Origin of the sequence: uncultured Algoriphagus sp. (assembly GCF_963974365.1) — a bacterium.
Taxonomy (GTDB): Bacteria; Bacteroidota; Bacteroidia; order Cytophagales; family Cyclobacteriaceae; genus Algoriphagus.
The window spans coordinates 57,672-173,014 of sequence record NZ_CAXBBX010000008.1 but is presented as its reverse complement, the minus strand read 5'-3'; the positions used below and the strand labels follow the sequence as shown (position 1 = coordinate 173,014).

The window sequence follows — 115,343 nt, the reverse complement described above, 5'->3', positions numbered from 1 at the left end:
TGCGTTGAATTTTTCTCGCACAGTCTTGTAAACTTTATCTTCGCGGTCAGCTCGGACAATAGGTTTATTAGTCGGTATTACTACCACATCCAATTTGTAGATTTCCCAGAATTCTCCTGCCTCTGTTTCTGCCGTACCCGTCATACCGGCCAGCTTATGGTACATTCTGAAGTAGTTCTGCAGGGTGATTGTAGCGTAAGTCTGCGTAGCGTCTTCCACTTTCACATTCTCCTTAGCTTCGATAGCTTGGTGGAGTCCATCAGAATAACGACGCCCTTCCATCACACGACCTGTCTGCTCATCAACGATTTTCACTTTGCCATCTACCAAGATGTACTCAGTATCCTTCTCAAACATGCAATATGCTTTGAGCAATTGATTTACAGTGTGAATACGTTGAGCTTTTACGCTGTAATCTTTGATCGCTTCTTCTTTGCGGACAAGCTTTTCAGTATCGGAAACGCCCTCTTCTTTTTCCAGTTCTGCAATTACAATCCCGATATCAGGAAGGATGAAGAACTCCGTATTTTCATTTTTGGTAGTCATCGTCTCGATACCACGATCGGTCAAATCGACTACGTTAGTTTTTTCATCTATAGTAAACAAAAGCGGCTCATCTGCCTCTGGCATTTGGCGCTTATTATCCTGCAGGTAATAATTCTCAGTCTTCTGAAGAATCACTCTAATCCCTGGCTCAGAAAGGTATTTGATTAATGGCTTATACTTAGGCATTCCACGGAATGCACGGAATAAGGCCAATCCTCCTTCTTTATCATTGCCATCAGCAAGCAGTCTCTTGGCTGAGCTCAAAAATCCTTGAACCAACTTACGTTGCTCGTCTACCAACGTAGAAACTCTAGGCTTCATGTCGTCAAACTCATGCACATCGCCTTTTGGAACTGGTCCAGAGATGATCAATGGCGTTCTTGCATCATCAATCAACACTGAATCGACCTCATCAATCATCGCAAAGTGATGTTTGCCTTGTACCAAATCACCCGCTTCACGAGCCATATTATCTCTCAGGTAGTCAAATCCAAATTCGTTATTGGTACCATAAACGATATCTGATTTATATGCCTTTTTACGACCAGCTGAATTCGGAGTGAATTTATCTATACAATCCACCGTCAATCCGTGGAATTCAAAAAGTGGCGCATTCCATTCGGAATCACGCTTTGCCAGGTAATCATTTACCGTCACGATGTGAACACCACGTCCGGCAAGTGCATTGAGATAAGCAGGTAGGGTAGAAACCAACGTTTTACCTTCACCAGTCGCCATCTCAGCAATCTTCCCTTTGTGAAGCACCATACCACCGATAAGCTGTACATCGTAGTGAACCATGTCCCATACGACTTCCGTTCCTGCGGCCATCCATTTGTTATGCCAAATCGCCTCATCGCCTTGGATTTCTACATTCTGCTTGGATGCAGAAAGCTCACGATCGCGGTCAGAAGCTTTTACAACTAACTTTCCATTCTCTTTAAAACGTCTTGCTGTCTCTTTCACTACTGCGAAAGCCTGCGGCAAGACCTTTTCCAAAACAACTTCCAGAGCCTCATTTCGATCTTTTTCTATTTGATCTATCTGATTGAAAAGCTGATCCTTTTCATGGATAGCCTTAGCTGGCAACTCTTCTACCTTCGCTCTGATGGCAATAATTTTATCATCGAATTCCTTAAGATGTTCGTCGATTTCAGCCTTAATCTCCTGAGTTTTCCCCCTCAATTGATCGTCGCTCAGATTCTTCAATCCAGAATATACCTCTTTGATCTTTTCTACGATCGGAAGAAGCTCCTTTATATCTCTGTCGGACTTGGTTCCAAATACTTTTGCAAGTCCTTTTGCTATAATATCTAACATGCTAGCTTATTGTTATTCTCTTTTAGGGCCTCAAAATTAAGCCCTTTTTGTTATAATTGATAATAAAACCAGTCCATCGGAGAAGATCTCCATTAGCTGGCTAAACATTTATTTTTCCAGCAAAAACCTGCTCTGCAGGACCAATTAGCCAGACTTCTTTAAACCCCCCGTTTTCGGAAGCTTTAAATTTTACAGCTAATTGACCACCAAGGGTTTTGATCTTGATTTCAGCAGTAGGCTTGTCTCTGCCCAAGGCAATAGCTGCTGCTGTCACTCCAGTTCCACAGGAAAGTGTCTCATCTTCAACGCCTCTTTCATAGGTGCGAACGAAGATTTCGTCTTCATTTAATTTCTCCACAAAATTAACATTAGTCCCCGCCGGAGCATACATCTCATCGTAGCGCACTTTTTTTCCTTCTGCGAAAATGGGATAATTCTGAACATCCTCCACAAATCGAACATGATGTGGAGAGCCAGTATTGACAAAGGAATCAGCCCCCTTTTCATCTATCCCAGCTACACCTCCCATCAGGAGCTGCACCAATCCATCTTTCAGAATAGCTTCATGAGAACCGTCTATAGCTAGAAAGCTCGTCTCCTCATCCAAAATGCCGAGGAACGCAGAAAAAGCAACCGCGCATCTCGCACCATTGCCACACATGCTTTGGCTCCCATCGGCATTGAAATAGATCATCTCAAAATCATAATCTGGATGATTTCGAATCAAAATCAACCCATCAGCACCTATACCAAACTTTCTATCGCAAAGGCTTGAGACTAGTTTTAAATCCGAATCGTCAAACTTCTGGTCACGATCATCGATCATGACGAAGTCATTGCCGGTACCTTGATATTTGTAAAATGAGATTTCCATGGAGAATTATTGTGTACTACGGGACAAAAACCCATCCAAGCCATTGTCTGACCACAAACTTAAACATCTTGTCACAAAAACAGACTTATTGTCTGATTCTCAATTTAAAATTGATAAGAAATTGGTCAATGTTGCTTCTCTATACACCGAACTTCTTTAGAATTCCTTAAGCAAAAGACCTGAAATCCGGGCCTTTTTTAGTTATTTCAACCTTTCAATAATACATAAAATGCAAGATCCTAAATCACTTACCTCAGTCGCTTTATTTCACGAAACCTTCAAGCATCCTGTTTTACATTCTCCAATTATCCCTGAGAAAGTACGATGTGATTTGCGTGTAGCTCTTTTGGCTGAGGAGCTTAAAGAATTGGAAGAAGCTATCGCAAATAATGACTTAGTAGAAGTGGCCGATGCACTATGTGATTTACAATACGTGCTTTCTGGGGCGATTTTGGAGTTTGGATTGGGTGAAAAATTCAAAACGCTCTTCGATGAAGTGCAGCGCTCTAACATGAGTAAAGCCTGTAAAACAGAAGACGAAGCCAAAGCAACTGTGGCGCACTATAACGCAAAAGGCACAGAATGCTTCTATGAAAAAGAAGGCGACTTGTTTTTGGTATTCAGAGAAGGTGATAGAAAAACGCTGAAATCAGTGGCTTATTCTCCTGCAGACCTAGGTGGAATCATTAACTCATAAAGTATCTGAGGCGTAAGTTTTCAATTCCTTGCCTTGATAATTCTTCAACTCAACTATTCGGGCCGGCATATTAAAGCCGGCCTTTTCTAATGCAGTCAGCACCATCAAAATTGCGCTACTTTTAACTATTGCGTCAGATATCGCTCGATCAAATGTGTTAACCCAAAAAGTTACCTGAATATTCAGTGTACTTTCTGCCATCTCGGTTACCCACACTGATGGTAATTTGGAACTATCCAACACCCCAGGCACCTCTACGATTGCAGACTTGATCACTTCAATAGCGGCATAATAATCCGACCCATAATCTAATCCAACTATAAAATCATAGCGCAAAAATCCATCAATAGTAAAGTTGATCAGTGGATTTTTGAGGATAATTCCATTTGGAATAAAGACATCTTTTCCATCACCAGTTTTGATCTGCGTATCACGAAGGTTTAATGTGAGAACTTGGCCACGCATCCCACTAATATCAACGATATCACCTACCCGAAATGGTCTTTTGAAAGCCAGAATAATTCCTGCCAAGAAATTTTCTCCAATATCTTTTAATGCAAAACCTATGATAAAGGCAGAAATCCCAGCACCTGCTAACATTCCTGAGATGACACCTGTCAACCCTATAATCCTAAAGACGACCAGCAAGCCAATCAGAATCACAATAGAGCCAAAAATCCCAGCGAGGAAATTTGCCAACAGATCATCATCCATACGCTTTACCAATCTTCTACTTAAAAGTGTCCGTGACTTTCTAGCGAGAAAAAGAAACAATAAAAAAGTGGCTAATGCTATACCTCCAATGATCAGCCAGTGCTTTACTATAGGCCAGTCTGTTGACAAAAATTCTAATTCATTCATAGCTCTCAAAATACAAAAAATGGCCGTAGTAGGTTAAATTATTACAATTCAATTATATCAATCTTAAAATGTATAAGTGTTCTGAAGTAGATAATTGCGTAATCCCAAACAAGCTCGGAGGCCAATTAGACTGTTCTGAAGCCCCAGCTTTTAATGAAACAAATCCTATAAACACAAAAAGCCCCACATTTCTGTGAGGCTTATGTACCAGGAGCGGGAATCGAACCCGCACGGCCTTACGGCCACAAGATTTTAAGTCTTGCGTGTCTACCTATTCCACCATCCCGGCTTAATCTATAGTTAAATATAGATTTTGTCCTTCCGACATTTACTTAGTTGGGACCAAGTACCTTCGTCGTGAAACAAGAAAGCCCTTGAATCAAGGGCTTTTTGAGCGGGAGACGAGATTCGAACTCGCGACCCCGACCTTGGCAAGGTCGTGCTCTACCAGCTGAGCTACTCTCGCGTTGTGTTAACTGGAACGTGATCCAGTTGAATTGTGGATGCAAAGGTAAGAGTGAAAGAGAATATCACAAGCATTCCGAAGTAATTTTTTTTAGTATTCCTTCATTTAACACCTCTTGTCATTGATTTTCAGTTCAATATCAAAACGGATACATGGATAAAATTTTAACTATTTCTCCCACATTCCTAGCTTTTAGCTTTTTCAGGATGTTCTTTCGGTGCGTAGCAACTGTGTTCACAGAAATATTGAAATGCTCAGCGATATCTTTAGATTCTTTCCCTTCCAAAATGACTTTTACGATTTCTCTTTCTTTTTTAGTCAGAGATACTTCTCTACTATTTGGAGAGTTTTTACTTACAAATATTCGTGTTCCATCTTCTTTTTGATAGGAGTAATTCCAATCATAGCCTGCAGTTTTAGGCGGAGTATGCAGCTGCATGATAATATGCAGATCCATCGCAAAATTACCCCCAGAATCAATCAAATAAGGCTTGACCTTCCCTAGAACCCAACTAATCTTATTCGTCTTCCGATTAACCCAACGTGTGGTATATGAAAATTCAAACGTATGCTTCTCCTTTAAGGTAAGTTGATGGAAACTGTCGAATACAATTTTTTGAAACCTAACAATCTCAGCCCTTTCCTCAGGATAAGTCATATTGAAAGTGGTTTCCATTCCTTTTTCCCGAAACATTGACGCTGGATAACCTGTCAATTCTTCTACATTACCTGTATAAAATGCCAAGCCAAGCTTTCTATAGTCAAAACAGGCAATAGTCAGTCCCTCCCGCATTCCTATGTTCTGGCTCAGCTGTTCAAGTTCATCCATTTTCTTTTGTTCTTCGGGATGATCTTGAAATTCCTGCTCCTTCCACTCTTGAAAAAATTGGGTGTATTTATTTTGCTTCCGCAAATCTTTGAGCAATACTTTATCCATAAAAAATAACTTTCACCATAAAACTAAGTTAACACACGAATCTGAGTTTCCTATGTTTCAATTTTCTTTTTGATCTCATGCAATTTTAAAAGTGCTTCAATTGGCGAAATCGCATTGATATCTATTCCCTCAATCAGCTCTTTTGCTTCCTTCATCTTTGGGTCCATCTCGAACATGCTTAGCTGATAATTATTTTTAGGAATGGATTTAATATTTTCCTTTTGCTCTGCCACAGCCTTGTCCTTCTCCAAGTGCGACATAATCTCAGCCGCCCTCAACACTATGGGATTAGGCATACCTGCCATTTGAGCCACATGGATACCAAAGCTGTGCTCGCTACCTCCTTGTTTCAGTTTACGCATGAAAATCACCTTGTTTCCAACTTCCTTCACCGAGACATTGAAATTCTTGATTTTGGGGAAGTCAGAGGCCAATTGATTCAACTCATGGTAATGCGTTGCAAAAAGTGTTTTTGCCCGGAATGTTGGATGATTGTGCAAGTACTCCACGATAGACCAAGCAATGGAAATCCCATCGTAAGTTGATGTTCCCCTTCCGATTTCATCCATCAGAACCAGACTTCGATCTGATAGATTATTCAGAATACTGGCCGTCTCAGTCATCTCCACCATGAAGGTAGATTCGCCTTTAGAGAGATTATCCGAAGCGCCAACACGGGTGAAAACTTTGTCTATAATGCCGATCCTCGCAAAGGATGCTGGCACAAAGCTGCCCATCTGAGCCATCAGTACTGTCAAAGCAGTTTGACGCAGCAACGCGGACTTACCAGCCATATTGGGTCCGGTAATAATCATGATCTGCTGGGAATCATGATCCAGGTAAATGTCGTTCGGAACGTAATTTTCGCCTGGAGGCAGCTGTTTTTCAATTACTGGATGACGACCATCTTTGATTTCCAGCGTTTCCGTATCCGATATTTTCGGTCTCGCATAGCCGTTGGAAAGAGCAACTTGGGCAAAAGAAAGTAATACATCCAATGTGCCGAGAACTCTGGCATTCTGTTGAATTTGCGTTACATATTGAGCGGTCTCTTGTACCAATGCCAAGAAAAATCGCTGCTCAATCGCAATCATCTTATCTTCTGCATTCAGGATCTTGTCCTCGTATTCTTTCAATTCTGGAGTGATGTATCGCTCCGCATTCACCAGCGTTTGCTTACGAATCCACTCCGCAGGAACTTTGTCTTTATGTGAATTACTCACTTCCAGATAATATCCAAATACCTTGTTGAAAGCGATTTTCAGTGAGGTAATTCCGGTTTTCTGAACTTCCCGCTGCTGAATTTGCACCAAAAAATCCTTCCCTGTATTCGCTAATCCGCGATATTCATCCAGTTCCGGATCTACACCGTCATTGATTATTCCACCTTGATGAGTGAGCATAGGCGCGTCTTCCTTGAGCTCTGTATCAATCTTTTCCAATAAAAACTCGCAAGGATGTAGCTGATCAGAAAGCCTTTTTAAGGTTGGGTTCTTTTGGTTCTTTAGTAGCTCTTTGATCGGCAGAATGTTGGTCAGCGCACGTTTGATCTGATTGATCTCACGGGGATTTGCACGACCTACAACTACCTTAGAGATCAATCGCTCCAAATCGCCGATATGCTTCAGCGGATCGACCATTTCTTCAATCAGAACAGAATTTTGGTAGAAAAAATCGACTACATTCTGACGCTCTTCTATGGCTGATTTCTCCTTTAGAGGAAGGACCATCCATTTTTTCATCATTCTAGAGCCCATAGGCGTCACCGTCTGATCCAGGATATTGATCAAAGGAACTCCGCCTTCGTGCTGAGGAAAAACCAGTTCAAGGTTTCGAATGGTGAATTTGTCCAGCCAGACATATTTTTCCTCTGCTATTCTTGAAATCGAAGAAATATGCTGAATCTCCTTGTGCTCAGTTTCTTCCAAATAATACAAAATCGCACCCGCTGCCACAATCCCCATTTCCAGCTCTTCAACCCCAAACCCTTTAAGATTTGCAGTTCCAAAATGCGTCTTTAGTTTTTCATAAGTGAAGTCATATTGATACACCCAATCCTCACAGTGAAATGTGATGAAATCATTCTTCAATAGCTCTATAGCAACTTTTTTAGCAGCTTTGGAAAATATAATTTCTGCTGGCGCAAAGCTTTGGATCAGTTTTTCGAGATAAGAAGCTGAGCCTTCCGCACACATAAATTCCCCAGTAGAAAGGTCTAGAAATGCGATTCCATGCTTGTCTTTTCCAAAAGAAATTGAAGCGAGGTAATTGTTTTTCTTAGTGTCTAAAACCTGGTCATTGAAGGAAAGCCCGGGGGTTACTAGCTCAGTTACACCGCGTTTTACTATGCCTTTTACCGACTTTGGATCTTCGAGCTGATCACAGATAGCGACACGATTTCCAGCACGGACTAATTTCGGCAGATAAGTATCCAAAGAATGATGCGGAAAACCAGCAAGCTCAATATGAGATGCGGAACCGTTAGCTCTTTTGGTCAACACGATATCCAGAATTTTGCTGGCACGAACGGCATCTTCACCGAAAGTCTCATAAAAATCCCCAACCCGAAACAGCAATAACGCGCCAGGATGCTTGGCTTTGATTGCATTGTACTGCTTCATTAAAGGCGTTTCTTTGCCGTCTTTAGACTTACTCATGGGGTATGCTTACTTTTGTACGTAATTTCGAAAATTCACTCTGGGAATAAAGTCGAAAATAAGCCATTCATAAAGCAGAACAAAAAAGCATGAAAAAATTAAGCATGGAAGAACTCGAAAGAGTATCTGTCGAGGAGTTTAAAGAAATGGATAAATCGCCTATTGTGCTCGTTTTGGACAATGTTCGCAGCTTAAATAACGTGGGTTCTGCTTTCCGTACAGGAGATGCTTTTGGTGTAGAAAAAATTTACCTCTGCGGAATAACGGGCACTCCACCTCATCGTGATATTCAGAAGACTGCCCTTGGTGCAACTGAATCTGTGGAATGGGAATATTGCCTGAATACCATGTTGGCTATGGAAAAACTGAAAGCTGAAGGCTATCAAATATGTGCTCTAGAACAAGTAGATCGCTCAGTGAAACTGAATGATTTTGCTCCTGAAAAAGGCAAAAAATATGCATTGGTATTCGGAAATGAGGTTTTTGGGGTAGAAGAAGAAGTGCTCAATGCCTGTGATGCAGTCTTGGAAATCCCACAATTGGGCACCAAGCACTCCTTGAATATTTCTGTTTCTCTAGGAATAGCAGTTTGGGATTTGATGGTGAAAATGGAGCAGTTTTAGTTTTTGATAAAACGATATCGAATACCAAAAGAACCTCGGAATATTGAGTTTCCCTCGAAAACTAAAACTGGGGCTCCTTCTATATGAAACCCAAAGTCTTTTTGCTCAAATGGATAAATATTCAATCCTACAGGAACCACAATTCCGTCAAAATATCCCACTCTTAATCCTGCTCCGCCATAAAATTCAAATCGATCTGTCTTTTTGAAAATATAATTGGCTGCCAATTCTGCAGAAATATCTTCTAAGGATGTATCGGTACCAAGTCGGAATTCTGGAATAAAACGCTCTCCAAATTGGTAATTAACCCCTAGGAAAGGCAGGTTACTTTGATGAAAAGTGATAGTAGTTTGTGAAAAAGCAGAGAGAGAAAAAAGGCCAAAGAAAGTTACCAGTAAGATTTTTTTCATTTGTGTGAAATTAAGTTGTGTAAAAGATTAAAACCCGAGTTCACTTAGCTTCACATGAGTTTTAATCATATTTGAGCTGGCTTTAGCCACAAGCTTACCTGAGTCTTTAGTGATTACGGCTTCCCAATGATTTAGGTTAGCTCCTGAACGAACTAATTTTGCGGTAACTTCCAATTTCTCTCCGATTTGAGCTGCCGACAAAAAATCTACATTTAAATTAATACTGGTCATCAAATACTCTGAACCAGCAGCAAAATTTCCCATTCCTATCACATCGTCTATCATAAGCGAGGCAACTCCACCATGTAAAATTTGAGCGGGATTGCACATTTCTGGAGTGACTGTATAGGAAACTTTGATATGATCCTTATCAACTTCAATCAACGTTCCAGCAAGCCAATTACCTGCCTTTGAAGGCATTTTATCGAGTTTATGCCCAATTAATTTTTTGAACATATCTAAGCTTGGGTTCTGTCTTTTCATAGAATTATTCTCCTTCATTTATCAATCTAAAAAAGTCTTCCAATGTAGTTTTTAAGGCTTTCTTTTCTTTTGGTTTTGACCAGATAGAAATCCAATTCGAGTCTTTCTTAAGTTCAAATTCGGCATCATCAGCTATCCAGGGCTCGAGATCTCTCACATACATTAGAAAATCAGAATTATTACTATTTTGAAACTGAAACACTTTCTCTTTTCCTGCCTTGAAGCTACGGATTTGCAGAGGCCAATCTGTGTTAACAGGTTCTAGATAAAGATACGCCTCATCTTTTTGGCTATTAAGAATTATTACCAAATCCAAGGTGGGTTGAGAATCAGAAATTTCTCTTTTCCCATGACGAAAAAGGACCATTCCAGCATCTAATCGACTCTCTCTGTCATAGTTGAGTGCGCGTACATTAAAGAAATATAAACGACTGGAAGAGGTCATTCGAAATGTGAGATCATCTCCAGAATTATTTGCTCTCTTGGAATTGAAAAAGGAAAGTAACAGCACCAAACCAATAGAGATCAACCCAAAAATCTTTAGAATCTTGACTAATTCTGGGGTAAATATTTCGTTGGGTTTTTGCCGCTGGGGCATTGGATTTTCGCTTTAGGGACTACATAACTAATGTACATAAGAACCAGCATTGATATCGATGCTGGCTCCTGTAGCATGGTCGGCAAGACCAGAACAAAGAAGTGTCACCATGGGTGCAATATCTTCTGGCCTTGTAAGTTCGGGTAAAGCAATGTCATTTAAGGCGAAACCTTCACCATATTCAGCTAAAATTTCACTTGCCATATCCGTTCGAGTGAATCCTGGTGCGATAAGAAACGCTTTGATTCCTTGCTTTCCATAATGTCTGGCGATTGATCTTGTCAAACTTACAATAGCGCCCTTGGAGGCTGCGTAAGCTATATAGTCTGTTGTATCACCACGAAAAGCTGCTCTCGATGAAATATTTACTATTCTACCATTTTGATTTTTCAGAGCGTGATCTACAAATTCTTTACAAAGAATACCTAGCGCAGTTGTATTAACCTGAATAGTTTCTTGCCAAACTTTGACCCAATCCTCAGTAGGCAAATTATCCGGAGCGGAGCGGGAGATTCCCGCATTATTTACCAATCCCGAGATCTCTCCATATTTTTCAATCAATTTTGGGATAAAGCCAATGACTTGCTCAATATCTGAAAGATCGCATAGTTCAATATAACATAGGTTGGATAACTCACCTTTAAGCTTTTCTGCTTCACTAGCATTCCTATTACAATGAATAATCACTTCAGCTCCGGATTCTGAAAGTTGTTTTGCGATAGCTCTACCAATACCTCTGGATGCTCCAGTGACAAGAATTCGTTGATTTTTGAGAGAAATATTCATGTTAGAAATTACTAGGCAAAATGCTTCTTATGGGTGCTTGTAAAATCAGGTTTGTTACCACTTTTCACGAATCATCAAATGCTGAATATGTGCTAAATGGTGCTGTGAATGCCACTGATACATAAGCGTAACTTCGGAAAGAGGAACTGAAGATTGTGATTCTGGATGGAAATACGTTTTCTCAAAATCCTGAACTTGCATAGATTTAAGTACAATTGCCCATTTCAAATGTAATCCTCTGATAAGCGTGAGTGACTCTGACATCGGAAGCGAGTAATCTTCTAATTGGGCCCATGCTGCCTCATCGTAAGGCTTAATAGTTGGATTAACTTCCGTTAGCGCCAATTTAAAGCGAATTAGCGCATTCATATGACTATCGGACAGGTGATGAATCAATTGCATTACAGTCCAGCCACCCGGACGATATGGCGTGCTTAACTGTTCTTCAGAAAAACTCTGTACGGTTTCCTCCAGATACTGAGGAAACATTCCTAAGTATGTAATTGCCTCCTCTAAATTTTGATCTAAAATCAGTTCTGGTTTCTGAAATTTGCCTATAGGGTACTTTAATAATTCGATATCAATCATAGTAATTAACCTCCTGCTGCGATGGTAACCAAATCTACATTTTTTGCTCCATTCGCCAAAAGCACATTGGCACACGCACACAATGTAGCACCAGTCGTCATCACATCATCAACCAAAAGAATGGATTTGTTTGTAATTGTAGAATAGGGTGCGACTTGAAAAACATCGTCCACATTATACATTCGTTCAAGTCGAGATTTTTGCGTTTGCGTCTCCGTAAACTTTCCACGGACTAAGGAACTTTCAAGCTTAACAGCTAAGGCTTCTGAAAGACCAAACCCAAATTTTTCACTTTGATTATATCCTCTACGGCTTTGTTTCAAGGGATGCAATGGAACTGGTACAATCAGGTCCCAAGATCTATCAAATCCATTCTCATTTAGAATCTTGCCATACATTAACCCCAATTCTTGACCCAATTGAGGCTTATTTCGATATTTAAGCTGGTGCAAAAGCTTCTGGCTATTTCCGCCTTTTGTAAATTTCAAGAAGGCCATCACCATCCCGACTGCACTCAACCCTTTTACTTTATCGCATAAATCATTATCAATAGGCCTCAAATGATAACTTGTGATAGGCAGAGAACCCTTACATACGATGCAGAGATTTTTTTCAGAGTCATAAAGAGTCCCCCCACACATTAGACAGTTGCGCGGAAAAACTAAATCCACAAAATCTTTTACAAAAAATAAACGCATTGTGAAAAAGGCTTGTTCCTATCTGCCAAGGGCAAATAGTGGTATATTTGCTACTTAATTCTTTCCTAAACAGTTAAGTTAATGAATCTCGTAAAGGAATTCAATGAGTTCCGCAATCTGGTTAACGTTAAATTTTGGAGGAAATAGAATAAAGGAATGAAACGTATATTTAGTCTTGATTCTAAAAAGGCTAAACAGTTAAATGAAATAATTTACTAAGCCTGTTCAAGATCTGATGAGATGTAGCCAATCATAAATGGGAAAGCAATGCTACATACAACATTTCTATTTGTTAAATAAATAAAGCGAATACCAAAAATTCTCTCTTAAAAAAGAGTAGATAAGTATATAAATAATTGATATTCAGTAGTTTAAAATGTTTAAGCGAGATTTAGAGTTAGAAAAACGTTGGTCAAAACTATTAGAAGGCCTGAAAGAAACAATAGGTAAAAAACCTGCGGACTTAAATGGCGTACTCTTTCTTATTGGTGTTCAAGAACTTGGACAAGGAAATAAAATATTCAGTAAAGAGCAGAAGCAGGACCTGATGCATATTGCAGTATGTAAGGTGCTGAGTTATGACGGCTTTTATGAACTTGATTATGTTGACCAAGATGGATGGCCACATTGGAAATTGATTAAAGACCTTCCTCATTTTGATTTGTTGGATCAGGAAAAGCTTTTAAAAATTCAAGTATTGGAATATTTTGAAAAAGAGTACGAAATAGTAATAGAATAAATGGTGAAAATTGTATCGTATAACGTGAATGGCATTCGTGCCGCAATGAATAAAGGCTTTATAGACTGGCTGAAACTAGTAAACCCGGATATAATTGGTTTACAAGAAGTTAAGGCTAATTTAGACCAAATAGATGCGCATATTTTTCACGATTTAGGCTACGAAATCTATTGGTACCCTGCTTTTAAAAAGGGCTATAGTGGCGTAGCAGTTTTGACTAAAATAAAGCCAAAATCTGTTAAGATGGGAATGGATATATCTAAATATGACGAAGAAGGAAGGTTACTTCAAGTTGATTTTGATGATTTTTCATTTTTGACTGCATATTTTCCATCTGGGACAACAGGTGATATAAGACAAACATTCAAATATGAATTTCTTGACGACATATATGGATACATGCAGGATTTAAGAAAAACCAATCCAAATTTAATTCTAAGTGGCGACTACAATATTTGTCACAAGGCAATAGATATCCACAATCCAAAGTCAAATAAAAACACTTCTGGATTTCTACCTGAAGAAAGAGCATGGATGGACAAATTCACAGAATCTGGTTTTGTAGATAGTTTTAGAAAATTCAATGACCAACCAGACAATTACACATGGTGGAGTTATAGAGCAAATTCTAGAGCAAAGAATCTTGGTTGGAGAATTGATTACCACATGGCAACTGAGCCAATGGAGGATCGACTTAAAAGCTCAATAATATTAGCAGACGCTAAGCATTCCGACCATTGTCCAATACTAATCGAAGTAGAATAATAGATATTAATCATTGAATACAATTATGATGAAAAGCATAAAAATTTCTATTCCTTCTCTAATTGAGAACATAAAAATAATTGAAAGTTTCATCGACAATGCGCGGGAAAATTTCGAGATCAATGATGATATCTATGGGAATATTATGATATCAGTGACTGAGTGTATTAGCAATGCAATTATACATGGAAATCAAGGTGATAAAAATAAACTCGTCCATTTAGAATTAACTCTCGAAGAAGAGCAGCTTTTATTCACTATTCAGGACGAAGGAGAAGGCTTTGATTACAATGAGCTAAAAGACCCAACCGCTCCAGAGAATATTGAAAAAACAGGAGGAAGGGGTATTTTCCTTATAAAGCATCTTACTGATGATGTAAAATTCGAAGAGAATGGCACCAAAACGGTTTTATCATTTTACATGAATTAATCTATGGCAATTAATTTCTTTGCAGAAGAAGTGTCATTTTCCCTTAAAGAAAAGAGAAAAAGAAAAACTTGGCTTAAAAAAATTGCAGAAGCAGAAAACCATAAAATATCAGAGCTCAATTATATTTTCTGCTCAGACGAATATCTACTTAGCATTAATATAGAATATCTAGATCACGACACGTATACGGATATTATCACATTTGATAATTCAGAAGAAGAAAACATATTAGAAGGAGATATCTTTATAAGCATAGAACGAGTCAAAGAAAACTCTCAAGCACTAGAAGTGGATGAAGAAAAAGAGCTAAGCAGAGTGATCAGCCATGGTCTTTTTCACTTACTAGGATATAAAGACAAGTCTAATGAAGAAGCAAATCTGATGAGAAACAAAGAAGATTTTGCTATTAATTTATTCGAAGAGATTTAAACGTTCCACGTGAAACAGGTAATAACGTAAAGTAAAAAACTCTTACGTTCCACGTGAAACAGTAAACAAAAAGGACACAATGTTTCCAATATATGATGTCATAGTAGTAGGAGCAGGGCACGCAGGTTGCGAGGCGGCACATGCCGCCGCACAAATGGGCTCTAAAGTGCTACTATGCACAATGAATATGAATACGATAGCTCAAATGTCTTGCAACCCAGCGATGGGTGGTGTGGCAAAAGGGCAAATAGTACGAGAAATAGATGCATTAGGAGGGATGTCGGGTATTATATCCGACAAATCTATGATTCAGTTTAGGATGCTAAACAGATCTAAAGGACCTGCTATGTGGTCTCCAAGATCTCAGAATGACAGGATGAAGTTCGCTGAAGAGTGGAGAATGGCGTTAGAGCAAACTCCCAATGTGGATTTTTGGCAAGAAATGATCACAGGGCTTCTAATGAAGAACGGAGAGCTAAAAGGTGTAAGAACCAGTATAGGCTTGGAAATTCATGGAAAAAGTGTCGTTTTAACCAACGGAACATTCTTAAACGGGTTGATACATATTGGCGAAAAACAGTTTGGCGGTGGGAGAACTGGTGAAGCCGCTGCTCGAGGTATAACAGAGCAATTGGTGGAATTGGGCTTTGAGTCAGGGAGAATGAAGACGGGTACTCCACCAAGAGTAGATGGAAGAAGCCTTGATTATTCTAAAATGGAAGTTCAGTATGGTGATGAAAATCCAGAAAAGTTCAGCTATTCTGATTCAACAACTACTTTAAAAAACCAAAGAACCTGCTGGATTACCTATACAAACAAAGATGTACACTCAAGTCTTGAAGAAGGATTTGATAGATCTCCTATGTTCAATGGCAGAATCCAAGGCCTAGGGCCAAGGTATTGCCCATCTATTGAGGATAAAATTAATCGTTTTGCTGAAAGAGACAGACATCAAATCTTTGTAGAACCAGAAGGGTGGAACACTGTGGAAATGTACATCAACGGCTTCTCCACCTCACTTCCTGAGGATGTACAATTCAAGGCTCTAAGGAAAATTGCCGGATTTGAGAATGCAAAGATGTTTCGTCCAGGTTATGCAATTGAGTACGATTATTTTCCACCAACTCAATTGAAATTGACCTTAGAAACTCAATTGATAGAAAATTTGTATTTCGCAGGGCAAATAAACGGAACTACAGGATACGAGGAAGCAGCCTCACAAGGCTTGGTTGCCGGCATAAATGCTAGCCTTAAAGTTCAGGAAAAGGATCCTTTCTTATTAAAAAGGTCAGATGCTTATATTGGAGTATTAATTGATGATTTGATAAATAAAGGCACGGATGAGCCGTATCGTATGTTTACTTCACGAGCTGAATTTAGACTACTACTTCGTCAGGATAATGCAGATCTCCGGCTGACTCAAAAAGGCCATGATGTAGGTTTGGCCTCTGATGAGCGCTTGGTTCAAATGAATCTGAAAAAAGAAGAAACTGCCAAACTAATCAATGATCTAAAGCAGAAAAAATTCTCACCAGATACTATTAATGAAGGCCTGGAAGAATCAGGAACAGCAACTATCAAAGAGAAAATATCTGCTGAAAAGCTTTTAAAAAGACCTCACATTGGTTTGCAAACACTAATGTCGTTTAATCCATCCATTAAAGAATATCTATCCAAATATAGTAACGAGGTATTAGAGCAAGCTGAAATACAAATCAAATACGATAGTTATATTGAAAAAGAACAGCAAATGGTGGAAAAGTTAAGCAGTATGGAAAACTTCAAAATTCCATCAAGCTTTGACTATATCTCCATTCCTGCACTTTCTGCAGAAGCTAAACAAAAATTGTCTAAAATAAGACCAGAGACAATGGGTCAAGCTTCAAGAATAAGTGGAGTAACTCCAGCAGATTTATCCATAATCACCGTTTACCTTGGAAGATAAAAAGCTAGAAAGACTTACTAAATGCCCACTCTGCAAAAGTGGGCGTTTTCTTAATACGCAAGAAATTAAGGATTTTGCAGTGAGCCAAGAGACTTTCATAATATGCAATTGTACTAATTGCGGCCTGAAATTTACTAACCCCAGGCCAACAGAAGAATCTATAGGGCCATATTATGATTTCCCTGAGTATTTTTCCCATGAAGACAAAGCAAAAAATCTTACTCAATACGTATATCAAAAAGTAAGAAATTATGCGATAGCTCAAAAAGTAAAACACTTATCAGAATTAAGAGCTCAGAAAGGAAGGTACTTAGATTTTGGTTGCGGAACAGCTGAGCTATTGTACAAAGCAAAAGAGAGTGGGTGGAAAGTAACAGGTATAGAACCAAATCTAAAAGCAAGAAACCTAGCAAACTCAAAACTCGAAGGGAAAGTCTATGAATCTATTAATGACTTACCTAAAGGTACATCTTATCATATAATAACCTTATACCATGTTTTAGAGCATGTTCATACACTTAGAAAGTCTGTAAAAACACTCATAAAACACTTAAAACCAGATGGTTACATATTAATAGCTGTTCCTAATCCCGAGAGTTTGGATTCTAAAAAGTACGGTGAGAACTGGGCAGGATGGGATGTTCCGAGACATTTATATCATTTTAATCATAAAGCCATAAAGCAATTCGAAGAAATCTTTGGTTTACAACTAATCAAGGAATTGCCAATGAAATTTGATAGCTACTATGTATCTCTATTATCGGAAGGCTATAGAAAACCCAACCAATCCATCCTAAAAAAATACTACAAAGCAATTCGTTCAGGCAGGAATTCTAATAAGGAAGCTGCAAAATCTTCAGGTAATTATTCAAGTAATTTATTCGTTTTCAGAAAGAAGTGAAGCATCAAAATCTAATTATACTTTGCCTTATAAGCATTTTAGCTTTCTCATGTGCTAAACAAAGCACTCCAATGGGTGGCCCAAAAGATGAAGATCCACCTGTAGTTTTAGAAATGAGCCCCTTGGATCAAAGTCTAAACACTAAACCAGAAGAGATCATCATCACCTTTGACGAATACATCAGATTAGATAATGCGAACAAAAACATCCTGATCACTCCAAGAATAAACAAGGACGAAGTAATATTCACTGCTATTAAAAATTCGCTGGTGATAGAATTAAACCAGGAACTTGAGGATAGCACTACTTATGTATTCAACTTTCAGAAATCAATTCAAGATTTATCGGAAGGAAACCCAGCCGAAAACCTAAAGCTAGTTTTTTCTACTGGCACGAGTATAGATAGCCTAACTTTCTCAGGAAGAGTCAATAATTATTTCCCTGGCAGAAATGATAAGCTAGAAGATGCTATCGTAGGCCTATATCCAATGGACGATACTACCGATGTTTTTATTGCTCCCCCATATTATCTAACGCAGGTAGATACAGCTGGCAACTTTAACATCTCGAATATTAAAGCAGGAAAATACTACGCTTATGCCTGGCAGGATGACAATAACAGCCTAAAAGCTGAGTACAAAACCGAAGCGTTCGACTTTATCAGAGATTCGATTTCCATACACCAAAACATCAGCGGGGTACAATTCAATCTCTCCAAAGGGGATCAAACACCGATCAGATTGTTGAGATCATCAACTTTAGGTTCTAACTACACCATCGTCCTGAACAAAACACCGATTGAGGTGAATCTGGAAAATGAGAAATTAGGCAAAGAGATTTTTTATACACTCGGAGACAAAAGAATCAATCTTTTTTCGACCGACATACTACCAGATAGTTTAGCATTCAATGTCAACTTAGTGGACTCTGTAGGATATGAGGTAGATTCATTAATATGGGCAAAATTCGAACCTTCAGAAAGAAAACCAGAGAAGCTAACAGCCACCCCAAATTCAGGCAAAGCTTTCTATCAAAACCTTCCCATTGAACTAACTTTCAATAAGCCTATTAACAATATAAATTTCGATTCCCTTTATCTAGCCTACGACACAGCTTCAGTAATTCAAATCACTCCTGCAATGTTAAGCTTTAAGGATTCATTAAGTAGAAATGTGTTGGAAATAAATCTGGACTTGCCCGATTCCATTCCCTTTGAATCTTTCACACTAAAAGCGGCAGACTCTACATTTCTGGATATTGAAGGGCAGTACAATGAGCAAGAAATCTCTGCTAGCTATAAGAAACTCAAAAAGGAAACGCTGGCAGATTTAATCACAGGCACTATAGAGAACGCAGAAGGACCTTACATCGTCCAACTCCTAGATAGTAAAGGAGAGGTGAAAAGAGAGACGTATATCGAAACAGGAAATAAATACTCCTTTAGTTTGATAGAAGCTACCGCTTATCAAATCAGAGTAATTGAAGATACAAATGGAAACCGAAGATGGGATCCTGCTAATTATGAATCAAAACGATATGCTGAGCGAATATTTTATTTTATAGATCCTGAAACAGGAAACAAAAATATTACTGTCAGAGGTGGCTGGTCTTTGGAGGATATTGTCATCAGGGCTACGCCAAAAACAGGTGTAAAAAGCAATGAAAAGTAGACGTGGATAAGTAGTAATTCAACTGTGGATAAAAGTGGATTACTTAACGATAACTCATCACTTATGCACCGAGCTATCACTACCATTTCTACCTAGTACCAGTATTGGGGAAAAGCCAACAGTTATCCACCAATGAAAATCATTCTATCCACAGCCATTTTTCCAACAGTGAATAAGTAAGACTTAATCCACAAAAATTAGAATATTCATTTACTATAATAATTTTCAACCTCTTACATGTGGACAAAAAGAGGATAACCCGTGGGTAACTCAAGTTTAATGACATCCAAAGAGTGGAGAAGAATAAATCGCCTTCTTTTCCACAAATCCACAGTCCTAATAACCTTAATAAAGAATTTTTTAAAAAATCTATTTTACATTTATTATAAAAAGAGAGCGTGGATAACTCTTTGTAATGGCCTCACATTTTGGTAATATTATAAATACCCAAAATGACAGACTATGGAGCCTTCTAGACTTTTTGATTTGATACCTTATCAGATCGCTACTTATAATAAAGAGATCTCGCTTGCTAAAAAGGAAGAAGGACAATGGAAATCCTTTTCGTCCAGAGACGTCAAAGAAATAGTAGATAACCTGAGCTTGGCTTTTCTCAAAACTGGTTTGAAACAAGGAGAGAAAGTGGCGATAATTTCTGAAAACTGTCCAGAATGGAATTTCATTGATTTTTCCCTGCAGCAGATCGGTGCTATTTCGGTACCCATTTATCCTACTATTACCTCCTCAGATTTCGAGTACATTTTTGATCATGCTGAAGTCAAAATGATTTTCGTTGGTGATCAGACTATTTACGATAAGGCGAAAGAAGTATGCGGAGAGCGATTGATTTACGGTTTTAAAGCAATTGATGGTGCTATATTCTGGGAAGACTTTTTGGCAATCGGCGTAAATGAAAGTATTGAAGCGCTTGAACTGTTGAAAGAGACTGTAAAGCCTGATGACATGTTTACCATCATTTATACTTCAGGTACCACAGGTCGGCCAAAGGGCGTAATGCTTTCACATACCAACGTGCTTTCGAATGTCCTTTCGATTGCCGCTATTATGACTCCAGAAAGAGGAACATCACGCGTACTTAGTTTTCTTCCTCTTTGTCATATTTATGAGCGAACGGGCTCCTTCTGTTTTATGTATTTGGGTTTCTCCATTTACTATGCGGAGAGCTTGGAGACTTTGGGGGAAAATATGAAGGAAGTCAAACCTCATGCTTTTAATACAGTTCCTCGTCTTCTAGAGAAAATCTATGATAAGATAGTAGCCAAAGGATATGAGCTATCTGGGATTAAAAAACAGCTTTTCTTCTGGGCATTGAATTTAGGATTGAACTATGAACCTGGTAAGAAAATGGGTTCTTGGTATGATTTTCAACTGAAAATGGCCAATAAACTGATTTTCAGTAAATGGAGAGAAGCATTAGGAGGTGAAGTACTTCAAATTAATTCGGGTGCATCAGCTTTACAGCCAAGGTTAGCTCGGGTTTTTTGGGCTGCTGGTATCAAAGTCTGTGAAGGTTATGGACTGACGGAGACTTCTCCGGTAATTTCAGCATCTGTCTGTACAAATGAAGAAATGAGAATAGGCTGGGTTGGAAAAATTGTACAGGATGTAGCAGTAAAAATCGCTGAGGATGGCGAAATCCTAGTCCAAGGCCCCAATGTTATGCTAGGTTACTACAAGCAACCTGATATGACCGCAGAGGTACTGCAAAACGGCTGGTTTCACACCGGAGACATCGGTGAGCTAGACGGTTCTTTCCTGAAAATCACCGATCGTAAGAAGGAGATGTTCAAAACGTCCGGAGGCAAATACATTGCGCCTCAGCTGATGGAGAATAAATTCAAGGAATCTACCCTTATTGATCAGCTGATGGTAGTGGGTGAAAATAAAAATTATCCAAGTGCTTTGATCGTGCCTGGTTTTGAAGGATTGAAGGATTATTGCAAGCATAAAGGCATTCCCTATACCACTGACGAGGAAATGATTCTCAAACCTGAAATCGTTGAAAAGTACGATCGAGAGATTGAGCAAATCAATAAATACTTTGGCAAATGGGAGCAAATCAAGCGTTTCAAGCTCTTACCGGAACCTTGGGGCATAGAATCAGGAGAATTGACCCCAACAATGAAACTGAAACGAAAGGTCATCTTACAGAAATTTGCTAAAGAGATTGAGCATATTTATCAGGAATGATGTCAATTTTTTAGATTTTACTATTTATTAAAATTAATATATCCTTTTACTTAAAGAGACTTTTCTTACTTAATCTTCTGTTTTTAAGTGAAATATTTGCTTTATCCCAATGATAGCAGTGAAATACCTAGGTATTCAACGAGATAATTTGTGATGCATGCATAACTTTTTCTCAATATAGTATGCATGCATACATTATTTTTTGTAGATTAGTAATCCTCATTAATTGAAGAATTCTGCAGTGATGAAAAGAGAAGAAACAGTTGATTACCATATAAAAAGTGCCTGGCATGCGATCTCAAGAATGTACAATCAGCAAGCAGCTGAGGAGGGATTTACTACCGCTATTGGATTTGTGCTGATCAATATCAATTCTACTGAAGGTACGCCTGCTACCAAAATTGCCCCAAAACTAGGTCTCGAGACTAGAAGTTTGACGAGAATGCTGAAGACGATGGAAGAAAAAGGGATGATTTATAAAATGCCAGACCCGATTGATAAGCGTTCTGTACGGATATTTTTAACAGATGAAGGCAAGAAGAAAAAAGAAAGATCTGTCAATACCATTAAAGAATTCAATGATCAGGTGCGGGAAGTCGTAAGCGAAGAAGAGCTTCAGGATTTCTTCAGAGTATTTGAGAAAATTCAACTTGTGATCGATCAAGTGCAGACTGCCAAAGGAATAGATGTCAGCAAACCAATATTTGAACTATAAACCATATAACGACCACAAGGTAGAAACTACCAAAAGCCCAAAATTATGAAAAGAACCATTAAGAAAGTTGCCATTTTAGGTTCGGGTGTTATGGGATCCAGAATTGCCTGTCACTTTGCCAATATCGGCGTGCAGGTGCTTTTACTGGACATAGTACCCTTCGAACTTACCGAGCAAGAGCAGAAAAAAGGATTGACCAAAGAAGATCCAATAGTCAGAAATAGAATAGTGACCAGTGCCTTGCAAAGCACACTGAAGTCTAACCCTTCTGCGATTTACGATAAGTCATTTGCGGATAGAATCACAACCGGAAATTTCGATGACGATCTCCCAAAAATCAAAGATTACGATTGGGTAATGGAAGTGATCGTTGAGAGACTTGATATCAAACAGTCTCTTTTTGAAAAAGTAGAAAAATACAGAAAGCCAGGAACACTAATTACTTCCAATACTTCTGGTATTCCTATGCACATGATGTGTGAGGGTAGATCAGAAGACTTTCAAGAGAATTTTGCAGGTACACACTTTTTCAATCCACCTAGATATTTACGCTTATTAGAAATCATTCCTGGACCAAAATCTAAGCAGGAAAACATTGATTTTCTAATGGACTACGGTGATAAATACCTAGGTAAAGAAACAGTCCTATGTAAGGATACACCTGCATTTATTGCTAACAGAATTGGCGTTTACGCGATTATTTCTGCCATGCATACCATCGAGAAAATGGGCCTAGGCGTATCTGAAGTAGATAAATTGACAGGAACACTAATCGGCCGGGCAAAATCTGCTACGTTCAGGACAATGGATGTGGTTGGTTTGGATACTACGGTAAACGTGGCCAACAACCTTTACAAAGCATTACCGAATGATGAGTCTCGTGAGAAATTCAAACTTCCGAAAATCATGGAAGTACTGTACGAGAAAAAATGGTTAGGCGACAAAACTGGATCTGGATATTTCAATATGATCCGACACAAAGACGGAACAAAAGAATTGAAGGAAATTGATTTTGAAACCTTTGAGTACAAAGATCTAGAAAAGCCAAAATTCAAAGCGTTGGAAGCTGCTAAGGAGTTTGAAGACTTGAAAAAGAGAATCAAATTCTTAGTGAATTTTGATGACAAAGCCGGAGAATTCTACCGGGCCACTTTCTATGATTTGTTCAAGTATTGCTCCAATAGAATCCCTGAGATAGCAGATGAACTATTCAGAATAGATCAAGCAGTTTGTGCTGGATTTGGATGGGAACTTGGGCCTTTCGAAAACTGGGATTTACTCGGGGTGAAAGAAACAGTTGAAAAAATGGAAGCTGCTGGGGAAAAGCCAGCTGCATGGGTTTATGAAATGCTTGAGGCAGGAAATGAATCCTTTTATAAGGTGGAAAACGGCAAGAAGCATTTCTATGATATTCCAAGCAAATCTTACAAGGAAGTGCCAGGAATGGATGATTTCATCATTTTGGATACACTTAAATCTGCTGGAAAAGTCATTTGGAATAATGCCGGAGCATCAGTCTATGACCTAGGCGATGATGTGATCGGTTTGGAATTCCATACTAAGATGAATTCCATGGGAGCTGAAGTGATCGAAGGGATCAATACAGCCATTGGAATGGCAGAGAAATCATACAAAGGACTAGTGGTAGGAAATGAAGGAGCTAATTTCTCCGCAGGAGCAAATCTGGCGATGCTATTTATGTTCGCTGGAGACCAGGACTTTGATGAGATCAATCTAATGATTGCACAATTCCAGAATACGATGATGAGAGCTAGATACTCATCAATTCCAGTGATTTCTGCTCCGCATAATATGGCTCTGGGTGGTGGTTGTGAGTTTTCGCTTCATTCAGATCACATCCAAGCGCATGCCGAATTGTACATGGGCTTGGTGGAAGTTGGAGTTGGATTAATTCCTGCCGGTGGCGGTACCAAGGAAATGACATTAAGATTTTCCAATGCCGTAAAATCCGGAGACGTAGAATTGAACCGTCTGCAGGATGCATTTATGAATATTGCCATGGCGAAAGTTTCTACCTCTGCTGAGGAAGCCAGAAACTTGGGCTACATGAGAAAAGATGATGGTATTACCCTCAATCGAAAGCGACAATTGGCGGAAGCAAAATCGAAAGTCATTTCTATGAATGAATCCGGCTATACTCAGCCAATTGAGCAAACAGATATTCGTGTACTTGGAAAAGAGTCTTTGGCACTTTTTGAAGCTGGAATTACTGGAATGAGGTATGGTGCATATATTTCTGAGCATGATGCTTTGATCGCCAAAAAACTAGCCTACGTAATGTCTGGAGGGGATTTGTCCTCGCCAACTGAGGTTTCTGAGCGATACTTACTGGACTTGGAGCGCGAAGCATTCTTGAGCTTGACTGGTGAAAAGAAAACGCTGGAGAGAATCCACAGTATTTTATTCAAAGGAAAACCGCTTAGAAATTGATGTCTAAAGTACTAAGTGCAATGTACCAAGTAACTCAATACTCAAAAAACTCGAAATAACATGGAAGCATATATAGTAAATGGATATAGATCAGCGGTTGGAAAGGCCAAAAAAGGCGGATTCAGATTTTACCGCCCAGATGATCTAGCTTCAGATGTGATCAAGCATCTAGTAGCGAATACACCTGGATTGGAAGCCAAAATGGTGGATGACCTGATCGTTGGAAATGCAGTTCCGGAAGCGGAACAAGGAATGCAAATGGGGAGAATGATTTCTCTCCTTGCTTTAGGAATAGAAAATCCAGGCTTTATCGTCAACCGTTATTGCGGTTCTGGAATTGAAGCGATTGCCTTGGCCGTAGGAAAAGTAAAAGCAGGAATGGCAGATTGTATCATCGCTGGTGGTACAGAATCTATGTCTATGGTACCAATGATGGGATATAAGACAGTGCTGAATTACAAAATAGCTACTGAGCATCCTTCTTATTACATCAGTATGGGTTTGACAGCAGAGGAATTAGCAAAGGAATACGAAATCACTCGCGAAGAATCAGATGCTTTTTCCGTCAAATCACATGAAAAAGCCATTGCTGCTATTGCTGCAGGTAAGTTCAAAGATGAGATCGTTCCTGTAGAAGTTGAAGAAACCTATCTCGATGAAAAAGGCAAAAAGAAAACCCGCAAATATGTAGTAGACACGGATGAGGGACCTCGTCCTGGAACGACCATGGATGTACTTTCAAGTTTGAAACCAGCTTTCAAAAATGGTGGGCAGGTGACAGCAGGAAATTCCTCACAAACTTCTGATGGTGCTGCTTTCGTAGTAGTGATGTCAGAGCGAATGGTGAAGGAATTAAACATTGAGCCAGTTGCTAGAATGATGTCTTATAGTGCTGCAGGAGTTGATCCTAGAATTATGGGAATTGGCCCAAAAGAAGCCGTTCCTAAAGCATTGAAGCAGGCAGGACTAACTCTAAATGACATTGATCTGATCGAACTGAATGAAGCATTTGCAGCACAGGGATTATCAGTAATCAAGGCGCTGGACTTCAATCCAGATATCGTAAACGTAAATGGTGGAGCTGTTGCTCTTGGTCATCCGCTGGGATGTACCGGAGCTAAACTTTCCATTCAAATGTTCAATGAACTTCGTCGCCAGAATAAAAAGTACGGACTTGTCACTGCCTGTGTTGGTGGTGGTCAGGGCGTTGCCGGAGTATATGAACTTCTAAAGTAACCTATCCCCAAACTTCATTATTCAACATTTTTCATTCATCATTCGATTTTGAAAATGTAGAATTTCGAATGATGAATTCTGAATAATGAAGAAAATAAGCTGACAAAAAGAATATAACGATGACCACCCAAACAAAATCAACCCAAGGAGGAGAATTCCTCATCAAGGAAACAGATGCGCAGGACATCTTTATTCCTGCAGAATTTACTGAAGAACAACGAATGATGGCTCAGGCCTGTCAGGATTTTATCGATACAGAGATAACTCCTCATGTAAAGGAAATCGACAGTATGAAGGATCCCGATCTTGTGCCTTCCATTTTCAAGAAAGCTGGTGATCTTGGCCTTTTGGGAATAACGGTTCCAGAGGAATATGGAGGAATGGGTATGAGTTTCAATACTTCCATGCTGATCGCGGATATTATTGGTGCAGCCGGTTCTTTTTCTACAACCTACGGAGCACATACTGGGATTGGAACACTGCCTATTTTGTATTACGGTACAGAAGAACAAAAGAAAAAGTACCTTCCAAAGCTTGCTACTGGCGAATGGGCTGCGTGTTATTGCCTCACTGAGCCTGACGCAGGTTCGGATGCAAATAGCGGCAAGACGAAAGCTACACTTTCGGAAGATGGTAAAACCTATCTTTTGAATGGGCAGAAAATGTGGATCTCAAATGCAGGATTCGCAGAATTGTTCATTGTTTTTGCCAAAATTGAAGATGATAAAAACTTGACTTGTTTTATCGTAGAGAAGTCTTTTGGTGGAATCACGATGAATGAGGAGGAGAAAAAACTGGGAATCAAAGGTTCGTCTACCCGCCAGGTTTTCTTCAACGATTGTCCTGTCCCGGTGGAGAATATGCTCTCTGATCGTCAGAATGGATTCAAAATCGCCGTGAATATCCTAAACATCGGTAGAGTAAAACTTGGCGCTGGAGTACTTGGTGGTGTTCGCACCGTGACTACAAATGCAGTCAAATATTCCACAGAACGTAAGCAGTTCGGCGTAAGCATTAATTCTTTTGGAGCAATCAAATCCAAACTTGCTGAAATGGCAACCAAATCTTATGTCTCGGAAGCACTTTGCTATCGAGCTGGACAGGATATTGAGAATAAGATCAATGCGCTTGAAGCAGATGGAATGGACGCTAGTGAAGCAAAACTGAAGGGTGTTGAGGCTTTTGCGATTGAGTGTGCTATCGCTAAAGTGCAATGCTCTGAAGTGCTGGATTATGTGGTCGATCAAGGGGTTCAGATCTATGGAGGTATGGGCTACTCAGCTGATGCTCCAATGGAACGCGCATATCGTGATGCCAGGATTTCCAGAATTTATGAAGGCACCAATGAAATCAATAGAATGTTGATGGTTGGAATGCTTCTGAAGCGAGCGATGAAAGGTGAGATCAATATTTTTGACCCAGCAATGGCTGTTTCCAAAGAACTGACCTCTGTTCCTTCATTTGAGACAATTGACACTTCTGAGCTTTTCGCTGCTGAAAAAGAAGTGCTGAAAAAGTTGAAGAAAGTATTCCTGATGGTAGGTGGTAAAGCTGCTATGGCTCTTCAGGATAAAATTGAAGATGAGCAGGAAATCATGATGAATCTGGCTGATGTGATGATCGAGATTTATGCAAGTGAGTCGGCGATTCTTCGTACAGAAAAGCTAGTTTCTATTAAGGGAGAAGATGCCTGCAAGAATCAAATTGCTATGGCACAGATTTACCTTTCGGAGGCTGTGGACAAAATCAATACTGCTGCGAAAGAAGCGATTGGTAGCTTTACCAAAGGCGATGAGCAAAAAGTAATGCTGATGGGCTTGAAGAGATTCACCAAATCTGAGCTTTATAATACCAAGGAATTAAGAAGACAAATCGCTGATTATATGATTGATCAGGGTAAATATCCGTTTTAAGGTTGTGATAAATTGAGTACCCAAGCCTCCGAAATGAAAGAGTTCGGAGGCTTTTTTGGTATTATCCGCAGAGTCCACAAATAAAATGCGGAGAGCACAAGTCCTTAATTTTTCGAGCGAATGAGGGCTCAATTTTGACCTAATAGTATTTCATAATGATCTAATTCATGAAAAAGCTGCTCTAGTTCTATTTTTCCATGACCGAACTCATAGAAATGTAGAGCAGAGTCCTGGGATCAAAGAATCCTTTTTGGTTTATCTTGCTTCTTTAAATGTCTCAAGCTTTTACCAGTAACCAAAAACACTATGCACACAATAGCCCCTTTTAAAATTATAGGAATTACCACAAAAACCTCAAATACTACTGGAAAAGCTGCCGAGGATCTAGGAGCTCTTTGGGGAAGATTTTTTGAAGAGCAGGTTGGAGGAAAAATAGGCGGAAAACTAAGTGAAGATATTTACGCAATCTATACCGATTACGAATCTGACTTCACTGGAGACTATACTTGCCTGATAGGATACCAAGTATCTAGCTTCGAAAATGTAGCCGAAGGCCTTGTTGCGAGAGAATTCGATGGAGGCAGGCATATCAAGTTTGTAGCTGCTGGAAAAATGCCTGAGGCGGTAGTAGAAACTTGGCAGGAAATCTGGGCCAAGGATTCTGAATTAGACAGAAAATTTACTGCTGATTTTGAAGTTTATGGTGCAAAATCTCAGCAAGGAGATAATTCTGAGGTTGATATTTTTATTGCAGTCAAGTAAGAATTCCTGATAGTTTGCCTGCTTAAAAATAGTTGTTGTCTCAGGTTGGGAGTTGCAGATTTCCCACTACCTTAACAGGAATCAGTTACATCATTTCTCAAATGAAACTATGGCAAAGCAACCAGAAGGTAAACCTAAGAACGATAAATCTGCGGCTACCAAAACGTTAAAGGAAAAGCGTGCTGCAAAGGCCGCTAAAAAGGAAAGTAAGAAAAATAATTAGTCAACAAACAGAGGTCACAAGCCTCTGTTTTTTTATGCTAGCCATTTTAACTAAAATAGCCATAGGTGTGGTGAGAGAATTTTACGGCTAAGAAAAATCACCTATATTTGAATCAATTGCACGGGGTGCCTTCCTTTTGGTGAGGCTGAGAAAATACCCGAATTACCTGATTTGGATCATGCCAACGTAGGGATGCTAAAGCCAAAAAACGCCTTTGTTTTCTCTTGGTTGTCTGACCGCAGGAAATGCAGTTAACATTTTTGCAACCTAAAATTCCATATGGAACTCGAGAAAAAGAACTTCGAATTACTGCCTGAAGCGCAGAAAAACTGGCAAAATCGTCCTGAATGGTTTTTCAACCGTGCCCACACAGACACCTATGAGCTTTGGTATGAAGGGCGATACAAGCGCGCCGAAGTTTGGCAAAAGAAGGTCATGGAGCAGTTGGTGTCCAAAGACAAGCGAGTAAAGACACTCTTGGAATTCGGCTGTGGTACTACTCGCTTTACGCGCTGGTGGAAGGAAATCGGCATCAAGGCAACTGGCGGAGATATTTCTCCACTGATGCTTTCGCAGGCTATCCATTTGTTTGATGGTGATTTGGTGATGGCAGATTCCCATCACATGCCTTTCAAGGATCATACCTTTGATTCGCTGGCATTCATCACTACGTTTGAATACTACAAAGATCCTGTGAAAGTGATCCGGGAATCGGCACGTGTTGCCAAATACGGAATAGCGATGGGAATGATGAATCGGAATTCTCCGAAAGTTCTTAGGAGAAGAGTCCAGCAGGTATTTGGTAAAAATCCATTCTACGTTACCGCTACTTTTTACACTCCAGCGACGCTTATCAAGATCATTGAACAAGCATTGGAAGGAAGAGACTACACGATTGAATGGTCCTGCACAGGTCTTCCAAAATGGTTTCCTGTCCAGCAATGGAGCGTTCCCTATGGTGACTTTTTCGGGTTGTACGTCAAACTGAATGATGTAGAATAATGGCAGATCAACTCGGTAAAATCAACTTTCAAGGGTATCAGGATTTACTGGCGGGAAGATTTGGAGCTGCTCGAAAAGAAGTAAAACAAGGCCCAGCCTTTGGTGTAGACGTCGCTATTGCGTCCCTTCCGGGAGGTTTGGCAATGGCAACTACGAGCGATCCACTTTCTTTGATTCCCTCTTTGGGATTGCAGGAGTCCGCCTGGCTCAGTGTTCACCTAATGGCGAATGATATGGCTACGACAGGCTTTGCACCGCAGTACGGTCAGTTTGTTCTGAATTTGCCGGATACACTTTCGAAGAATGATTTCAATACTTATTGGAGTTTTATAGATCAGTATTGCCAGGAAATCGGTGTCGCAATCACAGGTGGGCATACTGGTTTTGTACAGGGACAAAATTCGACTTTTGCCGGAGGCGGTACGTTGATCACTATTGCAAAAGAATCCGAAATGCTTTGCTCCACAGGAGCTCAGGAAGGGGATGTCATTTTGGTGACGAAATCCTCTGCATTAACAGCTACAGCTATATTAGGGATGAGTTTTCCGCAAACTATTAAGCAAAAGCTTGGGATGGAAATTTACCATTCCGCGTGTGAGCAGTTTTACCAAACTTCCTCGCTTCAAGATGCACTTTGCGCAGCTGGAACGGATGAGAAATTCCCGGAAATCCATGCCATGCATGATGTCACTGAAGGGGGAGTTTTGGGAGCTATTTATGAAATGCTTGTTGCATCTGACAAAGGAGGAATAGTAGTCGATGATTTGCTACCCATTGGAAATACGGCCGGAGCAATTGCCCAATTGTTTGACCTAGATCCTCGCTACTGCGTAGGAGCTGGATCGATGATCATGGCTTGCGATCGCAAAAAATCCGATGATCTGATCAAGAGACTTGCTGAAGAAAATATTCTCTGCACCGAAGTGGGAAGAGTGACTGAAAGTATATCTGGTATTCAAATTCAAAAATCAGGAGTCACCTCTCCCCTAGTCTATTTGGAAACTGACCCGTATTGGGCTGCATATTTTAATGCTCTAACAGCTGGATGGAAATGAAAAAGGGAGCCAAAATTAATTCCGGGATTTATTTGGTCATTGATCCTTCAATGGAAGAAAGCCAGCTGATAGAATCACTAGAAAAAGCTATTTCGGCGAAACCTTGTGCACTTCAAATTTGGGATAATTTTCAATCGCCTGAAAAGGTAGCACCTCTTATTTGTAAAATGAAGGCAATCTGTAGAGGATCAGGTATTCCTATTCTCATCAATAATCATCCGGAATGGACAGAGCTGTTTGAATTGGATGGAGTGCATTTTGATGAATTGCCTCCCGATCATTATAAATCTTTTCCTAAATTAAGACAGCAGGGAAAACTCATTGGAGTGACGATCAATAACGACTTTGACCTGATCCAAGATGCTATTCAGGCCAAAGTTGATTACCTCTCCTTTTGCTCCATGTTCCCATCATCCACAGCAAATAGCTGTGATTTGGTGGAGTTCGAGACAGTTCAAAAAACAAGGAAACTCACATCCATCCCAATTTTCCTAGCAGGAGGAATCTCTACCCAAAGCATTGCGCAACTAAAGCCCTTAGAATTTGATGGTATCGCTGTAGTGTCTGGGGTGATGAAAGCTGCAGATCCAGGGAAAGCCATTTCTCAATACCAAAAATTACTTACCGAATTGAAAAAATGAAACTAGAAACGATAGAAAAACTCTGCTGTCCATTTGATAAGCAAGAGTTAACTTTAAAAATAATCCTCAAAGATGCACAAGAAAACATCTTAGAAGGCTGGCTAAACTGTCCAAGTTGCGAGAGAATCTACCCAATCATCAAAGGAATTCCCATCATGAATCCTGATGAGTATAGGGAAGCACACTTGGAGCAGCCAGTATTGGATAGATGGCAAAATCAATTGGAGGGAAGAAAAATTGAAAATTTCCGATTACGATTGATTGAGAATTAAAATTTCATACAGTAAGATTGGGCGAAGTCAAAGCATTTATATGGCTGTTCTGACTTCGCTCAAACTATCAAATATTAATCTTTTTTAACTGTTGTAGTGTCAGGCTTAGCTGGAGGTGTGCTTTTAGGAAAGAATCCTTTCAGCAATTTTTTTGCTTCATCCACCGCTTTGTCTTTTGCTACGTCTACCTGCTTCTCCAGTTCCTTTTTAGCACTATCTTGAGCTACTTCTGATTTAGCTTTTAGTACCATTTTCATACTGTCTTGAGCTGCATTGAACTGATCAGTTGCCTGTGTTTGGAGGTTTTTTGCCTCTCCACTCACTCTGGCTTTTAGTGCATTTGCCAGTAATGTTTCTATACTGTTCCCACCTGCTAGGGAGATTTTTGGGGAATTATACGTTCCTGAAAGGTTCAGAGCCAATGGAATAGTGGTATTTTCATCTGTGGCCGATCCAGTGATAGTAGAGAGTAGTGCATTCGCCTGAGAACCGAATTTCCCTGCGGGAATCTGCATGTTTACCAAGTAATTTATCGAGCCATCAAAACCAGCTGTTCCCTGAACGTTTGCCTGATAATCCCATAGTTTCACATCAAAAGGCTTCACATCCATCACACCATTTTCAATCGAAATTGGAATGGAAATATTCTTGAGTTGTAGCGTATTTACATCTTTCAGCTTGGTTAGGCTGGTTATTCCTTCTAAGATTTTACTGTCTTTCAGAGCTGTTTCGGCCACTTTCAGCAAGCCTTTTCCATCAAGACTGGACAATAATGGCATCATATCCTGTCCCAGTTTGCCGGAGAAATTAAGATCGGAATTGAATTTACCTGTCAAGTTTTGAGCTATTGGTGCAAAAGCTTTTATGGTATTAAATGACTTAAAAGCTTCTGCAATGCTGAGTTCGGAAATGTTTAAGCTGAAATTAAAAGCTGGGGCAGTGAGATCTCTCGGATCATATTTTCCAGCCAAGGCTATCGTACCTCCCATTGTCTTCATAGAGGCATCAGAGAAGCTCAAAACACCATCTTTCAAAGCCATATTTCCTTTCACATCCTTGAGATTCATATTATCGTAGAGCACTTCATTTGCCACCACAGTCATATTGAAATCTATGTTTTTTGGTAGTTCAATGACTGAAAGTTCTGCATTCGTAGTATCAGTAGAGGCCTCTTCACTCATCCATTCATTGACATTGAATCTGCTGCTGTTCATTGTCAGCTGACCATTCAACGTTCCATTTTCTCCCAAGAAGTAATTCATGTAATTGGAGAGATAACCTGTTGCTTGCAGTGGGCTTTCACCAATCTTCGAGTCGAATTCTGTCAAATTAATTCGCTCTGGAGTGAATACAGCTGTTGCTTTAGCGACCTCAACACCCTGCGGCACATCAGTAGAAGAATACTTGAAATTGCTGATATCCATGGTGCCGCGAGTTTCCAGCTGATTGTATTTTTCGGCTTCTACCGCTGCATAAGAACCCTTAGTATTAATATCTGCCTGAATTCTGCCTTCCATAGACATTTCGTCCATCGGGAAAATGGCCAAAATTTTCTTTAAGTCTACTCCACCCTTGATTTCACCATCCCAAATCAGTTTGTCGAAATCCCGGATTTTCATATTTCCGTTGATGGCTTCACCTTCCAACTCAAATCCAAATCTGCTCAAATCAACAACAAAGTCTGTCATACTCCCGCTAGGATTTTGGATTGATGCATTCACATTTAATTTCTCTATTGGAGCAGGATAATCTGCACTTTTCACATAGCCATTAGCTAAAAGCAACTTTGCATTAATCGCAGGGATAATGCCCGCCGCTGAGTCGTACCTGCCTTTTGCGGTAGCATCCACATCCATATTTCCCTTCATAGCGAGCCCTTCAATCGGAAAAATGGAAGTCAATTCCTCCAAGTCCAATTTACCTTTTAGAGCAGCATCTATGGTATAACTTACCAAATCAGATAAAAACAATTTGCCGGAAATAGGATTGCTGCCGAAATCTAAGTTGAATGTAGGAATCGATACGGAGGTATTATCTATGTTGTCCGTCTCATTCTTGACTTGAAGGTCAAGATTTACGTTTTTCACCGGTCTTGGCAAATCTGGGTATTGGAACATTCCGTCTGCCACTTTCAATGAAATATCGAAAGCTGGAAATTTCTGGTCATTGTAAACTCCTTTGATTTTACCATTGAAGTCCATCGTACCGGAAGTTTTCAAACTGGAAAAGCTCTCCGAATAAATTCCAGGAATCAGGGATAAAATACTTTTGAACTCATTGTCTTTGCCTTCGATAACGAAATCCATTTCCATATCATCACTTGGCATAGCCAGATAGCCGCTTAGTCCAAAAAGAAAATCATTCAATTGAAATTCACCCTCTCCAAGCGTGAATTTCATATTCTCCATATCAATATTTAACAGAGTTTCTCCCTTGAACGTTTTGTTGGAGAGGTAGCTGATATCTTCATATGTAATGTCCGCAATGAGGGCTTCCATAGTAATCGGCAGGTCATATACATCTTTGGTGAAATCACCAGAACCTTTAGCATTGATTCCTCCCAAGGCCATAAAATAATCCAGTTGTCTATCGTCGTAGACCAGGTTGAGATTACTGATCTGCATCTCATCCACTCCTATTTTGAAGTTGCTTTCGCTGGCTACCTCAACTGTATCTTCCGAAGGAAAAGTAATATCATAGTTCGCGGTACCATCTTCCAGGACTTTGATGTAAAGATTTCCTCCGTTCAAATGCACTCCGGTAAGTGTAGGGTAATCGTCGAAAAGCACAGATTTTAGATTGAAATCAATCGCAAGCTCGCGAAGCGAAACTAGTGTATCATTTTCAAAAGGAGCATTACCCACAATATCAAAATCCTTGATCCGGGCAGAAACATTTGGGAATCTTCGGAATAGGCTCAAGCTCACGTTGTCAATGTCATAGATGACTTTAGCATTCACAGATTGGGCAATTTCTTGGTCAATTCGGGCTGCGATTTTGTCCTTGAATAGAAAAGGAACGGCGACTGCCGCTGCGATCAAAAATATAAATACACCTAAAATGATGAACAGTGTCTTTTTCATAAATGGGTTTGATTAAGCGTATTGGTGATTTTGCTACTTCATTAAAGATTTCTAGCGGACCTTATATACGCATTTATTGGCCTTTGGAGCTTTATTATTCACAAGATTTAAGCCGTGTATTTTAATAATTCAGATACTTCGAGGTATGCAATTTGGACTCTCTAAAAAAGACATATACTTTTAGATAAGTCTTCAAAAACAACAAGTTATGGGAAACAACCTTCAAGTTCCGGAAAATTACCAAGCAGTAATGCCGTATTTGATCCTCCAAGATGCCGGCACTTTTATCAAATTCGCTAAGCAAGTCTTTGATGCTAAAGTGGCCTTGAAAGAGATGCGAGATAAGGACACTATCATGCATGCGGAGATCAAAATCGGTGATAGCACAGTGATGGTTGCTGAAGCTACCGCTGATTATAAGTCGCAGACTGCAGGATTGTTCGTTTATGTCAAAGATGCCGACGCAGCTTTTGAGTCGGCGTTAGAGTTAGGAAGTGAAATTATTTTGGAGGTTTCGGACAAACCTTATGGGCGTAGCGGGGGAATCAAGGATCCTTTTGGGAATACTTGGTGGATAACTTCAGTAGTTTAAGATCCGGGGAAAGAAATGCCTTTTACACGTCTATAGAGGTTTAGCGCATACTTATCCGTCATTCCTGAGATGAAATCTACCAATGTTCGAAGTAATGGATATGGGTTCACTTCTGCTCCCCAGCCTTTCAGTGGGAAGTCTTCGGGAAGCAAGCGAAGGATACTTTTATCCTTACCAGAGAAATTCTCTGGGGAGTAAAATTGATTGTAAAGTGCTTTAGAGAATACTTCAAGCAAGCCTTCGATTACTTGGAATCCAGCAGCCTCCTTTTCCAAAACTACCTTAGATCGATAGATTTTCTGGACAGACACCTCGGTTATTTTCTGGAGGGCCTTTGCTGAGGGGATTATGTCAGTCAATGCCTTATCAAAATTGCCTTTGCACATACTTTCCTCATAATTGGCAAAGACTTCTACACATTCGCTGATTAACTCCCCAATTGCCAAGGCGCGTAGAGCTCCCAGATTTTGGGCTTCCGTGCGAGGTTCCTTGAGTTTTTTAGGGTCAAACTTTTCCTTGAGAATCGGTGCCAATAGCTTTACTGTTTCATCAAAGCTTACCAAACCCAGTGTACACCCATCTTCCAAGTCGATGATGCTGTAGCATATATCATCGGCTGCTTCTACCAAGAATGCCAAAGGATGGCGGTACCAGCATTCAGGACTGGATTTTTCCATTCCCAATACAGCTCCCATTTGCTCAAAGTCTGTCAACTGATTGATAAAGAAGCCGAATTTCTTCTGGCTTCTTCGTGCAATATCCCGTTGTGCAATCATGCTTGGCCGTGGATATTTGGAAAAAGCCGCTAACGTAGCATAGGTAAGTTTCAGACCAAATTGCTTTGAAACAAGCATTCTGAATCCTTGGGCATTTCCTTCGAAATTGTGTAAATCTGCCAATTGTTCGGTACGAACGTGGGATTCCCAGCATTTTCCTGCAGGATGAAATTTGAAGAAATCGGAAATTGCTTCCTCTCCTGCATGACCAAAAGGAGGATTTCCAATATCATGTGTCAAGGCCGCTGCGGCCACAATTGCCCCGATTTCAAAAGGAGTTATACCCGTTTTTGATAGCTGAGGATACTTTTGTAGAAGCATTTCACCAGCAGCTTTTCCCAATGATCTACCCACGCTTGATACTTCTAGGCTATGGGTAAGTCTTGTATGAACGAAAGCTTGCTCAGGCAATGGAAAGACCTGAGTTTTATCCTGGAGATTTCTAAAAGGTGAAGAAAAAATGATACGATCATAATCTACTTCAAATTCACTTCGGGTTACTTGTGTAGGTATAAATCCCGGATTATCACCAAATCTGCCTCGGGATAGAAGGCGTTCCCATTTCATCATCCCCAAAAATAAGAAGCTCTTCAGACATTACTTTACTATTTGTCATTTTTGAGTTGGCATGGTCATTGGCATTTCCCTGCCACTAAACCAAACTCAACTAGCATGAAAAATATATTTTCTTATCTCTTAATGGCAGGTTTGACTGTTTTTGCAATGTCTTGTTCCTCCGATGATGATAATCCAAATGGAGGGTCTGCGCGCGTTAATATTCTATTAGTGGATGCACCAGCTTCTTACGATGAAGTCTGGGTAGAAGTACTGGCCGTACGTGTCAAGGTAGATGAGGACGGAATAGATGATGATGACATCGATGACGACGATGATTCTTCTTGGGTAGAGATTGTTTATGACCAAAGTCAACCAATTAATCTTTTGGAATTAACAGGGGGTAATAGCGAGCATTTAGGAACAGAAGATTTTCCTGAAGGAAAAATCGATCAGATTAGATTGATACTCGGTGAGGAAAATTATGTAATCAAAAACGGTGAGCGTTTTGAGATGAAAACACCAAGTGCTCAGCAGAGCGGATTGAAAATTAAAGTTGATGAACACATCGAAGGTGGAATGTCTTATGATTTGGTTATCGATTTTGATGCTGCTAAGTCTATCGTAGAAGCCGGAAATTCTGGACAAATTATTCTTAAACCTGTATTGAGAGCATATTTGGATGAGGTATCTACTGGTCTGATGGGACAGGTTCTTCCTTTGGAAGCTCAGCCTGTTAAAGTAACAGCTCAAGGAGAAGGAGAGGAAATGAACACTTTTGTAGATGCAAATGGCAATTATAAAATCACTGGATTGGACAATGGAACTTACTCATTAACATTTACTCCAAATGAGCTATATGCCCCAATTGTTTTAGCAGGAGTGATAGTCGAGGAAGGCAAAATGACTTCAGTTGAACCAATTACCCTGGTTTTAAATTAAGAAGACTAAAAGTACCAAAGGTCAGCTACGGCTGGCCTTTTTTCGTATCTAGGTGTTCTTGATTCCATGTATTGCAAACTTTTGGACTAAATTTACCCTGTGAAAAAACGATACTTTAATCTTTTACCAATTGCCTGTGTGCTTTTTTTGGCTTCATGCGAAGATCCAGATTCCAGCCCCCGTGCTCTTCTCAATCTAATTTTGGTAGATAGTCCAGCCAAATGGGATTCGGTGTTCGTAGAGATCAAAGGAGTAGATATAGAGGTTTTGGCAGAGGGTAGGGAGACTCAGAGTCAGACATTTTTCTTGGAATATAAGTCAGGGGATAAACGTATAAAGGTTAGTGATTTGGTGGGTGGCAATGCACTCTTGCTAGGTAGAAGCGAACTTCCTATTGGTCAGATTATCAATGCGAAAATCATTCTTGGGGATGATCATTCCATGTTTTTCAAAGAGAAGAAATATATCTTACCTCTTTCAGACCCTTCGCAAAACGAGATTTCTTTGGCTACAACAATTGATATTGAAAGAGGCATATCTTATGATATAATCTTGGACTTAGATCTTGAAAAGTCAATTCAGGAAGTAACAGAATCCCCTCTTGCTTATGAACTTGATCCTTCTTTCACGCTTGTGCCTGGTGCAGGGATTGTCGACATCAGCGGCATTTTAAAGCCAGTGTCTCTATATCCAGCGATTTATTTGAGCAACGAAAAGGACACCCTCTCTACCCATACGGATGCCACAGGGAAATACTATTTCAGAGTTCCTGTAGGATCGTATAAGCTCTATTTTGACCCTAAGGATGAACAGTATCAGGACACTACTTTTTCCATAAATATTTTGGAAAGAGAGGATAGTGTACTTGCTCCAATCACGTTTAAGAAAAAACCCTGATGAAAGCTGATGAACTCTACATGCATCGGGCACTTGAGTTGGCGGAATTAGGTCGAGGGAAAGTAAGCCCAAACCCCATGGTAGGTTGTGTGATTGTTCATGAGGATAAAATTATAGGCGAAGGATACCATCAAGAATACGGTAAAGCTCATGCGGAGGTCAATGCCGTGAATTCTGTAAAAAATCAGGAATTACTTGCTGAAGCTACAGTTTATGTGACTTTGGAGCCCTGTGCGCACTTCGGAAAAACACCTCCCTGCGCCAATTTGCTGGTGGAAAAAAAAGTGAAGAAGGTTATTATTGCAGCTTTCGACAGTAATCCACTAGTGGGCGGAAAAGGGATCCAAATTTTGAAAGATGCAGGGATTGTAGTTCAAACGGGTCTTTTAGAACAAGAAGCAAGAATTCAGAACAAGCGGTTTTTTACCCAAATCGAAAAAAAGCGTCCCTACGTGATTTTGAAGTGGGCACAAACGAAAGACGGGTTTGTTGCTAGGGAGGATTACTCTTCCAAGTGGATCACGAATGCTTCCAGCCGTCAGCTCGTGCATAAATGGCGAGCGGAGGAAGACGCGATCATGGTAGGGAAAAATACCGCGAAATACGACGATCCGGCGCTGAATGTGAGAGATTGGGTGGGTAAAAACCCACTTAGACTAGTAATAGATAGCAAACTTGAGCTTCCCAATACACTTAAATTATTTGATGAAGCGGTGCCAACAATTTGTTATAATACACTGAAAACCGAGGAGAAAGGGACATTGGAATTCGTCAAGCTTAATCAAGAGTTTAAGGTTGAGGATATTTTGGAGGATCTTCATCGTAGAAATATTCAAAGTGTAATCATTGAAGGCGGAAGTTTTTTACTGAATAAGTTTCTGTCATCCGAACTTTGGGACGAAGCCCGCGTGTTTACAAGCAGCAATAAATTTGGTAGCGGAATAGCCGCACCAATTCCACCTGCTCCAGTTTCTGAGACTATAGATGTCTTGGAAGATACCTTAAGAATATATCATCATGTCTGAAAGTCTTTATATTCCTGAATCAGCGACTAAAGCTGAGAAGTACGAAGCGATTTTGCCACAGATCGAAGCATTGATCACTGGTGAGCCAGATCTATATGCAAACCTTGCCAATATCTCTGCGGCATTAAAAGAAGCTTTTGACTTCTTTTGGGTTGGGTTTTATTTGGTTAAAGAGAACCAGTTGGTCTTAGGCCCATTCCAAGGCCCTATTGCCTGCACAAGGATTTCCATAGGAAAAGGTGTTTGCGGAACAGCGTGGCAAGAAGCCAAAACAATTCTTGTTCCTGATGTGGATGCTTTCCCGGGACACATTGCTTGCAGTTCGGCTTCCAAGTCGGAGATCGTAGTTCCAGTCTTTAAAGGTGGATTAGTCGCGATTGTACTTGATGTGGATTCCGATCAATTGGATGATTTTGATGCGGTTGATCAGGAGTATCTGGAAAAGTTGATGGGGGTGCTGGGGAGCCAGTTGTGATTTTTTTATTTCCTATTTAGTTTTTAAAGTACACGATACCAGTAACTAATGGAAGCATTCATGTACATCTTGGTTTGTGGAAATGGTTCTTATTATACTGGAAGCACCAAGATTCTTGATTTAAGATAGTAAGAGCATCAGCTCGGCGAAGGTTCTAATTTTACGCGAAAGTAACTTCCCCTCCGCTCAATATAAATTCCGGTGGCCGAGCGAAGTCGAGGCCGACAGTGCCTTTATTATTGCCCAAACAAAATATAGACAATGCAGTATTTCTTTAGATTTGTACTTGCCAAATAGCTAAATAAAATATCCTATTTTTGTATATGTCTGATAAAGAGGAAATAGTAAAAGGTATTGTGGATATGGCCTCTAGGAAATATCCTAAGTCTGAACTATACCTTTTTGGGTCTCAAGCCAATGGAAACTCAAAGGCATTATCAGATTATGATATTCTTGTACTATTAGACTTGGACAAGGTTCCATTATCAAAGGAAATTGCAATTATGGACGATTTTTATGAATTAGAACTTCGCACTGGAGCAGTTATTTCTCCTATTGTATATTCCAAGAGCTATTGGAATAAGACTAGAAAATCTACTCAGCTTTTTGAAAAAATCTCTAACGATGCTATTCGAATAAAATGACAAACTCTAAAAGAGATCTTGTTAATTATCGATTAGCTCGAGCCCATGAAACCTTTGACGATGCTCAGCTTTTGTCTGATAATAATAAATGGAATTCAGCAATTAATAGATTGTATTATGCCGCTTTCTACGCTGTATCAGCTTTAATCATTTCGAAGAATCTTGATTCTCACACGCATAATGGAGTAAAAACTAAATTTTCTGAATTGTTCATTAAAACTGGTAAAGTCGATAAGGAACTGGGAAAAATTTATTCTCAACTTTTTACTTGGAGGCAAAAGGGTGATTATGATGATTTGTTTGATTTTGATAGAGAAACAGTATTTCCTTATATAGAAAAAGTAAAAGCTCTAATTGCTGAAGTAGCCAAGCTTATTCAATAACCCTCTCACAAAACTCCCTCACAATTTTCAAACTTTCTTCCTTTCGCTCGATCATACCGAGATGACCAGTATTTTCGAGTTCAAAATAATCAGTGATAGCTTCTTTGTGCTTTCGACTAGCATCGATTTTTACAGCGCCATCTTCGGTTCCAGCTATCAATAGTTTACTCCCAGAGAAGTTTTTTAGCACCTCAAAACGATCTTTGCGATCACGCATGGCTTTGGTATAAGCAATCAATCCATCTAATGTAGATTGCTTTGCTTGAGCTATTGCTATGTCAATTTCTGCTTGAAATTCATCTCTTTTGTCCTCAGGGATAAGAGGAGGCACAAAGGAAGTAACAAATTTATCCACACCATGCTTCTTCAAAAAAATGATCGTGCGATTTCTCATTCCCTTTTTTTCTTCATCATCTGCAAAAGCTGTGGAATGGAAAAGCCCAACTGCTTTGAGCTTTTTGCCCATTAGCTCTAATAAGGCTAACATTACATATCCGCCTAGTGAGTGACCGATTAAGATGGGATCTTTTATTAAATTCTCCTCCATCCAATCTTCTAGCTGTATTGCAATTTCCTCCAAGGTATTTTGAGAATGTGATAATGGGGATTTTCCGCAGCCTGGCAGGTCAGGACAAATTACTCTGAAATCAGTCGATAATTTTTCCGCAAAATCTCTCCACATTTCTCCGATTTCGCAGAAACCATGAATCAGGACAATAGGTTGACCTTTGCCTTTTTCAAAAAAATGAATACTAGACATTTGTTTAGATAGTTTTAGCAACTTGCGCCAGCTCTCTCACTGCATTTGCAATTCCTTCCGGGTCAAATCCACATTCTTTGTGTAGTTGTTCTTGCTCACCATGCTCAATGACATCATCGGGAATCCCGAGACGCTTCACTTGTGCTTGGTAGCCATGATCAATCATCCACTCGATCACTGCTGATCCAAATCCACCCATCAGGCACCCATCTTCTACTGTGATTACCTTTTTGAATTTGCCAAAAATCTCATGAAGTAGTTCTCCATCCAGAGGCTTCACGAAACGCATATCGTATTGAGCAGGGTTTAAACCCTCTTTTGCAAGTTTTTCACAAGCTTCCACCGCATAATTACCGATATGGCCAATCGTTAGGATTGCGATTTCTTCGCCTTCTTTTACGATTCTACCTTGGCCTACAGGTATTGCCTCAAAAGGAGTTTTCCATTCAGGCATGACGCCTTTTCCTCTTGGATATCGGATAGAATAAGGTCCATTATGAATAGAGGCCGAATACATCATGTTTCGAAGTTCCTCCTCATTCATTGGCGCCGAAACAACCAAGTTTGGCACACATCGGAAATATGCAATATCATAAGCTCCGTGGTGTGTAGGACCATCAGCTCCTGCAAATCCTGCTCTATCCAAGCAAAGAACAACAGGCAGATTCTGCAAACACACGTCATGAACTACCTGATCGTATGCACGCTGCATGAACGTAGAATAAATATTACAAAAAGGAACCAGTCCTTGAGTAGCCAAGCCAGCTGAGAAAGTCACCGCGTGCTGCTCTGCGATCCCCACATCAAATGCACGATTAGGCATCGCTTTCATCATGATATTCATTGATGAGCCGGAAGGCATCGCAGGAGTTACTCCCATGATTCTATCGTCCATTTCCGCCAATTCCACTAAGGTATGCCCGAAAACATCTTGGTATTTTGGTGCCTGAGGAGTAGTTGGAGTCGTTTTATAAATCTCTCCAGTTACCTTATCGAAGGCTCCTGGCGCATGCCAAGTTGTTTGATTACCCTTTTCCGCAGGCTCATATCCTTTTCCTTTCATCGTTACACAATGAAGGATTTTTGGTCCTGGAATATCTTTGAGATCCTTTAGCACTTCTGCTAAATGATTGACGTCATGTCCATCAACTGGTCCGAAATAGCGGAGATTTAATGATTCAAATAAGTTGCTTTGATTCAGCAGAGCTGATTTGATTCCCCCTTCTACTTTGGAAATTACATCCTGAGCACTTGTTCCGAATTTGCTCAGTTTGCCCAAAATCTTCCAAACTTCATCCTTTGCCTTATTGTAGGTTTTGGAAGTGGTAATATCTGTCAGATAATCTTTTAGCGCACCGACATTTGGATCGATGGCCATGCAATTATCATTCAATACGATAATCAGATTCGTATCAGCGACACCAGCATGGTTCATGGCTTCGAAAGCCATTCCGCCTGTCATAGAGCCATCTCCGATTACGGCGACGTGCTGCTTTTGTGTTAGCCCTTTGTATTGGGAAGCGACTGCCATGCCTAAAGCAGCTGAAATAGATGTACTGGAGTGGCCTACGCCGAATGTATCGTATTCACTTTCTTTCCTTTTTGGAAAACCGGAAAGTCCTCCATAAAGACGGTTAGTATGAAAGCGATCTTTTCTTTCAGTGAGGATTTTATGTCCGTATGCCTGATGTCCGACATCCCAGACCAACTGGTCTTCGGGAGTATTCAATACATAGTGCAGGGCAACTGTAAGCTCCACTACGCCAAGACTAGCACTGAAATGACCACCATAAACCGATACATTATCGATAATAAACTGTCTAAGTTCATCACAGATTTGTACCAGTTTTTCCTTAGGAAATTTCTTAAGGTCAGCGGGACTATTTATTTGAGCTAATAATTCTCCTGGTTTAATGAGCATTTTACAGCGGAAATGTGTTCAAAGAAGATAACAACAACTATGCTTCTTTGTTTTTCTAATCTAATAAATTGAGACAAAAGGGACTACCTCTTTCTCCGGCCGTTTCCAATTAATTTAGCTTAATTGAATATCTTTGGCTAGTAACGTTGGCAAAATTAACCAATAATTTAGATATCCTTTGAGTTTCGAAATCAAATTACCACTCTTCGAAGGTCCTTTTGACCTGATGCTCTTTTTCATTGAGCGTGATGAATTGGATATTTATGACATTCCCATCTCCAAGATTACCAATGACTTTCTTGATTATGTTCATCAAATGGAGCAAATGGAAATGGAGGTTGCCAGTGATTTTATCCTCTTTGCGGCTACACTGATGAAGATAAAATCAAGAATGTTGTTGCCTAGGCCTGAGCTAGATGAAGCAGGTGAAGAAATAGATCCCCGTGAAGAATTGATCCGAAATCTACTGGAATATAAAAAGTATAAATCTGTCATCGAGGAACTTTCTAGCATGGAAGAGGTTGAGATGTCTAAGGAAAAGCGGGGAAATATTGCTGCAGAACTGAAATCGCTGAGCAAGGTGGATGACGTGGATGCTGAAATGCAGGATATGGATTTATACAAATTGCTGAAGGTGTTTCAGCGCACGATGGCCAAAATGGCTGCTCGTGTAGATGAAACCAAACACACCGTAATCCAGTATCCTTATACTATTGCCCAGCAAAAAGACTTTGTGTTGGAGAAAATCAGTTTTAAAAAGCAAGTGCCTTTTGAAGAATTTATTACCTACAAACCAGATAAGATTTTTGTGATATATACCTTTCTGGCAATCTTGGAATTGCTACAACTTTCTATGGTAACCATCGTGATTGGAGAAGGCTTCAACAACTTTTGGGTGGAAAAGACGGAGCCAATTGAGATTGCCTAGTATGAAATCGAGCATGTCGCAAGCGTTAAACACCCATTTATTTCTTCTCGATACAGGATTCCATCTGTCTATAAAAAAGCAACCAAACAGATGAAATTGGACAACAAAAAGATCTTTCAAACTCTCAATCCCAATAAAATCTGGGTGCCGGTAATTATTGGCCTGGCCATTGTTTTTGGCATGTTCTATTTCGATCCTTCGGTAAATAAGGACTCTCTCAGTGGGATTTTTGACGCATCTATTCCTTGGGTTATTTTGGCAGTCTTGGTTATTTTATTTCGTGATGCAGGCTATGTGTATCGAATCCGAGAAATCACCGATCGGCATTTGACATGGAAGAGGTCCATTTATGTGATTATACTGTGGGAGTTTGCTTCAGCTGTTACTCCCTCCGTAGTCGGTGGGACCGCCGTCGCAATTTTCATTTTGAATAAAGAAGGAATAAAACTTGGTAAAGCCATTGCCTACGTGATGGTGACCGCTATTCTGGACAATTTATTCTTCGTAATAGGCGCTCCGATTATACTGTTTTTTGCAAAGGGAAACATCTTTCCTGAGAGCAAATTATTGGAAATGCATCTTGAGAATAGCATGGAGGCCATATTCTGGATTTCCTATTCGCTCTATGCTTCCTATAGCATAGTGATGGCTGCGGCTTTATTCTACAGACCAAGAGTTTTTAAATGGGTTCTAATTAAGATATTTTCTATCAAATGGCTCCGCAAATGGAAGCATGATGCCGATGAATATGGTAATCAGATCATTGAGGCTTCTCGGGAGCTTTCTGGAAAAAAGCTGAATTATTGGCTTCCAATCATCCTAGCTACGATCTTTATCTGGAGCTCTCGATACTTGATGCTCAATGCACTTATTTCGGCATTTGTGCCCTTAGCGGCATTTGAGCATGTGATCGTTTTTGCACGACAAGTGATCATGTGGATCGTGATGATGATCTCTCCTACACCTGGAAGCAGTGGAACTGCAGAGTTTTTCTTCGGCCAATTCTTCACTGAATTTTTGAACAATTATACCTTTGTCACTAGCATTTTGTGGAGGCTACTATCCTACTATCCATATTTGATTTTGGGAGCATTTTTTCTTCCTCGTTGGGTGAAACAAGTGTTTTTCAAGAAAAAGAAAAATAAAATAAACCCGGAGCAAGATGTTTCAGGAAGTTAGTCAAGAACAAATCAAAGCAATCACTGAAGGAACTCTGCTCAATAGAAATGAAGAGCTTTTAATTTCTCAAATCTCTATTGACTCCAGACAAATTCTTCATCCAGAAAAAACGCTCTTTGTAGCGCTCAGGGGGGCAAAGGCTGACGGAGCTGATTTTATTCCGCAATTAGCTGAGTTAGGAGTAAAGACTTTTTTGGTTCATCAAGATTTTGAGGTAAAAACATTGCCTGACATTTGCTTCATTAAGGTGACTGATACCAGAAGAGCCGTACAATTATTAGCTAGATTCCAGAGATCTCTATTTAAAAATCCTGTTGTAAGCATCACTGGGAGCAACGGAAAGACTATTGTAAAAGAATGGCTAGGACAGATTTTGGGACAAAAGTATGCTGTCGCTAAAAGCCCGAAAAGTTACAATTCGCAGGTAGGTGTTCCACTTTCCATCTTCGGAATTGAGTCCTATCATCAAGTGGCGATTCTGGAAGCAGGGATTTCCAAGGCTGGAGAAATGGCAGCTTTGGAAGAAATGATCAAGCCGGATTTGGGGATTTTTACCAATCTCGGAACAGCACATCAGGAAGGGTTTGAAAGCTTGATTTCTAAGCTCCGGGAGAAGCTTTCACTTTTTTCTGATTCCAATTTTCTGATTTACCGTAAGGATCAAACTGAGGTTTCAGCACAAGTCGAATCCATTTTCTCATCGGATAAACTCATCGGCTGGTCAGATAGGGCTGGTGCAGAATTTACCAGATCTGTGAAGATTAAGATAAATGGAGCTCGCCTGATTTTGATGAAATCTGACTTGAGTACGCATACCTTTCAGGTACCGTTTACCGATGTAGCTTCGCTGGAAAATATTACGCATGTGATCGTGGCGGCGATGACCTTGGGACTAAGTGCCGAGTCTATCCAAGAAGGAATTGAGCACTTGAAGTCGGTGGATATGCGGCTCACGCTGAAGCCTGGAGTAAATGATTCGCTTCTGATTGACGATACCTACAATAATGACCTAGCAGGGCTGAAAGTCGCGTTGGACTTTATGCAGCAGCAAAGATCTAAGCGGCGAAAAATATTGATCTTGTCCGATTTGCTTCAGCAAGGTTCACCGGAGAAAATTTATGAAGAAGTAATTGAGTTAATAAAAAAGTATCAATTCGATCAGATATTTGGAGTTGGTAAAGAGATTTTCTATCTGAAAAAAGAATTCCATAAGTCCTTCATTGGCTTCAGTTCTACTGCAGAGCTCTTAGCGAGTTTGGATCCCGAGACTTTTGCGAATGATATGATTTTGATCACTGGAGCACGTGTTTTTGGTTTTGAGGAAGTGGTCAATCGGCTTCAGCAGCGAATTCACGGGACTACTTTGGAGATCAATCTGAATGCGCTGACACATAATTATAATTTCTACAAAAAACTTCTTTCCCCAAAAACCAAAGTGATGGTGATGGTGAAGGCTTTTGCATACGGAGGTGGAGCTGTGGAAATCGCCAATCAAATCCAGACCATGGGTGCAGATTACCTCGGTGTTGCTTTTTCTGATGAAGGAGTTGCTTTGCGAAAACAGGGTATTAAACTCCCGATAATGGTGCTTAATACCATGGAAGAATCGTTTGGACTTTGTAGTGAGTTTGATTTAGAACCGGTAGTATTTAGTCCTGAGTTTTTTGAGAGTTTGGCGTCTTGGTGTACCATTCATCAGAAGACCATGCGAATTCATCTTGATATGGACACGGGGATGCATCGACTGGGCTTTGAGAGAAATCAGTTAAATGTATTGAAAGGCTTAATTCAAGCAAATCCACAATTGGAGGTTGCCTCTATTTATACTCATTTGGTCGGAGCGGATGAGGAGATTCATCAAGAATTCTCCTTATCTCAATTGAAGACTTTCGAAGAAATGAAAAACGAAATTCTTCAGGTGATCGCATATAAACCCATAATCCATGCACTCAATTCTGCTGGAATCGTTGCGTTTCCAGACTTTCAATTCGACATGGTGAGGTTGGGAATTGGCTTATACGGAGTTGAAGTGACAGGAAAACATGTGTTATCCTTACGTCCAATCAGCACCTTAAAAACTACAATTTCTCAAATAAAAATTCTTGAACCAGGAGAAACCATTGGGTATTCGAGAAAGGGCATTCTGGCCTCTGGAGGTAAAATAGCTACCCTAGCGCTTGGGTATGCTGATGGTTACGATCGCCGGTTCAGCAATGGAAAAGGCTATGTGCTAATCAAAGGACAAAAAGCTCCTGTGATCGGGAATGTCTGTATGGACATGTGCATGGTGGATGTGAGCGGAATGGACGTGAAAGCTGGAGATGAAGCTATTGTATATGGCGAGAAAATCTCGTTGAAAGAGCTTGCCGATCAGATCGGTACGATCCCATATGAGCTGCTGACCAATATTAGCACCCGAGTAAAGCGTATTTATTACCTAGATTAGGGTTGGTTTTGGCTTCTAAATTTTTCTAAATTCCCCTATGAAACTCACCAAAAAGCGCCTTGCTCATATCGTATTTGAGTCTGATGATTGGGCTTCGAAGACCTTCGATATTGTACTCTTATTTATGATTTTCGGGAGTATTTTCGTGGCAATTTTAGACTCGGTCGGCAGCCTACGAGCCAGATACGGAGAGGTCTTTTTGATTTTAGAATGGGTATTTACCATTCTGTTTACCATTGAATATTTTCTTAGGGTTTGGCTATCTCGCAAGCCTAGCGGGTATATTTTCAGCTTTTTTGGTGTGGTAGATTTGCTAGCGATTTTGCCTTCTTACCTCAGTTTCTTCGTGCTCAATTCTCAGCTTTTTACTGTGGTGAGAGCATTGCGTCTCTTGCGGGTGATCCGGATTTTGAAACTTGGTCGCTACGTGGCTGAGGCGGAGTATTTAACTAAATCGCTAAGATCCAGTTCCCATAAGATCTTGATTTTCATTGGGTTTGTAGTAACTATTGTGCTGATCATGGGTACATTCATGTTTATCATCGAAGGGCCTCAGCACGGTTTTACTAGTATTCCCATTGGGATGTATTGGGCTATAGTGACTTTGACGACGGTGGGTTTTGGAGACATTTATCCAGTGACCCCTCTTGGACAATTGGTTTCGTCGCTTATTATGCTGTTGGGTTATGCAATAATTGCTGTGCCTACTGGGATTGTTTCTTCAGAAATGGCGGCGCAGAAAAGGAAGGACGAGAAACTGTTAGAAAATAACAGTTGCCCAAAATGCAGATTTAGTCCAATTCATGCCGCCGATAACTACTGCAAAAATTGTGGAGAAAAGCTGTTCTAATCTCCAAGCTTTAGAAAATCTTGTATGTTTTTTATTTTCCCAAAAAGCAGCAATATATCCTCATTCTCGAATTTGTATTCTGGAGTCACTACTCCAATCACGTTTTTGTGTGGCGTATTTATTCCTAAAAGATTTTTTCGCTGCTCAATTTTAATAATCGTAAGGATATTGAGATAAAATTCTTTTCTGATGTCAGCTGCTGCCACAGTCATTCCCACATATCGGCTAGGCACTTTCACTTCTACGATGTTATATTCATCTGAGATCTCCAGTGAATCCAAAACTCCTTTCATTTCCAGACGCTTGGAAAGTCGGTCTGCAGTTTCTTCTTCGGGATGGATGATTTCATCTACGCCGATGGCCTGAATTACTGTTTCGTGTAGTTGGTTGATCGCTCGCGCGATGATACGATTGGACTTTAGTTGCTTAAAAATAGCTGTGCTCATGATAGAAGCCCCGATATCCTCACCTATCGCTATGATGACGACATCTGTGTCCTTTAAGGGGAGGTTTTTTACGGCTGCCTGATCTGTGGCATCCATTACGATGGAGTGTGTGATGCTATCCTTGATCAATTCTATCCGACTTTCACTGGAGTCCACTCCAATGACTTCATGACCGAGATTAGTCAAGCGCTTGGCTAGATAGCCTCCGAAATTTCCAATTCCTACTATTATATATTTCATGTCTTCTCGATTACGTTATATAAACGGTTTCCTCAGGGTATTTGTACCGTTGTTCTCCTATCCTACGGACGATTGCAATTAAAATCGTGAGTGTTCCCACCCTTCCGATGAGCATGATTACCATCAGTACCACTTTACTTCCAAGGCTCAACTGTGGAGTAATTCCTAGCGTCAGGCCCACGGTTGAAAACGCGCTAAACACCTCAAAAGCAACATCAATCATTGGAAGTTGAGGATCAAATATCATTAGGAGAAACACACCAAGGCCTATTACTAGAACAGAAAGGGAGATTACAGCGAAAGCTTTTTTTAGGGTTTCATTAGTAATCTGTCTTCTAAAAACTTCAACTCTGGTTTTCCCTGAAGCAATACTGAATGTATTGAGCATAGCCACAGCAAAGGTACTGGTCTTAAGGCCACCACCTGTTGAGCCTGGTGAAGCTCCGATCCACATCAGGAAGAGGTAAATCAATATTGTAGGAACAGCCAATCCTCTCATATCTACTGTGTTGAACCCGGCAGTCCGAGGAGTAACAGCACCAAAAATTGTTGTAACAAATTTTCCATAAGGACTAAGACCTTTCAGTGTAGCATCGTATTCTGATATGGCATACACGGCCATCCCGAGGATAAGTAAGATGCCCGTGGTATAGATTACCAGACGTGTGTTGACACTGGAAACTCTTGGTGTATGCCGATATTTTTCTATCCCTGAAATGCTCTTGACCTTCCCTACGATCACATGCTTGACATAAGAATAGTAATTTAATACTACTGGAAAGCCTATTCCACCAAGCACAATTGCCAGAGCAATCGCCAAGTGCATATTATAAGCTTCACGGAATCCTTCCTGATAGAGCCCGTTGCTGAGCGTAGAAAACCCTGCATTGCAAAAAGCTGAGATCGCGTGGAAAAGCGAAAAGAATAACTGATCTCCTCGGCCTGAAAACTGTGCAGAGTCGGTAAAATGATAGATCAAAAAGGCGCAAAATCCTTCCACCAAAACAGTAAAAGAAATGATTTTAAATAGGGTTGTGTAAATCTCATTTACATTGTTCTCATTGATGTAATCGCGGATGAAAAGACGGTTTTCTATGGAATAACTACCCTTAAAAAAGAAACCGAAAAAACTCGTGAATACCATGATCCCAAGTCCACCAATTTGGAACAAAATCATAATAACTACCTGACCAAAAAACGTGAAATCTTTGGCAGTATCCAATACAATCAGGCCAGTGACACATACAGCCGAAGTCGCCGTGAATAAGGCATCTATGAAGCTTATATCTCTGGTAGTCGCTTCAGGAAGGCTGAGTAGGCCTGTTCCAACTAAGATGAGCAGAATGAAAGAGAGTATAAAAACTAATGAAGGGCTGAGTTTTAGTTCATTTATGGTGAGACTAAATTTGCTGAGCTCTATAAAAAATAAGACGATGACCAGACCATTAATGAGATGGTAATGTGCTGTGAAATCCAAAACCAATTGGGTCATTTCATTTCCCAGCACATTCCAGCGGACTAGCGCTGTAAGAATCATTAATAGTGAAAGAAGTAACTCAAGAATTACTCGTGCAGGGAAGATGGATTTTTCTACTAATAATACCCTAATAAAATAACCAACTCCTATGAGGATAAGAGAAATATTGAAGAGCTCAGAAGCAGTGACCTCATTTTGCGGATCTGTAGAATACCCAAAATGAAATAGCAAGAGACCAAACGCAAAAATACTGCTGATCTGAACTACTTTCTCCTGCACCTTAATCACCTTATTGAGAAAGATGATATTGCGATCAGGGTTAGAAAAAATTTTCAGCTTGAATTTCATGGATTAGAAATAGACTTTATAGGAATATCAATTTTTCTCTTGGGACTTATTTCTGGAAAAGGTAAAAATCCCTTCAGCAGGATACAAATGAAATTTCTTATCCAAATTTTGTGAGGAATAAATACTTGATTTACCACTGAAAAGGTAGGCGATCAAGCAGGCAATTCCCAAATATATTCCAGATTCATATCCGAATAATTCCATCCCCATCACCGTACAGGCCATGGGCGTATTGGTCGCTCCAGAAAAAACCCCTACAAATCCCATCCCAGCAAGTAAAGCAAGAGGAAGCGGAATCCAAGTGGCGAGTGCATTGCCAAGCGTGGCGCCAGTAAAGAACAATGGAGTGACTTCCCCTCCTTTGAAGCCGGCTCCAAGTGTAAAGCTGGTTAGGCCAGTTTTTGCCAACCAGTCGTACCAAGGAAGTGGAGTCTCGAAGGCTTCTACTATCCTCGGAACGCCCAAACCTATGTAGGTCGTACTGTCCGAAATGTATACAATTCCCGCGATCACCAGTCCGCCTATGACCGGGCGAAGGGGTGGATATTTTATGAAGTGGGAAAATTGATGAGAAAAAAAATGAGTGCTTTGGGCAAATAATCTCCCGGAAAACCCGAAAGCTATTCCAGCAGGAATCACCCAAAGTAAGTTCATCAAGGTATGTGGAGGAACCAATGCTATGGAATAGTGTGTATGTCCAACAGCAAAAAGGTAAGCGCAGACCCAGTGGGCCACAAAAGCAGTCCAGAAAGCTGGAAACAGCGATTTCCAACGAATTTCTCTATGAAGCATCCATTCTAAAGCGAAAATAGCTCCTGCTAGTGGTGTACCAAAAACAGAGGCAAATCCTCCGGCTACTCCGGCTATTAAAATTACCCTTCTGTCTTCTGGATTCAACTTGAAATACTTAGTGAGCTGATCCGCAAGCGAGCCTCCCATCTGCACTGCTGTGCCTTCGCGACCAGCGGATCCACCGAATAAATGTGTCAAAATTGTCCCAAAAAGTACCAAAGGAGTCATTCTAAGCGGAATCGGCTTTTCAGTTTTGTAAAGTTCATCCAGCAAAAGATTGTTTCCTTTCACCGAATTTTCCCCAAAGCGATAATAGGTCCATCCGATCACAAATCCCGCAATAGGTAGCAGGGCGATGATCCAGAGATGAGATTCGCGATATGTAGTCGCCCAATTAAGAACAATCAAAAAAATAGCCGATGCAGCACCTGAAAGCAAGCCTACCAAAAGGCCTAAAACAATCCAAAGTCGTATATACCGAAAAATAGAAATGCTGTTCAAACTAGTTTTTTCAATTAGTTAGGCCAAATTAGGAATAGATATTGAATTTAATGAGGCATTATTAACCCTAAATCATTTTAGAACGACCAACTTATTTGGAGGTTCAAGGGTTATCTAAATACAAATCACCCAATTATGCAAAATATTCTTATTTCCGGAGGTTCAGGGCTCATTGGCCATAAAATCACTCAGCTGCTGGAACTGAAAGGATATTCCGTGGCCTGGCTCAGTAGATCTCAGCAAAAACATAAATCTTTTGTTTGGGACGTGGAAAAGCAAACCATAGATCCTGAGGCCATGGACTGGGCAGATGCTGTCATTCACCTAGCTGGTGCTGGAGTCGCTGAGAAGCGCTGGACTGATGAACGGAAGAAGATTATTCTTGACTCCAGGATTCAAAGTACACGATTGCTATTTGATGCCATCGAAAAAGCTACAGAAAAGCCTAACACATTTATTTCGGCTTCTGCTGTGGGGTATTACGGGTTTGATACCGGAACATCTTTGATGGATGAAACTAATGAGTCAGGATCAGATTTTTTAGCTCAAGTGGTCGTCTCTTGGGAAAATGAAGTGAAGAAAATGGAAGAATTGCACCTTCGCACAGTAATGCTGAGAATAGGCATTGTGCTAGATGCAAATGGTGGTGCACTTGGAGAAATGATGAAGCCACCAATAGCTGCGCCTCTGGGAAAAGGAGATCAGTGGATGAGTTGGATCGCTATTGAAGATCTGGCAAGGATGTTTGTCTTTGCTTTGGAAAAGACTACGCTACAAGGTGTTTTTAATGCAGTCGCTCCTAATCCAGCCACCAATCAAGAACTTACCAAGGCTGCTGCAAAAGAAAAGGGCAAACCTTATGTGGGAATTGGAGTGCCAGGATTCGTTCTCAAGTTAGTTTTAGGCGAAATGGCCGCGATGGTTCTTGGTGGAAATCGGGTTTCTTCTCAAAAAATCCAAAAAGCGGGATTTGAGTATGAATGTCCAGAGCTCACTGGGGCGTTGAAGCATATCTATAATTAGGAGGTTAGATTATTACCCTTTAGTAATTCTACTATTTGCTCTTTGATGACAATGTGCAAACCTAGACTGTCTTTGGAAACTCCATCTACAAGCTTGTAAGTGTAAATGGCTTCGTCGTTAACTACTCTCACATCAAAGCACTTAAAGAAGATGTTTTTTTGCTTTTCCAATTCCTGGGCAATCTCCATGATGTGCGAAGAAATAATGTAGACACTTCCAGGCTGCTGGGCCATAGCAGAAATTATCATGGAAGAAGCAGCGGAGGCATCTTTTACATTGGTGCCACGAAATAGCTCATCGAAAATGACGACTAGATTTTTATCATTTTTGATCTCACTCGCTACTTCCTTTACTCGCTTTACTTCACTATAAAAATGACTGAGTCCATGATTAATATTATCAGCGAGATTGATCGTGGTGAAAATCCCGTCGAAAATACTCGTTTTCATTTTGAAAGCAGGAACAGGGAATCCCAAATGGGCAAGATAAATAGCCAAGCCGAAGGCCTTGAGGAAAGTAGATTTACCTGACATGTTTGCTCCTGTTAGAAAACACATATTTTCTTTCGCTGAAATAGTGAAATCATTACCAACAGCTTTAACCAGCTTTGGGTGTAACAGCCCTTCAATTTCTATTACAGAGCTCTGAGTGTCCTCAAATTCAGGAAAAGCGAATTTTAATTTTTTACTTGTCTGAGCTACTGCGATGTATGCATCAAATTCATAAAAGCGTTCGAGCAACCAGATGAGCTGCTCCTTGCCCTTATTTCTCAACATAAAATCAAACTCTGAAAAATGGAGGTAAAGCGGTTTTTGGCCATAGGAATCCATAAAGTCCCGCAAGTTGCTGCTTTTGATTTGCTCTTGAATCTGATAAGCAAGATTGGATAGATACCAATTAGGGTTCAGGTCTTGGATTTTAGTAGCCAGTTGTAATGCTTCTTTCAAAAATTCAAACACATGTTGCATCCCTGTTTCTTGGATGTAAAAATTGTTTGAAGTGCGATACTTGTTTTTCAGATAGATTGACAGCGAACTGTATTGGGAAGAATTCATTGCTATGCCAGACTCCAAGTAGACAGTAATAAAATCAAGTTGCTTTCTGTCAAGCCTCAGTAGGCCATCATTTTGCTGAAAGAATTTTATAGATTCCTGTCTATTTTGAAGGAGGATTTTGCTTTTCGTTGGATTGCCAAACAACTTTTCCAAGTAAGCTTTTCCACCTTTTGATTCTGGCTTTTCAAATAGAGAAAGTAAACTTTCCTCATCGTAGTTGATAGCTAGACCCAGATCTTTCGACGTCTGCTTGTCAATAAGAAAATGCTCATCATCAGCTTCTGCCTCTTTTTCGGACTTCTCAGGAGGCAGGTAATTGTATTCGATGAGTTGTTTTGTTTCCAATATTGGCTTCAGCGCTCCTCCCGTAAGCAGGAAGGTTTTGTCGCTAACATCCATCAGATTAAGGTAATCGTGATCAGTAATGATGATGCCTTTTTCTTGTTTATGTAAATCAATGAGTGCTTTGATGTCCGTTCTGTAGAGTGGTTCTACCTGGGAAAAAGGTTCGTCAAGCAAGGCAAATGCCGTTGGAAGATTGAGAATCAGCAGTACTTGAAGGTATCGTTTTTCACCGCCAGAAAGTGCAGAGATTTTTTTATTGAGAATAGGCTTTATTCGAGCATTAACAGAAACTGAGTTTCTTCTGTCTTCTTCTACAAGGAATGTTCGAATGACCGAGGAAACAGATAAGCCATTTGGCAAGAAATTGCCTTGAGGTAGATAGGCTATTTTATCTCCATCTGAAAATGCTTTTTCCAGGAATTTACCGTTTATCCTAATGCTTTTACTTTCTGCATCAGTTGACCCAAAAATTATCTGAAGTAAAGTGGATTTGCCTGTTCCATTTCTACCTAAAATTCCAATCACCTCTCCTGTGGTGCATTTAAGATAGATATCAGTAAGTAAATGTTTATGGCCAAAGGACTTGATCAGACTATCTACTTCTAAGATGTGATGAGTCATAGGCAGTTAAAAAATAAGGAAATAGGTAAGGGCAATTGCTGCATTTACCCCGAAAGTAAAGCCAATCAATTTTAACTTTTCATGACCTAAATTGAAATAGAAGAAATACTGATGCGCATACCTTACTTCAAATAGATAAAGAGCGAGTAGGTACCCAATTGTCAATAGTGGTAGGAAAAAGAAAACATCAAAACTGCCACCGTTTATATAGGCTAAGAAAGCGACGAGTAATGAAAAAGGAATATTGAAACTGCTGATTTGCTTATAGTATAGAAAAAGACTTCTCATGCTTTAATGGCTCTTAAAGGCGTACATCGAAAAGTATTTTGATTTCAAATCCTTTTCCCCCTTCCCACCAAAAACCAAAGAATGGCACCTACAAGCGGAAGTAAAACCACGATGACGATCCAAATTAACTTGTCATTTGGGTTTGCGAACTTACTGCTCACCACATCAAAAATGGTAATTGCATAGATTATTAATCCGATAGCTCCAAGTCCAAACATGTCAGGAAGAGTAAGTGGTTTTTGTGCTTTTGCCCATGACTAAATAAACGAGTGGACCAATTCCCTGAGCGAAAAGTAGAATTACTACCCAGATTATCTTCATGTTAGGATCTTTGAAGTCTGAACGCAACACGTCTACCAAACAGTAAATCCATAGAACAGTATAGAGTAGACCAAATAAAAGGAAAATCATCATCGAGCCTCCGCCCATGTTTTGAATAAAAGAAAGTGTCATTTAGTGTTTTGTTGAGATGAAAAGGTTGGAGTGAATTTTCTAAAACCGCGTTTAGTCCTTCTATTCATACTTAGGTACAAAAAGGTCCCAATTACTGGTACGAATAAAATCATCAGTGCCCAGATCAGCTGCATGTGCTGCTCTTTGAAATCTGCACGAATCATGTCGATTAATGCATAGACCCAAAAGGAGAAATAGCCTACCATAACTAAGAAAGTTGCTGTTTGCCAGTAAACAAGCCCGTTTCCTGGTGATATTAAATCCATAAGTTCTCTTCAGTTATTTTTACCATTGAACCAAAATAGCTTTTTTTGAGTAATCAAAATAAGAATTTAGCTAAAAGTTAAACCACCAACCATTATGAAGAGAAGCCTGCTTTCGCTGCTTTTATCCTTTTTTGCGCTCTGTACTTACGCTCAGGTCGACTTAAGCTATTATTTACCGAAAGGATACACTTACGATGAATCAATCCCAACTCCAAAGGAAGTTTTGGGATACGAAGTCGGAGAATGGCATGTGAGTCATGATCAATTGGTCATGTATATGAAAGCCGTGGCTGACGCCTCTGACCGCGTGATTTTTGAAGAAACCGGGAGAACTTACGAGAAGAGACCTCAGGTACTTCTGACAATTACCTCTCCATCCAATCTTGCAAAGATTGATCAGATCAAAGCTGACCGAAAAAAACTTCGGGATGCCGGCTCTTCAGCTGATGTAGCAAATATGCCTATTGTGATGTTCATGGGGTATTCTGTTCACGGAAATGAACCTAGCGGTGCCAATGCTTCTTTATTAGCAGCGTATCATTTTGCTGCTGCGAAGGAAATTGCTTCTGATTTGGACAACATGGTTTTACTTCTTGATCCGGCAATTAATCCGGACGGATTGAACCGGTTTGCCTCTTGGGTAAATACGCACAAGTCGTATAACATGAATGGTGATCCGAATAATGTAGAGTTCAACGAGGCTTGGCCTAGAGGAAGAACGAATCATTACTGGTTTGATTTGAACAGGGATTGGCTTCCAGTACAGCACCCAGAATCCAGAAATAGAGTGCGGGTTTTTCAAGATTGGCTTCCAAATATTCACTTGGATTTCCATGAGATGGGAACGAATAGTTCCTTCTTTTTCCAACCAGGTGTACCAGCTAGAATGCACCCTCTCACGCCTACCAAAAACTTTGAACTGACGAAAAAAATCGGGACTTATCACGCAAAAGCGTTGGATGAGATTGGCTCGATGTATTACAGTGAGGAAAGCTACGATGACTATTACTATGGTAAAGGATCCACCTATCCAGACGTGCAAGGTTCTATTGGGATTCTGTTTGAGCAGGCCAGCTCCAGAGGTCACTTGCAAGAGAGTGTAAATGGGATGCTAAGTTTTCCTTTTACGATTAGAAATCAATTCACGGCTAATCTCTCCTCTTTTCAGGCTGCAAAAGAAATGCGTCAGGAATTGAATGGGTTCATGCAGGATTTTTACAACGACATTAAAAAAGAAGTGGACGGAGATAGCAACAAGGCGTATATTTTTGGAAGCAAAGATGACGATGCGAGGAGCTATCATTTGGCAGATTTGATCCTTCAGCATGACATCAAAGTATTCAGCCTGAATGACGATATCACGGTAAATGGAAAGGAATTTGAAAAAGAGAATTCTTATATCGTCCCGGCAGATCAACCTCAATACAGACTGATCAAAGCGATGTTTGAGACTAGAAATACCTTCAAGGATAGCTTATTTTACGATATTTCTGCTTGGACATATCCTATGGCTTTCAACTTGGATTACATGGCATTGAATAGTCAGATTCTGAATTTGGCAAGTGTGAATGAAATCTCGAAAAGTTCCCTTGTTTTGACTCCGGGAAATGTAATCGGTGAAGCAGGTGCCTATCAATATGCGATGGAGTGGACGGATTATTATGCGCCAAAAGCTGCCTTCAAATTAATGGACGCTGATTTTCAGGTAAGAGTTGCTACTGGGGAATTTACTACTGCAGATGGCAAGACGTTCGGAAGAGGTACTTTACTGATTGGAAAAGGAGAAAGCGGATTGGATGATCAGGCTTTTTTCAATAAGCTCTCCGAAATAGCCAAAGTTTCAACGGTTGATATCTACGCATTGACAAGTGGATATACTGGAGGTCTGAACATTGGTTCTCCTAATATGATGTCGCTGGACAAACCTGAAATAGCTCTTTTGGTAGAAGGAGGAGTGGACAGCTATGAAGCGGGAGAGATCTGGCATCTGCTGGATCAGCGCTACGAAATGCCGATTACGTTACTTTCTATGGATAGAGTCGGTGGCAACACGCTCGATAGATACAATGTCATCCTAATGCCAGACGGTAGGTATTCTAGTCTTGGAAAATCTGGTGCGGCGACATTGAAGTCGTGGATTTCCGGTGGAGGAACACTGCTTGCCAAGGGTGGTGCAATCCAATTCCTTGCTCAGAATGAAGTGGGGGATTTCAAGTTTCGTGATGGGGCTGAAAAAGTGACAGGTCTACAGCGAAGCTATGCTGACTATGAAAATGAAAGCGGGGCAAGAGTGACCGGTGGGGCGATTTTCAATGCGAAGCTGGACCTTACTCATCCTATTGGCTATGGTTATACCGATACAGAAATCCATACATTCAGAAATGATAATTTGTTCATGGAGCCTTCGGAAAACCCTTATGCAAATCCACTGGTTTATACTGATCAGCCATTAGCTTCGGGTTATCTTCACCCTTCCAATCTTCCTGGAATTCAAAATGGTTCAGTAATTCAGGTATCCGGTGTTGGAAGAGGTAGGATTGTTGCTTTTGCAGATAATATGAACTTCAGGGCCTTCTGGTTTGGAACAAACAAACTCTATATGAATGCGATCTTCTTTGGGCAGGTGATCCAAGGTGGAACTGCTAGATAATTTCAAAAATTAATAATCCCGGGCCTTGGCTCGGGATTTTATGTTTTAAAAATACTTAACTCTTTTATAAAATTTTGCGTAAGCAAGCCTAGTAAACACTAAAACATCGTCTATGAATATTTTTACAAAACTATTACTTGTATCTGCACTGGTATTGTTCGGATTTACGGCACATGCCCAGGAAATGAGTTTTGAAGAATATAATCCGCCATCTACTCTCAAAGTCCCTGAGCATCCTGTGCAAAGAGCAAAGTTCCCTTTTGTAGATATTCATAGCCACCAAGGGGGAATTAATGAAGAAAGGATTGATCAGCTAGTTGCTGAAATGGATGAGCTTAACATGGGAGTCTTGGTCAATCTAAGCGGAAGAGGTTTTGGAAGGGGAAATAGCAATTCTCAGCAGGAGTATATCAAGGACATGATCAAGGAGTTCAATACGCATGCTCCAGGACGATTTATGGTCTTTACCAATTTGAATTTTGCAGGTTTTGGAGATAAAGAATGGACTCGAATTGCGGTGAAAGAGCTGGAAGAAGATGTGGCAGCGGGAGCAAGTGGTTTGAAAATCTATAAAAGCCTTGGTCTGAATGTGAACGATGTAGATGGCAATAGAGTACCCGTCAATCATCCTGATCTAGATGCTGTTTGGGCGAAAGCTGGTGAATTAGGAATTCCGGTGATTATTCACTCGGCAGATCCTGCGCAATTTTGGCAACCGATGGATGCGAACAATGAGCGCTGGTTAGAACTAAAAACTCATCCAAATCGTCAGCGGGGTGCGGACAATCCAGCACCTTTTGAGCAGATTATGGCTGAGCAGCACGATGTTTTTGCGAAGCATCCTGAAACGACTTTTATCAATGCACATATGGGCTGGATGGCAAATGACCTAGATGAGGCTAGCGAGCACTTAGAGAAATATCCAAATGTCAATTTCGGAATCGGTGCTGTGATTGCTGAGTTTGGCCGTCAGCCAAGACGTGCTAAGGAGTTTTTCGAAAAGTATCAGGACCGAGTGTTATTTGGCAAAGATGCCTACAACAAAGAGGAGTATTATACTTATTTCCGAGTGCTGGAAACTGAGGACGAATATTTTCCTTACTATAAAAAATATCATGCATTCTGGGCAATGTATGGCTTAGGTCTTTCGGATGAGATTTTGAAGAAGTTGTATTACAAGAATGCCCTTCGAATTGTGCCGGGAATGGATAAGAGCGTTTTTCCGGATTGATACGTTTGTTTTCCAGCAGGTCGGCGCGGATTATATCCGTAGATCTGTTAGGGCGAAAAATCTTTCGCTCCTACATTTTTCAATCCCTATGTAAAGCCACTTTACATATTCCTTCCTATATGTAAAGAAAATCGAAAAATCTATACACACCCCCTTTCATATGTAAAGAAACTATAGCTTTTCTTTACATATCAGACTACCTTTGTAAAGAAAATTAGATAATCTTTACATATGGTGTGGAACCTTATCCCTCTTCCTTACACAGACGAACTGGAAACAAGGACAATTCTCAAGCAACTTCCTACTGCGCATGCGGCGTTGGCGGAGCTGAAAGGATTGGTTTATTCTATTCCCAATCATGAAATTTTACTGAATACACTGGCTATTCAAGAGGCCAAGGATAGCTCGGCCGTGGAGAATATCATCACCACGCACGATGAGCTTTTCAAGTCAGACCTGGAGTTTGAGTCTATGTCTCCTGCGATCAAAGAAGTCCAAAATTACGTGGCGGCGATGAAGCGTGGATTTGAGTTGGTAGATACTCAAGGGCTATTGACAAATCAGATAATCCTTCAGATCCAAGAGATCTTGGAGGGGAATAATGCAGGATTTCGAAAACTGCCAGGCACCGCACTTAAGAATGCACAAACAGGCGAAACGGTCTATCTCCCTCCACAAAACCCTGATGAGATCATTTCGCTGATGTCAAACCTGGAGCAGTTTATCAATGAATCCGAACTGAGCGATTTGGATCCACTGGTGAAGATGGCGATAATCCACTTTCAGTTTGAGAGTATTCATCCATTCTATGATGGAAATGGACGGACAGGAAGGATTTTGAATATTTTGTATCTTATCCTGTCGGGCTTGCAAAAACTTCCGATACTTTACCTCAGTAGTCATATTATCCGTAACAAGACGGATTATTACAGACTACTCCAGGCTGTTCGGGAAAATGGAGATTGGGAAGGTTGGTTATCTTATATGATTTCAGGAGTGGAAAACACCGCACGGGAAACGATCGTTTTGATAGAAAACCTGAAAGTTCAGATGGCTGAAATGAAGATTCAACTTCGGGATAACTATAAGTTTTACTCTCAGGAACTGTTGAATAATTTGTTCAAACATCCATATACAAAGATCGAATTTATTGTACAGGACTTGGGAGTTTCGAGAATCACTGCTGCAAACTATCTTAATAAGCTTGCCGAGGACGGTGTGCTGCGTAAGGAGAAACTTGGTACCGGAAATTACTATGTGAATGAGAAGTTATTTGCGCTGTTGACAGCTAAATCCTAGCCTTATGAAATTGACACAACTCCATCCCATTTCCTTCCTCAAGGGACAGGTTATGGCAATTAAAAAATAAACAAACAGATGAATATTCTCCAGAAGAAACCTAGAATCAAAGCGACGCTAAAATACCTCGTCGTCTTGGTTCTGGTTTTACTGGTTACGATTTTTCAGGATTTTTTGAATTCCAGAACTAACGAGTATCCATTTTTCGCTTCGGAATCCGTTCTTATTAATAGCTTCTGGGTTTTGATTCTGCCGGTATCTTTTCTATTGAATTGGCTATTTCAGAAGGTTTCTATACATGATAAACTTCCAAATCTCTTTTTAAAGCGATTCATTTTTGTGCTTGTAGCGACACTTATCCACATGCTACTTTTTGCAGGCTTGTTACATCTGATTTCTGCGAGTTTCTATGAGCATACGATTAGGTTCATGCAGAATCTCCAGTTTACCATTTCACAAGATCTATATAAATATCTGTTGATATACTCCGTGATTGCATTAGTGTTAATTAAGAAAAAGAAGCATGTTAAATCTACCTGATCGTAATCAAACGAGGTATTTCAACTACAAAAAACGAACGCTTTGGAATGGCTCTCACCTAGTGGGAATTTCGCTGGTTTCAATCGCTTTGATTATATGGATTACTTCGAATTTTATTGAGAACGAGACTGATCCATTTACACTGTATATGATTGTTGGAATTTTTCTTTTCCTTGGAATTTTGAGTCTATCTACCTATTCAGGAATTCTCATTGAGTTTGATCGGAGTAGATTCAAAGAATACCAAAGTGTTTTTTGGTTCAAAATTGGAGAATGGAAGGAGCTACCTAAAATCGAGCATGCAGAATTTATTCTGCATAGTTTTCGCGCCACCAATATCCCAAATGGGATTACTCCCACCCTTTCTGGTGAAGTCACCATTTATAAATGTGTCTTGCTTGCGAATGGCACTAAGTTTTTGGCGCTTGATTATGGGAGAGAAAAAGATGCTGTTGTAGCAATAGAGGAAATAAGGGAGGCTTTAGGGATTTAAAAAATTAGGGAAGAAAGATTTTTCTCCCCTAAATAATTCTTAAAACTTCAGATTCAATCCCAACATAAAGTTGGTTCCCGCCATCGGGTAATAGTAGTTTTCCGTCACCAATTCTTTCTGGCTTTCTCCTGGTACGAAATAGCTAAACGTGTATCCATTCGGCTCATACATTTCATTGAAGATGTTGTTGACCATCAAATTCACTTCTAGGCTTTTGAAGAACCTTGGCTGAACTTGGTAGCTGATTCGAATGTCATTCGTGAAGAAAGAGTCCAAGGATCTACTGTCATTCGCCGAATTGTCCAAAAACTGCTTTCCAACGTACTTGGACATCCAGTTCAACGAAAGATTTTGGATAGGCTTATACTCAATGATTGCAGATGCAATCGCATTTGGAGAAAAGGCAATGTCTGTATCCTCGTAAGTAAACGCCTCTTGCTGGAATTCTTCTGTGCTATAATCGTCCACATATTCGGTAAACTCCTTGATCTTGTTTTGGCTTAGTGTCAGATTTCCACCCACAGTAAGGGCCTTCGAAATTTGGTAACCTCCCGACAGCTCGATTCCAGCCCGGTAAGATTTAGCTACATTCTCTCGGATGTAAGCCCCAACATCATTGATTTGGCCAGTTAATATTAGCTGATCTTTGTAATCCATAAAATAGAAATTGGCATTGTAGTTAAACTTGCCTTTCTGAGCTCTCACACCTGCTTCAATGTCATTCAGTCGTTCTGGTTTTGGGATTTCAGTGATCGGGTTATCTGTGAAATCCGATCTTTTAGGCTCACGGTTGGCCACTGCATAACTCGCATACCAAACTTGTCCATTGCTTCGCTCATAGCTCAATCCAAATTTAGGATTGAAAAAGGTGTATTTTTCCTCTCCATCTACTATCCTTTGATCATCATTGACTCCAGAAAATGAATAGTCGATTCCACGGAGCTGCAAATCACCGAAAAGGAATAAGCCCGGCGTAACTTCATGCGTCGCTTTTAGATAGATATTGCGATCGTCTTTGACGGCATTGTTGTCATAATAGCGATCTCGAATATTCGTTTCTCCTGCGACTCTTGCCCATATGATTTCTCCGAAATGGTCACCATCGTAGCGATTGGCTCCACCACCTAGGATCACATCCCATTTACCATCATCAGAGATGTAATTGATCGAAGCGATTCCTCCAAAGAAGTCGTTGTCCAGCCATCTTCTGCGGATAATATCCGTGCTGGAGATTATTTCTCCTCCAATTTCTACATCAGGTAATGCATAGCTTGCAAAGTCATCATCCTCTCGATATTGCTCATAATATCCACGTCCATAGGTATAATGAAGCGCGGCGTTAGTTTTCCAGTTGCTTCCGATTTTACCAGTATAGATCAGCTGATAATGATCTTGCTGGTAATTATCCGTTTCATTGTCGTAGGTGTAATAGTTGAATGTACGGTCATTCTCCAGTTTTGATTCTGGAAGTCCATACCAAGCTTGATAAGTTTGTTCTTTACCGGAAAAGACATTCAGTTTCACGACATGGTTTTCACCATAGTATCCTCCAGATACAAAGAAGGATTTCAAATCAGAAAATGCTCGGTCTACATAGCCATCAGAGGTGATTTTGGATAATCGTGCATCTACAGCAAATCGGTTATTCAGTAATCCTGTCCCTGCTTTGACGGTATGTCTCCAGGAATTGAATGATCCGGCAGAGTTTAGAATTTCTGCATAGGGTTCATCCTGGCGCGTATCTGTTTGGAAATTCAAACTAGCACCAAATGTTGCGGCGCCATTTGTAGAGGTTCCCACTCCTCGCTGAATCTGTAGGTTATCCACTGACGATGCAAAATCTGGCATGTTGACATAGAAAACACCATGCGACTCCGCATCATTCATCGGAATTCCATTCACAGTTACGTTGATTCGGCTTTGGTCAGATCCCCGAATACTCATACTGGTGTAGCCAATACCTGCTCCTGCATCAGAATTTGTCACTACTGACGGAGTGAAATTCAATAAAATCGGAATATCCTGACCTAGGTTTCTTTTGGCCAATTCCGCTTTGTCAATAGTCTGAAAGGTAGTTGGTGTAGTGGCTGAAGCTCTAGTGGCAGATACAATAAACTCCTCCGAAAGGAGATCTGTTGGATTTAGCCGCAAACTTAATTCGCCGGTTAAAGGGACGCTGAGGCTTTTTTGAAGTGTTTCAAAGCCAACATACGATACCCGGAGTTGAATTTCTCCTTCTTTTAATTTGGTAATTGTAAAATTTCCGTTTTCATCGGTGACAGCGCCCCGGCCTTGTTTTTCGGTCCAGACAGATGCACCTATTAATGGTTCGCCTGTGGAGGAGTCCAAGACTTTTCCGTTGAGGCTGCTTTGTGCCCAGGTGGAAATTGCAAACAGGCATAAAGCCAAGTTTAACAGTACTTTTTTCATGTGTAATTTTCCCTTTCGGGAGATTGAGTGAAACATGAGAAAGCTTTAGGGAAGCTTACCGTATTTGTTTACCCTGTAACACTAACAAAATCAAAAATCCAGAAGGGTACCGCTTCTTAGGTTTGATTTTATTCGTTGCTACGCTTGTTCATTTCCCTTCGCCGGCATTATCCGGATCAGGTCGTATGGGTATGATCTCAGCCCGTTTTGTTAAGGCACCCCCTATGATCTTGAAGCAAAGGTAATCGGGAAAAGTTGCTTCGCAAATCTGTGGATTGGAAAATTATTTCTACCCAAGCATAACTAGTATGAGAATCAAAAAGCCTTACTCTAGACTATTTGTCTTATCTGTCAAATCTTTTTCCTAAATTTCTGGTCAAACCCTATTAACCTATGAAAATCTATAAACTGCCTTCGGGCACCCTTTTACAGTATCAAAATCAAACTTTTTTAGGCCCTGCACAAGATTGGGACAAGCTACTGGCTCAAGAAAACCTAAAAGACCACTTAACAACGGAATCCAAATCGTGGAAAGAAATTTCTGCAGAAGAAGGTGAAGAAATTCTTAAAAAAGGGATTTTGGCACCTATGGGAAATCAGGAAATCTGGGCCGCTGGTGTGACTTATTACCGAAGTCGTACTGCTAGAATGGAGGAATCCCAAGATGCTGGTGGAGCAGATTTTTACGACAAAGTATACCATGCAGACCGTCCAGAGCTGTTTTTCAAAGCAACAGCGAGCCGAGTTTCGGCCCCAGGTGCAGCGGTAAATATCCGAAAAGATTCTACTTGGGACGTGCCGGAGCCAGAGTTGACATTGGTGATTTCTCCATCTGGAAAAATCCAAGGCTATACCTGTGGAAATGACATGAGTAGCAGAAGTATTGAAGGAGAAAACCCACTCTATTTGCCTCAGGCGAAGGTTTATGCAGGTTGTGCTGCGATCGGGCCTTGTATTTTCCTTACTGAAAAAGCCATTGAAGAAACTGCCAATATCCGATTGGAAATCTTTCGAGATGATGTGTTAGCTTTTGTAGGTGAAACCCCTCTGACTCAGCTGAAGCGTAAGCCAAAGGAATTAGCCGGCTGGCTTTTCAAAGGAAATACTTTTCCTATAGGTTGCTTTCTGATGACTGGAACAGGTATCGTACCGGACGATTTTACGTTGGAAGTTGGCGACAAAGTGAGAATTGGAATTGATGAGGTTGGAGTGCTCGAAAACTTAATTGAAAAAATTTAATCTGTAGCGGATTGCGGGGAGTATGCGTACAGGATTTGCATATACTTAATAACTTTTACCTACTATACCTCAGACATAGTTTGAGTCTAGAGGTGAAAACGTAATCAAACTAGTTACCATGAAAAAGTATTTACTTCCCCTTTTCATTTCTTTTGTTCTTTTCTCATGTGAAAAAGCAGACAATCCTGATATTTCAAAAATGCCTCAGGAATGGTCCTTGATTGGATATAAAAGTTCATGGGTGGCTGATCCAGAACTAATCCCAATTACAGATTCTATTTATAATTATAGACTGGAGAAAAACGGGTCATTTGTCAAAAACATAGGAGACTTTCGATTGACTGGAACCTATGAAATTGACGATAGCACGTATGACAGGACCTATATTTCTTTGAATTATGATGCTGCATCCATAAAACTCAATGAAGAGTCAGGACGTAATTTGATTCATTATTGTGGTCAGAATTATGAGCCTTTTGTAGTTGTGGATTCAAAAACTATCTCGGGTAGCTGGAGTGAGTGTGACGGACCAAATTTCATTTTTCAGCGAAAGAATAGGTAAATCTGCTTAACTGAATTTTATCTTTATGATATGACTCAGTTTTTCCAGCACAAACTTCGTTTACCATCCTACCCATCAGGCTATCATTTGATCACTGATAAAATAGAAGAAGCGATTCCTGAAATAGCCCAGATTAAAACTGGGTTTCTTCAGGTTTTTATCCAACATACTTCAGCCGCTTTGACTATCAATGAAAATGCTGATCCTACGGTGAGAAAGGACTTCCAAACCTTCGTAAATGAGTTAATTCCAGAATCTTATCCACGGTTTATCCACACGTACGAAGGGCCTGATGATATGCCTGCGCACATTAAAGCCAGTTTTTTTGACACAGCCTTACAAATCCCCATTTCTGGTGGAAAACTCAACCTAGGTATTTGGCAGGGAATTTATTTGTGTGAATTTCGGAGAAATGGAGGGAGTAGGAGCTTGATTATTACGGCTTTTGGTGAGATAAAGTGAATCGGTTTCTATTAAATTATTTACATCGTTTTGCCTACCTCTCTCCAGGTCACTAATTTCACATTATTCTTGTTTAGCAATTCTCTGGCTTTTTCACTGGTAAAAAAATCGTAATCGGCTTGTCTCCATGGTGCATGATACGTATCATGACCCTTCGTCACAGCATTCATTTCTTCATCATCAAACGCTAAGTGGACTAATATCACATTCAATCCAGAGGTTAGATTATTGAGTGATTTGGTGTAAAAAGCTTCCATTCCGGTATTATAATCATTTGGTTCAGCCATAAAAAGTTGATCGACTATTGGAAACATATTCACATTAATTCCTTCAAATAATGAAGAATTTGGCTTAATGATTCCGTCTACCATTTGCTGGTTAATCATAGCGGGGATGTTCAGCTCCTGCGCAATTTTCAAATAGGATTTTAAATATTCTGGTCGTCCATAGAAAATGCAGCCCATATGGGAATCCAAATGCGAAGGAGTGATTCCCATCTGATTGGCAGCTTTGATCTGCGCTCTGATTTCCTTCTCTACTTCCTCAGGGCTTGCGTTTTCAGTTACTTGCGCACAATCAGGATACATATGTCCTTTCTCATTTGCCAATCCAGGGACAGCCATTCTTCCAGCCTCGGGTCCCCAGTTGAAATTATGCCATTCATTCGTCAGAGTAATATGAATTCCGATATCCGCGTCAGGCATTTCCTTCGCCATTTCCCCTACTTCCGCTGACCAACCTGTAGGAACCATCATGCTTGTGGAAGTTACCAAGCCCTTTTTCATTGCATCGAAAGTCGCTTTGGTCTGGGAATGCGACACACCCACATCATCGGCGTGAATGATTAGGAGTTTAGCATCTTTATCATAGCCAAGTTTTTCAGCTAGATTTTGGGAAAAAGAGACTGTTGGCAAGAAAGCCAAAAATAATAGAAGGAAGCGTAGCGTATTCATCTGGGTTGTTGTTTGCCCTAAGATAAATATTATCAGCTTTTGTACTGCTTCGATTTAGTTCTATAAACCCACAGGTAGGTGAAAAAGCCTGTGAATACCTGTAGGATAGCAAAGTACAGCCAAGTTCCTGGTTCTTTTAGCGGCTCAAAATTGATGGTGTTATTGTAATAGAGCTTCGAAACAACTAAAGCGGCCAGCGTTGCAGGAAGCACTACTACGAGCCAAAAGTTGAGAAAGGAACGGTATATTAATGGGGTTGGCTTTTTTGAAGTTTGTGGCTTGGATTGATTCTTTTTCATGCTGTGAATTGTCTTTGCTTGATCGATCCTGATTAAGCTTCTTCTTTAATTTTAGCTGACTTAGGCTTATACTCTTTGAAATACATCCAAGCTCCAAAAACTATCTGGAATATCAGGATTTTGACATAGGTAGAAGGTAATTTGATGAATTCAAGCCAGTTTGAGTCGCCTTTAACTAATTGGAAAACTATGGTGGTGATAAGGCTAGCAGGTAGTATTACTGCCAACCAAAAGTTGAAAAATGAGCGAAAAAGGAAAGGTGGTTTTTTCATTTAACTTGAATTTTTACTTGAACTCTGATGATACCTCAAGTTAGGTCTATAGAAAATGTAATAGTTCGAGATACTGGTGAGAATAAGATACCAGATGAATGTAGAATAGAAGTTTCTTTCAACGATAAATTCCCATGAAATAGCTCTATTAATTGTGAAATTTGTTGCCAAAGCGAAGAGTACAGCATCTGGGAGCGTGAGTGTATACCAAGACTTGAAGTAAGGAGTGAAATGCCTTTCGAATCGTTCTTTGCCCTTTGATACTTCCATGGTTTTTAAATTTATCAATTTTTCGAAGGGAAGTAAAATGGCTGAAGGCTCACTTACTTGACCAACCCTTGGATGATTTGATTGAGATACATGATATCACCTAGTTCATGAAAGGCTGAAATCACGATTCTGTTCTCAGATGGACTTTCTGCTGTAGGGTATGGAAAAGAAGAAGTGATGATGCCTGCTTTTTCAAATTCTTTCACCCAAGAGGAATCTGAATACGCAAATGCCGGAAATGCCCGACTTCCGCTGATTTGAGCAATCTCGGCTGTCTCTTGGGCGAATATTCCACAGGCATCTTCCAGCCAGCTTTTCGCCTCCAAATAAATATGCTCCATATCCAGAAAAGTGCTCAAGTGCGCTGGTGACCCAGGTGAGGCTCCTCCAAAAAGCGGAGTTGACTTGATGGTTTCCAAGTGTTTTTCATTACCTAAGATTATCCCAGCGGGCAGGCCTAACCCTTTTCCTAGTGAGCCTGTCACAACAAGATTGATGTTCGGATCATCCCAGTTTTCGTAAGTACCGTAGATGCTTTTACCAATGGTGCCGAAGGCATGACTATCGTCTATCAGCAAAGTGACTTCGTGTTTTTTAGCGATGGACTTCACCCAATTATAATCATGAATCTCACATAGAAAAGGGTCTAGCGCATTTCCGATTAGTAGGATTTTGCGTTGAGATAGCTCTTCAGACTGTTCTAAGCAGGATTTTTTCCATTGTGTAAAATTTAATTGAGTAGAAGGAGATAAATCATCTGGCACAATAGCCGAATGTGCGTCTGGTGCAATCCAGATGAGATCGGCATTTTTATAACATGATTTCCATGCGGCTATTCCTGCCAGATAGCCTGAGCTAAAAACTGCTGCGGAAGGAGCACCTGCTGATGCGGCAAAGGCCTCTTCGAATTCATCGAAAATAAGGAGTCGAATATTATTGAGTCGGCTTTGTCCATGATTGGAGCCAAAATCAAACAGCCGATCAGCCAAAATGTCCAGGAAGTCATTGTTTTGAACAATTCCCAGATAGGAGGTTCCACTGAAATAGAGATGTTCTCTACCCTCTATTTCTATCATTCGACCTATGCCTGTATCTAAGTAGTGATTTTTCAAAGCTTCGTGTTACTTGGCGAAAATCTGAGTATCATCCTGAAAGGATTTGAATTCCAGCGCATTTCCACAAGGATCTAAAAAGAACATGGTCGCCTGCTCCCCTACTTCGCCTTTAAATCGGATATATGGTTCAATTACAAATTCTATTCCGTGAGATTTCAGTTTATCAGCTAATTCGTGCCACTCTTCCCATGGTAAGATTGCTCCAAAGTGCCTAACGGGTACATATTTCCCATCCACTGTATTGGTATGCGCCAAGGCTAATTCTTCAGGTTTGATATGTGCAGATAGCTGGTGACCAAAGAAGTTGAAATCTATCCATTTATCAGTGCTTCTACCGATCTCGCAGCCAAGAAGATCTCCATAAAATGCCCGGGTTTCTGCGATATCCCGTATCGGGAAAGCGAGGTGGAAGGGTTTAAATTGGCTCATAATGTGTACTTTCGTTGAGGGTTTTTCGGCGCCAATTTAGTTGTTTATTCCCGGAATAAGTATGGAGAAAAGGAAATCGGTATCATTGGTTTTGAGCAGTGGCGGTGCAAGAGGATTAGCGCACGTCGGTGTAATCGAAGAGCTGGAAAAGCGAGGCTATCACATTGCCGAAATTGCTGGCTGCTCTGCAGGAGCTCTAGTTGGAGGGATGTATGCTGCTGGGAAAATGGCCGAATTCAAAGATTGGATTTGCCATTTGGACCGGCTGGATGTGTTTTCTTTGATGGATTTTACTTTTTCCTCTAGAGGATTTATCAAGGGAGAAAAGGTGTACAATGCCTTGAAAAAAGTAGTTCAAGACTGTCAAATCGAGGATTTTGAGATCCCCTTTTATTGCAATGCAGTAGATTATATTAGTGGAAAGGAGGTGGTTTTTTGCGAGGGGAGTTTGTATGCTGCCATTCGTGCTTCAGGGAGTATTCCTACGGTTTTTCAGCCAGCTCGCTTTCATCGACAGGAGTTAATTGATGGCGGAGTGCTAAATCCCGTTCCCCTTTCACTTTTGCGCCAGTCAGAGGAAAATATGATCGTAGTAGTGGGGTTAAATGCTGGGGATTCGGAATTGGTTATTCCACCTAAGAAAGATGCAACCGGAAAAAGTTTTATTTCAATGCCAGCTTGGGTAGCTGATTACCGCATTAAGATGCGACAGTATTTTCCTGAGCAGGTGAAAGAACAAAAGAAAACCTCGCTCAGCTCCATTAGCCTGATGACACGCTCGTTTGATTTGCTTCAAGATCGGTTTTCAGCACTTTTAGTCGAAAAATTTCAAGTTGATATATCGATTCAAATAGCAAGAAATCAAGCTGGAACATTGGAATTTCATCGAGCGGAGGAATTGATAGAAATTGGTAGAGAAAAAGCAATTCAAGCCTTAGATAAATGGGAAAATGAATATCTCTGAACTCAATAAATTACTTGGAAATATCGACATCTATCTGCTGGATCAGATTCTGAAGGGAAGATTTTCTACCGACATGAAAATCCTGGATGCGGGCTGCGGGGAAGGTAGAAATGCAGTTTACTTCATCAACGCAGGCTATCAGATTTTCGGAGTTGATCAAAACGAAACGGCGATTCAATACTGTCGCTACCTAGCGAAAAGCTTAAATAAAAATTATGATGCTCATCGATTCCAGGTTGCTGGATTAGAAGAAATTTCATTTCATGATCATGCCTTTGATGCCGTGATTTGTTCGGCTGTACTTCACTTTGCACAAGATGAAAGCAATTTTTGGCAAATGATGAATGAAATGCTCAGAGTGCTAAAACCTGGCGGGAGGTTGTGGTTTCGGATGACGTCGGCTTTTGGTGGGATTTTGGAGAAAAGCCAAGATCTTGGTGGAGGAAAATACATGCTTCCGGATGGATCGGACAGATTTTTACTGACTGAAGCACATCTGGAGAAATTTCAGCAACTTGGATTGACCTTTTTGGAAGCACCCAAAACAGTGTTGGTGCTGGGGCGAAGGGAAATGGGAGTTTTTGTGTTGAGAAAAGAACTGTAAACAGCCAACTGAAAGCTGATACTATGGATTTACAATACGCATTAGAACTGGTTGGAACATTTGTTTTTGCGATCTCAGGAGCTTTGGCTATCCGGGAGCGCGAGCACGACATGTTTGGCGCTGGATTCACGGGGTTCATTACTGCCATTGGTGGAGGTACCCTCAGAGATATTTTGTTGGACAGTTATCCACTTGTTTGGATCGGCGATGTATGGTTTCTCTATGCCATCTTCGCAGGCATATTGGCAGCCTTTATTTTCCCAAATTTCTTAAGCCAATTGAGGAAGACTTTTTTTCTATTTGATACCCTTGGCATTGCTTTTTTCACGGTACTTGGAGTGGAAAAGGCACTCAGTTTAGGAATGAGGCCCGAGATCGCAGCGATCATGGGTATGTTTTCGGCAGTGATGGGTGGTGTGATTCGTGATACATTGACTAATGAAATACCAATTCTCTTTAGAAAAGAAGTCTATGCCTCTGCCTGTCTTGCAGGAGCCATTGTATATCTAATTCTCAATTACTTTCTGGTACCTCGAGATATTAATTTGTTGATTTCCGTCTCCGTGATTATCGCGATCCGACTGATCGCTATGAAGTTTAAGCTGAGCTTGCCTAGACTGGACTAGTGGAATTTTCAATAATCAAACTCAGGTATCAATTTTTAAGAAGCCACCAATTTTTGGCATGATTGCAGGCACTTCTGACTTATATTTTTGATAAGCTTCGCCGAATTGGTGGACTAGGTTTTTTTCCTCAAAATAGATCCCTACTGGTAGGTAGAGAAGCAGACAGACCAGATGCACGACGGAAGTTATACTCCCGGCAAACAAAAAATAACCTAGAAAAATCAGCGCCAGACCACCATAAAGTGGATGACGAACTTTGGCATAAAGACCGGATGTAATTAAGATTTTATCGTTTTTTGCAGAAGACTCAAATCCCAAAAACCGCTTTACAGAATAATGCTTACTTGATTTTGTGGCGATAATTGTCCCTAAGCCAGCTAGCATGTAGCCCAAATAATTGGTCAGATCACTTTTTGGAATCAACACATATTTAGGAATAAACAGGGACTGAAGTACTATTCCTAAGAAAAGGATCAATGAAATAAGCGTGTAAAGCAAGCGGTACCATTTAAAGGCATTTCCCGATTTTCCCTGCAGAATTCTTTTTATCTTGGATGCAGCCAAAATAGAGTGAAGTGCATAAAATACGATCCAGCTGAGGGCTAGCAGCACATAATTCATCAGGTGTATTAAATTTCGGAGAAACTATAATTTTTATGAAATCGAGCATTACGAAGAAGGTCACGAACTGGGATGATTCCTATAATGCGAGATTCCATACGGCTAATAAAAGTCAAATCATAATCATATGAAATCAAGCATGAATAAAAAGTCATACAGGGGCATGATTATCGGTGAGGCGAGATTCCATCTGACCATTAAAAATCAAATTATAAACAGATGAAAATCGGAATAATCCGCGAAGGAAAAAATCCTCCTGACAAACGTGTTCCTTTTACGCCAAAGCAGTTAAAGGCTATTCAGGAAGATTATGCTGATCAAATTACTTTTCAGGTTCAATCTAGCGACTTCCGTTCATTTTCGGATCAGGAATTTATAGATGAAGGGATTGAGGTCGTAGATGATGTTTCCGATTGTGATGTTCTTTTTGGAGTGAAAGAAGTGCCCATTGACCAGTTGCTGGATGAGAAGACGTATTTTTTCTTTTCGCATACGATCAAAAAGCAAAAATATAATCGAAAGCTGCTTCAGGCAGTGTTGGAAAAAAACATCCGATTGATCGATTACGAAGTGCTAAAGGACGAGGGGGGAAATCGTGTGGTTGCTTTTGGCAGATGGGCAGGAATAGTAGGGGCTTACAATGCGTTTTGGACGTATGGAAAGAAGACTGACCTTTTTGAGATTAAGCGGGCTTATGAATGCGCAGATCTGAAGGAACTCCATTCCGAACTAGCGAAGGTGCAATTGCCACCGGTGAAGATTATTCTTACTGGCTCGGGACGTGTTGGAAACGGGGCAAAGGAGGTTTTGAATTCATTAAAGATTCGGGAAGTTTCTGTCCATGAATTCTTGCATCTGTATTTTGATGAGCCTGTTTATGTCAAATTGAGTTCTGCCGACTATAATCGTCGCAAATCAGATGGGGGATTTGACAAAGAGGAATTCTATGCATTTCCTGAGCGCTATGAAAGTCATTTTCAGAAGTTTTCAGAAGCTGGAGAAATTCTGATCTCTGGAGCATACTGGGATCCGGATGCACCAAGATTATTTGAACTCAAGGATATTGCCGGCGAGGATTTTCAGCTTTCGGTGATTGCTGATGTGAGCTGCGATGTGGGTGGATCAATACCGACTACGATTACTTCCAGCACGATCACGGATCCAGTGTATGATGTGGATCGCCAAACGGGAGAGAAAATTCCTGCCTTTGGAAGTCAGACGAGTATATCGGTCATGGCGATTGATAATTTGCCTTGTGAGTTGCCGCGAGAAGCCAGCCAGGAATTTGGAATTCAATTGATGAATTGGGTGATTCCAGCACTTTTGGACGATAATTCTGGGATGCTGGAGCGAGCGACGATTGCACGGGATGGGGACTTGACAATTGAGTTTATCTATTTGAATGACTTTGTAAATGACTATGATTAAGTTGAATCGCTTTTTGGAATCCACACTCTTAAAACCCACAATGACTGGATCTGAGGTGGATTTATTAGTTAAAGAAGCCATTGAAGAGCAATTTGTGGGAGTATGCGTCCCACCCTTTTGGGTGAAAAAAGTAAGGAGAGATTTAGGCGAAGAAAACATACAATTAGTCACGGTAATTGGGTTTCCTTTTGGATACACCGATACCGCGACTAAGGTCTTTGAAACCAAGGAAGTAATCCGTCAAGGAGCTGACGAACTGGATTTGGTTTGGTCTCAAACCGCTTATCATTCTGGGATGAATTGGCCAAAAATAGAAATTGCTCAGATAGCCAAGATTTGTCATGAAGAAGAGAGAATTCTCAAGGTCATTATAGAAACAGCCAATTTGAATGAAGCGCAAATCATTGAGGCTTGTTTGATATGTCAGAACGCTGGGGTAGATTTTGTGAAAACATCCACTGGCTATGCCTCCGCTGGCGCAAAGGTGGAACATATCAAATTGATGCGGGAAAAATTATCTTCAAATGTGGGCATCAAAGCAAGTGGAGGCATCAAAACGCCAGATTTTGCTCTTGAACTGATTAAAGCAGGAGCAGATCGCATTGGGACTAGTTCCGCGAAAGCATTGATGGATTCCTGGCGGAATTCTTAATCGTTGCTGAAATAAATTAATAGAAACGGAATAATGAAGAAAGTCAACAAGATGTAGGCAAAGCCGAGAAACTTATTTTTTACCGTGCGCTTTCCAATATACATCGCCAATATCACAGGAATATTTCTCAGCGTAGGAAATGGCAAGAAGATCAACGCACCTATCAAATTGAACAGGAAGTGGACAATGGCAAGTGCTATGGCAGCTTCGGTTTTATAAATAGCCGCAATGGCCGCTGTGATAGTGGTACCGATATTAGCTCCTATGATAAATGGGAAAGCCTTTTTCACAGAGACTTTTTTATTTGCTACCAGAGGAACTACCAAGGAAGTGGTGACTGTGCTGGATTGAACAGCAGCTGTGAAGAATGTGCCGTATACAAAAGCCATGTAGGGGTTTTTGAATATTAGCTTATTGATATCCTGAAAACTATTGACCACAAATGCTTTGTAAACTGCCGTGGACAGAATCTTAATGGCTGCAAAAACCAGAAAGACTGAAAGAATCATCGTCACGAAAGGAATATTTATCGTCTCAGAAATCCACTCTGATATTGGGCGAGTAAACACCTTATTGAAAACGATGGGAGCTGATAAGGATTCATCAGTGATAAAAAAATGAGCAATGGAAATGGATAATTTGGATAAAAACCTAAAATAGACTTCCAATGGCAACAAAATAATAACCGTGGAAATGTTAAAGATATCATGAAGCATCCCTGCCGAAAAAGCTCTCTTGAACTCTCTATTGCTCATAATATAGGAGAGTGAAACCAGCGTTGACGTGAGGGTGGTTCCGATATTTGCGCCCATCACCATAGGTACAGCTTGCTCCAGGGAAAGGTGACCGGATGCGACCACCGCGACTACACTTGCGGTGACAGTTGAGCTGCTCTGTATCAAAGCGGTCATTAATAGTCCGATAAACAGACTGACAAATGGATTGCGAGTCGCAAGCAGGATGCTTTCCGCTACGTCATTGTTCAGATGGCTCATTGCTACCGTGAGCAAGTCAATAGCGAAGATGAATAGCAACAGTGCCAAAAGCATCATAATGTAGCTTTTGGTTTTATTTACTTTGTTTTGTTCCGGCTCTAAGCTCTCCATCTTTTAGTTCAGAATAAATCTCCTGCTTTTTATTTTACCTCAGGATTAGGGGCTTATAAAAGAGTCTTGAACTATCCTAGAATCCAAATTTTTAATAAAATAAAGGGCAAAAGTTGAAATTTTTTTGCGAAAAACAAGGCAAAACTTCCTTTTTGAAGAGGAATTGTAGTTACTTAACAATTTGATAACATGGATAGAAGGATATCTTCTTTAATTTTGCGCGACCGACCAAAAGGCAAATCATGGCCAAGAAAAAAATAGACCAAAACATTAATCAGGATAAGCTCTCCAAAAGTGCTTACTCCCTCTTTGATTTCACCAAGAAAGAGAAACCCTTTCTAATCATCATTTGTGTACTCATATCCATCGCTGCGGTAATTACTCCATATACGTATGCAGCTATGTGGTTTGGTTTTGCTTTGGCTGCATATTCTGCTATCGCCAATGACAGTATTCAGACGATCGGTACTTTTATCGCTTCCAATCATAATAAGAAGTGGTATTGGTTATGGCTTTTCATGGGCCTTATATTCGTAGGCACGGTTACCTACAGCTGGTTTACTTATAATGGTGACGTGAGTTACCAGAGATTATCTGTTCCGGGTCTGGATAAAGCGCCAACAGGCTTTGTATTCCTTCAGCTTGCTGCCCCTATCGTTCTTTTGATTATGACCAGGCTCAGAATGCCTGTATCTACTACATTTTTGTTGCTGAATGTTTTTACCTACAAGGCTGGGACTATTGTTAGTGTCATGTTTAAAAGCTTTGTGGGGTACCTTCTTGCATTCTCTATCGCTATCGCTGTTTGGTTTGTTCTTGAGCGATTTGTCAAAAATTACCTGAAAGGAAAGCCTGCTCCGTATTGGATTTACCTGCAGTGGATCACCTCTGGTACACTGTGGGCAGTGTGGATTATGCAGGATGCTGCAAATATTGCTGTGTTCCTTCCTAGACAATTGGATGCAGTAGAATTCTCCATTTATGCAGGGTTTGTATTTATTGGATTAGGCTTCCTGTTCTACATGAAGGGGGATAAAATCCAAGGAATTGTCAACGAGAAGACAAGTGTAACAGATGTACGTGCTGCTACAATTGTGGATTTTGTGTATGCTATTATTCTCTTTTATTTTAAGCTTTACAGCAATGTTCCGATGAGTACTACTTGGGTGTTCATAGGTTTGCTTGGAGGTAGAGAAATCGCAATTGCACTCGGCAAGCATGCCAAAACAGAGAAAAGAAATGCGTGGTTGTTCAGAGCCTTTAAATTGGCTAGGAATGACGTGTCCAAGGCATTTATCGGATTAGTGGTATCCTTGATTCTCGCATTCATTATCAATGATGGCGTGAGAAACGAGATTCTGGATTTTTTCTAGGTCGTTTTGGAAATAGAACTATACAGCCACGAGTACTTTATGAATGAAGCCCTGAAGCAAGCCAAAATTGCTTTTGAAGAGGGTGAAATTCCTGTTGGGGCTGTAATAGTTTCTAAAAACATAATCATTGCCAAAGCTTACAATCAAACGGAAAAGCTCAATGATGTAACAGCTCATGCAGAAATGCTTGCGATTACTTCTGCTGCGAACTACATAGGGGCAAAATATCTGAATGATTGCAGGCTGTACGTGACGTTAGAGCCTTGTGTGATGTGTGGAGGGGCACTTTTCTGGTCGCAAATCGGTGAAATCCACTATGGAGCGTCTGATCCAAGAAGAGGGTATTTGCAGAGCAATCCGGGAATAGTGCACCCCAAAACAAAAGTATTTCCTGGAAGTCTAGCCTTAGAATCTGAACAGCTTTTGCTGGAATTTTTCAAAAAACTGAGAAAATAAAAGGAAATTGATCACTAGAGAACCTTTTTCGTTTTCACTTGGTTGCTAAGGCAGATTATTTGTAAGATTTTTAATCAATCTTTTAACCTTAAAATAAAACAAAATGGCTTTCGAACTTCCAGCTTTACCTTATGCCACTACGGCTTTGGAACCACACATTGATGCAAAAACTATGGAAATCCACCATGGTAAGCACCACAATGGATACGTAACTAATCTTAACAATGCAATCGCAGGAACTGACTTGGAAAGTAAGTCTCTAGAAGAATTGCTTCAACTTGCAGGCTCAAATACTGCCGTAAGAAATAACGGTGGTGGTCATTACAATCACAGCCTTTTCTGGAAAATCATGTCTCCATCTGGAGGCGGGGCACCGACTGGTGATTTGGCAAATGCGATCAATGCAAAGTTTGCCAACTTTGATTCATTCAAAGAAGCATTTAACAAAGCAGCAGCGACAAGATTTGGATCTGGCTGGGCTTGGTTGATTTTGACTGCAGCCGGTACTTTGGAGATTGTATCTACTGCCAATCAGGACAATCCCCTAATGGATGTAGCTGAAATCAAAGGAACTCCTATCATCGGGCTTGATGTGTGGGAACATGCTTACTACCTGAACTATCAGAACCTACGTCCTAGCTACATTGCAGCTTTCTGGAATGTGATCAACTGGGATCAGGCAAATGCGAACTACGCAGAAGCGTTGAAGAAATAAGCTTTTGAAGCTAAAATTAGAATCCCCGGACATCATGTTCGGGGATTTTTTTATGTCCAAAGCTGAGATAATACTGTACGGTTTCGATACACTGTTATTTTTAGGAGAAACAAAAAATGTCGAATAGGGCTATTTTAGGCGGTTTTCAAGCCTTGGCATTTCTTTTTCAATAGGTGGCAAACGACACACAATGTACTATTGAAATGAAAACTACCAACTTACTTTATCTTACGCTTTTCACCTATCTACTGGGGATTAATAACCTTGCGGCTGCAGACAAAGATGTCAGCGTGATTACCGGAAAAGTTACGGATCAAAACGAACAGTCAGTTCCCTATGCTAATGTGGCATTGATCGACGCTACTAGTGGTAATCTTGTAGATGGTGCTGTATCCGATGAAAATGGGGAATTTCTAATTGAATCTACCAAGACTGCCAAAGTGAAATTGGTGGTTTCTTCTATTGGCTTTACCGCTTTTGAATCTGAAGTATTTCAACTTGAACCTGGATTGAAGAAGAACTTTGGGCCAGTCACTATTCAGGATGAAATGACAGGTCTGGATGAGGTGACTGTAAAATCTACCCGTCCGGAAATCATCATCGAACCTGACAAGACCACCATTAATGTGGAGGGAACAGTAATGGCTGAGGGATCAAATGCGCTGGATGTGATCGGAAGATCTCCGGGAATATACGTGGATCAGGACGGGATCATCAATCTGAATGGTCGGACAGGTGCTACAGTGATGATCAATGATCGTTTGACCTATATGAGTGCCACTGACTTGGCGAATTTTCTTCGGTCTATGCCTGCCGACAATATTAAGAGTATAGAAGTGATCAATAATCCTTCAGCGCGATTTGATGCGGAGGGATCTGCTGGTGTGATCAACATCAAATTGAAAAAGAATACAGTGGATGGAATGTTTGGAAATATACAGGCAGGAGCCTTATATAACGGGCAGTGGCTACCTAATACCGGCGTAGCGCTGAATGTGAAAAAGGGTAAGTGGACTACAAATGCCAATTTGAATTACAATCATTACGGTAACTTTAATGATCTTGAGATTTACAGAAATTTCACCTTGCCCGAAGGCATTTCTAATTTCAGTCAAGAGTCAAGAATTGTGACTAGGAATAAGAATCTCTTTTTTACCGGGGCGGCGAATTATGAGATTAATGAGAATCAGAATATTGCCATAAACGTACAGGCTTCGGATTCCCATGATAGAAATGACAATAACTCACTGACTGATATCATTACTCCAGGCATGGATGACATTAGTTATCTAAAATCGATTAATGACGCCACAGGAACAGGAAGTAGGTATTTTGCTAATCTTCATTACGATCTAAAACTTGACACCTTGGGCACTAAAATCAGTTCCGATGTGGACTTTACCCGAATGAATTCCGATAGTAAATCGTTGCTTACCAATCAACAATGGGTGGGCGCGAATATGTCAGATGCAATGAATAGTAATATTCTGACCCTGAATGATATGTATTACAATATCTTAACAGCCAAAGTGGATTTTGTAAAACCAGTAGGAAAAGGAAATACAATCGAGACTGGAGTAAAAGGGAGCTGGGTAAAGTCTGATAATAACCTAGACCTAAGTAAAGCACAGGAGGATGGTCCATTTATTCCTGACCCAAGCAGCAACAGGTTTATCTACAATGAAAATGTCTTAGCTGCTTATGTTTCCTATAAAGGGAAGTTCTCAGAAAAACTTTCCTATCAGGTAGGTCTAAGAGGTGAGCATTCGAATATCACTGGAAATTCAGTGACACTGGATCAAGTAAATAAACAGAAGTATTTCAACTTATTTCCAAGTGCTTTCCTACAGCATAAAATCAGCGACAACTACCAGATCGTCTACAATGTCAATCGCAGAATCACCAGACCTAATTATCGACTACTTAATCCTTTTGTATACTACATCGATCCTTTGACAAGTGAAACGGGTAACCCGAATCTCAAGCCTCAGTACTCCAATAACATTGAGATGAATCATGTGGTGAAGGGTATGTACCAATTCACACTTGGGTATAGCGAAACAGAAGATGCGTTTATGCAGGTGTTTGTTCAGAATGAGGAAGATCGGACTACGACTACTTATACCGACAACTTTGATAAGACGAGAAACGCAAACTTCAGAGCGATTATCCCTGTAGACATCAAAGAATGGTGGTCTACTTCGAATATGGTGCAAGTGAATTACAATCGTTATAGGTCACAGATTGGTGATGATTACCTAGACAATTCACAGACCTCATTCATGGTCCGTTCGCAGCACAATTTCGTTTTGCCACTAGGCTTTAAAGCGGAAGTGATGGGGATTTATCTCGGTCCTCAGATTTGGGGACAGGGAGAGATAGCCGGATTTGGATGGGTAGATGCAGGAGTGACCAAGTCTATCATGAAGGATAAAATCACAATTTCGGTAAACGGAACTGACCTTTTTCGCACACAAGTAATAAAAGCAAATGTTGACTTCGCTGATATTGACACGAGTTTCCGTCAGTATCGAAGCAACCAGGGAGTTCGATTTACATTGAAATATAATTTCTCCAAAGGAGAAAGCTTCCGCGTGAAGAGTAATTCAGGAAGCTCCGAAGAGCGAAATAGATTAGACTAAGGTTATCTGAAATAGAAAGAGCCGGATCATTGGTCCGGCTTTTCTTAGTTTATTTCAACGTTGTAAAGATCTTTCCCCCTTGATGGGAGATAAAACCAATTACTGAAAATGATATAGGAAGATCAAAACTCCTGTAAAGGCTGGCTTCCTTTGGTCTTTGATTTCGAGTTTTACCTCCACTTCAGCTTTTACAGTTCCTCGTAGGTTGGCTACATTTTTTAGCGTTGCAACCAGTCTCACTTCACTATCTACAAGTACAGGATTGGCAAATCTCAGGGATTCAATACCGTAGTTGATCATCATTTTCAGATTTCTCACATCCACGATTTGTTCCCAAAGATGCGGTACGATACTTAAGGTCAGGTATCCATGGGCAATGGTATTTCCAAAAGCACCTTCGGCTTTAGCACGCTCAGGATCTGTATGAATCCACTGATGATCATGGGTGGCTTTAGCAAAAATATTGATCTGTTCCTGAGTGATATGGAAATAATCTGATGTACCTAGACTATGACCATTGTGCTTCTCAAACTCTTCAAAACTACCTATGATTAATGGGGACATGCGCTATTTATTTTGTAAAAAACCAAATTAGGGGAGTTTTGGCGGAAATTACAAGTAGAATTATAGCGTCATGTACTTGAAAAGTGGGGATCAAATAGTAGTAGAATTCACTAATTAAATTTTTTATTAGGACTTTAGTTTTTTAAACAAAATAGTATATTTTGCACCAAATATATTCGTTTTCCACATGTTAATATTGGGTGTAGTTTTTAGTTTTTTCTTAGCTTCTCAAGTTCCAGTTGACTCGATTCCGACCAAAGAAGTACCCAAAATTTATTCTTTACTTTCAGAAGATCAGCGAATTGAAATTTCCGATTCTTATGAAGTTACCCACAAAATAGAACGAAAGTATACCATTTTTTCGCCAGATGGATTAAGTCATGCTTTTACCTCAGTTTTTTACGATAAGTTGAATGATATTGAAAATGTGGTGATAGAAATTACCGACCCGGTGAGTGGTAAGACAATAGATAAAGCGAAGACAAAAGATATGACTGATGCTGCTATTTATTCTACCAGTAGCATTTTTGATGATAATCGGCATAAGTATTATGAGGTCAAAAGCAGCAAGTTCCCAATACAGGTTACAATTAATATAGAGACTAAATCTTCCTCTAATTTCCAATTGAGCGATTGGATACCAGTACATCGCTATAATCAAAAGGTATTAAAATCTACCCTTACCGTTGTGTATCCTGAACAAATAGGATTGAGGTATAAGTCTGTGAATTTGCTTGGAGAGAAAACAGAGAAGGTGGTGGATAATAAGATTGAAATTACTTGGGTAGAAAAAGATCTACCTGTTCAAACTCCTGATTTGAAAAAAGAAGATGATCACAAATTGTTATTAGCCCCTGTCCAATTTGCTATGGGAGACTATGTCGGTAAAATGGAGGATTGGTCTGGCCTAGCTGAATGGCAATATAAGCTCAATAAGGAACGAAAAGCTCTTCCCACCGACTTTGAAGCTAAGTTGGTGGCTATGATATCCAATGCTTCAACAGAGTACGAGAAGATTCAAATTCTCTATGAATATTTGCAGAAAAACTACCGCTATGTCAGCATCCAATTAGGAATTGGGGGCTGGCAAACTATGCTAGCTACAGATGTTGTCAAATATGCATATGGAGACTGTAAAGGATTGACAAATCTAATGCAAGCTATGTTGAAGGCGGTCGGAATTACTTCAAACTATACCTTGGTACAAGCGGGTAAGGATGCGGAGGATATTGAGATAGACCTTCCCTCCAATCAATTTAATCATGTGATCCTGCAGGTTCCAATGAAAGAAGGACAGAGTCCTATTTGGTTGGAATGTACTTCCAGCTCTCTTCCTGCGGGATTTCTCGGGGAATTCACCAAGGATAGACACGTGCTGGTAATTGATGGACAAGGAGGTTATTTGACCAAAACTCCAGCCTACAACTCACTCGATTGGAATACTATCCACAGCAAAAATGAAGTGAAAATTGATGCTAATGGAGACGCTTCTATTGCTACAAGGCTTAAAGTTGATGGCAATTTTGCTGAAGACATGCTTATGGTTAAGCAACACCTTAATACGAGACAGCAGCGTGACTATTTCAACCGAAATTCTCCAGTTGCTGGTTTGATCATCAACCAATATGAGTTGAGTGTTGAACATAGAGATTCTCTTTTGTTGGCAGATGTAAGCTATGATGGCTTTATCCAAAAGTTTGTCCAGAATACCGCTAAGCGAATGATATTAAAATCATTTTTAGGAAAAGTGACAGATGACATGCTTGTCAATAATTCACTTAGTCAGATTGATGAGTATGAAATTGAGCTTCCGGAAGTGATGGATGCGGAAAATCTTCCGGATAATTTATCGATTGAGGAAGAAGGAATAGCGGTGAAATTATCTGCGTCGCTACATGGTAAAAGCTTACTTGTAAAAAGGGAAATGAAACTATCAATCAGTAAGGAAATGACCGAAGAATCTAAAACGGACCTTATTAAACGAATTAATGCTCTAGGCTCTTCAAGCTTCTACTTTATCAAAAACACAGCTGCACTCAGAAATGAATAAAACTTTACTAAGCCTTATTTTGATCCTTTTTTCGGGGATTGGGTATTCTCAAACGCCTAAAATGGGAGAGTTTAGTGCCACCGAGATTTCTATGACTGAGGTAGCATATGAACCAGATGCATCGGCGGTGTTATTAGTACACCATGGAAAATCTCAATTCTTATCTGGGCTAATTGAAACCACCTATTTTGTGCGTTTAAAAGTGCTTTCTGAAGCTGGTAAGGATAACGCAGATATTCGGATTCGCTTTTATGTAGGAGACCAACGAATGGAGGCCGTATCGGGTGTCAAAGCCCAGACAACAAATTTCGAAAATGGCAAAGAAGAATCCGTGAAGGTTTCGAAGGATGGAATTTTTGAAGTAGATCTAGATGACGGGTACAAGGAGGTGAGAATTTCTTTTCCGAATGTACAAGTAGGGTCCATCATCGAATATCAATACAAGAAAGTAGACAAAAACCTCACTTTCATAGATGGCTGGACATTTCAAAATAATCTTCCTACACTTTTCAGCAAGTATGAAATTACAATGAACCCAAACCTGGAATACAGAACCATGGGTCAAGGTCAAAACTTCTCTACCAGTGTGGAAAAAACACACGAGTTTAATACCTACACCTGGACGCTGAAGGACTTGCGTTCTCTCAAAGAGGAGCCATTTATGAAGAATTACAGGGACTACATAGATAGGATAGAATTTCAATTGGCTCAATATAAAGCTTCAGGAGACTATGGAGTGGAATGGAAAAACGTGCTCAACTCCTGGGAGGTACTGGGAGATGAAGTTATTTCCTATTATACGGAAAAAGGATTCTACAGAAATAACCCTATTACCAAAGAATTCCTCGAGGTGGACCTAAAGGGAGCTACACAACTAGAAACAGCTCAGAAAGCATATTATTACCTTAGGGATAACTTTAGAGTTGAAGGAGAAGACTGGATTTATCCAGACCAAAACCTCAATCAATTACTGAAATCTAAGGTAGGTTCACCGGTTGAAGTTATGCTGGCACTAATGGGGGTACTAAAGTCAGAAGGGATTTCTTGTGAACCAGTTTTAATTGGCAGTAAAGGATATGGGAGGAGCGATCTGGTACCTTTTCCTTTCCTTAATCAGTTTGATGAAATACTGTTGTTAGCAGTATTAGATGGAAAGCGTCAATTTCTTGATTTATCCCAACCTGATGCACCCTTTGGGTATGTTGATTTAGACAAACATGTGACTGGAGGTCTTCACCTCCAGAAGAAACAGAGTACGCTTATCCCAATAGACATTCAGCATAATTCTAATTCCTTGTATTTTAGTCAGGTTACCATGAATGAAGAAGGGCAACTAATAATGAATAATTCACACCGAAGCTATCGTTATAGGGGCCTTGGTTTAGCAAAAGATATAGCTGGAATAGAAAAAAGAAGTGAATCGTTAAATAAGCTATTCGATGAAGAAGATGGTGTTTTGTTTGATAATTTTGAAGTGAATAATTTATTGGAAGAAAATGACATGCTGATAATGAAATTCCAAACAAAGTTTACTGATATGGAAGATCAAGAGATGATTCTATTTAGCCCACTTAAATTTTCTTCTTTTTCAGAAAACCCATTTACCCAAGAATATAGAATGTTTCCGGTAGATTTTGGATATGCATATACAGAAACTTACAGCACAGTAGTAAGTGTTCCTGATGGATATGAAATAAACGATTATCCCTTGGAAGCTGGCTATACTATTAATGGTGAATATGTTGTATTTGTATATTCTTCGTCGATGACTAACGATGTTCTTAATATTTCTGCAAAGTTCGTAGTGAAGACCCCACTTATTCCTGCTACTGAATATGAAAACCTCAAGTATTTCATGGAAAGTGTGGCCTCCAAGCTTTCTGAGCCGGTGATTCTTAAAAAGAAAACTAGTCCATAATGACTGGGCTTGTTAGCAGGTACCTTATTAGCTGCTTAATTGTCTTTTTTATTCCTCTTTTTACGCATGCGCAAGTCACTTTTGGAGAATATTCCTTAGAGGAATTGGCTCTTGAAAGTGTTCCATTTGAGCCTGAAGCAAAGCAGGTTACACTGTATGAAGAAGCCAATGCTTACTTCAAAGTGAACGGTATTTACACAGATTATATCTTCAGGTATAAGGTTCTGGATGACAATTCTGAGGGATTTGGAGACTTTAGGATCTTATTTTATAAGGGAGATTACCTTACAGAGGACATCACTAGACTCAAAGCACAGGTAAGTTATTTGGATGGAGATCAAAGGAAGGTAGTGCAGCTTTCAACTAAAACCCATATCAAAGAGATAAATGTGGGTGAAGGATACTTTGAATTTAGGATAGCTTTTCCTCACGTCAAAAAGGGATCTATTTTAGAGTATAGCTACACCAAAATGGATAAATCGTATAGTATTTTAGACGGGTGGGCTTTTCAAGCTGAAATACCAGCGCTGATCAGTAAGTACACTTTTAAGGCGCCTGATTTTTTCCAATATCAAATGATTACGCAGGGTAAGATTCTAAAGGAAGTGTCGCAAATTTCTCAAAAGAAAAATACATATTCCTGGACAGTGAAGAATATTCATTCTCTTCCCGAAGAGCCTTTTGTTGGAAATATCATGGACCATGAAGTGCGGGTAGATGGCTATCTATTCACTAGTCAATATGTCAGCTCTGAAAATTTGGAGACATCCGATATCTTTTATGCTTCATGGAATCAGATGTCAACAAGAATGAGAGAAAGTACTGAGACAGCTTCTTATTTGGGAGATAAAATACCTAAGGCTAATTATCCCTCAGTCGTATTTAAGGATTCTACAGAGAAAGCTACAGCTGTTAAGGCCTTTGATTATGTTTCAAAAAACTACAAAGCCTATTCTTCGCGTTGGTTGGAACCCTTCTATTCCTTACCTGTCTTCTTGGACAAAAAGGAAGGAAATAGCTTTGATAAGAATTTACTCCTTTCCCATTTGCTCAAGCTGGAAGGAATAGATTCGCATATAGTTATGGTAAATGAGCGTGGGAGAGGTAGAAGTGTGTTGATCGAAAAACCCTATATCAATCAATTCCAAAGCTCTATTTTACTTGTGAAGATTGATGGTCAGCAGGTGTTTTTGGATGCAACGGACTCTACAGCTCCTTTTGGACTTCTGCCCTTGCGAAAACTTGTTCCAAGGGGATTTTTTATGGAAAAAAATAATGGAAGACTTGATGATATCAAGATTCCACATCGCTCAGGGATCATTCATCTAGTTAATCTTGAGGTGGATTCTACCCAAAGACTTCAGTTTGCCCATACCTTAAAGTATACAGATTATGCAGCTATTGAAGCGGCAAGTATGATGGAAAACAGTTCTTATGAGAAATCAATGAAAGAGCTTGGTGTTGAGTCAGAGATTTTTGACTTTTCTTTTGATAATCAGCTGAAAGATAAAAGGGTAATTAGTATGAAGTATAACACCAGTATTTCTAATTCTTCTGGTGATATTTTAGTCTTAAATCCCTTTGAGCTATCTTATTTTGCAAAGAATCTATACACTCAAAATGATCGAATACTCCCTATAGATTTTGATTATCCGATGTTCGAAAATTTTAACGTGAATTTCACTATTCCAGAAGGATATGTGTTGGATGATTACCCTGAAAATCAGGTCATTACTATCCCATCTAAGGGAGTAAAATTTTCTTATCAGATAGATGCAACTGGCCAGGAGTTTAAAATCTACACCAAATTAGAAATTGTCAACACTACCTTTCCCGCTGCAGAGTATTCTGATTTAAAATTTATTATGGAAAGTGTGGCTTCCAAGCTTTCTGAGCCGGTGATTCTTAAAAAGAAGTCTACACCCTTACTAAACTGACGTGAAGTATTTGTTCTTTTATTGATAATTTCGAAATCAAATGCCAAAAGCAGACACCTACTTACACGGATTTATCCCCAAGGAACAGCAGCGACTGATGGATCAGGCGGGAATACTTGGCTCTTTAATTTATCCTAGGATTGATTTCACTGGCTGCAAAAAACTTCTCGAGATCGGTTCTGGGGTAGGGGCTCAGACGGGTACGTTATTGAGATTATTTCCTGAGCTCGAAATCACTTGTGTGGATTATTCCCAGTGTCAGCTTGATCGAGCAAAGCAAAACTTGGCGTTTGCTGGTGACCGTGTGACGTTTTTGTGTCAGGATGCCAGGCAGCTTTCTTTGGAGGATAAATTTGACTCAGTTTTCATTTGCTGGGCATTAGAGCATATTGTTGATCCATTTCAAGTTTTGGAAAGTATGAAGCCAAATCTGCTTCCAAATTCCAAACTTTGGTTCACGGAGGTTTTCAATTCGAGTTTTTACTTTAATCCTCCTCTCTCTGGCTTATCTACTTATTACAAACGGTACAATGAGTTTCAGTCCTCACTAGGAGGTGATCCAGATATTGGTTCAAACCTTGGCAATTTACTTTTGCGGGCAGGGTATGAGGAAATTAATTTGTATCACGGAGGTTTTCATTTGGACCAACGAACTCCTGAAGAACTTAGAAAAATAACGCAGTATTGGAAGGAGTTGATGAAAAGTGCCAGTAAAGGTATGCTCGATGCAGGATGGATTAATACGACGGACCTGATGGCAATGGAAAATGACTTGGATAGTATTTGTGAGGATGAAAATGCCGTTTTTTTCTATCATTTTGTACAGATTAGTGCTACAGTTTAAATTTCGATTATGAAGCTTTTGAGATGGGTATGGCGTTTAATTTGGAAAACCACCCTATGGTTTTTGGTTTTGTCTATTGGGTTAACTGTCCTCTATCGCTTCGTTCCAGTACCGATTACTCCTTTGATGGTGATTCGGTTTTTCGAGCAAGCGTTTGATTCGAAGAAAGAAGTACGTCTGAGCAAAGATTGGGTTCCATTCAGTGAAATTTCCAAGAATGCACCACAGGCTGTATATGCTTCTGAGGACCAGAAATTTTTGGATCACAATGGGTTCGATATTGAAGCGATGGAGAAGGCCTGGGAAAACAACAAAAAAGGCAAGCGTGTAAAAGGGGCGAGTACGATTACACAGCAGACAGTAAAGAATGTGTTTTTATGGCCCTCAAGGAGCTACATAAGGAAAGGGTTCGAAGCCTACTTCACAGTTCTGGTAGAATTAATCTGGCCTAAGGAGCGTATCATGGAGGTGTATTTGAATGTGATAGAAATGGGTGATGGAATCTACGGAATTGAAGCGGCTTCTCAGGCTTATTTTAACAAACCTGCAGCGAAGCTAAATCGCAATCAAGCAGCTATGATTGCAGCTGTACTTCCTAATCCTAGGCGGTGGTCACCTGCCAAACCTACTGCTTATATTATAGGTCGACAAGGATGGATATTGAGACAAATGAACAATCTGCCGCCAATTGGCATGGGAATTTAGGCCTAGGATTTGCGCTGTTAATTTAGGATTATTTATAGGTCTGGTTAGAAAAAAGGGGAAGGAGTGATCTTCCAAAATTTAAGTCTGGAGATTTTGAATTCAGCAAATCACCGATACAAAATTTTCTATTTAAAAGTCACGTAATCGGACAATCAAATTGTTGAATTTCGTTTTGTTAAAACGCTATGCAAATCTTCCAAAATCTTTGTCTGGAGGCTCTATTTGGGGTTTAAAAAATCCAAGTGTTTTTTATCCACATTTTCGATAATTTATCCACAGTTATAAACAAGCGAGATCTAAAATACAGACTATCAGCTGTTTAGGTGTTGCTTTTTAAAGGTGGATATGTGGATAAAGAAGGCTAACTTAAAATTTGAAGCAAAAAAGTCATGACTATATCGTGGATAAATAGCTCATCCAAATAATATTCTAATTTCAATTAATCCTGCTTTTGTTTGATCAGCCTTTTTCGGTAGGCATTGAAGATTCTGGACTTAGAAACGAAACCTAAATATCTTCCTTCTTCGATTACAGGAAGATTCCAAGCACCTGAGAGCTCAAATTTTTCCATAGCCTTTTGCATATTCTCAGTAGCCAATAGGATTTCAGGGGGACTATGCATTAGCTCTTTTATCAACACACTGTCTTGTTTTTCACGGTCAAACATAATATCACGAATGTCGTCCAAAGTAACAATCCCACGCAATGCCTTGTGCTCATCTACCACAGGGAAAATATTACGTTTTGAGATTTTCACGAGACTAATCAGGTCCTTCAATTTTGCATCCGGGTGTATGGGTAGCAGATCTCGCTCTATTACGTGTGTGATGGTAATAAGCTCGAGCAATTCCTGGTCTTTTGATTCTGGGAGATATCTGCCTTTTTCTTTCAGCTGTATCATGTAGATACTGTCCTTTTGATAGGCTGTCTTCGTGACATAAGAGATCGCAGATACAAACATGAGTGGGATAAATAGCTCGTAGCCGCCAGTTATTTCGGCAATTAAGAATATGGCCGAAAGTGGCGCATGCTGAGCCCCTGCCATTACACCGCACATCGCTACCAATGTGAAATGTGCCAAGGGAAGAGGAATTGTGAATTCGAAAAGGTTGCTTGAATACGCAAATAGAAAACCTAAGATGCCGCCTACATAAAGTGAAGGGGCAAAGATCCCACCGCTACCTCCAGCACCAAGGGTAACTGCGGATGCTATAGGCTTGACTAAGATGATAAAGGCAAGAAATACAATGATTAGATATGGATTTTCGATGACAGAGAAAAATGGGCTCTTTTCCAATAATTGACTGGAATTTCCATCTATCAAGGTATTCAAAGTGTCATAACCTTCTCCATAAATAGGAGGAAGGAAAAATACCATAATGCCCAAAATAGCTCCGCCATAAAGGATTCTTAGCACCTGACTGTCGAAAGCGGCCATCAGAGACTCTGTTTTTCTCACAGCTTGACTGAAATACAAGGACACCAACCCACAAGCAATTCCCAACAAAAGGTAGTAAGGCATATGCGAAGCTTGGAAGTTTTCGATAAGCTTGAAATTGAAAACAGAATCCTTGCCTATCAGTATCATGGAAGTCATGGAGCCAGTTACAGATGCGATCAGCAGGGGAATAAAGCTTGCCGTGCTTATTTCCATTAAAATTACCTCAATTGCGAAGATGACCCCGCCGATAGGAGCACCGAAAATTGAAGAAATCGCCGCAGCAGCCCCGCAGCCAATTAAGAGGGTACGTTTCTTTGCATTGAGATGCACTAGTGAGCCTACATTCGATCCAATTGCGGAACCTGTCACAAGCATGGGAGCTTCCAAGCCAACTGATCCTCCAAAACCTACAGTGATCGCTGAAGTAAAAACCCGACTATATGTTTTTACTCGTTTGATGAGACTTTGCTTTTTTGAAATATTGAAGAGAATATCAGGGATTCCATGTCCACCTGTGTCCTTAAAAATAAATTTGCCTATCAGGTAAGCTGCTGAAATACCTATTAGGGGATAGATGATGTAAAAAAAATTGGCGTATTCCTTATAAAATCCCTCTGTAAGAAAATGCTGAATTGCATGCACTCCTTGTTTCAAAATCACAGCTGCTAGTCCAGAAAGAACTCCAATTATCCCACTAAGAATTAGGATAAAGGTTTGGTTGCTCATATGCCTGAGCCTCCATATCAAGAGTCTGGTGATGAAGTCTGTTTTAGCCAAAATTTCGCGGATAGCGTGCTTTAAATTCGAAGGTAAGTAAGATGTGAGTCAATGAAAAGAGTATTCCTTACTCTTTGGGCAATTCTGCGTCCAGAGCTAAAGTACATTTTAAGATAAGGTTAACTGCATTGATATAAAACTGCTGATCAATATTTTCAAATGAATCGCTAGGCTTATGATAATCGGGATGATCTTCAACACCGAAATAGATATGGGGAACATTAGCGCTGAAAAATGGCCCATGATCTGATGATTGGGTCCAGTTGTCTCTCCCTGTATTAGGTTCGTCATGACCGAAGAGCAGTTTTGGAGTGGAGTCTTCAGCCACACTTTCCAAAATTGTCTTTAAAAGGGGGTTGTAATAGGTGCCAGATGCATAGAGTTCGCCTTTTTCATTTCTCGAAATCATATCCATATTGATGTTCAAAACGATTTGATCCAATGGAAACGGAAAGTCCTTTACCAATGCTTTGGCTCCCTGCAGCCCCATTTCTTCACCGTCCAATGCTGCAAAAATCATCGAATGCTTTGGTCTGTGTTTTTTGAAATACTTAGCCAATTCGATCAAGGCTGCTGTCCCGGAGGCATTATCATCGGCACCGTTGTAAAGTGAGTCTCCTGAATCATTTGCCCGACCTATTCCTACATGATCATAATGGGCAGTGATGACAATCAACTTTCTTGAATCGCTTCCGGCTATAAACCCTTCTACATTTATAGCGTTTTCGTAAGTTTTATTTTCTCTTCTATTTGAGAAGGAGAATTCCTGTTGATAATTTTTGTAGTGGGTTTCAAGTCCTATACTTTTGAACTGCTCTAGAATAAAAGCCCTAGCCTCAGCGTTTCCCTCACTGCCAGTTTTTCTACCTTCCAATTTATCAGAGGATAAAAACCGAATGTTCTCTATTAGGCTATTGCTATCAATACTTTGCCCATTTGCCTGAAAGAAAACTAAAAAGAATAAACAACTTAGAGCGTTTTTGATTGTGAGTTGCATCAAGGAAAGTATTTTGCGTTATGTATATTGGTAAAATTAATAAGCTTAGTGGATCACACCTCTGAATTCATGAAATATTATATCCTACTTATTTTTATTCTTTTAGTAAATCTCCAGCAAGTTTCGGCTCAAGGCGGTTTACCTCAGACATTTTTTGATGGAAAATCGGTGGTTTTTGTTTCAGCTGACCCTGCTGCTAGACCTATAATGACTTGGGAAGAAGTGGCAGATAGCGTACATAATTCGCTTGTCATGGCAGGTGGAGATCCTGTAGCCTATTTTGAATTAGAGAAAGTAGCACTTTCTGAGGCAGTACAGACAGACTATGCCAAAGCATTTCAGCAGCGGCTTGTTAAGAATATTATTTTAATCACAAGGCAAAAAAATCAGATGAGTATTCATGTAGGTGCTTTTTCTGATAATGGACAAATCATTTCATCAACTGCATTATTTGGAGTGTCGGCTGAAAATATAGGTGCCGCTACGAGCCAGTTTGGTTTGATTGGTGAAAATCAACCCTCGCAAAATTTATTGGTATTGGATGTGCCAGAATTCATCAGTGTAAATACCACCGAATCTGCTTCTAGTCAGAAATTTTTAGCCCAGAATCCACTAAATCTGGATGTATTCAAATTGGGCATTACCATTGAAGGCTCATCTGCTGAGACAGGTCTTCTGAGTTATTTTAGATATGATATGTACGGCAAATCTCCTGAGGCGATTCTAGCTGAGCAGGCTGCGCAAAAGTCAGGGATTGAACAAGTCTTAAAGCAGGAATATCCCTATCAAGTCGCCTGGCTTACGGAAGCTAAATCTGAGCAGGAATTAATTCGTGATAAAGTACAATTTTTACTAGTAAAGGTAGAAGGTAGGGAAGCGGATTTGATGAAGAGTATGGGACTCGAACCAAAAACTGGTGAATCGGCCTCCCGTATTGTGGTCAAATATTACATCAAATTGCTTGTGCGCGACGAGCTTTACATTGGCCCCGAATGGGATGCAGATCCTAATTGGAGGGTAGCATTGGATAATTTCCTGAAGAACTTAAAAAAATAGACCTCTCAGATGAGAGGTCTATAGCTACTTAATGATAGGGGTGATTTAAGCAACTTCTACTACTGTTGATTTTTATGGCATTGTAATATTTCAAGCCTTTAGGATAAATCAAAGTCTTAAATTTCAATTATTCAATTATAATCAATTTTTATCCGATTAGGTTATACTTAGATAAAAAAATTGTAAAAACTACTTCTGTTTATATAAGTCTTTGTTTAAAAAAGGGATCAAGGCCAATATAATTGCCTGATTATAATACGTTTGTCGTGTGATTGTACCATGAGTAAGAATTCCCACAGAACCGCCATTTTGTTTTGAATTTTCTTGAGCAAAGTACTGATCGTCAGCTTTACCAAGTTCCATTCCACTATGAATTAATTTAGCTATTGCTTCAGGAAGATAAAATGTCCCTGTTTTCGATTTGCCGTGCAGTCCAGATTTATCTTCAATATAGATCCAGGCGAACGCATACATACCTCTCACATCTTCACCTACTCCGCCTTCTATGCCAACCCAGTAATCTGCTTCAGGGAAAGTTTTTCTGGCATTGATTACTCGATTTCTGGCCCCCAAGTAAGTTTCTTCATCACCTTTGGGTTGATCGGAAACTTGCGAGGCGGCATTGATGCCATTTACCACAAATCCCTTAGCAAAAGCTTCAGTAAAAGCGGATTCAGTACAATCTATTTTGACGGGGTTCTTACTTCCTACAATTATTAGTGGCTTTTCTACAGCCTGGAAATTTTCTCTTTTTGGGAAATTCATAAAATAAAAAAACCTAGGCGGGTGCCTAGGCCATGTTTGTGAAAATTTGATTTACGTCATCGTCTTCTTCCATCTTTTCTATCATTTTATTGATAATCTCTTCCTGCTCCTCATCGAGTTCGGTGAGGGTAGTCGGGAAGCGTTGAAAATCCGCGCTGATCACGTCTATGTGTTTTTCTTCCAATGCTTTCTGCATGGTTCCGAAGTCTTCAAATTCTGTATAAACAAAGATTTCACCTTCGTTCTCATCAATGTCTACTAAGCCAAAATCGATTAATTCGAACTCTAATTCTTCTAGGTCAAACTCACCTTTTGCAAAGCGGAAAACAGCCTTTCTGTCAAACATAAAAACTACCGATCCGGACGTCCCTAATGAGCCGCCTGCTTTAGAAAAGTAGCTTCTCACATTAGCGACAGTTCTATTGATGTTGTCTGTGGAGGTTTCAACCACGACAGCGATTCCGAAAGGACCATAGCCTTCGTATACTACTTCTTCGTAGTCTTTTTCATCCTTATTTGAGGCTCGCTTGATCGCTGCTTCAATTCTGTCTTTGGGCATTTGAGCACCCTTCGCATTCTGGATGATTGTACGAAGTCTTGGGTTAGAGGCAGGATCGGGTCCACCCGATTTCACCGCCATCACGATCTCTTTACCTAGACGCGTAAAAACTTTGGACATTTTGTCCCAACGCTTGAATTTTCTCTCTTTTCTGAATTCAAATGCTCTTCCCATGGTTATAAACTATTAGCGAGGTAAAATTAGCAATTCTTTTCGTTTAGGCTGAAAAATGAATAACTCAGAAAAAAGTTTTGGTAATTTAATCCCAGAAATCTGCCCAAAATAGCTACTAAATCGTAAGCACTTAAAATACTTTTGACATGTCGGATTTTCTTTCCCAACCCCTCCCAAACATTCCCAAATCAGATTTACCCAAAGTAGTTATTGTAGGTGCGGGCTTTGGGGGCCTAAAGCTTGCTATGAAGCTGATGAAAAAGAAGTTTCAGGTGATCCTGTTGGACAAGCATAACTACCATCAGTTTCAGCCTTTGTTTTATCAGGTGGCAACTGCCGGTCTTGAGCCAAGCGCTATTTCATTTCCGCTTCGCAAAATATTTCATGGGTCAAAAAATGTGACTTTTCGGATGGCGCAGGTGGAGTACTTTGATCCGAAAATAAAGCGGGTCTATACTGACATGGGTTACTTGGATTATACTTACCTGGTTATGGCGATGGGTGCAGACACCAATTATTTTGGAAACAAGAATATAGAAGAATCTGCCTCTCCAATGAAAACTGTTTCTGAGGCGCTTTACATCAGGAATAAGATCATCTCAAATTACGAGCGTGCTATCAATATTGAGAAATCAGAAGATCGAAAATCACTGATGAATGTAGTGATCGTCGGTGGCGGTCCTACAGGAGTAGAGCTGGCCGGAGCAATGGCCGATTTGAGGAATACTGTGCTACCAAAGGATTATCCTGAACTGAATTTTCATAACATGAAGATAGTGCTTATAGAGGCAGGCCCAGATTTACTAGGTTCTATGTCTCAGGAGTCAAAGGCACACGCATTGAAGTATCTGCAGGACCTTGGGGTAGAAGTGATGCTGAGAACCTTGGTAAAAGACTACAATGGAGAGGAAGTAATTCTAGCAGATAGAGAGGCTATTCAGACTCAAACCCTGCTCTGGGCTGCTGGTATTAAACCGAATCGAATTGGGGGAATTGAAGAGGATAGTTATGCCCCGAATGGTAGAATTTTCGTTGATGATTTTTCTGAAGTTAAAGGATGTCCGGGTGTTTTTGCCTTGGGAGATATTAGTTTGATGACTCAGGCGGATTATCCAAAGGGTCATCCTCAAGTTGCTCAAGTAGCGATTCAGCAAGCCGTCTGTCTGGCTACGAATCTTCATAGGATCGAAGAGGGCAAAGAGAAGAAAGTTTTTAAATACAAGGATTTGGGATCGATGGCTACTGTAGGTAGGAAATTGGCCGTGGTTGACTTGCCGTTTATTAAGTTTCAGGGTATTATTGCTTGGTTCACCTGGCTATTTGTTCACTTGATGGCGATTCTAGGTGTGAAAAACAAAGTATTCATCTTCCTTGATTGGTCTTGGAATTATTTGAGCTTTGACCCGAGCCTGAGATTGCTGATCAAACCAAAAGCGGTACGTCCTAGTGAGCAGAAGGAACTGACAGAAGAGCGATAGGCAATTTAGATTTGTTAACAAAAACATTTTGATGTCGGATTAAACGCATTGGTTCTAGGTCTGTCTAAATCATGTAACTAAACACTAGAACACATGAACAAATGGATTTTCGCTACAGGTATGATGGTTATGATCAGCCTAAGCACAATGGCACAAAAGAAAGGTGGAGAAAGACCTAGTGCGGAAGAAAGAGCACAACGAGCTACTGAGCGAATGGCTGAGTCACTATCACTTACTGAAGCACAGAAAAAGCAGATCCTAGATATCAATCTTGAGTATGCTAAAAAGAACGAAGCAGAAATGGCTGAAAGAAAGGCTGAAATGGAAGCCCGAAAAGCTGAGATGGATGCCAAAAGAGAAGAGTTGAAGGCTCAGGATGCTAAAATCCAGGCGGTCTTAACTGAGGAGCAAAGAACAAAATGGACTGAAATTAAAGGAGAGAGAATGGATGATCGTAGAAGAGGCCGTCCTAACGCTCAGATAGAAGGAGATCCTCGAAAAGGAAGAAAAGGCGGGAATTGATTTGCTAATTAGTTTAAAATAAGAAAGCCATCTCGAATATCTCGGGATGGCTTTCTGTTTGTAGTAAAAGAGTTTTTTACTCTATTATTTCCTCCTCCACTTGGAAAAATGATTCGTCTTTTTGAGGGAGTTTAGATTCTCCCATTAGGTATTCATCTACCTTCACGGCAGCTTCTCTACCTTCAGAGATTGCCCACACTACCAAAGATTGACCTCTTCGCATATCTCCTGCTAAGAAGACTTTTGAATTAGTACTTTGATAATTTTTAGACTTAGGAAGCGTATTTTCCATAGTTTCTGCACCGAATGCTGCTAGCAATCCATTCTGAGCCGGCCCAGTGTAGCCAATCGCCAAGAACGCAAGATCACATGGAACGGTACGTTCGGTCCCAGCAATTTCTTCGAAAACCATGCGGCCATCCTTATGTACCCACTCTAGATCTACCAAGCTTAAGCCAGTTACTTGACCTTCTTCATTTACAATAAATTCCTTGGTAAGGATTGAGAATACACGCTCAGCTCCTTCTTCATGCGAACTTGAAGTACGCAAAGTCATAGGCCATTCTGGCCAAGGATTCAGAGTGTTTCTCTGCTGAGGAGGCTTAGGCAAAAGCTCAAGCTGTGTAATTGAAGCCGCTCCATGCCTGTTTGAGGTGCCAATACAGTCACTTCCAGTATCTCCACCACCTATTACGATGACGTGTTTACCTTTTGCTGAAATTGGGTTTTCCTGAATCTCACCAGAAACCACTTTATTTTGCTGGCCTAGAAATTCCATTGCAAAATGAACTCCTTTTGCTTCTGATCCTTTGATCTTTAATCCTCTCGGTTCTCCGGCACCTGTAGAAAGAACCACGGCGTCGAAATTTTTAAGAATATTTTCAGCTTTGATATTAAAACCAACTTCTGTGTCGCAAGAAAAAATCACACCTTCCTGCTTCATATAATCGATTCGGCGATCAATCACCCATTTTTCAAGTTTGAAATCCGGGATCCCAAATCGAAGTAATCCTCCTGGTTTGGAGTCTTTTTCGAACAGCGTCACCTCATGGCCAGCTTGGTTCAGCTGATCTGCGGCTGCTAGCCCAGCTGGACCAGAACCAATTACAGCAACTGACTTCCCAGTTCTAGTCTTTGGCGGATTTGCTTTGATCAAGCCTAGTTCATAAGCTTTCTCTGCAATATTCTTCTCTATCAATTCGATCGCAACAGGATCTTTATTGATGCCTAGAACACAGCTTGCTTCACAAGGTGCAGGGCAGATTCTCCCCGTGAATTCAGGGAAATTATTTGTGCTTCGCAATATCTTAATTGCTTGCTCCCATTCGTTTTTATAAACCGCATCGTTGAAATCCGGGATTACATTACCGAGTGGACAGCCATTATGACAAAACGGTACCCCGCAATCCATGCATCTTGCTGCCTGATTATTTAACTTTTCGCCTCCAAAAGGCTCATATATTTCCTTGTAGTCACCTATTCTAGCTTTCGCGTCACGGGTAACCGGAGTTTCTCTTTTGAATTGAATAAATCCTTCTTTCGCTCCCATTTTACGCCAATGATTTTGATTGTTCTAATGCTCTTTTCTCTAAAACTGCCTTGTAATCTCTAGGAATTACCTTGATAAACTTCTCTTTATAAGTATCCCAGTCTTCAAGGAATTTAGTTCCTAGACCCGATTTGGTCAGTTTTACGTGTCTTTTCAGGAAGGTCTTGATTGTGCTGTAATCCTCTTCTGCCAGAATATCGATGTCCACCAATTCTGGATTGATCTCTGTAATGTAATCTTTAAGGATATAGGCAATCCCGCCGCTCATTCCGGCAGCAAAGTTTCGTCCTATCTCTCCAAGATTCACTACCAAACCACCGGTCATGTATTCACATCCGTGATCACCAATTCCTTCTACTACAGTTTGTACACCGGAGTTTCTCACGCAGAATCGCTCCCCGCCTTTTCCATTGATGTATGCCTCACCAGAAGTAGCACCATAGAAAGCTACGTTACCGATAATGATATTTTCCTCAGGAACAAACTTGGCGTTTCTGCTTGGGTAGATGATTAGTTTTCCGCCCGAAAGACCTTTACCAAAGTAATCATTTGCTTCACCCTCCAGCTCGAAATTGACTCCTTTGGTAAGGAATCCCCCGAATGTCTGGCCTGCAGACCCAGTGAATTTGAAGTTGATGGTATCCTCAGGTAATCCTGGACTACCGTATATTTTAGAAATTTCATTGGAAAGCATCGCTCCCACTGACCTATCAATATTTTTGATCTGGAAACTTCCAGAGGAAGCCATCGCTTGTTCTAGTGATGGTAGCGCCGCTTTGATTAGCTGGCGATCCAAAACTCTCTTAAGTTCAAAATCCTGATCAATTTGCTTGTGAATACCTACGTGATCTGGAACTTCTACTTTGTGGAATATTGGACTCAAGTCCACTTTATCCCATTTCCAATGGTTCAGATGTCCGGTAGACTGAAGCACGTTGCTTTGTCCAACCATTTCATCTATCGTTCGGAAACCTAGCGAAGCCATGATTTCGCGGAGATCTTGTACCAAGAATTGGAAGTAATTTACTACGTGATCTGGGTCACCAGTAAATAACTTTCTTAAATCTGGATTTTGAGTTGCAATTCCAACTGGACAAGTGTTCAGGTGGCATTTTCTCATCATAATACATCCTTCTACTACCAGAGCAGCAGTAGAAATTCCCCACTCTTCAGCCCCTAGAAGTGTTGCAATCGCAAGATCTCGTCCAGTTCGTAGCTGACCATCGGTTTGAAGGACAACACGGCTACGTAGGTTGTTTTTCACTAGCGTCTGATGCGCTTCAGAAAGTCCAAGCTCCCATGGCAAACCTGCATGACGAATTGAGCTCAATGGAGATGCTCCAGTTCCTCCATCTGCTCCAGAGATTAGGATCACATCAGCCATGGCCTTAGCCACACCTGCTGCTACAGTACCAACTCCTGCTTGGGAAACAAGCTTGACGTTGATTCTGGCTTTTCTATTCGCATTTTTCAAATCGTAAATCAGCTGAGCCAAATCTTCGATAGAATAAATATCGTGGTGCGGTGGAGGAGAAATCAAACCGACGCCAGGCGTGGAGTGTCTTACTCTACCGATCCAATCATCTACTTTATGTCCAGGAAGCTGACCACCTTCACCAGGTTTTGCCCCTTGTGCCATTTTGATTTGAAGCTCGGCGGCGTTTGCGAGGTAATTACTAGTTACCCCGAATCTACCGGAAGCTACTTGCTTAATCGCTGAGCGTTCCCAGTCTCCATTTTCTTTTTTAGCAAATCGAATTTCGTCTTCTCCGCCTTCCCCAGAGTTACTCTTGGCGCCTATCCTGTTCATGGCTATCGCCAAAGTAGAGTGTGCTTCGTGAGAAATAGATCCAAATGACATCGCACCGGTAGCAAATCTTCTCATAATGGAAGATGCCGGCTCTACTTCATCAATTGGGACAGAGATTCTTTTTTTGAATTCAAATAAGCCCCTTAAGGTCAAGGCGTCTTTACTTTGCTCATTGATTTTGGATGCAAATTTCTTGTACAAACCAAAATCATTCAAGCGGGTAGATTTCTGAAGTAGGTGGATTGTTTCAGGATTGAATAAGTGTTTTTCACCTCTTCTTTTCCACTGATACACGCCTCCTTGCTCTAGAATAGGAGAATCTGTCTCATAAGCAGCCCTATGACGAATCAAGACTTCTTCAGCCAATTCATCAAATGCGATACCCGAGATTCTGGAAATTGTTCCTTTAAAACATCTATCAATAACTTCTGGTCCAAGTCCTACCGCTTCGAAAATCTGTGCACTTTGGTAAGACTGAAGCGTGCTGATTCCCATTTTGGAAAGCACTTTCAGTAGCCCTTTACCTATCGCCGCTTGATAGTTTGAGAATAATTTCTTCTGGTTTTTTGCATTAGGCAATTCACCTTTTTCAAACATATCCAAAAGAGATTCCAATGCCATGTATGGATTGATGGCAGAAGCACCGTATCCAATTGCAGTTGCGAAATGATGTGTTTCGCGTATATCTCCAGATTCCAGCACCAAGCCAGCGCTAGTTCTTATTTTCTTTTTGACAAGATGATGGTGAACTGCCCCGATCGCCAATAACGATGGAATTGGTGCATATTCTTTAGTACTATCTCTATCAGAAATTATGATGACATTTTTTCCTTCACTAATTGCTTTTTCAGCCTCATCACATAGCTTGTCAAGTGCTTCCAAAAGCCTTCCTGGCTGGTGATCTGCAAGGAAATGACTGGAAAGAGTTGCACATCTATAGCCTTGCCCTTCCATATTCTGAATCTTTTCCAGGTCTTCATTTAGCAGTACTGGCTGAGAAATATGGATTTGACGCGTGTGCTTAGGACTTTCTTCCAAAATATTCTGTCCTACGCCCAATCGGGTGAACAAAGACATTACCAAACGCTCACGAATCGGATCGATCGGAGGATTACTTACCTGCGCAAATAGCTGCTTGAAGTAATTGGAAATATGCTGACTTTCTTTGGATAGAACAGCTAATGGGGTATCCGCTCCCATTGAGCCAATTGCTTCATAGGCAGTATCTCCCATTGGGCTCAAGACTACTTTGAGTTCCTCAGAAGTGTATCCAAATATAGTTTGGTTCTTTTTAATGTTCTCGGTAGAATATGGATGAGTCAGCGTTTTTGGAGCATCCTCCAGGCGAAGCTTGATTCGTTGGTCTGCTACCCACTGCTCATAAGGTTGTTTTCTGCAGATTTCACCTTTTACTTCCTCATCAAATACCACTCGGCCTTTTTCCAAATCAGCCCAAATCATTCTACCTGGACTGATTCTGCCTTTTTCTAATATTGTAGCTTCCCGAATAGGCAATGCTCCTGCCTCGGAAGAAAGAATCAGTCTTTGATCCTTAGTAATAAAGTATCTAAGTGGACGCAGACCATTTCTGTCAAGCGTAGCACCAACAGATTTTCCATCTGTAAAGAGCAAAGCAGCAGGACCATCCCATGGCTCAACAAGTGAAGCATGGAATTTATAGAATGATTTTCTGTCCCGATCCATCACCTCATTATCCTGCCAAGCTTCTGGCACAAGCATCATCATAGCATGAGGAAGGGATCTACCACTCAATGTGAGTAGTTCTACCATCGCGTCAAGATTCGCTGAATCAGACTTCTGCTTATCAGTAATAGGCATCAATCGAGAAAGCTCCTCGTCAGTGAAAAACTTCGATTTCATGAGGTTTTCCTTGGACTTCATCTTATTCAGATTCCCTTTGATCGTATTGATCTCACCATTGTGAGAAAGGAATCGGAATGGCTGTGCCAATCTCCAGTTTGGAAAAGTATTGGTAGAGAATCGTGAGTGTACAATTGCAAATGCAGAGCCTATTCTCGGGTTTTGTAAGTCTTTGTAAAAAGCCAAAACCTGATCAGTCCGAAGCTGTCCCTTATATATAAGTGTTTGACTACTCAAACTTGCGAAATAGAATGACTGGTTTACTCCTGGAATCTTGGTGTTGATTTCAGAAGTGGAATAGTTTCTAAGCACGTAAAGCTTGCGTTCCAATTCAATTCCTGTGAGTCCCTTTTTATGCTTGACAAAAAGTTGCTCTATATTAGGCATCACTTCAAGTGCTCCAGAACCCGGGACAGTTTCATCCACTGGCACAGATCTATAGCCTATCAATTCAAAATCTAGCTCTTCAATAAGCTGATTGAGCAATTCTTTCGATTTATGAAATAGTTGCTTATTCTTTGGGAAAAACGTCATGCCCACGCCATAAGATCCAGCTTCTGGAAGCTCGATTTCTGTACGCGCAGTGATATCCTTTAGGAACTGATGTGGTACCTGAATTAATATGCCAGCACCATCGCCGGATTTGGGATCAGCTCCCCTACCTCCACGGTGCTCCATGTTGCTCAGCATGTATAAGGCATCGCTAATTGTCTCATGTGAGGGCACTGCGCTCAAATCGACAACTGCACCTATACCGCAGGAGTCATGCTCAAACTCCGATCGATACAAACCTTCTTGCATTTTTATAGAATTTATTAGGTTCAAAATTTCCAAAAATTACAAAAAAAAAATGTCCTATTAAAATTACGGCAATAAAACGGGTGCTTTAGTGTCTTATTACTTATGGATTTTAACTTTATTAAAATTTTGGCAATTATCTTTTTGGTGTGGAAAATCGAACTCACCTAAATAATTTATAGCAATTTTTGAAGAGATAGGGTGTTTTTTGACACTTTTCCACAAAAAAGTATGTCAAGCTTTTAGTTTTTGGGTACCCAAAATTAATCTGAAAAAAAATAAAATTATTTTCCGTGAATTTTCTCTTGAATTCTCGGATTCGTTGTTTAATGATTCAGCTGAAAAATATTATTCTGAAATAAGTGAATAATTAAAAATAATGTAATTGGCTGCTTTTCAATCAGTATGAGGACCGAGTGTGTCTTTGTCCAACCAATTGATGTGAACCTTTACTTTTTTGATTTTTCGGGCATCTACAGCTAAGATGGTGAATTCGAAATCTTCAAATTTGATCTTTGTGCCATTCTTTGGCAGCTTCGAATTTAGCTCCAGAAGTAAGCCTCCAAGAGATTCACTTTCGCCTTTTACATCTTCAAATAGCTGACCGTCCAATTCCAGCTTTTTGCAGAAGTCGTTTAGGGAGACCTTTCCCTCGAATATAAAAGTAGAAGGGTCGAGTTCTTGGAAGAAGATATCGTCGTGATCGTCAAATTCATCGTTGATTTCTCCAATTATCTCCTCAATTAAATCTTCCAAGGTAACTAGTCCTGAAGTTCCGCCATACTCATCCACTACGATTGCCATGTGAACACGCTTTAGCTGAAAATCCTTAAGCAAGGTGTCTACTTTCTTGTTTTCTGGCACAAAGAAGCTCTTTCTGATCAACTCATTCCACGCAAAATCCTCGTCATGCTCTATGTAAGGAAGAAGGTCTTTGATATATAATATGCCTTGAATATTGTCAATAGTCTCTTCATAAACTGGAATTCTGGAGTATCCACTTTTGTTGATTTTGTCCATCAGCTCATGAAAATCCATTTCTGTATCCACGGCAGTGATATCCATTCGGCTTTGCATCACTTGTTTTACAGTCAATGTTCCGAAGTTTACTATTCCGCGAAGGATCTCCCGCTCCTCGTTCGGTGCGTCTTCGGTGGTGATTTCCAGCGCTTGATTTAGCTCATTTACCGAAAGGGAATAGCCTCTCTTTTCGATTCTCTTTTCGAGGAGATTGCTAAAAGCCATCAAAAACATCGAAAAAGGCTTCAAAACTGTAGAGAAAAATGTAATGCTTGGCGCCATTATAAGGCTGAATTCCACTTTTGCCTTGTTTGCGTAGACCTTTGGTACAATTTCACCAAAAAAGACGATTGCGAAAGTTACGCCTATAGTCTGAACCAGAATGACAATTATTCCAGTGGCATTTTGTCCAAAAATGGACCAAGCGACAAATGTCGTAAGTGTCACTATACCTATGTTAATTAGGTTGTTGAGGATGAGAATAGTGCTGAGCAGGTTTTTCGGGGACTCTACTAAGTCTATTACTTTTTTGCCACGAGGCGTGTTTTCCTCATCGATATTGCCAAGATCTTCATTTGTCAGGGAAAAAAATGCTACCTCTGAACCAGAAACCAGGGCAGAGCCTATTAATAGTAGTATAAAAAGCAATCCATTTAGAATCAAGTAACTTACCGAAGGTGAGCTAATCTGAGCGAGTAAATGGTAACTCGGGTAGGGATCGTCCATGTATTAAACCGCAATGGTTAATGCAAAATTAAAAAATTCCCCTGAAAATAGCTTCCAGGGGAATATATTATTAAAATGGCAGATCGTCATCTTCTGTATCTGAAACCATTTCTTGTGCTTTTGGCGCTGACGTAGGCGCAGCAGATGCAGGTCTAGGTTGACTCGCTTGCTGTGGAGCACTAGATCCTCCTGCTCCCTCAGGCTTTGATCCGAGCATCGTGAAGCTCAGCACTCTGATACGCGTTCGGTAGCGATTTTGACCTTGCTCATCTTGCCAGCTATCAGTTTTGATTTTGCCTTCTACGTAGATCTGGCTGCCTTTTTTTAGGTATTGCTCGGCGATTTTTGCCTGAGCTCCCCACATTTCCAGGTCGTGCCATTCCGTTTGCTCTACACGCTCTCCATTTCTGTTTTTGTAAGCTTCAGTTGTCGCCATTCTAAGATTAGCTACAGTATTGTCGCCTTCCAAATACTTTACTTCTGGGTCTGCTCCGAGATTTCCTACTAAGATTACTTTATTTACTCCTGCCATAATTTTTTTAAGTTAAAGGTTGAAAAAGTGTAAGAACTTGAAGGTACTCAAATCCCTTGATCGTTCAAAAAGTTTACGATCAACTTTGGTTTGGCCAGGTATTCAATTTTGTCCTCTGCTACCAGCATGAAACCCTCCTTTTCGCACCAGTTTTCAAGCTGATCCAAATTTTCTTCTTTTATTTCTATTGTTGAGAAAACAGCATTCAATCGCTGGTGTGACAGAATGTGTCTGTATTTTTTTGGGAAAGGCTGAAATTCCTTCTCGCTAGAGGAAGGAATATCGATAGATTGGAAATTTTGATCCTCTTTAGTTTCTTCCTGAGGAAAATCAAATAGCCCTTCCCAGATATCACCGGAGGTTCTTTTTTTCCAAACCCACTTATCACCGCACTTGATCACGTAATAATGGAAGTGACGTTCTTTAATTTTTACTTTATTGATTTTCAGAGGCAGATCCGACACCATATTATATAGGAGTGCAAAACAGGACGATTTGAGAGGGCATGTTTCACATCCTGGATTTTTGGGCGTGCACATCCTTGCTCCAAAATCCATCATTGCCTGATTAAACTCTCCGGGTTGATCTATTGGGATAATTTGGTTGGCTAAAGCTTCGAATTCTTTCTTGGCCTTGGAACTCGCGATGTCCGTTTCTATTCCGAAGTATCGGGCTAGCACCCGAAATACATTTCCATCTACCACTGCCTTTACCTCACCATAAGCAAAACTGGCAATTGCAGAGGCGGTATAGCTGCCAACTCCTTTTAGTTTAAGTAGCTCATCATATGTCTCGGGGAAAATACCATTCATGTCAAACCAGATGCTCTTCGCGCAAGCATGAAGGTTTCGGGCTCGACTATAATATCCCAGCCCTTGCCACAACCTCAGCACTTCTTCCTCCGGAGCCCAAGCCAGATCTTTTACCGAAGGGTAAGCTTCGACAAAAGCATAATAATAAGGTAACCCTTGAGCTACGCGAGTTTGCTGAAGAATGATCTCTGAGAGCCAAATTTTGTATGGATCATGCGTTCCTCTCCAAGGTAATTCACGAGGATTTTCTTTATACCAAGTTAGTATTTGATACGAAAAAGCCTGATATTCAGTGGTTTTGTGATCCATGGTCAATATTGATCTATCATACAAATCAAGCTAATTTTTATGAATAAGTTTTTTAATTACAATGGTTGTCTTACATTTGCAGTCCCAAAAACACTTGGTTAATAGGTTGTTAAGCTTATTTCGTAATTTCTAAATTAATATTACAGTGACTAAAGCAGAAGTAATCACTAAGATTTCGGACAAAACAGGAATCCAGAAGGATGATGTTACACAAGCCATTGAGGCGTTCTTCAAAGTAGTGAAGGATTCAATGTCCGAAGGAGACAACATCTACGTGAGAGGATTTGGTAGCTTCATCAATAAGAAGAGAGCTAAAAAAATCGCCAGAAACATCTCCAAAAACACAGCTATCGTGATCGACGAGCATTACATCCCGGCCTTCAAGCCATCTAAGGTGTTTGTAGAGAAGATCAAGAACAGCAAAAAAATCAAAGAACTAGCTCCTCAGGACTAATTCCGAAAGGTTTTTGAAATGAAAAGATCTCAACTCATACTTATTGCACTAGGGATCATCGCAATCGGAGGATTGTATGTTCTTCCTACTGTGGTAGTGGACAATGAAAGTAAAGCAGATTCAGTTTCCCAGGAAGCTGGACCCGCAGCCTCATCGTCCGAGGATCCAGTAGCGATGCATGAGGCTGAGTTAAGTCCTGATCAGAGACTTCAGATAAATACACTGAAACTCCAGATCGCTGAAAACTCTTCGAAAGAAGAGATGAAATCTTCCTCGGAAGAAATTGCAGCAATCTATCAGGAACTTGGGAAGTACGATAGTGCTGGATATTATCTTAGTTTAGCTGCAGATCAGCAGTCGGACCTGGTATTAGCAGAGAAAGCAGGAAACGCTTATTATGAAGCATTCAGTTTCGCGCTAGATCCAGAGAAAGTATCTTACACTGCCGAGCAGACCCGAAAGTATTTAAATCAGGTGCTGGATAACGATCCCACCCGTTTGGATTTGAAAACTAAGGTAGCGATGACTTATGTGTCCTCGTCCAACCCCATGCAAGGGATCACCATGCTAAGAGAAATCTTGGAGCAGGATCCACAAAATGAGGACGGACTGTTCAACATGGGCGTACTATCTATGCAATCAGGACAGTATAAGCGTGCCACCGAGAGATTTGAAGAATTGATCCAATATCACCCGGACAACCTTCAGGGGCAATTTTATCTGGCAGTGAGCTATTTCGAAGCCAAACAAAACAACAAAGCGAAAGCCCAGTTTGAGAAAGTGAAAGCGATGACTTCCGATGAAATGATCCTCGGAAGTATCGAAACCTATCTCGACAAGCTATAAATTATTTGTATCACTACTAAATCCAAAGACTATGCCTTGCGGAAAGAAAAGAAAAAGACATAAGATCGCTACGCACAAGCGTAAGAAGAGACTAAGAAAAAACAGACATAAGAAGAAGTAATACACTTCTTCTTATTGTCATTTGAGTAAACGTTCATTTACATAGTATAATAAGACGAGATTTTGAGTACGGAATTGTTAATCGATTCTGCTCAAAACGGAAGTCGAATTGCCCTCCTTCAAGACAAGAGCCTGGTTGAGTTGCATTCCGAAGGAATGGACAATCAGTTCAAAGTTGGAGATATTTATCTCGGTACGGTCCGCAAAATCGTCAATGGGCTCAATGCAGCTTTCATTGACGTAGGTTATGAGAAAGACGCCTTTCTTCATTACCAGGACCTCGGGGCAAATTTCAACAGCCTGACGAAGTTCACCAAAATGGTGCGCAACAACAACTACGGCAATTACAATTTGAAGGGTTTTGAGAACGAACCTGAAATCGATAAGATTGGAAAAATCTCCGGTCCTCTATCGAAAAACCAGCAAATACTGGTTCAGGTCGTCAAAGAACCCATCTCTACGAAGGGGCCTCGACTATCCTGTGAGCTCTCTCTGCCAGGTCGCTACCTCGTATTGGTTCCCTTTTCGGATTCGGTCAACGTATCTAAGAAGATCAGAAGCAACGAGGAAAGAAGACGTCTCCTGAGACTCATCAATTCTATCAAACCAGCCAATTTCGGAGTAATAATCCGTACAGTGGCAGAAGGTCAGTCCGTTAGTGACTTAGATAAAGACCTTCGCAATCTTCTCACTAACTGGGAAGAAGGCATGGGGAAATTGATGAAAGCCAAGAGTCGCGACAAAATTATCGGAGAGATGAGTATGGCTTCCTCACTAGTGAGAGACCTACTCAACGAATCATTCGACGCAATCACCGTAGAAGAAGAATCTACTTACGATCAGATCAGATCCTACATCAGGACTATAGCCCCTGAAAAAGAAAAAATTGTCAAGCTTCACAACGGTAAAGCTAAGCTATTTGAAAGTTTTGGAATAGAAAAGCAGATCAAAAGCCTGTTTGGACAGACGGTCAGCCTTCCCCAAGGAGGGTATGTGATCATCGAGCATACAGAAGCCCTGCACGTCATTGATGTGAACAGTGGTAATAAGTCCAATCAGGAAAGTGACCAGGAATCAACGGCATTAAAAACCAATCTGGTCGCTGCTAAAGAAATTGGCAGACAACTCCGCCTCCGGGATATGGGAGGAATCATCGTAGTCGATTTTATCGACATGAAGAAGGCTGACAACAAGAAAGCCATCTACGAAGCGATGAAAGAGGAGCTAAGGTTTGACAGGTCTAAGCATACTGTTTTGCCGCTGAGCAAATTTGGGCTCATGCAGATCACCAGACAGCGAGTAAGGCCTGAGGTCAATATTGTGACCAAAGAAACTTGCCCATCATGTAACGGCACCGGCAAAATCCAAGCATCTATCTTGGTGGCTGATAAGCTCGAGCGTGACCTGGAGCACATCGCTACTATCCAGAATGTGAGTAAAATACAAATTGGGCTGCATCCCTACCTGCACGCATACTTCACTACAGGCATTTTTAGCCGAAGAGTAAAGTGGTTTTTCAAGTATAATAAGTGGATAAAACTGATCAAAGATTCTTCCCTACCCGTGACGGAATACAGATTCTTAGATGAATCTGGAGAGGAAATCGAACTACAAGTAAAAAGCGAGACTGAATAGTCTCGCTTTTTTTATGAATTTTTTTAAACCACGAAGGACACAAAGAATGCGCAAAGGGCACAGTTTTCAGATTTGGTTCAAGTTTGCAGCTTGGTTCAAGTCTCCAGACTTGGGCCCATGACATTGCAGTCTTCTGACTGCTTTCTACGTAACAGCCCTATCAAACAAAGTGAAAATGATCAAAGGAAATTTATAATCTCAAAAGTGAGGGTTGCATAACCTGTTGTCAGTCAGAATATTGAATTACTATAAGTCCGAGTCAGAAGACTTGAATTAAGGTAGTCTCTAGATTGCTATTCATTATTAATCAACTATTCTAAAGAATTAATTTTTGAGAAATCCAATCTCCCAAACGCTACTTCATCTTCGGAGTGTGGATATCCTATGTACAAGTAATAACCGTTGGGTGTCGAGAATCCGCGTGTAAGATGCGGTAATATCACCTCTGCTATTTTTTCAAAATCCTTGTTCAAGACCACTAATTTAGTGAGAGGCTTTCTGCCCTCCTTACGGTTCGATTCACTATCGACTGTGATTATAGCTTCTCGGAGATATACATTGTTTGTGGGGTCATAATCTACCCAGCTGTATTTGCTTGTATTGCCATCCTGGAGAAAAACAGTGTACTCCCCTTTTTGCTCAGTTCTTCCGACCAAGAATTCCATACGATCATCAACTCCTGCATATATCCATTTCTGGGAACTTGGTGAAATCACGAGTAATGAGTCATCTGCTGGAAAGGAAATTAGATGGAGATCATCAGTCCTATTATAGGCATTTTGGTAAGTTGCAAATGTAGGGTCGTCCAGAAAATCCAAGTATTTCGTGGGGTATTTGAATTTCACATAATTGATGGAGCTGTCTTTTGGATCGAATTCTAAGAGCCAATTTTCATAGTTAAATAAAGGCTCTTTTAGCACAAAAGGCACATCAGGGATTATGATCTTCCCATCTACATTCATGGCTTTTGTTCCCGATAAGGTATTGTAATTAACCGTCAATCTATCTTTGGGACTAGCAGGCAGGTCATATCTGGACAATACATTTCCATATTGATCAGCTTGTATCAACTTCTGATTGGATACAAACCATGCTGATGAATCATCAATAAAATTGACCTGCAGAAAACTCCCAATTCCATCTGGACCTTCAGCTTCATAAAACTGATCTCTAATTAGCTTGCCTTCTGGATAGCTATATTCTATATATCTGTGCTGTTGGGAGGTGAGCAGAAACTCTTCATTTCCTCTCTTTATGTAATTAAAATTTGTTCCCAGGTTTTTAGTTTTCGTATCCTTCTCCAGATAAAGCGTGTCAACAATCAAATCCTTCAACTCAAGGACGGGAATCTCCTTATCTGATTTTGTGGTGCAGGAAATGACAATAGTTGCGCTAAAAAGAAAAGCAATGATTCTATACTTTACCATAAAAGGGTAGTTTGAATAGTTTTCTTAGAATAAAGAATTCGTTAAAAAAATACTTACCATTTAATAAATTGAAATTGATCCCATTGCTCTATTTTCACGAGTTCGGCTTTGTTATCCACAAAGCCATAATCCAATAAAAGCTTTTCTACCCGAATGGTATGGACACCAGAGCTTAAACCCGTGATGTCTATTCCAGTTTGATAGATTTTTTGCTTTGTTCCAGAAAGGCGGTGTTTCGTCCAAGTATCTATTTTTACCAATTTATCATCTATGTAAATTCGATGTAGATCAGCTGTTTGATTCAAGGCTTTCCATGACATGGAAATTAGCTTTTCCGAAAAATCTGCGTTTAACTCGTCTATAATTTTCCCGTCACCCTCATACCTGGCAACTCCAAGACGGAGGTAATTACCCTCTATTTCCTCTGAAGAAATGAATGCTCTAGGGTAGCGCATAGACTCGTCATGCTCATCTTCAAAATGAAGGTATTTTGCAGGCCATTCAAGTTCCTTTGCAATTAAATTTCGCTCATTTCTGAACATGGTAAAGTCCTGTGCATCTGAGATAATAAGAGGAATAGCCAACCCAAATATGAGTAACGCATATACTATCGCTAGCCACTTGCCTAAGTTACTTTGGTAGATAGCTGATACAGAACTCAGCATGTTTTGCGCATACCAGGTTTTAAATTTTGATTTTTTCTTACTGAGCATCAAAGCCATAAATGTGATTAGGCATACGATGAATAGTAGGAAAATTATAAAATAGTTGAGGTTGAACCAGAAATATAAACCTGTAAGGAAACCAATAAAAATGGTAATAATTAGAAATACCTGAACCAATGAGACTGGGTAGGCAAAAGTCATGGAGCATAGTTTCTCCAGCTTCAGCACCATGTCAGCGGGTTTTTGGTGGGTGTAACGCTGGGACATTTTGAATAGGCCTTTGTTAATTACTCCATCAGGGAAAGCGTAACTCAAACCCAATAGTCCTGTCCATACGAACCTTAAGCAAAGATGAACAACAAAGAAGATTTTGAAAACCGAAACAACGGTAGTCAAATAGAACAAAATTAGAAGACTGGGTAAGTATCCAATGCCAACCTCCTGGATGAGGTACGCCGAAAACTCATAGATCTTAGCTGGGAAGACAAAAAGAAAAGCTAGCGTAATACCTGAAATAATTACCTCAGGCTCCCAGCTGTTCCGCTGCAAATTTTCCAGCCAGGTGAGTTCTTCTTGTTTCCTATTGTAATCTGTGCCATTATTCATTACCCAAAAAATACATTAGAAATTCCGTAAATCTAAATTACTGATCAAGCCAATCTTTGAAATCACCTACTTTTTCTCGACTGATCAAAATATCCTGATCGGTACAGTTTTTCAGAGTTACCTTCAATCGGCTATTCGAAAAGGAGAAAATCCCGTCGATGGATGAGATGCTACTCAAGTATTTTCTATTTAGCCGAAAGAAACTGCTAGGGTCAACTAATGATTCTGTCTGTTCTAATGTGCTTTCAAGTACATACTTTTTGCCATCTAAAGTTTGCAGAAAAGTGATTCGTTCTTCACTGAAAAAGTACGAAATTTCTTCCATTGGCACGCTTTGAATTTTCTCGCCGTAACGCACCATAAATCTGGTTTTGAAAGTTGATTTCTTTGGAGAAAGCAAATTTTTGAGCACATCGAGATCGATAGTTGATCGAATTTGATTCGATTTAAACTTATCCACAGCCCTTTCCAGATCTTCTGGATCAATTGGCTTCAAAAGGTAGTCAATCGCATTTACTTGAAAGGCTTTGATCGCATATTGATCAAAAGCAGTAGTAAAAATTATCGGTGTGGATAACTTTACTTTTTCAAAAATCTCGAAGCTTAATCCATCGGCTAACTGGATATCACAGAAAATTAAATCAGGGGCAGGATTTAACTTCAGCCATGAAATTGATTTGGTGATACTATCGAAATTTCCAATTACCTCTGCCTCCGAGAAATGCTTCTTAATGAGCTTTATTAAAAGATTTGCGGCAGGTTTTTCATCTTCAATGATTAATATGATCATGTGGATAACTCTAAAATTGGCAGTTTGACAAGAAATTCTCGTTCCGTTTGAGAGACAGTTATAGTTTTATCAGAGAGAAGTGCATATCTCATTTTTATATTGCTTAGACCTACTCCCGTTGAGGGTTCCGACAGGCTAAATTTTGGTTGAAAATTATTACTTATCCAAAGCTCATTTTCCTTCAGGATAATGTGGATAAATAATGGGTTCTCTTCACTTGCCACGTTGTGTTTTATGGCATTTTCTAGCAAAAGCTGTAAGGATAGGGGTGGCAAAAGTCCGATTGTTTCACCAATTTCTATCGTGTATTGCAGACTTTCCTCAAATCTTATTTTTTGCAGTTCGAGGTAATTTTTAGTGAAGGCTACTTCCTTTTCCAGCTCAATTAATTCTTCCTTTTGAGCTTCCAATACATAGCGGTAGATCTTTGATAATTTCTGGATAAAAGCAGCGGAACGATCGGCATCTTCATAGACGAGATTGGATAAGACGTTCAAGGAATTAAAAAGGAAATGAGGATTTAACTGATCTTTGAGCGATTGGTATTGACTGGACAGTTTCTCATTTCTCAGTATTTCGGCTTCGAGTGCTGACTTTCTCCACTCCAAAAGCCAGGATCTTGTCGTAAATAGCGCCATAAAACCCAGAGCTATTTTCATCGGCATCAAGGAATAATCGAATATATTTTTCCAAGGAACATTATCCAGACTGAAATTCCCCCTAGTCCATGAATAGATCCCGACGACGATAAATGCTACTAAAAAAGCATAACTGAGGTAGGTGATGCTGGTAAAAATAAACCGTTTTACCGGCTGGTGAATCCAGGATATCCGTTTGTCATAATAGGTCTCCACGGCGTTTCCCCCAAAACTCATAGCTACTGTAATGGCTAAGGAAAAAATAAAATCTGGAGCCATGCTTTTGACTCCC

Annotated in this window: 105 protein-coding genes, 2 tRNA genes and 2 riboswitches (2 of these 109 cut by a window edge); of the genes, 59 read left to right on the top strand and 48 right to left on the bottom strand. The window is 40.3% G+C overall.

Translation table 11 applies throughout. The features are described from left to right. Positions 1 to 1,866, bottom strand: partial view of a preprotein translocase subunit SecA gene (gene secA, locus AACZ87_RS12400; protein WP_339867572.1) — the 5' portion only. It extends 1,515 nt beyond the left edge of the window; the window shows 1,866 of its 3,381 coding nt (coding positions 1-1,866); it begins with the start codon at positions 1,864 to 1,866; its stop codon lies off the left edge, out of view. A gap of 100 nt (positions 1,867 to 1,966) precedes the next feature. After that, positions 1,967 to 2,740: a diaminopimelate epimerase gene (dapF, locus tag AACZ87_RS12395; RefSeq protein ID WP_339867571.1), complete on the bottom strand. Its 774-nt coding sequence runs from the start codon at positions 2,738 to 2,740 to the stop codon at positions 1,967 to 1,969. A 229-nt stretch (positions 2,741 to 2,969) separates the two neighbouring features. On the opposite strand from dapF, the gene AACZ87_RS12390 reads away from it, so the two are divergent. After that, a complete protein-coding gene (locus tag AACZ87_RS12390; RefSeq protein ID WP_339867570.1) occupies positions 2,970 to 3,437 on the top strand; it encodes a nucleoside triphosphate pyrophosphohydrolase family protein in 468 nt (155 codons plus the stop codon). Here the strand turns inward: AACZ87_RS12390 and AACZ87_RS12385 are convergent. The 5 genes from AACZ87_RS12385 to mutS form a co-directional block, all read right to left on the bottom strand. Continuing rightward, on the bottom strand, positions 3,432 to 4,298 hold the full coding sequence (locus AACZ87_RS12385) for a mechanosensitive ion channel family protein (protein ID WP_339867568.1): 867 nt from the start codon (positions 4,296 to 4,298) through the stop codon (positions 3,432 to 3,434). The genes AACZ87_RS12390 and AACZ87_RS12385 overlap by 6 nt on opposite strands. 205 nt (positions 4,299 to 4,503) lie before the next feature. After that, a tRNA-Leu gene (locus tag AACZ87_RS12380) sits at positions 4,504 to 4,587 on the bottom strand. Between the two features lie 104 nt (positions 4,588 to 4,691). Next, positions 4,692 to 4,764, bottom strand: a tRNA-Gly gene (locus AACZ87_RS12375). 139 nt (positions 4,765 to 4,903) lie between these two features. Beyond that, positions 4,904 to 5,701, bottom strand: coding sequence for a helix-turn-helix transcriptional regulator (locus AACZ87_RS12370; protein ID WP_339867566.1), 798 nt, complete (start codon positions 5,699 to 5,701; stop codon positions 4,904 to 4,906). Positions 5,702 to 5,751: 50 nt separating this feature from the next. After that, entirely contained in the window at positions 5,752 to 8,358 is a 2,607-nt protein-coding gene (mutS, locus tag AACZ87_RS12365; RefSeq protein WP_339867564.1) for a DNA mismatch repair protein MutS, read from the bottom strand. Positions 8,359 to 8,447: 89 nt separating this feature from the next. Between mutS and AACZ87_RS12360 the strand changes: the two genes are divergently transcribed. Next, positions 8,448 to 8,981, top strand: a complete 534-nt coding sequence (locus AACZ87_RS12360) for an RNA methyltransferase (RefSeq protein ID WP_339867562.1) — start codon at positions 8,448 to 8,450, stop codon at positions 8,979 to 8,981. On the opposite strand, the gene AACZ87_RS12355 is transcribed toward AACZ87_RS12360, so the two are convergent. The 6 genes from AACZ87_RS12355 to AACZ87_RS12330 are packed head-to-tail and all read right to left on the bottom strand — an operon-like array spanning position 8,978 to position 12,544. Further along, entirely contained in the window at positions 8,978 to 9,391 is a 414-nt protein-coding gene (locus AACZ87_RS12355; protein ID WP_339867560.1) for a hypothetical protein, read from the bottom strand. The two genes, AACZ87_RS12360 and AACZ87_RS12355, sit on opposite strands and share 4 nt — an antisense overlap. A 27-nt stretch (positions 9,392 to 9,418) precedes the next feature. Then, complete coding sequence (locus tag AACZ87_RS12350) at positions 9,419 to 9,874, bottom strand: PaaI family thioesterase (RefSeq protein ID WP_339867559.1); 456 nt, start codon at positions 9,872 to 9,874, stop codon at positions 9,419 to 9,421. A gap of 4 nt (positions 9,875 to 9,878) precedes the next feature. Beyond that, positions 9,879 to 10,472 carry a hypothetical protein gene (locus AACZ87_RS12345; RefSeq protein ID WP_339867557.1) on the bottom strand — a complete coding sequence of 198 codons (594 nt, stop codon included), beginning with the start codon at positions 10,470 to 10,472 and terminating at the stop codon, positions 9,879 to 9,881. 27 nt (positions 10,473 to 10,499) lie between these two features. After that, positions 10,500 to 11,258 (bottom strand): SDR family oxidoreductase, encoded by a 759-nt coding sequence (locus AACZ87_RS12340; RefSeq protein WP_339867555.1) that lies wholly within the window; start codon positions 11,256 to 11,258, stop codon positions 10,500 to 10,502. A gap of 54 nt (positions 11,259 to 11,312) precedes the next feature. Beyond that, entirely contained in the window at positions 11,313 to 11,846 is a 534-nt protein-coding gene (locus AACZ87_RS12335; protein WP_339867554.1) for a YfiT family bacillithiol transferase, read from the bottom strand. 5 nt (positions 11,847 to 11,851) lie between these two features. Beyond that, on the bottom strand, positions 11,852 to 12,544 hold the full coding sequence (locus AACZ87_RS12330) for a phosphoribosyltransferase family protein (protein ID WP_339867553.1): 693 nt from the start codon (positions 12,542 to 12,544) through the stop codon (positions 11,852 to 11,854). Positions 12,545 to 12,920: 376 nt separating this feature from the next. Here AACZ87_RS12330 and AACZ87_RS12325 point away from each other — a divergent pair, with 376 nt between their 5' ends. The 17 genes from AACZ87_RS12325 to AACZ87_RS12245 all read left to right on the top strand — a co-directional run bounded on the left by AACZ87_RS12325 (position 12,921) and on the right by AACZ87_RS12245 (position 31,904). Then, the gene (locus tag AACZ87_RS12325) at positions 12,921 to 13,283 is read left to right on the top strand and encodes a hypothetical protein (RefSeq protein WP_339867552.1); all 363 of its coding nucleotides are present in this window, start codon (positions 12,921 to 12,923) and stop codon (positions 13,281 to 13,283) included. Positions 13,284 to 13,286: 3 nt separating this feature from the next. Further along, positions 13,287 to 14,048, top strand: coding sequence for an exodeoxyribonuclease III (locus AACZ87_RS12320; protein WP_339867737.1), 762 nt, complete (start codon positions 13,287 to 13,289; stop codon positions 14,046 to 14,048). 28 nt (positions 14,049 to 14,076) lie between these two features. Beyond that, positions 14,077 to 14,478, top strand: a complete 402-nt coding sequence (locus AACZ87_RS12315) for an ATP-binding protein (RefSeq protein WP_339867735.1) — start codon at positions 14,077 to 14,079, stop codon at positions 14,476 to 14,478. Between the two features lie 3 nt (positions 14,479 to 14,481). Beyond that, positions 14,482 to 14,907 carry an rRNA maturation RNase YbeY gene (ybeY, locus tag AACZ87_RS12310; RefSeq protein ID WP_339867550.1) on the top strand — a complete coding sequence of 142 codons (426 nt, stop codon included), beginning with the start codon at positions 14,482 to 14,484 and terminating at the stop codon, positions 14,905 to 14,907. A 79-nt stretch (positions 14,908 to 14,986) separates the two neighbouring features. Next, entirely contained in the window at positions 14,987 to 16,852 is a 1,866-nt protein-coding gene (gene mnmG, locus AACZ87_RS12305) for a tRNA uridine-5-carboxymethylaminomethyl(34) synthesis enzyme MnmG (protein WP_339867548.1), read from the top strand. Beyond that, on the top strand, positions 16,842 to 17,753 hold the full coding sequence (locus tag AACZ87_RS12300) for a class I SAM-dependent methyltransferase (RefSeq protein ID WP_339867546.1): 912 nt from the start codon (positions 16,842 to 16,844) through the stop codon (positions 17,751 to 17,753). The genes mnmG and AACZ87_RS12300 overlap by 11 nt, the downstream gene beginning before the upstream one ends. Positions 17,754 to 17,824: 71 nt before the next feature. Continuing rightward, entirely contained in the window at positions 17,825 to 19,423 is a 1,599-nt protein-coding gene (locus AACZ87_RS12295; protein ID WP_339867544.1) for an Ig-like domain-containing domain, read from the top strand. Positions 19,424 to 19,885: 462 nt separating this feature from the next. Further along, positions 19,886 to 21,634, top strand: coding sequence for a long-chain fatty acid--CoA ligase (locus AACZ87_RS12290; RefSeq protein WP_339867542.1), 1,749 nt, complete (start codon positions 19,886 to 19,888; stop codon positions 21,632 to 21,634). Between the two features lie 244 nt (positions 21,635 to 21,878). Continuing rightward, positions 21,879 to 22,349, top strand: a complete 471-nt coding sequence (locus tag AACZ87_RS12285; RefSeq protein ID WP_339867540.1) for a MarR family transcriptional regulator — start codon at positions 21,879 to 21,881, stop codon at positions 22,347 to 22,349. A gap of 45 nt (positions 22,350 to 22,394) precedes the next feature. Further along, on the top strand, positions 22,395 to 24,800 hold the full coding sequence (locus tag AACZ87_RS12280; RefSeq protein ID WP_339867538.1) for a 3-hydroxyacyl-CoA dehydrogenase/enoyl-CoA hydratase family protein: 2,406 nt from the start codon (positions 22,395 to 22,397) through the stop codon (positions 24,798 to 24,800). Positions 24,801 to 24,860: 60 nt separating this feature from the next. Beyond that, a complete protein-coding gene (locus AACZ87_RS12275) occupies positions 24,861 to 26,036 on the top strand; it encodes an acetyl-CoA C-acyltransferase (protein WP_339867536.1) in 1,176 nt (391 codons plus the stop codon). A gap of 119 nt (positions 26,037 to 26,155) precedes the next feature. Then, positions 26,156 to 27,949, top strand: a complete 1,794-nt coding sequence (locus AACZ87_RS12270; protein ID WP_339867534.1) for an acyl-CoA dehydrogenase family protein — start codon at positions 26,156 to 26,158, stop codon at positions 27,947 to 27,949. A 306-nt stretch (positions 27,950 to 28,255) separates the two neighbouring features. Beyond that, positions 28,256 to 28,711: a GyrI-like domain-containing protein gene (locus tag AACZ87_RS12265; RefSeq protein WP_339867532.1), complete on the top strand. Its 456-nt coding sequence runs from the start codon at positions 28,256 to 28,258 to the stop codon at positions 28,709 to 28,711. A 334-nt stretch (positions 28,712 to 29,045) separates the two neighbouring features. Then, positions 29,046 to 29,144: riboswitch (TPP riboswitch) on the top strand. A gap of 69 nt (positions 29,145 to 29,213) precedes the next feature. Continuing rightward, the gene (locus tag AACZ87_RS12260) at positions 29,214 to 29,936 is read left to right on the top strand and encodes a class I SAM-dependent methyltransferase (protein ID WP_339867530.1); all 723 of its coding nucleotides are present in this window, start codon (positions 29,214 to 29,216) and stop codon (positions 29,934 to 29,936) included. Beyond that, positions 29,936 to 30,991: an AIR synthase-related protein gene (locus AACZ87_RS12255; RefSeq protein ID WP_339867528.1), complete on the top strand. Its 1,056-nt coding sequence runs from the start codon at positions 29,936 to 29,938 to the stop codon at positions 30,989 to 30,991. Before AACZ87_RS12260 ends, AACZ87_RS12255 begins: the two co-directional genes overlap by 1 nt. Then, entirely contained in the window at positions 30,988 to 31,632 is a 645-nt protein-coding gene (locus AACZ87_RS12250; protein WP_339867526.1) for a thiamine phosphate synthase, read from the top strand. The genes AACZ87_RS12255 and AACZ87_RS12250 overlap by 4 nt, the downstream gene beginning before the upstream one ends. Then, entirely contained in the window at positions 31,629 to 31,904 is a 276-nt protein-coding gene (locus AACZ87_RS12245; RefSeq protein ID WP_339867524.1) for a Trm112 family protein, read from the top strand. Before AACZ87_RS12250 ends, AACZ87_RS12245 begins: the two co-directional genes overlap by 4 nt. Positions 31,905 to 31,978: 74 nt before the next feature. On the opposite strand, the gene AACZ87_RS12240 is transcribed toward AACZ87_RS12245, so the two are convergent. Then, positions 31,979 to 34,987 (bottom strand): AsmA-like C-terminal region-containing protein, encoded by a 3,009-nt coding sequence (locus tag AACZ87_RS12240; RefSeq protein WP_339867522.1) that lies wholly within the window; start codon positions 34,985 to 34,987, stop codon positions 31,979 to 31,981. A 208-nt stretch (positions 34,988 to 35,195) separates the two neighbouring features. On the opposite strand from AACZ87_RS12240, the gene AACZ87_RS12235 reads away from it, so the two are divergent. After that, on the top strand, positions 35,196 to 35,579 hold the full coding sequence (locus AACZ87_RS12235; protein ID WP_339867520.1) for a VOC family protein: 384 nt from the start codon (positions 35,196 to 35,198) through the stop codon (positions 35,577 to 35,579). On the opposite strand, the gene dgt is transcribed toward AACZ87_RS12235, so the two are convergent. After that, positions 35,576 to 36,922: a dGTP triphosphohydrolase gene (gene dgt, locus AACZ87_RS12230; RefSeq protein ID WP_339867733.1), complete on the bottom strand. Its 1,347-nt coding sequence runs from the start codon at positions 36,920 to 36,922 to the stop codon at positions 35,576 to 35,578. The two genes, AACZ87_RS12235 and dgt, sit on opposite strands and share 4 nt — an antisense overlap. 105 nt (positions 36,923 to 37,027) lie before the next feature. Here dgt and AACZ87_RS12225 point away from each other — a divergent pair, with 105 nt between their 5' ends. The 6 genes from AACZ87_RS12225 to AACZ87_RS12200 all read left to right on the top strand — a co-directional run bounded on the left by AACZ87_RS12225 (position 37,028) and on the right by AACZ87_RS12200 (position 41,276). Then, entirely contained in the window at positions 37,028 to 37,852 is an 825-nt protein-coding gene (locus AACZ87_RS12225; RefSeq protein ID WP_339867518.1) for a DUF4382 domain-containing protein, read from the top strand. A 99-nt stretch (positions 37,853 to 37,951) separates the two neighbouring features. Then, entirely contained in the window at positions 37,952 to 38,749 is a 798-nt protein-coding gene (locus AACZ87_RS12220) for a DUF4382 domain-containing protein (protein WP_339867516.1), read from the top strand. Continuing rightward, on the top strand, positions 38,749 to 39,774 hold the full coding sequence (gene ribD, locus AACZ87_RS12215) for a bifunctional diaminohydroxyphosphoribosylaminopyrimidine deaminase/5-amino-6-(5-phosphoribosylamino)uracil reductase RibD (protein WP_339867514.1): 1,026 nt from the start codon (positions 38,749 to 38,751) through the stop codon (positions 39,772 to 39,774). The genes AACZ87_RS12220 and ribD overlap by 1 nt, the downstream gene beginning before the upstream one ends. Continuing rightward, positions 39,767 to 40,249, top strand: coding sequence for a GAF domain-containing protein (locus AACZ87_RS12210; RefSeq protein WP_339867512.1), 483 nt, complete (start codon positions 39,767 to 39,769; stop codon positions 40,247 to 40,249). Before ribD ends, AACZ87_RS12210 begins: the two co-directional genes overlap by 8 nt. 323 nt (positions 40,250 to 40,572) lie before the next feature. After that, positions 40,573 to 40,893: a nucleotidyltransferase domain-containing protein gene (locus AACZ87_RS12205; protein ID WP_339867510.1), complete on the top strand. Its 321-nt coding sequence runs from the start codon at positions 40,573 to 40,575 to the stop codon at positions 40,891 to 40,893. Then, entirely contained in the window at positions 40,890 to 41,276 is a 387-nt protein-coding gene (locus tag AACZ87_RS12200) for a HEPN domain-containing protein (RefSeq protein ID WP_339867508.1), read from the top strand. The genes AACZ87_RS12205 and AACZ87_RS12200 overlap by 4 nt, the downstream gene beginning before the upstream one ends. Here AACZ87_RS12200 and AACZ87_RS12195 read toward each other — a convergent pair. Together AACZ87_RS12195 and dxs are read right to left on the bottom strand one after the other, a co-directional pair. Beyond that, positions 41,266 to 42,036, bottom strand: a complete 771-nt coding sequence (locus AACZ87_RS12195) for an alpha/beta hydrolase (protein ID WP_339867506.1) — start codon at positions 42,034 to 42,036, stop codon at positions 41,266 to 41,268. The two genes, AACZ87_RS12200 and AACZ87_RS12195, sit on opposite strands and share 11 nt — an antisense overlap. A gap of 4 nt (positions 42,037 to 42,040) precedes the next feature. Beyond that, the gene (gene dxs, locus AACZ87_RS12190; RefSeq protein ID WP_339867504.1) at positions 42,041 to 43,957 is read right to left on the bottom strand and encodes a 1-deoxy-D-xylulose-5-phosphate synthase; all 1,917 of its coding nucleotides are present in this window, start codon (positions 43,955 to 43,957) and stop codon (positions 42,041 to 42,043) included. 178 nt (positions 43,958 to 44,135) lie between these two features. Between dxs and AACZ87_RS12185 the strand changes: the two genes are divergently transcribed. The 4 genes from AACZ87_RS12185 to AACZ87_RS12170 all read left to right on the top strand — a co-directional run bounded on the left by AACZ87_RS12185 (position 44,136) and on the right by AACZ87_RS12170 (position 49,360). Beyond that, positions 44,136 to 44,885, top strand: a complete 750-nt coding sequence (locus tag AACZ87_RS12185) for a segregation/condensation protein A (protein ID WP_339867502.1) — start codon at positions 44,136 to 44,138, stop codon at positions 44,883 to 44,885. A gap of 90 nt (positions 44,886 to 44,975) precedes the next feature. After that, positions 44,976 to 46,064 carry a lysylphosphatidylglycerol synthase transmembrane domain-containing protein gene (locus tag AACZ87_RS12180; protein ID WP_339867500.1) on the top strand — a complete coding sequence of 363 codons (1,089 nt, stop codon included), beginning with the start codon at positions 44,976 to 44,978 and terminating at the stop codon, positions 46,062 to 46,064. Then, positions 46,048 to 48,510 carry a bifunctional UDP-N-acetylmuramoyl-tripeptide:D-alanyl-D-alanine ligase/alanine racemase gene (locus tag AACZ87_RS12175; RefSeq protein WP_339867498.1) on the top strand — a complete coding sequence of 821 codons (2,463 nt, stop codon included), beginning with the start codon at positions 46,048 to 46,050 and terminating at the stop codon, positions 48,508 to 48,510. The genes AACZ87_RS12180 and AACZ87_RS12175 overlap by 17 nt, the downstream gene beginning before the upstream one ends. A 37-nt stretch (positions 48,511 to 48,547) precedes the next feature. Continuing rightward, entirely contained in the window at positions 48,548 to 49,360 is an 813-nt protein-coding gene (locus AACZ87_RS12170; RefSeq protein ID WP_339867496.1) for an ion transporter, read from the top strand. Here the strand turns inward: AACZ87_RS12170 and AACZ87_RS12165 are convergent. Genes AACZ87_RS12165 through AACZ87_RS12155 form a run of 3 tightly spaced genes read right to left on the bottom strand, consistent with a single transcriptional unit; the run spans position 49,357 to position 53,164 of the window. Continuing rightward, positions 49,357 to 50,046, bottom strand: coding sequence for a TrkA family potassium uptake protein (locus tag AACZ87_RS12165; protein ID WP_339867494.1), 690 nt, complete (start codon positions 50,044 to 50,046; stop codon positions 49,357 to 49,359). The two genes, AACZ87_RS12170 and AACZ87_RS12165, sit on opposite strands and share 4 nt — an antisense overlap. Before the next feature lie 10 nt (positions 50,047 to 50,056). Further along, the gene (locus AACZ87_RS12160; RefSeq protein WP_339867493.1) at positions 50,057 to 51,871 is read right to left on the bottom strand and encodes a potassium transporter TrkG; all 1,815 of its coding nucleotides are present in this window, start codon (positions 51,869 to 51,871) and stop codon (positions 50,057 to 50,059) included. Positions 51,872 to 51,898: 27 nt separating this feature from the next. Continuing rightward, positions 51,899 to 53,164 (bottom strand): voltage-gated chloride channel family protein, encoded by a 1,266-nt coding sequence (locus AACZ87_RS12155; RefSeq protein ID WP_339867492.1) that lies wholly within the window; start codon positions 53,162 to 53,164, stop codon positions 51,899 to 51,901. Between the two features lie 135 nt (positions 53,165 to 53,299). On the opposite strand from AACZ87_RS12155, the gene AACZ87_RS12150 reads away from it, so the two are divergent. Then, complete coding sequence (locus AACZ87_RS12150; protein ID WP_339867490.1) at positions 53,300 to 54,187, top strand: TIGR01777 family oxidoreductase; 888 nt, start codon at positions 53,300 to 53,302, stop codon at positions 54,185 to 54,187. On the opposite strand, the gene AACZ87_RS12145 is transcribed toward AACZ87_RS12150, so the two are convergent. The 5 genes from AACZ87_RS12145 to AACZ87_RS12125 are packed head-to-tail and all read right to left on the bottom strand — an operon-like array spanning position 54,184 to position 57,215. Then, on the bottom strand, positions 54,184 to 56,208 hold the full coding sequence (locus AACZ87_RS12145; protein ID WP_339867488.1) for an ATP-binding cassette domain-containing protein: 2,025 nt from the start codon (positions 56,206 to 56,208) through the stop codon (positions 54,184 to 54,186). The two genes, AACZ87_RS12150 and AACZ87_RS12145, sit on opposite strands and share 4 nt — an antisense overlap. Positions 56,209 to 56,214: 6 nt before the next feature. Continuing rightward, positions 56,215 to 56,496 carry a hypothetical protein gene (locus tag AACZ87_RS12140; RefSeq protein WP_339867486.1) on the bottom strand — a complete coding sequence of 94 codons (282 nt, stop codon included), beginning with the start codon at positions 56,494 to 56,496 and terminating at the stop codon, positions 56,215 to 56,217. 44 nt (positions 56,497 to 56,540) lie between these two features. Next, a complete protein-coding gene (locus AACZ87_RS12135) occupies positions 56,541 to 56,714 on the bottom strand; it encodes a PLDc N-terminal domain-containing protein (protein WP_339867484.1) in 174 nt (57 codons plus the stop codon). 1 nt (position 56,715) lies between these two features. Continuing rightward, positions 56,716 to 56,949 carry a PLD nuclease N-terminal domain-containing protein gene (locus AACZ87_RS12130; protein WP_339867483.1) on the bottom strand — a complete coding sequence of 78 codons (234 nt, stop codon included), beginning with the start codon at positions 56,947 to 56,949 and terminating at the stop codon, positions 56,716 to 56,718. After that, positions 56,946 to 57,215, bottom strand: coding sequence for a PLDc N-terminal domain-containing protein (locus tag AACZ87_RS12125; RefSeq protein ID WP_339867482.1), 270 nt, complete (start codon positions 57,213 to 57,215; stop codon positions 56,946 to 56,948). Before AACZ87_RS12125 ends, AACZ87_RS12130 begins: the two co-directional genes overlap by 4 nt. A gap of 94 nt (positions 57,216 to 57,309) precedes the next feature. Between AACZ87_RS12125 and AACZ87_RS12120 the strand changes: the two genes are divergently transcribed. The 5 genes from AACZ87_RS12120 (at position 57,310) to AACZ87_RS12100 (ending at position 63,428) form a co-directional block, all read left to right on the top strand. Then, positions 57,310 to 59,865 carry a M14 family zinc carboxypeptidase gene (locus tag AACZ87_RS12120; RefSeq protein ID WP_339867480.1) on the top strand — a complete coding sequence of 852 codons (2,556 nt, stop codon included), beginning with the start codon at positions 57,310 to 57,312 and terminating at the stop codon, positions 59,863 to 59,865. 112 nt (positions 59,866 to 59,977) lie between these two features. Continuing rightward, positions 59,978 to 61,096, top strand: a complete 1,119-nt coding sequence (locus AACZ87_RS12115) for an amidohydrolase family protein (RefSeq protein WP_339867478.1) — start codon at positions 59,978 to 59,980, stop codon at positions 61,094 to 61,096. Between the two features lie 231 nt (positions 61,097 to 61,327). Further along, positions 61,328 to 62,395 (top strand): Fic family protein, encoded by a 1,068-nt coding sequence (locus tag AACZ87_RS12110; RefSeq protein ID WP_339867477.1) that lies wholly within the window; start codon positions 61,328 to 61,330, stop codon positions 62,393 to 62,395. Between the two features lie 78 nt (positions 62,396 to 62,473). Beyond that, positions 62,474 to 62,935 carry a hypothetical protein gene (locus AACZ87_RS12105; RefSeq protein ID WP_339867475.1) on the top strand — a complete coding sequence of 154 codons (462 nt, stop codon included), beginning with the start codon at positions 62,474 to 62,476 and terminating at the stop codon, positions 62,933 to 62,935. Next, the gene (locus AACZ87_RS12100; protein WP_339867473.1) at positions 62,919 to 63,428 is read left to right on the top strand and encodes a hypothetical protein; all 510 of its coding nucleotides are present in this window, start codon (positions 62,919 to 62,921) and stop codon (positions 63,426 to 63,428) included. The genes AACZ87_RS12105 and AACZ87_RS12100 overlap by 17 nt, the downstream gene beginning before the upstream one ends. Before the next feature lie 39 nt (positions 63,429 to 63,467). Here the strand turns inward: AACZ87_RS12100 and AACZ87_RS12095 are convergent, their stop codons facing one another. Beyond that, a complete protein-coding gene (locus tag AACZ87_RS12095; RefSeq protein ID WP_339867471.1) occupies positions 63,468 to 65,858 on the bottom strand; it encodes a TonB-dependent receptor in 2,391 nt (796 codons plus the stop codon). Positions 65,859 to 65,994: 136 nt separating this feature from the next. After that, positions 65,995 to 66,091: riboswitch (TPP riboswitch) on the bottom strand. 160 nt (positions 66,092 to 66,251) lie between these two features. On the opposite strand from AACZ87_RS12095, the gene AACZ87_RS12090 reads away from it, so the two are divergent. From AACZ87_RS12090 to AACZ87_RS12080, 3 genes are all read left to right on the top strand, one after another. Next, entirely contained in the window at positions 66,252 to 67,097 is an 846-nt protein-coding gene (locus AACZ87_RS12090; protein WP_339867469.1) for a fumarylacetoacetate hydrolase family protein, read from the top strand. 118 nt (positions 67,098 to 67,215) lie between these two features. Continuing rightward, the gene (locus tag AACZ87_RS12085) at positions 67,216 to 67,659 is read left to right on the top strand and encodes a hypothetical protein (RefSeq protein ID WP_339867468.1); all 444 of its coding nucleotides are present in this window, start codon (positions 67,216 to 67,218) and stop codon (positions 67,657 to 67,659) included. 30 nt (positions 67,660 to 67,689) lie between these two features. Continuing rightward, a complete protein-coding gene (locus AACZ87_RS12080) occupies positions 67,690 to 68,121 on the top strand; it encodes a secondary thiamine-phosphate synthase enzyme YjbQ (RefSeq protein WP_339867467.1) in 432 nt (143 codons plus the stop codon). A 20-nt stretch (positions 68,122 to 68,141) separates the two neighbouring features. Here the strand turns inward: AACZ87_RS12080 and AACZ87_RS12075 are convergent, their stop codons facing one another. The 6 genes from AACZ87_RS12075 to AACZ87_RS12050 are packed head-to-tail and all read right to left on the bottom strand — an operon-like array spanning position 68,142 to position 71,459. Beyond that, a complete protein-coding gene (locus AACZ87_RS12075; protein ID WP_339867466.1) occupies positions 68,142 to 69,074 on the bottom strand; it encodes a polysaccharide deacetylase family protein in 933 nt (310 codons plus the stop codon). A 32-nt stretch (positions 69,075 to 69,106) separates the two neighbouring features. After that, positions 69,107 to 69,373, bottom strand: coding sequence for a hypothetical protein (locus AACZ87_RS12070; RefSeq protein ID WP_339867465.1), 267 nt, complete (start codon positions 69,371 to 69,373; stop codon positions 69,107 to 69,109). Positions 69,374 to 69,405: 32 nt separating this feature from the next. After that, the gene (locus tag AACZ87_RS12065; RefSeq protein WP_339867464.1) at positions 69,406 to 69,645 is read right to left on the bottom strand and encodes a hypothetical protein; all 240 of its coding nucleotides are present in this window, start codon (positions 69,643 to 69,645) and stop codon (positions 69,406 to 69,408) included. Continuing rightward, positions 69,646 to 69,915 carry a hypothetical protein gene (locus AACZ87_RS12060; protein WP_339867462.1) on the bottom strand — a complete coding sequence of 90 codons (270 nt, stop codon included), beginning with the start codon at positions 69,913 to 69,915 and terminating at the stop codon, positions 69,646 to 69,648. Between the two features lie 53 nt (positions 69,916 to 69,968). Then, entirely contained in the window at positions 69,969 to 71,027 is a 1,059-nt protein-coding gene (locus tag AACZ87_RS12055; protein WP_339867461.1) for an aminotransferase class I/II-fold pyridoxal phosphate-dependent enzyme, read from the bottom strand. A gap of 9 nt (positions 71,028 to 71,036) precedes the next feature. Next, on the bottom strand, positions 71,037 to 71,459 hold the full coding sequence (locus AACZ87_RS12050; RefSeq protein ID WP_339867459.1) for a VOC family protein: 423 nt from the start codon (positions 71,457 to 71,459) through the stop codon (positions 71,037 to 71,039). A gap of 61 nt (positions 71,460 to 71,520) precedes the next feature. Between AACZ87_RS12050 and AACZ87_RS12045 the strand changes: the two genes are divergently transcribed. Genes AACZ87_RS12045 through AACZ87_RS12035 form a run of 3 tightly spaced genes read left to right on the top strand, consistent with a single transcriptional unit; the run spans position 71,521 to position 73,653 of the window. After that, positions 71,521 to 72,423 (top strand): patatin-like phospholipase family protein, encoded by a 903-nt coding sequence (locus AACZ87_RS12045; protein WP_339867458.1) that lies wholly within the window; start codon positions 71,521 to 71,523, stop codon positions 72,421 to 72,423. After that, positions 72,410 to 73,027: a class I SAM-dependent methyltransferase gene (locus AACZ87_RS12040; RefSeq protein ID WP_339867456.1), complete on the top strand. Its 618-nt coding sequence runs from the start codon at positions 72,410 to 72,412 to the stop codon at positions 73,025 to 73,027. Before AACZ87_RS12045 ends, AACZ87_RS12040 begins: the two co-directional genes overlap by 14 nt. A 23-nt stretch (positions 73,028 to 73,050) precedes the next feature. Next, the gene (locus AACZ87_RS12035; protein ID WP_339867455.1) at positions 73,051 to 73,653 is read left to right on the top strand and encodes a trimeric intracellular cation channel family protein; all 603 of its coding nucleotides are present in this window, start codon (positions 73,051 to 73,053) and stop codon (positions 73,651 to 73,653) included. A gap of 21 nt (positions 73,654 to 73,674) precedes the next feature. On the opposite strand, the gene AACZ87_RS12030 is transcribed toward AACZ87_RS12035, so the two are convergent. Further along, positions 73,675 to 74,274, bottom strand: coding sequence for an isoprenylcysteine carboxylmethyltransferase family protein (locus AACZ87_RS12030; protein ID WP_339867453.1), 600 nt, complete (start codon positions 74,272 to 74,274; stop codon positions 73,675 to 73,677). A 219-nt stretch (positions 74,275 to 74,493) separates the two neighbouring features. On the opposite strand from AACZ87_RS12030, the gene AACZ87_RS12025 reads away from it, so the two are divergent. Both AACZ87_RS12025 and deoC read left to right on the top strand, forming a co-directional pair. Beyond that, positions 74,494 to 75,702, top strand: a complete 1,209-nt coding sequence (locus tag AACZ87_RS12025; protein ID WP_339867451.1) for an NAD(P)-dependent oxidoreductase — start codon at positions 74,494 to 74,496, stop codon at positions 75,700 to 75,702. Then, on the top strand, positions 75,695 to 76,354 hold the full coding sequence (gene deoC, locus AACZ87_RS12020; RefSeq protein WP_339867450.1) for a deoxyribose-phosphate aldolase: 660 nt from the start codon (positions 75,695 to 75,697) through the stop codon (positions 76,352 to 76,354). The genes AACZ87_RS12025 and deoC overlap by 8 nt, the downstream gene beginning before the upstream one ends. On the opposite strand, the gene AACZ87_RS12015 is transcribed toward deoC, so the two are convergent. Continuing rightward, positions 76,351 to 77,460 (bottom strand): Na/Pi symporter, encoded by a 1,110-nt coding sequence (locus AACZ87_RS12015; RefSeq protein ID WP_339867448.1) that lies wholly within the window; start codon positions 77,458 to 77,460, stop codon positions 76,351 to 76,353. The two genes, deoC and AACZ87_RS12015, sit on opposite strands and share 4 nt — an antisense overlap. 242 nt (positions 77,461 to 77,702) lie before the next feature. Here AACZ87_RS12015 and AACZ87_RS12010 point away from each other — a divergent pair, with 242 nt between their 5' ends. From AACZ87_RS12010 to AACZ87_RS11995, 4 genes are all read left to right on the top strand, one after another. Continuing rightward, complete coding sequence (locus tag AACZ87_RS12010) at positions 77,703 to 78,833, top strand: hypothetical protein (protein ID WP_339867447.1); 1,131 nt, start codon at positions 77,703 to 77,705, stop codon at positions 78,831 to 78,833. 12 nt (positions 78,834 to 78,845) lie between these two features. Continuing rightward, positions 78,846 to 79,289, top strand: a complete 444-nt coding sequence (locus AACZ87_RS12005; RefSeq protein ID WP_339867731.1) for a nucleoside deaminase — start codon at positions 78,846 to 78,848, stop codon at positions 79,287 to 79,289. Between the two features lie 103 nt (positions 79,290 to 79,392). Beyond that, the gene (locus AACZ87_RS12000; protein ID WP_339867446.1) at positions 79,393 to 80,004 is read left to right on the top strand and encodes a superoxide dismutase; all 612 of its coding nucleotides are present in this window, start codon (positions 79,393 to 79,395) and stop codon (positions 80,002 to 80,004) included. 203 nt (positions 80,005 to 80,207) lie between these two features. Then, positions 80,208 to 82,646: an outer membrane beta-barrel protein gene (locus tag AACZ87_RS11995; protein ID WP_339867445.1), complete on the top strand. Its 2,439-nt coding sequence runs from the start codon at positions 80,208 to 80,210 to the stop codon at positions 82,644 to 82,646. A gap of 99 nt (positions 82,647 to 82,745) precedes the next feature. Here AACZ87_RS11995 and AACZ87_RS11990 read toward each other — a convergent pair whose 3' ends face one another. Continuing rightward, on the bottom strand, positions 82,746 to 83,210 hold the full coding sequence (locus AACZ87_RS11990) for a MaoC family dehydratase (RefSeq protein ID WP_339867444.1): 465 nt from the start codon (positions 83,208 to 83,210) through the stop codon (positions 82,746 to 82,748). 187 nt (positions 83,211 to 83,397) lie between these two features. On the opposite strand from AACZ87_RS11990, the gene AACZ87_RS11985 reads away from it, so the two are divergent. From AACZ87_RS11985 to mtgA, 5 genes are read left to right on the top strand one after another with little or no spacing between them, the layout of a single operon-like run. After that, a complete protein-coding gene (locus tag AACZ87_RS11985; RefSeq protein WP_339867443.1) occupies positions 83,398 to 85,260 on the top strand; it encodes a transglutaminase-like domain-containing protein in 1,863 nt (620 codons plus the stop codon). Continuing rightward, entirely contained in the window at positions 85,253 to 87,178 is a 1,926-nt protein-coding gene (locus AACZ87_RS11980) for a DUF3857 domain-containing protein (protein ID WP_339867442.1), read from the top strand. The genes AACZ87_RS11985 and AACZ87_RS11980 overlap by 8 nt, the downstream gene beginning before the upstream one ends. Continuing rightward, a complete protein-coding gene (locus AACZ87_RS11975) occupies positions 87,178 to 89,115 on the top strand; it encodes a DUF3857 domain-containing protein (protein ID WP_339867441.1) in 1,938 nt (645 codons plus the stop codon). The genes AACZ87_RS11980 and AACZ87_RS11975 overlap by 1 nt, the downstream gene beginning before the upstream one ends. Before the next feature lie 40 nt (positions 89,116 to 89,155). Continuing rightward, positions 89,156 to 89,959, top strand: a complete 804-nt coding sequence (locus AACZ87_RS11970) for a methyltransferase domain-containing protein (RefSeq protein WP_339867440.1) — start codon at positions 89,156 to 89,158, stop codon at positions 89,957 to 89,959. A gap of 9 nt (positions 89,960 to 89,968) precedes the next feature. Then, the gene (mtgA, locus tag AACZ87_RS11965) at positions 89,969 to 90,664 is read left to right on the top strand and encodes a monofunctional biosynthetic peptidoglycan transglycosylase (RefSeq protein WP_339867438.1); all 696 of its coding nucleotides are present in this window, start codon (positions 89,969 to 89,971) and stop codon (positions 90,662 to 90,664) included. A gap of 439 nt (positions 90,665 to 91,103) precedes the next feature. On the opposite strand, the gene AACZ87_RS11960 is transcribed toward mtgA, so the two are convergent. Both AACZ87_RS11960 and AACZ87_RS11955 read right to left on the bottom strand, forming a co-directional pair. Next, positions 91,104 to 92,831: a chloride channel protein gene (locus AACZ87_RS11960; protein WP_339867436.1), complete on the bottom strand. Its 1,728-nt coding sequence runs from the start codon at positions 92,829 to 92,831 to the stop codon at positions 91,104 to 91,106. Positions 92,832 to 92,949: 118 nt separating this feature from the next. Then, complete coding sequence (locus AACZ87_RS11955; RefSeq protein WP_339867435.1) at positions 92,950 to 93,879, bottom strand: M28 family peptidase; 930 nt, start codon at positions 93,877 to 93,879, stop codon at positions 92,950 to 92,952. Between the two features lie 69 nt (positions 93,880 to 93,948). Here AACZ87_RS11955 and AACZ87_RS11950 point away from each other — a divergent pair, with 69 nt between their 5' ends. After that, positions 93,949 to 94,935 (top strand): NTPase, encoded by a 987-nt coding sequence (locus AACZ87_RS11950; protein ID WP_339867433.1) that lies wholly within the window; start codon positions 93,949 to 93,951, stop codon positions 94,933 to 94,935. A gap of 189 nt (positions 94,936 to 95,124) precedes the next feature. Here AACZ87_RS11950 and yjjX read toward each other — a convergent pair whose 3' ends face one another. Continuing rightward, entirely contained in the window at positions 95,125 to 95,700 is a 576-nt protein-coding gene (gene yjjX, locus AACZ87_RS11945; protein WP_339867431.1) for an inosine/xanthosine triphosphatase, read from the bottom strand. Positions 95,701 to 95,725: 25 nt separating this feature from the next. Beyond that, entirely contained in the window at positions 95,726 to 96,433 is a 708-nt protein-coding gene (locus AACZ87_RS11940; protein WP_339867430.1) for a YebC/PmpR family DNA-binding transcriptional regulator, read from the bottom strand. A 146-nt stretch (positions 96,434 to 96,579) separates the two neighbouring features. Between AACZ87_RS11940 and AACZ87_RS11935 the strand changes: the two genes are divergently transcribed. Together AACZ87_RS11935 and AACZ87_RS11930 are read left to right on the top strand one after the other, a co-directional pair. Continuing rightward, on the top strand, positions 96,580 to 97,911 hold the full coding sequence (locus AACZ87_RS11935; protein ID WP_339867428.1) for an NAD(P)/FAD-dependent oxidoreductase: 1,332 nt from the start codon (positions 96,580 to 96,582) through the stop codon (positions 97,909 to 97,911). Positions 97,912 to 98,004: 93 nt separating this feature from the next. Beyond that, complete coding sequence (locus AACZ87_RS11930) at positions 98,005 to 98,433, top strand: DUF4890 domain-containing protein (RefSeq protein ID WP_339867426.1); 429 nt, start codon at positions 98,005 to 98,007, stop codon at positions 98,431 to 98,433. 76 nt (positions 98,434 to 98,509) lie between these two features. Here AACZ87_RS11930 and AACZ87_RS11925 read toward each other — a convergent pair whose 3' ends face one another. The 5 genes from AACZ87_RS11925 to mutY form a co-directional block, all read right to left on the bottom strand. Then, positions 98,510 to 99,982, bottom strand: coding sequence for a glutamate synthase subunit beta (locus AACZ87_RS11925; RefSeq protein WP_339867425.1), 1,473 nt, complete (start codon positions 99,980 to 99,982; stop codon positions 98,510 to 98,512). A gap of 1 nt (position 99,983) precedes the next feature. Beyond that, a complete protein-coding gene (gene gltB, locus AACZ87_RS11920) occupies positions 99,984 to 104,474 on the bottom strand; it encodes a glutamate synthase large subunit (RefSeq protein WP_339867423.1) in 4,491 nt (1,496 codons plus the stop codon). A gap of 393 nt (positions 104,475 to 104,867) precedes the next feature. Continuing rightward, complete coding sequence (gene gldE / locus AACZ87_RS11915; RefSeq protein WP_339867421.1) at positions 104,868 to 106,217, bottom strand: gliding motility-associated protein GldE; 1,350 nt, start codon at positions 106,215 to 106,217, stop codon at positions 104,868 to 104,870. Between the two features lie 70 nt (positions 106,218 to 106,287). Then, positions 106,288 to 106,749, bottom strand: coding sequence for a single-stranded DNA-binding protein (locus AACZ87_RS11910; RefSeq protein WP_339867420.1), 462 nt, complete (start codon positions 106,747 to 106,749; stop codon positions 106,288 to 106,290). A gap of 47 nt (positions 106,750 to 106,796) precedes the next feature. Then, on the bottom strand, positions 106,797 to 107,870 hold the full coding sequence (gene mutY, locus AACZ87_RS11905; RefSeq protein WP_339867418.1) for an A/G-specific adenine glycosylase: 1,074 nt from the start codon (positions 107,868 to 107,870) through the stop codon (positions 106,797 to 106,799). A gap of 145 nt (positions 107,871 to 108,015) precedes the next feature. On the opposite strand from mutY, the gene AACZ87_RS11900 reads away from it, so the two are divergent. From AACZ87_RS11900 to AACZ87_RS11890, 3 genes are all read left to right on the top strand, one after another. Then, the gene (locus AACZ87_RS11900) at positions 108,016 to 108,324 is read left to right on the top strand and encodes an HU family DNA-binding protein (protein ID WP_091696410.1); all 309 of its coding nucleotides are present in this window, start codon (positions 108,016 to 108,018) and stop codon (positions 108,322 to 108,324) included. An 18-nt stretch (positions 108,325 to 108,342) separates the two neighbouring features. Continuing rightward, entirely contained in the window at positions 108,343 to 109,170 is an 828-nt protein-coding gene (locus AACZ87_RS11895; RefSeq protein WP_339867412.1) for a tetratricopeptide repeat protein, read from the top strand. 183 nt (positions 109,171 to 109,353) lie between these two features. Continuing rightward, entirely contained in the window at positions 109,354 to 110,925 is a 1,572-nt protein-coding gene (locus AACZ87_RS11890; RefSeq protein WP_339867410.1) for an Rne/Rng family ribonuclease, read from the top strand. A 311-nt stretch (positions 110,926 to 111,236) separates the two neighbouring features. Here AACZ87_RS11890 and AACZ87_RS11885 read toward each other — a convergent pair whose 3' ends face one another. The 4 genes in view from AACZ87_RS11885 to AACZ87_RS11870 are tightly spaced (at most 53 nt apart) and all read right to left on the bottom strand, a layout consistent with a single transcriptional unit that may run on beyond the window. Beyond that, a complete protein-coding gene (locus AACZ87_RS11885; protein ID WP_339867408.1) occupies positions 111,237 to 112,352 on the bottom strand; it encodes a DUF4221 family protein in 1,116 nt (371 codons plus the stop codon). Positions 112,353 to 112,405: 53 nt separating this feature from the next. Continuing rightward, a complete protein-coding gene (locus tag AACZ87_RS11880) occupies positions 112,406 to 113,623 on the bottom strand; it encodes a hypothetical protein (protein WP_339867407.1) in 1,218 nt (405 codons plus the stop codon). A gap of 37 nt (positions 113,624 to 113,660) precedes the next feature. Beyond that, complete coding sequence (locus tag AACZ87_RS11875; RefSeq protein WP_339867406.1) at positions 113,661 to 114,413, bottom strand: LytTR family DNA-binding domain-containing protein; 753 nt, start codon at positions 114,411 to 114,413, stop codon at positions 113,661 to 113,663. Then, a protein-coding gene (locus AACZ87_RS11870; RefSeq protein WP_339867405.1) for a histidine kinase crosses the window boundary here: on the bottom strand, positions 114,410 to 115,343 show its 3' portion. It continues 140 nt past the right edge of the window; 934 of the gene's 1,074 nt are visible here — the last part of the coding sequence; the start codon falls outside the window, past its right edge; the stop codon is at positions 114,410 to 114,412. Before AACZ87_RS11870 ends, AACZ87_RS11875 begins: the two co-directional genes overlap by 4 nt.

Coding starts and splice junctions, on each gene's coding strand:
- AACZ87_RS12100 (WP_339867473.1), top strand. CDS start 62,919: ATGTTAAATCTACCTGATCGTAATCAAACGAGGTATTTCAACTACAAA.
- AACZ87_RS12120 (WP_339867480.1), top strand. CDS start 57,310: ATGAAGAGAAGCCTGCTTTCGCTGCTTTTATCCTTTTTTGCGCTCTGT.
- gldE (WP_339867421.1), bottom strand. CDS start 106,217: ATGGACGATCCCTACCCGAGTTACCATTTACTCGCTCAGATTAGCTCA.
- AACZ87_RS12315 (WP_339867735.1), top strand. CDS start 14,077: ATGAAAAGCATAAAAATTTCTATTCCTTCTCTAATTGAGAACATAAAA.
- AACZ87_RS11875 (WP_339867406.1), bottom strand. CDS start 114,413: ATGATCATATTAATCATTGAAGATGAAAAACCTGCCGCAAATCTTTTA.
- AACZ87_RS12010 (WP_339867447.1), top strand. CDS start 77,703: ATGGCCAAGAAAAAAATAGACCAAAACATTAATCAGGATAAGCTCTCC.
- AACZ87_RS12145 (WP_339867488.1), bottom strand. CDS start 56,208: ATGACTCATCACATCTTAGAAGTAGATAGTCTGATCAAGTCCTTTGGC.
- AACZ87_RS12290 (WP_339867542.1), top strand. CDS start 19,886: ATGGAGCCTTCTAGACTTTTTGATTTGATACCTTATCAGATCGCTACT.
- AACZ87_RS12030 (WP_339867453.1), bottom strand. CDS start 74,274: ATGAATTATGTGCTGCTAGCCCTCAGCTGGATCGTATTTTATGCACTT.
- AACZ87_RS12335 (WP_339867554.1), bottom strand. CDS start 11,846: ATGATTGATATCGAATTATTAAAGTACCCTATAGGCAAATTTCAGAAA.
- AACZ87_RS11910 (WP_339867420.1), bottom strand. CDS start 106,749: ATGGCAGGAGTAAATAAAGTAATCTTAGTAGGAAATCTCGGAGCAGAC.
- AACZ87_RS12080 (WP_339867467.1), top strand. CDS start 67,690: ATGACTCAGTTTTTCCAGCACAAACTTCGTTTACCATCCTACCCATCA.
- AACZ87_RS12285 (WP_339867540.1), top strand. CDS start 21,879: ATGAAAAGAGAAGAAACAGTTGATTACCATATAAAAAGTGCCTGGCAT.
- ribD (WP_339867514.1), top strand. CDS start 38,749: ATGAAAGCTGATGAACTCTACATGCATCGGGCACTTGAGTTGGCGGAA.
- AACZ87_RS12195 (WP_339867506.1), bottom strand. CDS start 42,036: ATGTCTAGTATTCATTTTTTTGAAAAAGGCAAAGGTCAACCTATTGTC.
- AACZ87_RS12000 (WP_339867446.1), top strand. CDS start 79,393: ATGGCTTTCGAACTTCCAGCTTTACCTTATGCCACTACGGCTTTGGAA.
- AACZ87_RS12360 (WP_339867562.1), top strand. CDS start 8,448: ATGAAAAAATTAAGCATGGAAGAACTCGAAAGAGTATCTGTCGAGGAG.
- AACZ87_RS12165 (WP_339867494.1), bottom strand. CDS start 50,046: ATGAAATATATAATAGTAGGAATTGGAAATTTCGGAGGCTATCTAGCC.
- AACZ87_RS11925 (WP_339867425.1), bottom strand. CDS start 99,982: ATGGGAGCGAAAGAAGGATTTATTCAATTCAAAAGAGAAACTCCGGTT.
- AACZ87_RS12265 (WP_339867532.1), top strand. CDS start 28,256: ATGCACACAATAGCCCCTTTTAAAATTATAGGAATTACCACAAAAACC.
- AACZ87_RS12250 (WP_339867526.1), top strand. CDS start 30,988: ATGAAAAAGGGAGCCAAAATTAATTCCGGGATTTATTTGGTCATTGAT.
- AACZ87_RS11970 (WP_339867440.1), top strand. CDS start 89,156: ATGCCAAAAGCAGACACCTACTTACACGGATTTATCCCCAAGGAACAG.
- AACZ87_RS11975 (WP_339867441.1), top strand. CDS start 87,178: ATGACTGGGCTTGTTAGCAGGTACCTTATTAGCTGCTTAATTGTCTTT.
- AACZ87_RS11880 (WP_339867407.1), bottom strand. CDS start 113,623: ATGAATAATGGCACAGATTACAATAGGAAACAAGAAGAACTCACCTGG.
- AACZ87_RS12090 (WP_339867469.1), top strand. CDS start 66,252: ATGAAAATCTATAAACTGCCTTCGGGCACCCTTTTACAGTATCAAAAT.
- AACZ87_RS11960 (WP_339867436.1), bottom strand. CDS start 92,831: ATGAGCAACCAAACCTTTATCCTAATTCTTAGTGGGATAATTGGAGTT.
- AACZ87_RS12280 (WP_339867538.1), top strand. CDS start 22,395: ATGAAAAGAACCATTAAGAAAGTTGCCATTTTAGGTTCGGGTGTTATG.
- AACZ87_RS11895 (WP_339867412.1), top strand. CDS start 108,343: ATGAAAAGATCTCAACTCATACTTATTGCACTAGGGATCATCGCAATC.
- AACZ87_RS12210 (WP_339867512.1), top strand. CDS start 39,767: ATGTCTGAAAGTCTTTATATTCCTGAATCAGCGACTAAAGCTGAGAAG.
- AACZ87_RS12110 (WP_339867477.1), top strand. CDS start 61,328: ATGGTGTGGAACCTTATCCCTCTTCCTTACACAGACGAACTGGAAACA.
- AACZ87_RS12140 (WP_339867486.1), bottom strand. CDS start 56,496: ATGAGAAGTCTTTTTCTATACTATAAGCAAATCAGCAGTTTCAATATT.
- AACZ87_RS12345 (WP_339867557.1), bottom strand. CDS start 10,472: ATGCCCCAGCGGCAAAAACCCAACGAAATATTTACCCCAGAATTAGTC.
- AACZ87_RS12295 (WP_339867544.1), top strand. CDS start 17,825: ATGGGTGGCCCAAAAGATGAAGATCCACCTGTAGTTTTAGAAATGAGC.
- AACZ87_RS11950 (WP_339867433.1), top strand. CDS start 93,949: ATGAAATATTATATCCTACTTATTTTTATTCTTTTAGTAAATCTCCAG.
- AACZ87_RS12150 (WP_339867490.1), top strand. CDS start 53,300: ATGCAAAATATTCTTATTTCCGGAGGTTCAGGGCTCATTGGCCATAAA.
- AACZ87_RS12070 (WP_339867465.1), bottom strand. CDS start 69,373: ATGAAAAAGAATCAATCCAAGCCACAAACTTCAAAAAAGCCAACCCCA.
- AACZ87_RS12325 (WP_339867552.1), top strand. CDS start 12,921: ATGTTTAAGCGAGATTTAGAGTTAGAAAAACGTTGGTCAAAACTATTA.
- AACZ87_RS12015 (WP_339867448.1), bottom strand. CDS start 77,460: ATGGAGAGCTTAGAGCCGGAACAAAACAAAGTAAATAAAACCAAAAGC.
- AACZ87_RS12025 (WP_339867451.1), top strand. CDS start 74,494: ATGAAAATCGGAATAATCCGCGAAGGAAAAAATCCTCCTGACAAACGT.
- AACZ87_RS11955 (WP_339867435.1), bottom strand. CDS start 93,879: ATGCAACTCACAATCAAAAACGCTCTAAGTTGTTTATTCTTTTTAGTT.
- AACZ87_RS12235 (WP_339867520.1), top strand. CDS start 35,196: ATGGGAAACAACCTTCAAGTTCCGGAAAATTACCAAGCAGTAATGCCG.
- AACZ87_RS12390 (WP_339867570.1), top strand. CDS start 2,970: ATGCAAGATCCTAAATCACTTACCTCAGTCGCTTTATTTCACGAAACC.
- AACZ87_RS12225 (WP_339867518.1), top strand. CDS start 37,028: ATGAAAAATATATTTTCTTATCTCTTAATGGCAGGTTTGACTGTTTTT.
- AACZ87_RS12175 (WP_339867498.1), top strand. CDS start 46,048: ATGTTTCAGGAAGTTAGTCAAGAACAAATCAAAGCAATCACTGAAGGA.
- AACZ87_RS12060 (WP_339867462.1), bottom strand. CDS start 69,915: ATGGAAGTATCAAAGGGCAAAGAACGATTCGAAAGGCATTTCACTCCT.
- AACZ87_RS12065 (WP_339867464.1), bottom strand. CDS start 69,645: ATGAAAAAACCACCTTTCCTTTTTCGCTCATTTTTCAACTTTTGGTTG.
- AACZ87_RS12330 (WP_339867553.1), bottom strand. CDS start 12,544: ATGCGTTTATTTTTTGTAAAAGATTTTGTGGATTTAGTTTTTCCGCGC.
- AACZ87_RS12170 (WP_339867496.1), top strand. CDS start 48,548: ATGAAACTCACCAAAAAGCGCCTTGCTCATATCGTATTTGAGTCTGAT.
- AACZ87_RS12275 (WP_339867536.1), top strand. CDS start 24,861: ATGGAAGCATATATAGTAAATGGATATAGATCAGCGGTTGGAAAGGCC.
- AACZ87_RS12180 (WP_339867500.1), top strand. CDS start 44,976: ATGAAATTGGACAACAAAAAGATCTTTCAAACTCTCAATCCCAATAAA.
- AACZ87_RS12340 (WP_339867555.1), bottom strand. CDS start 11,258: ATGAATATTTCTCTCAAAAATCAACGAATTCTTGTCACTGGAGCATCC.
- AACZ87_RS12130 (WP_339867483.1), bottom strand. CDS start 56,949: ATGACACTTTCTTTTATTCAAAACATGGGCGGAGGCTCGATGATGATT.
- AACZ87_RS12105 (WP_339867475.1), top strand. CDS start 62,474: ATGAATATTCTCCAGAAGAAACCTAGAATCAAAGCGACGCTAAAATAC.
- ybeY (WP_339867550.1), top strand. CDS start 14,482: ATGGCAATTAATTTCTTTGCAGAAGAAGTGTCATTTTCCCTTAAAGAA.
- yjjX (WP_339867431.1), bottom strand. CDS start 95,700: ATGAATTTCCCAAAAAGAGAAAATTTCCAGGCTGTAGAAAAGCCACTA.
- AACZ87_RS12085 (WP_339867468.1), top strand. CDS start 67,216: ATGAAAAAGTATTTACTTCCCCTTTTCATTTCTTTTGTTCTTTTCTCA.
- AACZ87_RS11935 (WP_339867428.1), top strand. CDS start 96,580: ATGTCGGATTTTCTTTCCCAACCCCTCCCAAACATTCCCAAATCAGAT.
- mutY (WP_339867418.1), bottom strand. CDS start 107,870: ATGGATCACAAAACCACTGAATATCAGGCTTTTTCGTATCAAATACTA.
- AACZ87_RS12240 (WP_339867522.1), bottom strand. CDS start 34,987: ATGAAAAAGACACTGTTCATCATTTTAGGTGTATTTATATTTTTGATC.
- mtgA (WP_339867438.1), top strand. CDS start 89,969: ATGAAGCTTTTGAGATGGGTATGGCGTTTAATTTGGAAAACCACCCTA.
- AACZ87_RS11930 (WP_339867426.1), top strand. CDS start 98,005: ATGAACAAATGGATTTTCGCTACAGGTATGATGGTTATGATCAGCCTA.
- AACZ87_RS11885 (WP_339867408.1), bottom strand. CDS start 112,352: ATGGTAAAGTATAGAATCATTGCTTTTCTTTTTAGCGCAACTATTGTC.
- AACZ87_RS12260 (WP_339867530.1), top strand. CDS start 29,214: ATGGAACTCGAGAAAAAGAACTTCGAATTACTGCCTGAAGCGCAGAAA.
- gltB (WP_339867423.1), bottom strand. CDS start 104,474: ATGCAAGAAGGTTTGTATCGATCGGAGTTTGAGCATGACTCCTGCGGT.
- AACZ87_RS11990 (WP_339867444.1), bottom strand. CDS start 83,210: ATGTCCCCATTAATCATAGGTAGTTTTGAAGAGTTTGAGAAGCACAAT.
- AACZ87_RS11985 (WP_339867443.1), top strand. CDS start 83,398: ATGTTAATATTGGGTGTAGTTTTTAGTTTTTTCTTAGCTTCTCAAGTT.
- AACZ87_RS12135 (WP_339867484.1), bottom strand. CDS start 56,714: ATGTTTGGACTTGGAGCTATCGGATTAATAATCTATGCAATTACCATT.
- AACZ87_RS12045 (WP_339867458.1), top strand. CDS start 71,521: ATGGAGAAAAGGAAATCGGTATCATTGGTTTTGAGCAGTGGCGGTGCA.
- AACZ87_RS12205 (WP_339867510.1), top strand. CDS start 40,573: ATGTCTGATAAAGAGGAAATAGTAAAAGGTATTGTGGATATGGCCTCT.
- AACZ87_RS11940 (WP_339867430.1), bottom strand. CDS start 96,433: ATGGGAAGAGCATTTGAATTCAGAAAAGAGAGAAAATTCAAGCGTTGG.
- AACZ87_RS12355 (WP_339867560.1), bottom strand. CDS start 9,391: ATGAAAAAAATCTTACTGGTAACTTTCTTTGGCCTTTTTTCTCTCTCT.
- AACZ87_RS12385 (WP_339867568.1), bottom strand. CDS start 4,298: ATGAATGAATTAGAATTTTTGTCAACAGACTGGCCTATAGTAAAGCAC.
- dapF (WP_339867571.1), bottom strand. CDS start 2,740: ATGGAAATCTCATTTTACAAATATCAAGGTACCGGCAATGACTTCGTC.
- AACZ87_RS12095 (WP_339867471.1), bottom strand. CDS start 65,858: ATGAAAAAAGTACTGTTAAACTTGGCTTTATGCCTGTTTGCAATTTCC.
- AACZ87_RS12200 (WP_339867508.1), top strand. CDS start 40,890: ATGACAAACTCTAAAAGAGATCTTGTTAATTATCGATTAGCTCGAGCC.
- dgt (WP_339867733.1), bottom strand. CDS start 36,922: ATGAAATGGGAACGCCTTCTATCCCGAGGCAGATTTGGTGATAATCCG.
- deoC (WP_339867450.1), top strand. CDS start 75,695: ATGATTAAGTTGAATCGCTTTTTGGAATCCACACTCTTAAAACCCACA.
- AACZ87_RS12245 (WP_339867524.1), top strand. CDS start 31,629: ATGAAACTAGAAACGATAGAAAAACTCTGCTGTCCATTTGATAAGCAA.
- AACZ87_RS12370 (WP_339867566.1), bottom strand. CDS start 5,701: ATGGATAAAGTATTGCTCAAAGATTTGCGGAAGCAAAATAAATACACC.
- AACZ87_RS11995 (WP_339867445.1), top strand. CDS start 80,208: ATGAAAACTACCAACTTACTTTATCTTACGCTTTTCACCTATCTACTG.
- AACZ87_RS12125 (WP_339867482.1), bottom strand. CDS start 57,215: ATGGATTTAATATCACCAGGAAACGGGCTTGTTTACTGGCAAACAGCA.
- AACZ87_RS12050 (WP_339867459.1), bottom strand. CDS start 71,459: ATGAGCCAATTTAAACCCTTCCACCTCGCTTTCCCGATACGGGATATC.
- AACZ87_RS11980 (WP_339867442.1), top strand. CDS start 85,253: ATGAATAAAACTTTACTAAGCCTTATTTTGATCCTTTTTTCGGGGATT.
- AACZ87_RS12350 (WP_339867559.1), bottom strand. CDS start 9,874: ATGAAAAGACAGAACCCAAGCTTAGATATGTTCAAAAAATTAATTGGG.
- AACZ87_RS12040 (WP_339867456.1), top strand. CDS start 72,410: ATGAATATCTCTGAACTCAATAAATTACTTGGAAATATCGACATCTAT.
- AACZ87_RS12115 (WP_339867478.1), top strand. CDS start 59,978: ATGAATATTTTTACAAAACTATTACTTGTATCTGCACTGGTATTGTTC.
- AACZ87_RS12255 (WP_339867528.1), top strand. CDS start 29,936: ATGGCAGATCAACTCGGTAAAATCAACTTTCAAGGGTATCAGGATTTA.
- mutS (WP_339867564.1), bottom strand. CDS start 8,358: ATGAGTAAGTCTAAAGACGGCAAAGAAACGCCTTTAATGAAGCAGTAC.
- mnmG (WP_339867548.1), top strand. CDS start 14,987: ATGTTTCCAATATATGATGTCATAGTAGTAGGAGCAGGGCACGCAGGT.
- AACZ87_RS12075 (WP_339867466.1), bottom strand. CDS start 69,074: ATGAATACGCTACGCTTCCTTCTATTATTTTTGGCTTTCTTGCCAACA.
- AACZ87_RS12035 (WP_339867455.1), top strand. CDS start 73,051: ATGGATTTACAATACGCATTAGAACTGGTTGGAACATTTGTTTTTGCG.
- AACZ87_RS12270 (WP_339867534.1), top strand. CDS start 26,156: ATGACCACCCAAACAAAATCAACCCAAGGAGGAGAATTCCTCATCAAG.
- AACZ87_RS12160 (WP_339867493.1), bottom strand. CDS start 51,871: ATGAAATTCAAGCTGAAAATTTTTTCTAACCCTGATCGCAATATCATC.
- dxs (WP_339867504.1), bottom strand. CDS start 43,957: ATGCTCATTAAACCAGGAGAATTATTAGCTCAAATAAATAGTCCCGCT.